Below are 115,343 nucleotides of genomic sequence, written 5' to 3' on the forward strand. Positions count from 1 at the left end.
TGGCTTGGCGTTCTTGATCCTTGTGGGTTGCTTGGTTGGTGTTTGTCTTGTGTTTTGGCGTCCATTGGCTGCGTTGTAGCAGTTGTTGGACTTGTTGGTCTAAGTCTTTGGGTAGGTTGTTTTGGTTGTAGTAGCGTTTGCCAACAATGAGGAATTCTTGGTCAGCTCCGCTGTGTTGTGCAATTTCTGGATGGCCATCGAGTTTGAACCAGTAGCCGACCTGGCTGTCTCTGACGCTGGCTTTGGCGATGAATTGTTTGCTTTGTCCAGCGTAGTAGTCGCTAAGGTGTTGGTTGAGTTTTTCGACTTGGCTGTTGCCTGAGGCAGTGGCTTGGTCTTCGCCTTTGAGGTCTTGGATCCATGCAGGGCTGATGTGCCATGCTTGTTCGAGGCCTAGGCTGGCATTGTCTTGGTGGTCACTGTGTTGGTGTTTGCTTTGTACTGAGCCTGCGCCTTCTTCTTGTTCGAGGGCTGTGGCTTGCCAGCGTTGTAGGTGGACTGCGGTGGGTTGTAGGCTGCGTTGTCCAATAAAACTGGTGATGCTATCAAATTGTTCTGTCGCATCACTACGATGGTAGCGGATGTTGCGTCGGTTGAGGGCTTGGTATTGGCTGTTGTCGTCAATCAGGCGGAGCTTTTGTGCTTCGATCGGGCTGTTGTTGCTCGGTACAATCGGTTGGGCTTCATCAATGAGCCAGTTAATGCCTTCACTGCGTAGTAAGCGAGTCAGAAAGTCGTAGTCGCTTTCGTTGCTTTGCATGATGAAGGGGCGGATGTCGTATTGTTGTTGCAATCCACTGTGGTCTAGGCTGAGGCTAGAGGCAAAAAGTGGGCTTTTGTTTTGCCATTCTTCAAAGAGGATTTCGACCACTTCGACCACGGATTTGTTCATAAATACGCGGCTGTTGCGGCGTTTGTGCCAAAGTGAAGTTGCATCGTTAAGCGTGAGTTTGTAGAGGGTCAGTGCTCCATCGCTTTGTCCTTGTGAGGCTTCGGTGATGATGCCGGTGGTTCTAAACAGGGTGCCTTGATCAGTGACTTGATCGACGGCGACTTGTGTGCCGATGAATTGTTTGAGTGGAATTAAGGTATTGGTCGAGAGACAGATGAGTTCTGCTTGCACGCCTTCGTTAAGGGCATGGCTGCCATCGATGCGTTGTAGGAAGACTTGGCTATTCAGCTGTGAATGACTGAATTGGATGTGGAGGGCTCTGTTTTGGGCGGTTAGACCGAGCTGTTCAATCGTACGCTGAATATTATTGATGAAATTCTTCATGTCAAAATGAGTTAATCATTATTATTTAGATATTCTTAACCCAAATTGTACACGAAAAAATCAATTTTAAACGATATGAATTGTTTCAACCGTTAATTCACGACGGGCTAACCTTTTTTTACCAAATAATGAAATTCTTTGTTCCCATTGTCATCTAAACGTTCTTCTTGCAACAGCAATTCATGACCAAGATGCATACAGAATTTAGGAATATCCCAAGAAGTTGAATTATCTGTTGCAAATACTTCCACCACATCACCAGACTTAGATTTACGAATGGCTTGATGTAACATCATCACCGGTTCTGGACAACGTAAACCACGAGTATTCAACTGGATTTGAGGTTGAACTTGAGAATCAGACATTCAATATCGCCCTAAAAAGATTGGGCGATTATTTTATCATAATTCAATCTTTTCACTCCCAAATTCAGAAAAAGACTCCAAATACAGTGGTCTATGATCAAATAGATCATTAGGAATCAAAATTTTACCAATAGACAAGCGTATTTTCTTCGGTATGATTAAAACTTATTTTTTCAATTGAAGAGTCTTTAGGAAAGATCATGCAAGAGGAATCAGGTACATCGTGGGGTATGCGTGGCTTACGCAAATGGTTAGGCACAGCCCCAGAAACCCGAGATGAACTGTTAAAAATTGTACAAGATTCACGTCGACTACTCGAACCAGATACAGTAGCGATGCTCGAGGGAATCTTTGACCTTCCAGCGACTAAAATTCGTGAAGTCATGACGCCACGAACTTCAATGGTCAGCTTACAAGAAGATGATGAGTTATTGGATATTCTTGATGTTCTCATCGAGTCAGCGCACTCACGTTTCCCTGTATTTTCAACAGATCAACCTGATAACGTCATTGGTATCCTTTTGGCAAAGGACCTCTTACCTTTCTTAAAAGATCGTGATTCGAAAGTAAATGTACATTCGCTGATGCGCCAACCGATTTTTGTGCCTGAAAGCGCGCGTTCTGATCAAGTGCTCCGAATGCTAAAAAACACTCAAACACATATTGCGATTGTGATTGATGAGTACGGTTCTACTTCGGGTTTAGTGACACTTGAGGATATTCTTGAAGAAATTGTGGGTGAAATTGAAGATGAACATGACAATGTCGATGAAGAAGCCAATTTCATTGTTCCAGATCAAACCAGCAACAGCAGTAACACGTGGTTAGTTCAAGCACTTACACCAATTGAACATTTTAACAATGTTTTAAATGCTGAATTTTCTGATGATGAAGTGGAAACTGTGGGTGGACTATTACTGCAAGAAATTGGTTTAGTCAGCGATCTTCAAGGCCAAGTGATTGAATTGGGAGATTGGGAATTTACCATTGTGGAAGCAGATGTCCGTACTATTCATCTGATTCGAGCTGTGCGTAAATGAGAGCCTATTTTCAAAAATTATTGAGTCCTTCAGAAAAACAAAAATCATTACCTTTCATTTATCCACTCCTTATTGCTTTAACAGCAGGTGCGACTTTTAGTCTCGCACTTGCACCTTTTTATTGGTGGTGGCTGGCAATATTATCGCCAGCATTGCTATATGCCACACTCAGTAAGCGGAATTCTAAACAAGCATTCCTCATCGGTTGGGCTTACGGTTTTGGATTATGGTTTGTTGGTGCATTCTGGTTATACACTTCTATCCATGTGTATGGTGATACATCTGCGTTTTTAAGTGTCATCATGATTGCGATTATGGCCTTGGTGATGGGGCTATTTACTGCAATACAAACTTGGATATATCGTCGATTCTTTCCAGAAACACCACTTACTTTTGCCCCTTTATGGGTATTCTTTGAATGGGCAAAAACTTGGGTATTTACTGGTTTCCCTTGGTTATTTGCAGGTTATGCTTTTACCGAGCGCTTCTTAGATAGCTATGCACCTTTATTTGGTGTATTTGCCGTTTCTTTCGTGGTCATTCTCATTGCATCTGCACTTGTTGAACTCCTACGAAAACGCTACTTCTGGGCTATTCCAGTTTCAATTGTATTGCTAGGTGCATGGGGCGCATCCTATTTAACTTTTGTTGAAGAAAAAAAATCAGCACCGCTGAGCGTTTCTTTAATCCAAGGTAATATTCCTCAAGATTTAAAGTGGTTAACTGAGTATCAAGTAAAAACACTTGAAATCTATGCACAATTAACACGATCAGAATGGGGACGTGACTTGGTGGTTTGGCCTGAATCATCTATCCCAATGTTTCAATCAGATATTGAACCCTTTTTAGATGCAATGGATCAGCAAGCCAAAAGTACCAACACAGCTTGGGTAACAGGCATTCCATATTGGGATTTAAATGAATCTAAGGCATTGGGTTATCCGCGTTATTACAACTCCATGATGGCATCGGGTGATGAAGCTACAGGCTTATATAAAAAACAGCGTCTCGTTCCTTTTGGTGAATATATTCCGCTGTCTGGCCTGTTAAGTTGGGTGTTACCTGCGCTTCAAAATGATCCTTCAATGAGCGGTTTTTCACGTGGTCCGCAGGATCAAGCTCCATTTTCAATTCACAACCACAAATTAGCTGCTGCGATTTGTTATGAGGTTGCCTATCCGAACCTAACCCGACGCAATGCTCTAAATAGTGATTTCCTCGTCACCGTTTCAAATGATGCGTGGTTTACGGGTACCGCTGGTCCTTGGCAACATTTACAAATGGTACAAATGCGAGCAAAAGAAAATGGACGCTGGTTTATTCGTGCAACCAATACAGGTGTGACTGCTTTTATCAACCACAAAGGGGAAATCGTCAGCCAAGCCCCAATTGATCAAAAAGCGGTTCTTCGTGGTGATCTACCTGCAATGCAAGGGCAAACTTGGTATACGAGATTCAGTGATTGGCCAATATTGGGATTGTCATTGATTTTATTGATGATGGGTTGGTTCTTTAGACCACGTGTTGTCGATGTCAGCTTTAAATCTCGTCGATAACACTTGGTTCAGATCAAATATATGTTCTATATCAAAAAACCGAGCAAATATGCTCGGTTTTTTTAAATTTGTGTTGTGAGGTAAGACAGCATTGCCATCAAACTCAACATGGGAATAGATCGATAAATTTTAATGAGCAGCGCTTCAAATGTTGAAGAAACATCAGACAGCATCAAAACAGATGCCTTAAGTGCACTATAAAAACTTAAAATCGTAATCGCACTAAATACACTAATCGCCATAAATCCGATCATGATTTGACTGCTTGCATCTGCATTTGACCAAAGATCAATAAATAGATGACTAATAGGCAATAAGCTCAAAATAAGCAGTGCAGACTTGAGCACAGTCCAATGAAATAAATTGATTTCATCTGACAATATTAATGCTTTCATCATTCCCCCTTATTATCAAGCTAAGCTGTAGGCTCCATTATGCAGGGAATAATTAAAATAAAAAGCCTAATTTTCTTCATATTTTCTGTTTCTTGTAACCATTAAATATGGGAATAATTCTTATTATAAATCTCAAAAACCCTTTATTTTTAAACATTATAATTATCAATTATTTGGGTTAATATTTCTAAATAATAAAGATTATCACTTCACTCAATATTTATTAATTCGATTAAGTGAAGTGATTAATACCATGAATGGTTTTTAATAATGATTTTCATTTATGGTGTGTAAAAGATATCAGCATCATTTCCTTCACCACCCTGCTTTCCATCTGCGCCGAATGAATAAAGATCATATGCACGACCTTCCGAACCAGGAATCACATATTGTAAATCATTATCCCAACTATCTTTGGGATAACCACCCTTCACATAGCCACCAGGTAACCAATTTTTTGCTGAAGCTGGTTGATTGACCAAAGCATCCAAGCCACCATCTTGCATCGATGGATATTGGTTATTGTCTAATTTATATTGATCTAATGCACCTGCAACACCTTTCAGTGTAATGATTGTGGTATCAACCTTCGCTTTCTCACCACGACCCATGACATTAGGCACAATCAGTGCGGCAAGCACACCTAAAATCACAATCACTACCATTACTTCGATCAGGGTAAAACCAGATTGTTTTCGCATTTTCATCTTGTTTCGCATGTTTTCACTCGCTATTTCATTCATTATTAGAATTTATTGAATCTGTTTAAATCATATTGTTCATGTTGACGATTGGCAACATGACAGCAATCACGATCACCAATACAATCGCAGCCATTAACACCAACATTAGAGGCTCCAACAACGCCAATAATGTCGAAATTAATGTGGTAACTTCTCGATCTTGCATCGTCGAAGCTCTTTCTAACATTCGATCCAACTCACCCGAGGCTTCACCACTTTTGATCATTTGCACCATCATCGGTGGAAAATAACCACAGCGTTCAAGTTGCGTCGCCAGATTTCCACCCTCTGTGACTTTTTCAGCCGCGACATTGACTGCATCTCGAATAACCCAATTGCTACTTACTGCTGCACCAATTTTCAACGCGTCGACCAAAGGAACACCAGATTGCGTTAAGATAGATAAGGTACTTGAAAAGCGGGCGGCATTAATACCTCGTGATAGTTTTCCAAATAATGGCAACTTCAACGTGAGACGATCAAAAGCATAATGCCCTGCGGCAGTCCTTAAAAAACGCAGCAATATAATGAATCCCAACGCCGACGCGACCAATACAAATGGCCAAGCTTGACGTATAAAATCACTGGCTTTCATTAAAGCAACCGTAATCCAAGGTAGCGCATCTTTACTTTGGTCAAAAGTTTTAACGATATCTGGTACTACATAGGTCATGAGTCCCATTACGATACCGAAAGACATCAACATCAAAATAATAGGATAAATCATTGCACCTTGAATCTTCTTTTGCATCGCAAAGCGATTTTCAGTGTAATCAGCCAATTGATCGAGAATAAGATCTAAGTGTCCTGATCGCTCACCAGCAGCAATCGTTGCAATATAAAGTTCAGGGAATCTGCCAGATTGTTGCATCCCTTGAGCCAATGAATGACCTTCTAAAACCTTTGATCGTACAGATAACATCAAATTTTGCACGTGAGCTTTTTCGCTTTGTTTGGCAACTGCTCTTAATGCTTCCTCAAGTGGGATCCCCGCAGCAACTAATACGGATAATTGGCGAGTCATCAAAGCTAAGTCATAAGCTGTAAATTTTTTTTGAAAAAAACCACCAGTTCGATGCTTGTCTTTTTGTTCTACAGCATCAACTTGTACTGGAATCCATTGTTTATCCCGAAGCTGTTGTCGAATCTGTCGGGCTGAATCACCTTCTAGCACACCCTTTTGCTGCTTTCCTGAAGCATCGATGGCAGTATATTGATATGCGGGCATGATAATGCTCTAATTTTCCTAATTATGATGTCTTAAGAGTTGCCTTAGACCGTTCTCTTCATTCATATTGATCACTTGCAACAACTTGAACACTCTATCACAAGCATTGGTTATCCACGATAAGTTTTCACCATATTGACCGACGACTATATATGACAAATATTTCAGAATTAAGCCAAATTGTTTATCGAGTGCGCATCGCGGTGCCAGTTTATCTATATGATTGTTTTGATTATGAAGTTTCTGCAGATCAATACCAAACTATACACATAGGTTGCCGTGTTCTTGTTTCGTTTGGTCGTCAAAACCTAGTTGGAATCGTACTTGAAAAGATTGCACCAGAAGCACCATTAGATCCAAAAATCAAACTGAAACCCATCACTGAAATATTGGATCTGCAACCCATACTCAATCCTACGATCATTCAGCTCGCACAGTGGTCTGCCCAATATTATCAATTCCCCATTGGGGAAGTCATGCATACCACTTTGCCGACATTTTTAAGGCAAGGTAAACCCTATAATTTATTAGCTCACTCTTGGAAAGTCTTAAATTTAGAGGCTGAAAAGAAAGTGGCTCGATCTTTAAAACAACAAGAGGCTTATAAAATATTAAAGCTACACCCTCAAGGGACTGCCGAGACGATACTGAATTTGAGTGGTGTGGAAACAGCAACATTAAAAGCGCTTGAAAAGAAAGAAATCGTCGAATGTGAATTGATTCAACAGGACTTTAGTCCTGAACCTGTACAGCTGGCTCAAATGCCATTGACTGCAAATGATGATCAAAAAAAAGCTATTCAATCCATTTTAAAAGCACAAAATCGCTATCAAGCATTTTTACTCGATGGTTTAACTGGAAGCGGAAAAACTGAAGTTTATTTGCAAGTTATGCAAGAGGTTTTACAAAAAGGTCAGCAAGTATTGGTACTGGTACCAGAAATTGGCTTAACCCCTCAAACTATCAGTCGGTTTCAATCTCGCTTTCACTGCAATATTGTCTTGTTGCATTCCGGACTGAATGACACAAAGCGCCTCCAAGCTTGGCAATATGCTCAAACAGGGAAGGCCTCCATTATTCTTGGTACACGCTCTGCGATTTACACCCCCATGCCAAATTTAGGGCTCATTATCTTAGATGAGGAGCATGACCTGTCATTCAAACAACAAGAAGGTTTTCGCTACCATGCACGTGATGTTGCTCTCTATCGCGCTTATTTAGAGCAATGCTCCATTGTCCTTGGCTCAGCAACACCAAGTATTGACTCATATCATTTGGTGGAGCAAAAAAAATTAACGATTCTGAAACTCGATGAACGTGCTGCAGGTGCAAGCTTACCTAAAATTCATTTAATTGATCTAAAGATTGCTCAAAAACAGCATGGTATAAGCGAACAACTCATTAAAGAAATTCAAAAAAGACTCAATCAAGAAGAACAGGTACTGATCTTTTTAAACAGACGTGGTTATGCACCTGTCCTGATCTGCGAAAGCTGTGGATGGCAAGCCAATTGTCCCCATTGTGATGCACATTTTACGCTTCATAAAAAACCATATGAGCACCTGCATTGCCATCACTGTGGGACGATTAATCGACTGCCTGATCAATGCCCCTCTTGTCAGCAACAGACCTTAAAGCCGATTGGAATGGGCACGGCAAAAGTTGAAGAGAATTTACAACATTTATTTCCAGACTTTCCTGTGGTCAGAGTAGATCGTGATTCCACGAGCCGTGTCGGGAGTTGGCAAAAAATTTACGAGCAAATTCATCAAAGTAAACCGATGATTTTACTTGGTACGCAAATGTTAGCCAAAGGTCATCACTTTCCGTATGTAACCTTAGTTGCAATCTTAGATATTGATAGTGGTTTACTCAGTGTTGATTTCAGAGCAACAGAACGAACTGCCCAATTGATTGTTCAAGTTGCAGGGCGTGCAGGACGAGGTGAAAAAAAAGGTGAGGTTTATCTACAAACTTTACGACCAGATCACCCTCTACTCAACACGCTCATTAATAAAGACTATCGTGCTTTTGCTCGTGAAACACTTCATGATCGTCAAGCTGCTTTACTCCCTCCAATGCGCTATGCAGCATTAATACGTTGTGAATCGCGTAGTCAGGAAGAAAATCTCAATTTTTTAACCAATATGACACAATCGCTCCAACAACATACTGGTGAGCTGATTGAGATCTGGGGTCCAATTCCTGCGCCAATGGAGCGAAAGGCTGGGCGTTATCAGGCACATGTGGTTTTATTGTCATCAGATCGTGCAAAAATGCATTTCTATATACGAGAATGGTGGCCATTCGTGCTTCAACAAAAACCTTCAACGATGAAGCTCAGTATTGATATAGATCCTCAAGAGCTAAGCTAATCATGAATAGAGTTAAATTATCAAAGTCGAAGACCTGAATTAAATTTACACAGCTAAAGCAGACACGATTACAATTTCATCAGTCCAACATTCCACTTTAGGGAAGGCCAATGCCATTGTTGTTACAAATCACAATTTTTCTAGCTGCCGCATTAATTCTTGTTCCACTTGGAAAAAAATTTGGTATTGCGACAGTCTTAGGTTATTTGTTTACAGGAATATTACTTGGTCCAAGTGCATTGAATGTGACCAATGATGCCGAAACATTAATGAAATTAGCTGAGTACGGCGTGATTTTCTTGATGTTCTTAATTGGCCTAGAATTACGCCCTCAGCGCTTGTGGAATATGCGTCACTCTATATTTGTGATTGGAAGTGCTCAAGTCTTGATCACAGGTATAATTCTTGTCGCAACCATTTGGCTGTTCTTCCAACAGCATCTTGCTGCTAGTGTCGTTATTGGTCTTGCCCTTGCTTTATCATCTACAGCATTTGTCATGCAATTACTTGCAGAAAAGCAGCAGCTGAATACCGCACATGGTCAACAATCTTTCTCTATTTTACTGTTTCAAGATATTGCCGCTATTCCTTTACTCGCCCTGATTCCCCTACTCGCGGGAAATCAATCTACACATCATGGTATTGCTTACTTTGCCGCTGTTGTTGCAACGTTTACTGGCTTATTTTTATTTAGTCGCTATGTGATGCGACCATTTTTTAGATTCATTGTACAGAGTGGTGCCACTGAACTCATTACGGCTGCTGGACTCTTCATTGTTTTGGCTGTCGTTCTGTTTATGGATATGCTCGGATTAAGCACCACGCTCGGTGCTTTTCTGACAGGTGTATTACTCGCGGATTCTGAGTTTCGCCATGAACTGGAATCGAGCATTCAACCCTTCAAAGGTTTATTACTCGGTTTATTCTTTATGAGCGTAGGCATGATGACACCGATTGATCTCCTCGTAGATAAGCCGCTATTCATTTTTGGTGGGGCATTCGTGCTGATCATCATAAAAATATTAAGCATGGTTGCAATCGCACGATATTTTAAATTTCAATGGAAAACCAGTGTATTGATTGCCATTTGTCTTGCTCAAGGAGGAGAATTTGCTTATGTGATCTTAGCTATTGCGAATACCGAAGGTTTAATTACTCAAGCAGTGTTATCCCCTACGATTCTGATCATTGCAATTTCGATGGCACTCACCCCTGTCATTTTTTGGCTTGCACAACAATGGCTCATTCCATATCTTGATCGAAAGACTGATAGTGCTGAAGATGTCCCATTACCAGACACTCATTCGACATTAATCATTGCAGGTTTTGGACGCGTCGGACAAATAGTGGCGCGCGTTGCTTATCTCAATCATGTCAGCTTTACAGCCATTGATAATAATTTAGAAAAAATTGATTTTGTGAGAAAGTACGGTGGTAAAATTTATTATGGAGACGCCTCCTCGCCTGATTTATTGAGATCTGCAGGCATTGAGCATGCTAAGGCCTTTGTACTTGCTGTAGACGATGTGGAAATGTCGATGAATATCGCTCGCCATTTACGTTTGAATTATCCAACGCTCAAACTCATCGTCCGTGCCCGTGATCGACATCATATGCATTTACTTAAAGACTTAGGCATTGAGCATATTTGGCGTGAAACTTTTCTATCTTCACTCGGTATGGCATTTCGCACCTTAACCGCGTTAGGTTTAAGTCAAGAACATGCTCAACATAGTATTGAAATATTTAGAGACTATGATGAGCGTCTATTAGCTGAGCAACAACGCATCTATACGGATGATCAAAAAGTCTTTGAAAGCTATCGAAATTTCTTAGCGGAACTCGAACAAATTTTTGAAAATGATGCGCAACAACATCAACCACTTTCAGAAAGTTTAGATGAAACCATTGATTCTGAAGTAAGTTCTATAGAACGACGCGCTAAGCACTCGCAAAACCAAATTAATGTTTGTCGAGATGAAGAATTTTAACTTGTGATTTACAATATCGTCACCATCTAGACAGGGATTTGGAGAATTTTATGTCTGATTTACGTCAACGTTTTTTTATTGATAACAGCCCTGTTCGTGGTGAAGTCGTACATCTTGAAGATGCGCTTAAAACAATTTTAGCGCAACGCGCCTATGCACCTGCGATTCAAATTTTATTGGGCGAAATGCTCAGTGCGACTGCATTGTTGGCCAGCACACTTAAAATTAAGGGACGTATTAGCCTCCAAATTCAAGCTTCTGGCACCTTAAAATGGGCTATGGCTGAATGTAATCACCTCGGTGAAGTACGCGGATTAGCTGAATATGAAGCAGATCCACGTTTTGAAGAAGCATCAGACAGCAGCATCGTTCTGAAAACTTTGGTCAGTCCAGTTTTATTTATTAATATTGAACCTGAATTTGGCGAACGCTATCAGGGTATCGTGCCTTTAGATCAGCCGAATTTAGCTAAATGCCTCATGCAGTATTATGATTTATCTGCCCAAATCCCAACCAAGATCGTTTTAGCTAGTACTGCTCAACGCGCTGGTGGTCTTTTAATTCAATTGTTACCGCGTAACAATGATGAAGAGCAGCAAAAGGTTGATGAAGATATCTGGCCTCGTCTAACCATGCTCACTGAAACTTTAAAAACAGATGAACTTACTGAGCTGGATGCGCAAGAAATTTTGTATCGCTTATATAATGAAGAAGAAGTCAGACTACCTGAAGCTGAACAACTTCAATTTGGCTGTACATGTTCTAAAGAGCGTTGCTCTACAGCATTAATTCAGGTGGGTGCTGAATCTGTGCGTGAAATTTTAGAACAACAGAACCCTATTACCATGGACTGTCAATTCTGTAACACTCAATACAGATTTACTGCTGAAGAAGCACTCGGTCTATTCGGCGAGCACCTCAGTTAATCCTAAACAGTTCTCTTCGAAAATCAGCAAGTTTTACTTGCTGATTTTTTTTGGTTGTAAGAAATTGAAACAATTATTCACCATCTGAACATATTGTAGTCTTCGAAAGTCTGCTCATAATGATTAAAAGTTAATCAACGGTTATTTTTGCTTAATGGCAAATAATTATTATGAGGAACTCGGACTAGATCGCGATGCGAGTCCTGAGGAAATAAAAAAATCATATCGAAAACTGGCTCGGAAATACCATCCCGATATCAGTCAAGCACCTGATGCCGAAAAAAAAATGCAGGCGATTAATACTGCGTATGACACATTAAGTGATCCTTTAAAAAAACAAGAGTACGATCAACAACTCGATCAGTTGAATAGTCAGTCTCCTTTCTCGGATAGTGAAAACCATACAAATCATGAATTTTCTGGCTTTGAAGATTTGTTTGGGCGTTTTGGAACAGGTTTTGGTGGAGGTTATGCACAGCGCTCACACCAATATAAATCCCAGCCAATTCGTGGTGAAGATCAACATGCCAGTATAGAAGTGCCCTTACAAGTCGCTTTTGAAGGTGTCACTCAATCCATCCAATTGCGTATACCCACTTTTAATGCATATGGACAACCTGAAGTTCAGCGAAAAACCCTTGAAATTAGAATCCCGAAAGGGATGAAAAACGGTCAACAAATTCGACTCAAAGGTCAAGGACAAGCTGGTTTATCGGGGGGTGAAAATGGAGATCTTTATATACAGATCCATTATCAAACCACTGACAGCATATATGTCGATCAGGCAGACATTTACTATCACATTAACATTAGTCCTTGGGAAGCTGCTTTAGGCCAAGACATCGAGCTAAAAACCCCCTCTGGAAAGATTAAAGTCAGCATTCCTCAACATACAATTTATGGCAAACAACTCCGTATTAAAGAAAAAGGGATTCCCTCTTCCCCCCCGGGACACCTTTATCTAATCCTGAATATTGTTTATCCAAGAGCAGAATCCCCGCAGCAAAAACAGGCATATGAGCAATTTGCTCAAGCATTTACACATTTCAACCCTCGTGATGAAGGAGGTGAATCATGACAACGATTCAGTACCGAGAAGTGTACAAAAATGGATATTTAGAGGCTGAAATCATTGATGAACAATATATTTTTGATTTAAAGCATTTTGCCCAAGCATGTGGACAAAGTCCTGAATGGGTTTTGCAATTACTTGAATATGAGATTCTACCTGCTCGTTCTGAGCAAAAAATCCATCAATTTTTTGGTGAAGAACTTACTCGAGCACGGAGAGCTTATCGCTTGCAACGGGATTTTGAAGCAAGTCTCCCTGCCGTCGCCATGATGATGGATCTGATAGATGAAGTACAACAATTGCGCAAGCAAGTGAAATACTTCAAATAAAGCAAGCCCACATAAATGCATGTACTGTTACATGCATTTATTTTTTATTGATTAGAATGAAAGGATTAAACCATCAATGAAAGTTAAAGAATGCAATAAAAAGCTGAAAAACCTTTTCCCTGAGTTCCGTGAACTTATTCAGCCTTTAAGAGAAGAAAACCCTCACTTCGCTAAAATTTTCGAGGAACATGAAACGCTAGATCATGAAATTACGCATTTGGAACTAAATCCAGTTAATGTAATTAATGATGATATTGAGTTTCTAAAGCGAAAAAAACTTAAATTAAAAGATGAAATGTATCGTTTGCTCAAACAAGCGCAGACGAACCTTACCCAGTAATTTCAATTTAATATTATAAAATAACGGTGAATCTGGCACTTATCATTCTGACTTAAAGCATAAGTGCCTTATATGACGTTGACTATTTTAATCGAGTCCAACGTCCCATTTCTCGGAGCGTACCTTTCAATGTTTTTTGAATCGGTTCATACTCCAAAAATGCAAACAAACCGAGTTGTTGCTGCTGGTTTTGTTGAGCCAACAATTCCATCACACTTTTTTCACCGCGCCCGACCATTTGTCTACGATAAAAATACCAAATTAACAAAAGTGTTGTCACACACATGGCTGTGAGCATATACCAAAAGCCATGCGGTGAGTTTAATCCTGGAATAAATTCAAAATTCATTCCGTAAATACCTGTAAGAAGAGTCAGTGGTGCAAATACAGCGGTGATAATTGCTAAAATTCTCATATTTTCATTGGTTTGATTGGCCACTGCTGAAAAGTGCAAATCGATGGCGGCTTGTACTGCATGGTTTAACCGAACACTGTGCTTTTGTATTCTTTCAATATGGCTAATTAAATCATCCATTCGGACGAGCATTAAATTTTGCTTCTCTGCCTTACGTTTAGCTTTAATATGATGATAATTTTCGACAATTTCATCTCTTAATTCTTGTAGGCATTCAACCTGTTCTTCACACAAATTTTCAACTTGTTGAAAAGCCGTGATCTCTTGCAGCAGCTGATTCCATCGATTAAATTTTTGATTTCCTTGTAATAGTTCTTTTTGCCAAAATTCCACACGTTTGGTTAGTGGTACACGTAAACCTAAATAGCCATCCACCATCATATTCAGTAATCTAAGCGCAATATCTACAGGGCTCTGTGCTAATTTTCGTGGAATATTCTGTTGCTCTATAGGTCGTGTTTGAATCGCCTGTACTCTTTCAAGATATGTTTCAAATACACGATTACCTCGTTCATGCACTGTGATTAAAACATTTGATGTCATGACAAAACTTACCGGCGTTGTAACAATGTCCGCAGTTTGTTGCTCAGCTGAATGACCATTCTGAATTTGTATGTGGTCATCTGGGGTGATTAATTTTTTAAAGATCAACAAATCATAATCATCTAATGCATCAAATACGCAAGGATGCTCAAGGTTTTGAATATCTTTAAGATGAAATTCGTTCAACAGAATTCCAGTGTTCTCAAAAATATATCGTTGCCACGTCTCTGTATTTTGAATCAATTCGTGGCGTTCAAAACTCAACCATATAAATTCTGCATCAACATCAGTCGATAATGCTTCACTCAGATAAATATACCCGTCATCTTGATGATAATAATAATTAAACTTTTGCATTTTAGTTATTTTTAAATGAGAACATTTTGATCATGCCATAAAAAAAGCCTTGTGTAGCACTCGTTTAAACGAAGCACCACACAAGGCTTAGAATTAGCTTAAATGATTAAGCTTGTTCAATGTCTTTCATTGTAAGTTTGATACGACCACGGTTATCAACATCCGCAACTTGTACCTTAACTTCTTGACCTTCAGTAAGAACGTCTGTCACATTCGCAATACGCTCGTTCGAGATTTGTGAAATGTGAAGCAAGCCATCAGTACCAGGAAGGATATTGACGAACGCACCGAATTCAACGATACGAATGACTTTACCTGTGTAAATTGTACCTGGTTCAATTTCTGCTGTAAGCGCTTGGATTTTCGCTACTGCAGCCATTGCCGCTGCTTTAGTTTCACCAAATACACGTACTGTACCGTTATCTTCGATATCGATCGCTGCTTTGGTTTCTTCAGTGATTTGACGAATAGTTGCGCCGCCTTTACCAATCACGTCACGGATCTTATCAGGATTGATGCTGATCACTTGGAATGTTGGTGCGTGCATTGAGATTTCAGGACGAGCACGTGAAATCACTTGATTCATCTCATTCAAGATATGCATACGACCTGCATACGCTTGATTCAATGCAACTTCCATGATCTCTTCAGTAATACCTTCGATCTTGATGTCCATTTGAAGTGCAGTAATACCGTTTGCAGAACCTGCTACTTTAAAGTCCATGTCGCCAAGGTGATCTTCGTCGCCTAGAATGTCTGAAAGAACTGCGAAACGTTCACCTTCTTTCACTAGACCCATTGCAATACCTGCAACTGGCGCTTTAAGTGGAACACCTGCATCCATAAGTGATAAAGAAGCACCACACACAGACGCCATTGAAGACGAACCATTCGATTCAGTGATGTCAGATACGATACGAATCACGTACGGGAAGCGATCAGCTGGTGGAAGAACTGCTTGAACACCACGGCGTGCCAAACGACCATGACCAATTTCACGACGTTTAGGACCAGATTCACGACCAGTTTCACCTACAGAGTATGCAGGGAAGTTGTAGTGAAGCATGAAGTTATCAGTTTTTGTACCCGCTAAGGTATCTACCATCAACGCATCACGTGTATTACCTAAAGTCGTCGTTACTAACGCTTGAGTTTCACCACGTGTGAACAATGCAGAACCGTGCGCACGATCTAACACACCAACTTGTACGTCGATTGCACGAACAGTTTTAGTATCACGACCATCAATACGTGGTTTACCAGACAAGATATTGTCACGAACTGTACGATATTTAAGGTCTTCAAATAATTCGTTAACTTCGTCAGCAATACCTGTTTCATCATTTTCAGGAACGAATTGAGCAATCGCTTCAGCATGAAGTGCATCAAGTGCTGCATAACGGTCTTGCTTAACCGCAATCGTGTATGCTTCAGAGATTTTCGCTTCAAATGCTTCTTTTAATTTTGCTTGAAGTTCTTCATTTTTAGTTGGTGCAGTCCAAGTAGACTCTGTTGCACCCGCTGCTGCTGCGAATTCTTTGATTGCTTGAATTGCAATTTGCATTTCATCGTGACCAAAAAGAACTGCACCCAACATTTGGTCTTCAGAGAGTTCTTTAGCTTCTGATTCAACCATAAGTACAGCAGCTTCAGTACCTGCAACAACAAGATCAAGATCAGATTGAGCAAGTTGTTCATGACTTGGGTTAAGAACGTATTCACCGTTAATTAAACCAACGCGTGCAGCACCAATTGGACCACGGAATGGTGTACCTGCAATTGCGAGTGCAGCAGAGGTACCTAACATTGCAGCAATATCAGCTTCCATAGTTTTGTCAGATGATACAACTGTTGCAGTCACTTGGATTTCGTTGTAATAACCTTCTGGGAACAACGGACGAATTGGGCGGTCGATCAAACGTGAAATTAAAGTTTCAGCTTCAGATGCACGGCCTTCACGCTTACCATAACCACCTGGGATACGACCTGCAGCATATTGTTTTTCTTGGTAGTTAACAGTCAGTGGGAAAAAGTCTTGACCTGCTTTCGCAGTTGGTTGAGCAACAACAGCAACCAATACAGTCACACCACCCATGGTAATCACAACAGTATTTGCTTGACGCGCCACACGGCCTGTTTCAAGCACAACTTGGTGCTGACCGAATTGGAATTCTTTACGAATAATATTAAACATCGACATGTTCTATTTTTTCCTGATTTTATTCTAGTGGAGACCCCTAAGGTTTGGCATTCACAACACAGGTTTTAAATGACAAAGCTTAGAAGCCGACCTCACTAGAAACACTATTTTTAAACACAAAGAAGGAGCGAAACTATTCGCCCCTTCCCCATGATCTAGTCGAAACTAGATCGCCTTTAGTTTTCAGCAATACAGCATTCAACATGCAATAATCCGAAAATAAAGTTTAAATCGAATTAACGACGTAAACCTAAAGCAGCAATCAAATCGCTGTAACGAGTAGCATCTTTACCTTTAAGGTAGTCAAGAAGCTTACGACGTTGGTTAACCATACGGATAAGACCGCGACGGCTATGGTGGTCGTGTTTGTGCTCTTTGAAGTGACCTTGTAAGTCATTGATTTGAGCAGATAAAAGAGCTACTTGAACTTCTGGTGAACCAGTGTCGTTTTCAGCGCGAGCAAATTTAGCAATGATCTCTGCGCGATCTGCGTTTGTTAAAGCCATTCGATTTCTCCGAGATGCTTATTTAAAAGTATTTGATACAAATCAACGACGCTCTTCAAAGCGGAATTGACTGCCGTGCATCACTACAGCAGCGTGCTATTTTAAAGGAACCCCCCTCAAAAAGCAAAATTATCCGCTCAATAACTTCTGGCAGAAACAATCATCAATTCATGTCGTTAAAGATACTGACTTTTGTTTTTGGGCAGGGCAAACTTGCCTGTTATAAAAACAATGAAACATGGAATGAACGTGAAATTACTCTCTACAAATACGTGCATAGCACCAAAAGACTTAACTACGATCACTCGTCATAAAGACGAAGTTGCGCCAGAACTTGGGGGAATGACGCAACAGCAAATTGATAAAATTTGGCACAGTGTTGAAGCACTTTATCGTACTGGCAATCATCCAATGATCAGTATGTGTTTACGTCGCAAGGGTCAGATATTAATTAATCGCAGTATTGGTTACACAGAACTTGGTCCAAACTATCAAACAGACCCTTCTAAAGTTGCGACACCAGAAACACCGGTCTGTATGTTTTCTGCCTCTAAAATCGTTAATGCAATGTTAGTGCATTTGTTAGATCAACAAGGGAAAATTAACTTACTTGATCCAGTGAGTCGCTATATTCCAGAGTTTGGCGTTAACGGTAAACGACGCGCCACCATATTTCATTTGTTATCACACCGTGGCGGTATTCCTAAAATTGAAACTGAGGTCACTCCAGAGCTTTTATTTGATCGTCAAGGGATCCTAGAGCATCTTTATGCAGCAAAACCGATTGCACCCGTAGGCTCGCAACTCTCTTATCATGCTGTAACTGCTGGATATATTTTAGGAGAATTGGTTGAACGTGTAACAGGACAAGATATTCGTGATTACTTGCACGAACATATTGAAAAACCAATGAATTTACCTTTCTTCAACTATGGTTTAAAACCAGAACTACGTCATTTAGTTGCAAAAAATTATCCAACTGGGATTCACCCTGTTTTGGGGACTGACCTATATCTCAATCGTGTATTAGGCGGAGGACTGCAACTGGCAGTGGATGTCACCAATGATCCCCGTTTTATGGATACCGTCTGTCCTGCAGGAAATATTTATACCAGTGCTGAACAAGCCAATCGTTTTTTTGAAATGTTACTTAATGGTGGTCGTTATCAAGATCAGCAAATTATCAATTCAGAAACGGTCTTCAGAGCAACACTCCCTACATCCAATACAACAATAGACCGTAACCTTTTAGCACCTATGCGTTATGCACTTGGTCCGATGTTAGGCAGTAATCCAATCGGTGTATTTGGCCCAAATACTGGACAAGCTTTTGGTCATCTAGGTTTCTCGAATATTTTATGTTGGGCAGACCCTCAACGGGATATCAGTGTATCGTTCTTAAATACAGGGAAATCTGTATTAGGCACACATTTAGCCGCTTTAGCAAAAGTGCTATATCAAATATCCAACCAATGCCCAAGTATTCCTAAGGAAAAAAGACGCGCTTTATTTGGAACTGATCAATCTGAAACTGAACGTGTTTAATATCAATGTAAAAAAGGCATCATTTAGATGCCTTTTTTTAAAGTTTTCATCTATTAGCTATTAATTAACCACTGCAGATTGTCACAAATAAGAAAGTACGACAGTTACGTTGTGGTGCTGGAGTTGGTGTTGGCGTAGGAGTTGGCGTCACTACAGGTGGCTCAACAACAGGGGGTTGTGGTGCTGGAGTAGATGGAGCACCATTTAACGCAGCAATTAAATTCAAACGAGGTGTTCGAATTGAGTTACGGTGATCCGTAACCAAAGTTCCCGTAGACGTCATACGTGCAACAATTTGATCCAGCGATTCATTCGGGAAAGCATTATTCGCACGTAACACAGCAACAGCACCTGCAATGTGAGGTGCAGCCATTGAAGTACCATCCATTGTATATCCGCCAGCGGTAATACGTGAACCAGGCGCCAATAAAGTTAAATTACGACTAGAGTTACTGAAACACGTTACTTTGTCGCTATAAGTTGCAATGTCAGAGCAATTGCTAAATGCAATCGAACCTACGTTAGCATCATAAACCGCCCCTACACTGACTGCACCCGCAGTACATGCTGGATAGGATATACCACTCAGATGTCTATCATTGCCAGATGCAACAACTGGTAATACCCCATAGCCTCTCAACTTCGAAAAAGAATCTGTAAGTACGGAACTAGTACAAGTTGAGGAATAACTACGTCCATTACCAATGCTTAAGTTTACAGATTTAATGTTTTTGCTTTGGGAGTGGTTCGCCACCCAATTCAAGGCAGCCACTAGATCATAATCGTATGCCGGCCCCCCATCTCTAGAGGTACTACCAGTGAAGACATCGAGCATCACAATTTTTGCACCTGGTGCAACTTTAGAAGCAATTGCAGCAACGTTAGTTCCATGCCCATTAACATCTAACTGATAGTCTTCTCGAGCAATTTCAATAGTATCCGAAACTTTACAAGTAGATGATGGTACACCTGGTGCTGTACAATTACCAAAGTCTGAATGGCGGTAATTAATACCTGTATCTAAGATAGCAATTGTTGTCCCTGCACCAGTATAACCTTGCGCAGCCGCAGGTACTTGCCCAATTAAGGGTAGACTTTCAGATGCTGTCGTATAAGAAATATTATTTGGATAAACAGCTTTTACATTCGGGTCATTCAATAAGCTTACAAGCGTGTCACGCTTTTGAACGCGATGAAAACTGAATGGTAAAGCATTATAATCACGTAGTAATTGAATACCACCTAAACGCTTAAAGTTCGATTGAATCGATTGCTTCTTTTGAGCAAGATGTTCACGAAGTTGAGCGCGATTATTTTCTAAATGATTAGTGTCAATATGATATTCAACGATTAGATCATTTGAACTGTTGTTCAATAATGCCGACAGATTAATACCACCTTTCGACACTTTTTGTTTTGCCTGATTGTTCAATTTAGCGTTAGCTGCTACAGGGCTCATTTGAGCCATTGCAGTACCGACCATCAAAACACTCAAACATGCGCTTAATGATAAAGTTTTAAACATAATTGTTCTCCGTTGTTATGTTTTTAGTGCGCAGGGTAAAAAATTACACTTGATTGGCTGGATCAGTTTCTGGATCAATAGGCTTAATCGAAAAATCGCTCTTCGGATCCACTAAATCTGGAGAATCAGTAACAGGCATCTTCTCAGACTCGTTTAAATCTTCGACTTGATCTTCATTAAGGGCTATTGGCGTTTGCTGTCCACTCTCAGAAGCAGATAGAGAATCAATCTGAGTGCCTGAGGAAGTATTTTGATCTGCAGGCTTAAAACATTTATACAACCCAAACAAAACAACACTCACCAAAATGATTAAAATTATGAATTTTTTCATGGTTTTTTTGTAAAGTGATAATTTTTACGCACTTTAATAGAATCGTTAAGTCAAAACAAGTATAAAGATGCCTAAAAATTAAGATTGAGATAAACGGTTAAAAAAGGCCCTATGACAAGTCATAGGGCCTTTTTTGCGCTGTAGATTCTTATATTTTAATTATGATTCTGTTATTTATATTTTTATTGTAAGTGCTGCACACACATTTATTATTAATACGGTCCTTGTTCTTAAGGTTTTCATTTCCTTATACGACTATTTTGCCAGATTCATTATGCAACACAAGTCGCAGTTTTCTGATCTTTATGTAAGAAATTGCGTACATTATGTAATCAATTTAATCTTATATGTATATAAAAAAGCCCTGTAGTCTCTCCCAAAACTACAAGGCTTAGCGGCTGTAAGTTTCCTCTTTTATCACTTACATCATTGTAAGTTCGCAGTCTCTCGACTATAAATTATTGTAATTATGCGATATTGCTCAACTTTCCGTGTTGAACCTTTTATGCAAGCAATCATCGCAAAAAATTGTACGAAGCTCTATGCGCCAATTTCTCGAATCCTTGTAAGATATTTCCTACAAAGGTTTTCTATTTTCAACCAATCGTTAAATATTAGATATAAATAAAGTGTTTAATTTATTCAACAAACCTGTTTTTCTTATTGTTTTAACATTTATTGCCTCAAATAAAGCATCAGTATCCACCAATAAACTGACTGCTTTTTTTGCCCTCGTAATCGCGGTATACAATAATTCTTGGCTCAATAGACGTGACGCAAACTCATCTAACACAACTGCAGTGTGTTTAAATTCAGAACCTTGCGACTTATGAATGCTCAGCGCATAACAGGTTTGCATTGACTTTGGTAAACGTGATGCTGGAAACCATTGGTCAAGACTTGGAAAATATACTTCAAATTGATCAGCAAACTGGCGATGTCTGAGACATATCCCAATATCACCATTAGAAAGCCCGAGTTGATAATCGTTATATGTCATCATGACAGGGCGACCAATATACCAAAGGTCGTGTCGTGATATCCGCATGTGCTGAAATAGCTCCCTCTCAATTTCATCATTCAAACGATTCAATCCCAAATGTCCATGTCTCACTGCAGCTAAGATCCTATAATCATCAAATTTTTGGATAATTTCAGTCACATCCTGCTGCTGATATCCATTTCTGACATAAAGGTTGAGTGCTTTAAAGTAATCCGTAAACCCCGAACTTAATTTAAGGTAATAGGCTTTTAAATCTTGATCTGAATATGCTTTATTCAAATATTCTAGTTGAACAAGATCCTCTTGAAGCTCAGCTAAATTAATCTGTTGGATTTCAGACGCTCTACAAATCTCCTTCTCAAATTTAGCCAATACATCAACTTTCGAGCTTTGTGGTGAGCATTCATGTGATTGGATGAACCTTGCCAAATCACCGATTTTTGCACCTGCTTTGAATCTTCGACTGGTCACTAAATTGACGTGATGGTCTTTAAGCGCTTTTACTTGTTGTAAATCTGCCAATACCATCCCCACATCAACCGAGGCCAACTGCTGTGCATCCCCTAACAAGATCAAACGACATTGGTCTGGAATCGCTTCAAAAAGCATCGTCGCGAGATTGAGATCAAGCATTGAGGCTTCATCAATCACCACCACATCATAGGGTAATGGCTTTTTCAGACTGTATTTAGGTTGAGCGCTATGCCCTAAACCTAGAAGACGGTGAATCGTTAACGTATTTTGCTGCTTTAAGTGGGCAATATCCAAACCCATATTGAGCATTGCATCGTCATTTAATGAGTTTTGCAATGCTTCTTTCATTCGCTGTGCAGCTTTCCCTGTCGGTGCAGCCATTGCGATTCTTAACTGATGATTCGACTCATTTAATACAGCAATAATACGCGCTAGAGTATACGTTTTCCCTGTACCTGGACCACCCGTAATCATACTCAGCGCTTGCCTTGATACCATTTCCAGAGCTTGCTTTTGAAATGGATCGGTTAATAATTTTTCATATTTTGTGCAATCTGCAGGCACTATCGTTTGCTGCTTTAAACGATAAACTTGTTGAGCTAAACGCTGCTCTAATTGCCAATAGCGATATAAATACAAATAGTTCTGATCATAAACAAAAGGCGCGACCTGTTGCTCTGCAAGCTCTGCGCTCACGAGTAGCTTACTCAGATCTTGGATAACATTCCCTTTCAAATCAATACAACTATCGCCGATAGTAGATGCCATCAGAACTTGTTCAATGGTGTTAATGGATTGTTCATTTAAATCATCTGATGAAAGATACTGATTTAGGATATATTCAGCCCAAGTTGTTACCCATTGAGGAACATCAACTTTTTCATTCTGATTAATTTCCACACAGTTATCCTCATAGTTATCTACAAATTTATCATCAATATTATCCACAAGATAAATTAATGATTAATAATAAATTCATTTAAATATTCATGCTATTTTGCTGTTTTTATCCTCAGCAAAATAGCCCAATATTGCATCTAATCTTAGAATAAATTCTGAACTAGGACGCCAATAATTAAATCCATATTGGTCAGTGCCATTCATCCCACGTAAATATAAATAACTGGCACCACCAAGATCTCGATCGATGTTGTAGTCATCAATATGAATACTTAAATAGCGATGTAATGCCACCAAATATAGGGCTGCTTGTAGCCAATAACTTGCATGCGTCATGCTCAGCTGAATAGCTTGAGCTGAATAGTCTTCCACATGATTTCCGAGATAATTACTCTTATAGTCGGCAATGTGATAGCGCATCCCATCATAATAAACCAAGTCAATTGAACCATTGAGGTAACGTGCTGAATTTGCAGCATTGAATTCGGGCATATTAAACCCAAACTCTAAAAATAATTGCTGAATACGCTGAATACCAAATATTCGGTCTGCTAAAGCCAAATAGAATGGAAATTCAGCCAAATGTGCTTCAGGTACTAATTGTTTGAGTCGAAATTCAGGTTGAATAGGTGTCTCTAAAACCTCTGCTAACCATTCAGCCATCATTTCTAAAAGATGTTGCTCGGCATCATGATGTTGAGGAAAATCTGATTGAAATTTAGCGAATAATAGCTCCCATAAACCTGAATAGGCATTTTTAAAACGGCGGCGAATTTCTAATGTCCAATCTCGGCGATCTTGAAAATCGATATGTTCAAAAATTTCATGTAGGAAATTTCCAGCTATTGTTCCCATCGGAAAATGAGCACGAATCCAACTCAAAGGTTGTTGATGATCCAAATCCTCAAATTGATATGGAGTCACGAGCGTCACAGTATTGACCTCATCACTCGCATGATGTTCGATCATATCTTGAGCCGCCATACGATCTTTAATTTGTTGATGACTCAAATGTTGTGCGAGATAACTAAAACTGGTTTTGGCTCTAGGATAAAAATGAACTTGAGGATATTTCTGCGCAATCATTTGAACAGTATGATGTTCTTTTTTTGCGATTATTTTCTCAGGGCATTTCTCTAAACATGGCTCATCTAAACTGAAAGCATGCTGAAATTGGTTCGCACCATGACCACGCCAATACGCCAAACCATAAATAGATTGCCCTTTTTGATCACTCATCATTGCATAAACGCGGTGTTGTGCTCGAGTTAAGGCCACATACCATAATCGTCGATGCTCTGCCAAAGCACGTTGGTCATGTTGCTCAACCTCTAATGGTTCCAATAATTCTTCACGCTTTAACGCCACGACACGTTGTGCGACGGACTTTCCAGTTACATGATCCTGCACTTCACGAATTGAAAAGTTAAGTTCGCTTCGATCTGACAGTTTACGATCTGCGCCAAGCAAGAATACAATCTTAAACTCCAATCCTTTAGATTGGTGAATAGTTAAAAGTTGAACGCCTGCTTGATTACTCAATTGTCTTTCAATTTCCCACTCTCTTTCCATCGGATTTGAAAGCTGTCGCATATACCAATGATAAAGGGTATGCATACCTCTTAACTCATCACTGTTTTGGCTCAACAACTCTGAAATGTGTCGCAGATTGACCACTTCGCGTTCATTGTCATAGCTGAATTGCTCAACCAAGTTTGTCCAAACTTTGAATTCTGTGAGGAAACTTTGCCATGCTGTTAAAAAGCCTTGGCCCATCCACATTTCACGAATTTCTTCAAATTTCGTGATAAATAAACTTAAGCCATCTGCTTGAATTTGAAGTTGCAAAAAGCGATGTAAATTAAAACCCATCAATCGTGTAAGTAAAGCTCTCTTTAATTTAGCTTCATCAAATGGATTCATGATCGCTGCCAAAATTGCACCAACATCTCGAGCAATTCCACTTTTGAAGACACTTTTTCGTGAAGGTCGATTCACAGGAATGCCTAACATCAATAAGTGATGATGAACTTTTTCTAAATCAGGATTGTTACGAGACAAAACCGCAATATCATCTGCCTGAAGTTCAATACGTTGCCCCTGCTTTTTGAAATATAGCTGACTTTGGGCAGCCTGATTGAGCAAATCCCGTATCTTCCAAGCAACCTGCTCTAACTCGTGTTCCTTATCATTTACTTGAACCCAACGAAGCGGAGCATAATTTTCTAAACCGGATTGGATCAATAATGGATGCGATCGAGTACCTGCTGTAACAGGCGTATATTCAACTTGTTCACCAAAATCCATTTGTTGTTGAAACAAAGCATCGACGACTTCGACCAATGGTTTCACTGAGCGATGATTATGCACAAGTTGGTAAAAACGCCCTGCTTTAGTTTCAACATCTTGATATGCTTTTAGGAACGTGAGCATGTCTCCACCGCGGAAACCGTAGATCGCTTGCTTACGGTCTCCCACCATAATCATACAACCCTGCTTCACACGACTTGGATGTCTCCAAATCTGCGCCAACATATCATCTTGATCTTGGTTGGTATCCTGAAACTCATCCACTAAAATAAGTGGGTAACGCGCGTGAACGTACTTTGCAAACTCCTGACCTTGCGCTCCCTGCAGTGCTTCGGCCAAAGTTCGAATTTGCTGTGAAAATGTGGTTTCTGATTTTTGCTGTAACAACTCTGGCAAACGTTGTTTTACTTGTTGTGCTAAATAATATTGTAAATAACTCTCCAAATGCTCGAGTTGTTGATTGAGCTTGTCAAACTGTTTAAAAAACTCAGCAAGTTCAACAATAATAGGATGTTGCTCAAATGCCGCCAAAACATCGACGGGACATTTATTGAGAACTTTTTTTCTTAATTCATTCAACTGAGTAAGATGAGTGCTGAGATGCGACGCAAAAATGACTTCAATGCCTTGGGATTTAACTTGATCAAGGAATTCAGGCAACAACTGCGTGAGTGTAATTTTTAATTTATCTTGATCGCGCCACTTCTTTGCGACTACAGCATAATACTGCCCTTCAGTATCATAAAAGTCTGTTAATGAATCTAGCGTTTCAAGCTCGATCTGTATGAAGCGCTCTGCATGAGTTCTGAAAGCGTCTACATCTATGGTCGGCGCTGGCACTGCTTTGAAATAAGCAGAGGAAAAATTCAAACTCGTTTCAATTAAATCGATATAAGCATCTTGTGACTTAATTTTTTTCTTAAGCAGCAAATAATCTACAGTTGATTGAGGCTGCTGTTGAATCCATGCCCGTAATTCATCATGAATTAACTGAACCGTATATTGTTTTGCATCATTGGTGATTTGCATTCGTTCAATTTTACCGCTCTCAAATGCAAATTCACGAAGAAGCTTTTGGCTAAAGCTATCCAAGGTCCCAACAAAGAGCTCTTCAAGCTGATCTATTACCAGTTTTAAACGTGCACACGCATATGCAATCAAGCCAGAAAATTGATTTAAAATCACTTGATATAAAATATCTGATTCTAATTTTGCACGCGCTTGAACTTGATCTTGAGTTAACTCACGACATGACTCTAAAAGTCCGAGTACCTCGATTAAACGTGCACGAATTCGACTTTTCAATTCAGCCGCTGCTTTGCGTGTAAATGTCGTCGCAATAATCTGCTTTGGTAAATATTCTTCTAATAGAATTCTGACCATGAGGCTGGAGAGCGTATACGTTTTTCCAGTCCCCGCAGAAGCCTCAATCCAATGCAATCCAGTGAAATGCATATCCACAATTGGCTGATACGAGACTGTAGGCTTTTGACTCATATTTCAGCCTCCGATTGATACATATATATCGGCTGATATAAGACATAAGCAAACTGACCACACGCTTGTTTTAATAGGTACTCAGCATCTAAATCCTGTAAAATATACTGCCAATCTCGGTGCAAATGACTTTCTTCACTGTCATTTAAACTATAACTCAGAAAGGCATCGCTTTTATTCCATTCATTTAATAGCTTATCGAAGTTATTTAACTGCTGATGACCCTCTTCATCAGTGACCCATTCTAATGCTTTTCCATCTACTGCAAGTTTCATCAGCAATGCTGCAGGTAAAACGAGAGGCTCTATCTGAGCTTGTTTATATGCCTGAATCCATTGGGAAAGCATATCCTGAGCTTGTTTCGTCGTCAGGCCAGTACACATGATGGTTTTATCGCTAAAGATTTGGATGCGCTGCATTTCAGTTGCAAGGTGATCTGGTAAGTCTCGATAACTTAACCAAAGTAAGTATTCTAACCATACATGTGCTCGTCGTTGTGCGCGTGCACTGGATGTTGAAACACTCACCCAGCTCATCTCATTCCCTTGAGGAACGGTCACTTGAAGCTGTATATCATCTATTGCTATGACGCGCTGAGTGATTTTGGTCGGCTCATCAATATAGTACATTTGCCTTTTTAATAACTGTTGATGTTCTAACAGACTCATTTTCAAACTGACTTCTTGTAATTTGCCGACAGGAAGCTGGTCACTGAGTAATTCAGTCTGAAGCTTCGAAACATTTGGCTGCTGTTGTAAAAAGTCACGAATAGAGTATCGCGCCAATCCATCTAATAACAACGGCTCATTCACCTCAGGTAAATCCTGATCCTTTAAATTAGATACGCCTAAGGTTTTTAAATAAAGACGCGCAGGAAAACAAATATCTTTGATCCATTGTTCAGCATCCAAGACCATGATGTCCTGATTCAATTCAAGCGTGGTATTAATCCAAGCCTCTCTATGACCACGTTGATCCTGACGATTGAGGTTAGAAGCCACGGCATACCATTCATCTTCATAGCGCTGATGCTGTTGCTGAAAACCATCAGGATCAAAGGGTTGCAAAGGATGTACCGTGTAGAGTGTGCTCAAATTCTGATGAACTTGAATGCCATCAATATCAATGAGAGGATTCGAGGAAGATTGATCTGATGTTTTTATGATCCACGCGAGATGTTGGAGTAATTCCTGAACACTACTCGATGGATCTCGTACTTCACCATCGGCTACATCAAAACCATTATAGAATAGCCAGAGATTATCTTTGGCCAATAACAAAGCGTCTAAAAAAGCACCTTGATCATCGTCTAAACGTGATCGATCACCGATCATGGGCTTGAGTAAATCCATTAAATCAAAAGGTAAATGACTCTCACGATTTGGGAACTTCCCCCCATCTAAATTCATCATGACGATTAACTTATACGGTATTGGCCGAATCAAACCAATTTGACTAAATGTAATTTGTCCAGTTGGCAATGCATAATCAAGTTGCGATTCAAGGGTGCTTTGGATTTCAGTCAGAATATAGCTCAAAGGCAAACGTATGTTTTTAAGAATGGCTTGATCATGTTCTTCATAGAAATTTGCCAGCGTTAGCATTCTTATTTGCTTTTGAATAATCTCTTTAATCATCTCTAATGAGCTTACACCAGCGCTCTCAAACTCATTAACTTCTAAAATTAAACGATTGAGCCAAAATTCAACATGCTCTGACGTCTCTTGTTCACTTTCGATTTCAATCGTCGTGAGCCAATCTCGACGCTCTGTAAAGTGCTTATATATTTCAATGAGCGTGGCGATTAAGTGAAAATCACCCGAGCCCACTAGATGAGAACTTAAGGTCTCCTCAAACATCGCATGAACTGGAACAGCCACACCCAGCGCCAAACGATCTAAGGCATACTTAAAAGTAAACCGATAGTCTTGATCATACTCCGCCAATGTTTTTTGCAGATGTTGTTTATCCAAACCTCGTCGAAATCCCGCTTGTCTTAACAAAAATAAGATGCGCTCAGTACCATTAATGTCTAAGCAATATCTCACTTGGGTCGCTGCTAAGTTCAACCAATCAGCAAAATCATCAATGGTAAATCGACTTTGTATCAGTTCAATTCGCCCTAACACTGAACGCCATGCCAATACTGTATCTAACTGCGTGATACCAGCTAGCTTTACTGGCAGATAAACACCTGTTGCAGTATTTTTTTGCGGAAACACACTCCGTATCAAAGGCTCAATTTGTTTCAGATCAGGCGCAAGAACTAAAATATCACTCGGACGGCGTGGTGCTTCTGCTGTTGACTGAGCAAGCCATCGGGTCAATTGATCTTTTAAGACTTCAAGCTGTCGTACAGCGGAATGACAAACATGAATGTGGATTGAATCGTCTGCTGGATCTAATACATAACTTTGAGCTTGAGGTTCAACCAAATGTAAAATATCTGATTGCAATTGGCTCAGTAAATGCTGCGGTGCTTCATCCACAAAAGCATCTATCCATTGCCCCTCATCACCCGAGGAAAGGTTAGACAGCAGAGAAAAGTGATCACGTGCCTGCTTGCCCATTCGTGTTAATAAGGGATGTCTGGACTCACGTGCCAGCCCATTAAAGCTCAGACTAAAATTCTCAAAAAACTGCTCAACTTCATTATCAGCTGGTTTTCTTTGATGCTTTTGCTGAAACTTTTCGATATATCGCTCTTTAAGCTTTAAGTCATATTGTTTTTTCCAATTCGGATCGACACTATCCGCCCAATATTCTTGTGAGGGATTGTAATGCAAAATCAACACATCAATGTACTGACCCAACCGGCGCAAAAACTGTAATTGACTTGGTGGTAAATCCAAGAGTGTAAAAACGATCAGTTGCTGTGGTAGTTTTTTGAGGGCTATTTTCTGTTGCTGTTCATCACGAAGTACAGCCCAAAAATCATGATCAATACTTTGCATTTCAACAAAGTCTTCATGAAAAATATTGAGCCATAACCAACGTTGCCAAGCCTCTAATTGTTGTGCCTGCGTAAATTTAAAACTGGAATCTTGATCATTTAAATATTGTAATTGTTGTTCAATATTGAGTGCTTCATTACGCCCCCATACCTGAATCCAATTTTCAGGACAACGACAATCATATTCACATGCTCGACGACAATCTGCTCGATAAATCATGTAATTGCTGAACAATTTTGACACTTGATCAGACACCCAATACAACATGCTCATTTTTTTTCGATATTGTTCATTTGACTGTTCAATACCTGCTGCGCTGTCATAGATACGTGTGATTAATGGGAATAAAGGATGTTCAACCTCAAGCTGATTATGCGCACGCTGTATAAAAGGTTTGAGTGCTTGGAAAATACGCCACTTCATAATCAGACGTGGAATATTCGCTTTACGTACTTTATCTTTGTCACTCAAAATTTGCTGGTAGGCATACCATTGAAAGCCACGAATACGTTGATGGAAAAATGTATTTGCACTGATGCCTTGGTGCTCAGATAACCGTTGGGTTAACCACTCTTGCATTGCCGCAGAAGGCACCACAAAATGTTGTTGCTGTAGGACTGCAAATGGGTTGTTCGTGGGACGCTTTTGAGTTGTGATGATGCCTTGTACCAAAACTTCAATGCGCTGACTTTGAATTACATGAATTCCCATAAGGTCCCTTTCACCATACAACGAACACGTTATGAAGTTGTGTGAACAAAATCATAAAGATAAATTACTATACATCTTAATCTGACTATGTCACTTTTACTTTATGACTTTAATAAAACTTTCATCTCGCGCTATGTTCATCATGTGATGGATCGAGAACCATAGACTTTGATTAGGTGATAAATAAATGAAAATTGATAAAATTCCAGAAACAATCGACCCAAATTTAAATTTAGAACAAATTCGAGATGAATGTCTTGATCTCGTCAAAAAACGCTCTTATGTTTCAGCAGGTGTTGCTGTCATTCCTGTGCCCTTTTTAGATGTTGTGATTGACGTAGGTATGTTGTCAATTTTAATTCCAGAAATTAATGCTCGCTTTGGCTTAGCTCCTGAACAAATCAGCGTTTTTGATCCTCAAACCAAAAAAATCCATTGGAACGAACTACGCAAACGCGGTTTCGAGTTTTCTGGTCTAGTCGTGGCTCGTACTGCCGCTAAAGCTTCGCTAAACAATATGGCAGCCAAAGTGTTGACCAAGCAAGTGACTAAGTTTATTCCATTGGGCGGTTCAATTATTGCAGCTAGCTTGGGTTATATTGTCATGAAAAAAGTGGCTGAGGCTCATGTTGAAGAAAGCTATAAACTTGCCAAAAGCATTCAACAAAAACAACAAGCAAATGTTGTGAAATACGCTTAACACATAAAACCTTATACGTATAAATAAAGCCCTATAAGGGCTTTATTTATATCTCTCACCAGTTCTACACATCTACTTTTAATTGTTTCAAAATTGCCTTCAAAATTTCAAGGCGTGCAGTATATTTATCATTGGTAGCAATGATATACCACGGCGCATCTTCGGTATTTGTTCGATGGAGCATGTCTGCTGCAGCCAATAAATAATCATCCCAACGTTTGCGATTACGCCAATCTTCAGCCGTAATTTTAAAACGCTTATGCGGTGTTTCCTCTCGTGCTTTGAAACGATTGGCTTGCTCTTCTTGACTGATGGCCAACCAAAACTTAATAACGACTGTTTGCGTATCTACTAGATCTTTTTCAAAGCGATTAATCTCATCATATGCACGTTTCCACTCTACATCCGTTGCAAAACCTTCAACTCTTTCCACCAATACACGACCGTACCAAGAACGATCGAAAATCGAGATTTTTTCATCTTCAAGCAGTTTATTCCAAAAACGCCAGAGATAAGGCCGCGCCAATTCATACTTTTCGGGCGCAGAAATGTTATAAATTCCATATTCTCTTGGATCGAGCTTTTTCACAATACGCTTGATCGCACCACCTTTACCTGCGGCATCCATCCCCTCAAAAACGATCACCGTTTTTTGTCCTTCTGCGCGTAATGCTTCAGCGACCTTCTTGGTCAGTTTCTTGAGTTCAGCCTTATACTGATCTTTTTCAAGTGCTGCTTCATTGGGGGACGTTAAAACTTCTGGGATATCCGCTTGATGCCATTTTTGGCGCATTTTTTGAGGATGATTTGACAAATCTTTCAGTCGCGTTAATACAACTTCTGCGAATTGCTGATCACGACATACTTCATCTTCACAATCGATAATGACCCAGTCTTGGGTAAATTTTTGACGCAATCGTTGAACATTTTCATATTGTTTTTTATTGCGCCAATCTAGCCCATGCAATTTATGCCAACGCTGCTCCGAAGGTTCAATTTTATCTAAACGCTTCTGTAATGATTTCCACGATAAATCAAACCAAACTTTCACGACATCAACGTGATTATTTTTTAAATCCTGCTCAAAACTTTGCATTTGCTGCAAATAATTTTCGAACATGGTTTCATCAAATGGTTTCGAAACATGTAAGGATGTGGCTAAGAGATCACTATACCAATTCCCAAACATGACGATCATTTGCCCTTCAGCAGGAATATAACGTGCATAAGGTTGCCAATATGGGATATTTGGCTGAATAAGATGAGGAGGGTCAGCTTTGACTTTCAAATATCGTGGATCAACCCATTCTCTTAATTGCTTAACCGATTCTCCTTTACCTGCTAACTCAATGCCACTTACCAGCACCACTAAGCTTTTGGCATTTTTCTTACCGCGTGTATCTTTGAGTGCATATTGTGCTTCAATTAAGTCCAAATTGATCTGATCTGCATCAAACGTTTTGTTCTTATCTTCGGGTTGATCAGTATTTTTATCAGATTGTTGTTTTGGTTCAGACATAGCCCACTCAAAATTATTGTATTTTCGACAGTATACTCAAGGAACAGTATCAACTTAAATCTTCAGGTACAATTTATTGCAATTGTCTTTTCATCCATGACTGACCTGAAAGGTTTTATTTTAGATTTCAACAGTCATAGTCGAGCGCAATCCAACCTATTATGCTTTTTTCAGTCCTTTTAATTGAGCTAGAACATGTCCAAACTTGCTGCATTAGATCAACTTTTAGAACAATACAAACAACTCAATTATCATCAGGATCCGGCACTTAAACAAAGGTTAAATGATGCTCAAAATTGGCTAAAACAGCGCATACTTCACACACATGCTGAGTTATTCGCTGAAGACAAAAATAAGCCGATGGCTCAATATTTTATTAACCGTCTTTATGGTGGCCCAGAATTTGATGACCTAGCATTGCAAATCGAACGTTTACTAAAATACGCACACAAAGCTGAAAAAATCATTCCAGAAAATGCCATTAAAACTGGGTTAAAATCTGTAGGACTAGCAGTCTTGGCGATGCAATTGGATGAACAAGTTGCACAGTATTTACTCCAACATTATCCAAAAGACCAACCCATTACTGATGAAATGATGCGTGAAACTTTAGTGGCTTTAGATCAAGAGCAAGCGCGCCATGAACAACTCAATCTGTTGGATGAGCTCGGTCTGAGTCTGGACAAATACATGCGTTCATTCATCATGCACACAGCGTTTAAAATGTGTAAAGGTGCAGCAAGCAAATATAATTTTGAGCTGATGTATGACTTTATTGGTGAAGGCTTTGTCGCTATGAAACCAATGAAATCGGCTGCGACCTTCATTCGGAATTTTACTGAAAAAGAGCGAATCATTGTAAATAATGTACACTCAGGGAAAGAAAATCCCTTCCAAATCGCTTAATTAAAATTCATCAGCCAAGATTCTGATCAGCCGAAAAAGCGTAAAAGCGTCTGGTCAGAATATCGAAAATAAAAGAACATCTTCTCATTTCATGGATGAAACTTCGCTTTAATTCTGTATATTATTCATATCAATTGCATAATCTAGACTGAAAAAAACTGAAGAATCTGTCATTATGCAGTTTAATTCAGATTTAATATTATTTGTGTTCAGGAGTGACTCGAATGTCTAATGAAAATCAACAGCCTCATGCTCGGGTTGAGCCGGCAAATAATAAAGACAACGTGAGTCCTTTTTTAACAGATCCATTACCAACTGGCGCACCTCAAGGCCAGCAACAATCGCTACAAGAGCAACTGACAGATACGCCAGTACATTCTTCAGTACCGAAATATAATTTGCCACGTGGTGCGAATACTGGAAACGTTGGACCAACGACACACTTCGGTTATAAAACCGTAAATTCTGAAGAGAAAGCGCAAAAAGTCGCTGAAGTTTTCCATTCAGTTGCCGCGAAATACGACATCATGAATGACTTAATGTCATTTGGTATTCATCGTTTGTGGAAACGTTTTGCCATTAATATGTCTGGCGTTCGCCGTGGGCAACGCGTTTTAGATATCGCTGGTGGTACTGGTGATTTAGCGAAAGTATTTAGCCGTGAAGTTGGTCCTACTGGGCATGTTGTATTATCTGATATTAATGAATCCATGCTGAATGTAGGTCGCGACCGTCTGATCGACGCGGGTTGTACCAACGTTGATTTTGTACTGGCGAATGCTGAAACCCTCGAGCCTTTCGAAGATAACAGTTTTGATTTACTCACCATCAGTTTTGGTCTGCGCAATGTAACAGACAAAGATGCAGCGCTTGCAGCAATGTATCGTGTACTTAAACCAGGTGGTCGCTTACTTGTATTAGAGTTTTCAAAACCAGTCTTTGAGCCTTTCTCAAAACTCTATGATTTGTACTCATTCACTGCTTTACCAATCATGGGTAAAATTGTGGCAAATGATGCTGAAAGCTATAAATATCTTGCTGAATCAATTCGTATGCACCCAGACCAACGCACATTGAAAAGCATGATGGAAAATGCGGGCTTCCAAAACTGCGATTATCACAATTTAACAGGTGGTATTGTTGCAGTTCACCGTGGTTTTAAACTCTAACCGCAGGTAGCACTTCGTCATGTGGTCAATCTTAGCACTGGGTGCAGTTGAAAAAACCATACATCATTGGATTAATTTGGATGCGATTACTCGTATCCAATTTAACCAATTACAAGGGAAAATGCTTCGTGTTGTGATTGATACACCACAACTTTCTGTTGATGTGTTTTTTGATGAAAATAAAATTCGTTTAGAACCAACAATAACAGGTCATAGCACTCAACCCTCTATTTTCGAACAGCGGCCTTGGGAGCAAGCTCACACGATTACTGAAGCAGATTCCACATTGCATGTTAATAATGTGGTCGACCTGTGCAAACTATTTCTAGCAGATGACATTGGCAATATTCCCGTTCAAGGTGACTATCGCCTTCTGCAAGACATTCAAAAAATTATACAAAATGCTGAGCCAGATCTCGCTTCACAGTTGAGTGATTGGATCGGACCTAATCTTGCAAGTCAAATCGGCAAGGTTCAATTAGCACCACAACATTTAATTAAGTCACTTCAATCTCATCTTTTTTTTGCGGAAGACTTTTTAAAAGAAGATACCGGACTATTCGCACCACGTTGGCAAATGGACGATCTTCTCCATGGAACTCGCCAGCTTAATCAAGATATTGATCGACTAGAAGCAAAAATTCAGCTTTTAAAATCAAAATTTAACCCTTCGTAGATTTCAGGTAATTGCATATATGATTCCGCACATTAGACGTTTAATCGAACTTTGGCGTATAGCTGCGCACTATAGACTCGACACGTTGGTTCCTGCGGAAGATATTCCTGCAAAGGTTCGCCCCCTGCTGAATCTTATACGTTTGCATCCTGCTGCACTTTCTAGTCGAGAACGTAAAAATCCTTTAAAGCTTAAAGAAGCTTTAGAAGAAATGGGGCCACTCGCAATTAAATTAGGGCAGCTCCTCTCTACGCGTCGCGATCTAATTCCACCAGAAATATTACAACAATTGGTGTTATTACAAGATCGTGTTAAACCTTTCGATTTTGGAGTGGCTAAGCAAAGAATTCAAGATTCGCTTAAAGCAGATGTTTCCACATTATTTACGCGCTTCGATGATAAGCCGCTAGCTGCTGCTTCAATTGCTCAAGTACATACCGCTGCTCTTCACGATGGTCGTGAAGTTGTCGTGAAAGTAACTCGCCCGAATATACGTGCTCAAATTATTCAAGATTTTGAAATTTTAGAATGGCTTGGTCACTATTTAGAAAAAAGGCTAGAAGCTGCCCGTGCTTTACATCTATCAGAAATTATTCAAGATTATCGTCAAATCATTTTAAATGAACTCGACTTGACTCTTGAAGCCGAAAATACACGACGTATGCGCCATTATTTTACTGGCTCAAGTATGATGTATGTGCCTGAAGTGTATATGGATAGTCCGGATGTAATGGTGGCAGAGCGTATCACTGGTGTGCCTATCTCAGATACTGCGACCTTTGATCGTTTAGGAATGAATCGTGCCGACTTAGCAGAAAAAGGCTTAACAATCTTCTTTACTCAAGTGTTTCGCGATAATTTTTTCCATGCAGATATGCATCCGGGTAATGTTTTCGTAGAAACGATTAATCCGCAAAATCCAAGATTTATTGCGCTCGATTGCGCCATCATGGGCGAGCTTTCCAAGCACGATCAAATGACGATAGCACGTATGTTGCTAGCAGTCATGAACAGTGATTTCATGCAATTGATTCAGATTGTGCATCAAGCAGGTTGGATTCCACCAGGCACGGATCAAGATGCTTTAGCACGTGAAATGCGTCGTACAGTAGGACCTATGGTTTCGAAACCGATGCATGAGTTAGATTTCGCAGGCATATTGATCCAAGTGATGGACATCGCTCGACGTTTTCATCTAGAAATTCCACCACAACTGATGTTATTGCTTAAAACCTTAGTACATGTTGAAGGCTTAGGTACAGACCTTTATCCTGAATTAGATATTTGGAAGTTAGCAAAGCCAATTCTAACGGATTGGGTTAAAGCCCAAATGAATCCTCAAAAAAATATTAAAGAATTAGGACAAAAAATTCCCGACTTATTATTAGGTGCTCAGGATTTACCAACTTTACTGATTGACAGTCTTAACGGTTTAAAAAATCAGTCAGCATGGCATGCTAAACAATTGAATGAACTTCAAACGCTGCGCTTGCAAATGGAACATCAGCAAAAGCGTAGTTGGATTTTCGGAAGTGTAATCGCAATTTTGCTCTCAATCGCTGTGATTGCACCATGGTTCATCTCCATGATTTTAATTGTGTTGGCATCCTTCATTGCTATGTGGCGTATGGTGAAATAAGTTCACTATCTCATGTCAAAACTTACTACTTCAATAGGTTTTAGTCGCTGAATTGCTTATGACACATATCCTCAAGACCACTCAACCTTGCTTGAATATTCATGTAGGTTATAAAGCAAAACAGATCATTCAAGAACAAGGTCTACAAGCCAGTGCGGTTGATTTTGTTCCTGGAGCAGCAGGTGGTCCCAAAGGTATTGGAATTCAAGGATTGGACCAAGCTGTTTTTGGTGAGTTCTTTGCTCAAGCACCCAAAAAGCGGACTCTAATTGGCTCATCCATTGGGAGTTGGCGTTTTGCAAGTATTGCAGCGCATGGTGCACAAGCAGGCACATCCAAATTAGCAGACTTATATACCCATCTTGAATTTCGACCTAAGATGAATATTATTGAAGTTGGAGACGTCTGTCGCGGCATGCTTAAAGCCCTCCTTCAAGGTAAATCCAATCAAATTATTGATCATCCCGACTACCATCTGGCTATTTTGGCAGTAAAGTCATCGAAAAAATTTCAAAGTGATCATCCTCTTATGCTTGCCCGTGCAATCGCTGGCATTATCGGTCTCAATACTTTTTCGAGAGCTAAAATTGGGCACTTTATGCAACGTACAATTGCCCAACCACACAACGCTTCACGACTTTCACTCATCACAAATGAGTTCGAACACCTTGATTATGCGTTGACGGAAAAAAATTTAGAAGATTGGTTAATGGCATCAGCATCCATTCCATTTGTGATGCCGGCGGTCAGAAATATCGAAGGTGCAGATGTCGCTGCTTATCGTGATGGCGGGCTAATCGATTATCATATTGATCTACCTTTACCGAGTCATGGGATTGTCCTCTACCCTCATTTTACAGATCAAATAACACCAGGTTGGTTCGATAAGTTCCTCAAAAAACGTAGATCTAATGCTGAATATCAAGCACGAACCGTATTGATTTCACCCTCTGAGTCTTATTTAAGATCACTTCCTTTAGGACGTCTTCCTGATCGTAAAGATTTTACGCTGAAAGGGCTTGGTCAAAAAAAGCGAATCGAGCTTTGGAAACAGTCTGTAGCTGAAAGTCAACGATTAGGGGATGCATTCTTAGAAATGATCCATAAGCAAAACTTTGAAGAATATATGCAAGATCTTAAATAAATTAATTTCTACTCTCCCCTACAAAGATTTATTCGCTTAAACTAATGACCTACAATTTTGTAGTGTCTCATTTAATTCTGGTGAAATCCTTATGAACAATACGCAATGGCTCGATGAAGTAAAATTTAACGAACAAGGTTTAATCCCTGCCATTGCTCAGCATCATCAAACAGGTCGAGTGTTGATGGTGGCTTGGATGAATCGTGAGTCTTTGGCACTTACAGCAGAAAAAAATCAAGCTGTTTACTACTCTCGTTCACGCAGCAAATTGTGGCATAAAGGCGAAGAATCAGGTCACTTCCAAACTGTGCATGAAATTCGTTTAGATTGTGATGCTGATGTGATCGTTCTTCAAATTGAGCAACATGGTGGCATTGCTTGCCATACAGGACGTGAATCATGTTTTTATCGCCGCTTAACATCAAACGGATGGGAAATTGTAGATGCTCAATTGAAAGATCCGAACCAAATTTATGGCGAAAAGTCTGAGAATGCGCATAGTAAAGTGATGAATGCATCAACAGCTCAAGCTGAGCAAGTCGATGTCTTACATTATCTTGGTCAAATGATGGCAGAACGTAAATCTGCAGATCCTGACTCTTCTTATGTGGCAAAGCTTTATCATAAGGGTCTTAATAAAATATTAGAAAAAATTGGTGAAGAAAGTTTTGAAACGATAATTGCTGCTAAAGATTTCAAACAAGAAGCGACGCTGGATCACCAAAATGATTTAATTTATGAAGTTGCTGATGTTTGGTTCCATACCATAGTCATGCTGGGTTACTTCGATCTTGATATTCAACTCGTTTTAAATGAGCTTGCACGACGTCAGGGTCTGTCAGGACTTGTTGAAAAAGCGAATCGTACGCATTAATTTACTCTTATAAAGCCATGTTCAAACATGGCTTTTTTATTTAACTCGGCTTTTTAAGTCGCCGAAGACTCCCCATCCAAAAAGAAGAAGATTGAACTCTCCCCTTTGTAAATTCTTGCTATACTCACTGATCATTTTTAAAACCATTGAAGATCTATCAACCTGTGTCTGTCATTGTCAAACCTACCTTAGAACAAGAAATTGCGATTCAACAAGCGCAATCTGGTCAATCCTTCAAAGTGATTGCCTATGCAGGTACAGGTAAAACAACAACGCTTAAATTAGTCAGTGATGCGATGCAACAGCGTCGCGGTATGTATCTTGCCTTTAACAAAGCGATTGCCAGCGAGGCTCAACAAAAATTTCATCAGCGCGTGGATTGTCGTACATTCCACTCTTTAGCATTTCGAAGCGTTCCACGTGGAGTGACAGATAAACTTAGACTCCCACGCTTGAGCCCGAGCTTTATTGCCAAAGAATACCGTTTGCAACCCATCACATTACGCCGACTCATGGGGGGGCGTTACGAAAAATATGCGCTTATGCCTAGTCGTTTGGCGGGCTTAGTTGCAAATGCTGTTAGTTATTTCTGTTCAACAAGCTCGCAATATCCTGCACCCCGCCATATTCAAGCACCAAGTTGGCTACATGCTGACGATATTGCGGTATTGCAGCAACACCTTTATCCTGCAGTCGAACGTCGTTGGTTAGAATCAATCGACCCTAATCATCAGGCTGGCATTGGACATGATATCTATCTCAAATTATGGGCTTTATCAGATCCTTTTATACCCGCAGACTATGTATTGTTTGATGAAGCACAGGATGCTGACCCCCTGATGCTGGGGATTTTACTCAAGCAAAAAAGTACGCAAGTCATCTATGTCGGCGATGCACATCAACAAATTTATGCATGGCGTGGGGCAGTCAATGCGATGCAACAAATGCCTTTACCCGAATCGCGCCTAACCACTTCATTCCGTTTTGGTGATGATATCGCTGAAGTTGCTAATCACTTATTAGGCGCACTCAATGAGACTGTTCCATTGATTGGCAACCCCGAACTCCAATCAAAAGTCGTCAACAAGCCTCATACCAAAATGCGAGATGCGATTTTGTGCCGTACTAACGCACGCGCGATGGAACTTTTACTCTCAGGGTTAGTTCAAGGAGACAAAGTGAGCCTACAAGCCGATCATGCGAAATTAAATCGCTTTGTTGATGCTGCAAGCTTACTTAAACAAGGTAAAAGAGTAACGGACGTTCCAGAGTTAGCTTGGTTCAACTCTTGGCATGATGTGCATGAATATTGTGAAACAAATGATGGTAGTGACATCAAGCCTTTGGTTAAATTGGTCGATGAACATGGTACAGACCCACTTAAACGAGCACTTGCCAAAATCACACCCATTGAACAAGCGGACTATGTAATCTCAACCGCTCATAAAGCCAAAGGTTTAGAGTGGAATCGTGTGCATTTAGAAGATGATTACCAATTTAAAATTAATGGACTAGAACATAAAATTAGCGATGAAGAATTACGTTTACTTTATGTTGCATGCACACGAGCAAAAAGCAGCTTAAATATTCATCATATTTATGATTTAATACAACAACTCAAACTTAAATCCACGATTAAAACGAAAGCAACAGCATAATCCCCTACGATAAGTTGCAGGCAAAATATGAAAGTTCAATCTATTCAGTTACGTCACTGTTATCATTTTTCAGATATAAAAATTAAATTTGATCCAACTCAACGACCAATATCTATTATTTTAGGTGATCAGGCCTCTGGTAAAACTGCGATTATTAAAAATATTTATCAAGCTTTAACGTGGTTTGCTGCACGTGCCAAAGATTTAAGAACCGCTGGTGTAGTCATGCTTGATTCTGATATTAAGCACAAACACATTCAAGCCAAAATAGATATTTGTGTTCAATATCCCACTGATATTGGATCTATTGAACAGGCTGCGACTGTGCAACATAATGAAGAGGGTTTGTGCGAATGGCAACTCTATAAAACATTAACCAGTAAAGGTGTAGGTCATAGTAAAGCACTAACGACTCAATTAGAAGCACTCGTTCATCTTTATCAACAAGCGATCAAACAAGATCCTGCTCAAGGCATGCCTATGGTGGCCTACTATCCTTCTGATCGTTTTATCAACGAAGTGAATTTGCTAAGCAAAAATAATCCTGCTGTATTACAAACGCACGCAGCCTATGAACTTGCAGCACTCCCTTATACAACCTTTGCTCGGTTCTTCGAATGGTTTCGTGAAATTAGTGACATTGAAAATGCACGATTAGCACAAGTTTTTCAAAAAATTCAAACCAAACAAAAATTATCTTCTCATCATGACCAAGAGGATTTAGTTGCAAAATTATTAAATCTTGAAGCAGAGATGCAACTACCATCACTCAAAGCACTCAAGAAAGCCATCCATACATTATTCCCATCGATCAGTGACATTTATATTGAATACACGCCCAAGATCCAATTGATGCTGGTGCAAAATGGTCAAGAAATTCCTTTTTCGCAATTATCTAATTCGTATCGTCAATGGTTGTGTTTAGTGGGTGATATTGTCAGACGACTTTGTCTCCTGAATCCTCATAGTATTGACCCATGCCTTGATGGCGAAGGCATTCTATTAATTGACAATATTGATGCTCAAGTGGATGAAGATTTTGTGCAAAACGTACTCAGCCGTTTGCATGAAGCATTCCCGCAAATTCAAATTATCGCATCTGCATGCTCTGAATTGATTTTAAACAATGACGTAGATGTACAACATTTTAAATTAGAAAATCGAAAAATTGTTGAAATAGACCAAAACCAAATCAGGGAACAATACGATGAACTATTTGCTCAACTCATGGCTAATGATTTACAAGATGACCAAATCTCTGAAGTGAATCGACCTACTGATACGCTTGATGGCTTGCGTTTGTTTGAACACTTCAAAAATTTATCAGTGTCAGAAAAACAGCGCTTCATTGAGTATCTCCAAGCTGGTGACTTATCGAGTATTTCATCACCCTAATTGATTGGAAATAGATGAGTTAATCGGGTATGACTCACTCAATTTAAACAGAAATTTAAGCTTTTTTTCGCTATAATTCTGAATTGTGTAGCTAAAAAGTTTGATGTAATTTTATACATGTAATAAAATCTACTCATTCATTTTTTAATCAAAAAATGTCTATTTCTTTGCATTAGCTTTCCAAGTTGCGCAACACAACTTGTTTTTGTTTTTAAAATTCGTTCGGCTTTCAAAGTTTAAGTAGTTGGATGACTCTTTGCCATCCTCAAGCTTTTGAAAGATAAAACTCATCATAGGTTCCGACCTACAACTCTATGGATACGAGTGTGCTACCGATTATTATATTGTTACCATTAATACTTGGCACTTTTCTTGTCCTCTGGCTGCAAAAAATCTCTCGCGGGGCGACAGCATTAGGGGCAATTGGAGTCAGCTTAACAAGTTTTATCTTGTTGCTGACTCAAGCCAAAGACGTCTTTCAAGGTCAAGTCCTCTCTGAACATTGGTCATGGTTACCACAGTTTGGTATCGACTTAAGCTTTAGACTTGATGCATTAGGCTTGATCTTCTCCCTCCTTATTACAGGGATTGGGACGCTCATTTATATTTATGCTTATTATTATTTAAATCATAAAAACTCTCTAAGTAAGCTATATTTCTTACTGATGCTGTTCATGGCCGCCATGCTCGGCATTTCACTTTCTAATAATTTACTTATTCTTCTTGTCTTTTGGGAAATGACCAGTATTTCGTCATTTCTTTTAGTGGGTTATTGGAGTAACTACGAAGCAGCACAGCGTGGCTCAAGAATGGCCTTAACCATCACGGGTATGGGTGGTTTAGCCATGCTCGGTGGTTTTATTCTCTTAGGTCAAATCACTGGCACATATCAAATTGATCAAATCCTCAATATGACGGCGCAGATTCAATCGAGTCATTTATTTGTGCCAGCCTTGCTCCTTATTCTTTTAGGTGCATTCACCAAAAGTGCTCAATTCCCTTTCCATTTTTGGTTGCCAAATGCGATGGCTGCGCCGACACCCGTGTCAGCTTATTTGCATTCAGCGACAATGGTGAAAGCCGGAATTTTCTTACTGGCGCGCTTAATGCCGATCTTTGTTGGTTCTGCTTTGTATCATAACCTCGTCACATTCATTGGTTTATTTACCTTATGTATGGCCGCGTTCTTTGCCATTTTTAAGGAAGATCTGAAAGGTTTGCTTGCCTACTCCACCATTAGTCATTTAGGCTTGATCGTTTGCTTACTTGGGATTGGTTCACCACTCGCTGTGGCTGCAGCTATTTTTCATATCATTAACCATGCGACCTTTAAAGCAGCATTATTCATGATCGCTGGTATTATCGACCATGAAACAGGTACACGTGATTTACGAAAACTCAGTGGGGTATGGCAGTTACTTCCATTTACAGCGACTTTAACCATGATCACAGCAGCCTCAATGGCTGGTGTACCACTGACCAATGGATTCTTATCCAAAGAAATGTTCTTTACTGAACTATTAGCGAATCTCTCGGGTGGTGTAGGTATCTTCGCAGCAATTATTGCAACACTCGCAGGTCTGTTTGCTGTCGCGTATTCTGTTCGTTTAGTTCATGGCGTATTTTTTGATGGTGATTTAGGCAAAGCGATTCCAAATAAAGATGCGCATGAACCACCAATTGGTATGCGTGCACCTGCAATTTTATTAGCTACATTATGTATTGCAGTGGGTCTATTACCAGCGCTCTTAGTAGGCGATATCGTCAATGCTGGTGCACGAGCAAGCACCAACCTTCCAGCTTTTGAAGGCGTACATCTAGCAATCTGGCACAGCTTTAACGTGCCTTTATTGATGAGTGCGATTGCATTGATTGGCGGTATTATTTTTTATTTTAGTCTTGCGAAGAACAGTAGAATTCGTGACATTGACCTTGATCCAATACTTGGCAAACTTCAAGGTAAAGTCCTGTTTGATCTCTTTCTCAAACATTTGCTCTTAAATTCGCGAAAATTAAAAAGAGCAACAGAAACAGGTTCTCTACAAAACTATTTATTGTGGATATTAATTTTTGCTGTTGCTTTAGTCTCCATGCCTCTCATTGGTCAAGGTATTTATGCAGGTACACGCGAACTGACGCATGCACCATTGGTTGCAATCGTGCTTTGGTTATTACTGTTTTCAGCGTGCTGGATGATGCTTTGGTTTCACCATGAACGCATTAAAGCCGTTCTTATCAGTGGAGCAATCGGTCTTGTCGTGACGATGGTCTTTGTTACGATGTCAGCACCAGACCTGGCACTCACACAAATCACAGTCGATGTTGTCACAACTGTTTTACTTCTGATGAGTCTGTCCCTCTTACCACAACTTACGCCTTATGAATCTTCACGCACTCGTCGTTGGAGAGATGCGGTGATTGCAATCATCGGAGGCCTAGGTATCGGTTGGATCACTTGGATGATTCTAACGCGTGATCACAATTCAATCTCATGGTTCTTTGTTCAACAATCTCTACCGCTCGGTGGTGGTTCAAATATTGTGAACGTAATTTTAGTCGATTTCCGTGGATTTGATACCTTTGGTGAAATCACAGTACTGGGTATTGCTGCGATTGGGACACTGTGTTTAATGGATGGAATGCGTGCTCATGGTACGACCATTACACAAGGCTTAACCTATCGCTTTAATCCATCACCGTTGATGTTCCGAATGACCGCATCTTGGGTCCTTCCGATTGCCTTAGTCGTCAGCTTATATATTTTCTTACGCGGACATAATCTTCCAGGGGGTGGCTTTATCGCAGGTCTCATTACATCAATGGCGCTTGTGATTCAGTACATTGCACTAGGTCAAGATCACACTGAACAACTCTTACGAGCAAAGTCTGGGCGCCTTTATGAAATTTGGATTGGTACTGGCTTAACTATTGCTGGTCTGACTGGGGTCGCTGCGTGGTTCTGGGGTCGACCATTCCTGACCAGTGCTCATATTTATGTAGAGCCGATCATTCTCGGAAAAATGCATTTGCCATCTGCTGCAGCATTTGATGTTGGTGTCTATGTCACAGTCGTTGGTGCAACAATGCTCATGATTTCCGTTTTAGGCGACTCACGCAACTCAAGCATCACCGGCCCTGTACCGAAGGAGTAAAGAATGATTAGTTTAGAATTTTTACTCGCCTCCGCTATTGGATTATTGGTTGCCACTGGTATTTATCTGATTTTACGTGCCCGCACTTTCCCTGTAGTACTAGGCTTGGCCATGATAGGGTATGCAGTCAATTTATTTCTCTTCGCAATGGGGCGGATTCAATTAAATTTACCTGCGATTTTAACCAATGCCACTCAAGTTACAGATCCATTACCTCAAGCACTTGTATTAACGGCAATTGTAATCGGTTTTGCCACAACTGCTTTTATCGTGCAACTAGCATTGAGAAGTCGTTATGAATCGGGTACTGATCATGTTGACTCTAAAGAAGAAATAATTAATACAGACCCAAGAGAGGATGAGCCTTAATGATGAATTTTTATGATTTATGGCTCACTCACTCGCCAATTTTAAGTATTTTAATTCCGACATTTACTGCATTTATTTTAGTGCTATTGGGTAATCCAGGTTCAGGATCTTTAGCGCATGACTGGCGTCAACCTTGGCGTCGTGGAATCAGTTTAACATCGGTTTTTCTTGGTTTAGCGACTGCAATCATTTACTTAATTCAGGCAAACTCTGGTCAGATCTATGTGTATAGTTTAAGCGAGTGGTCAGCTCCTTTTGGCATTGTACTTGTACTAGATCGTTTGGCAGCCTTTATGCTCGTGCTCACCTATGCTCTTGCGACACCAATTATTTGGTTTGCAAGTAAAGAATGGGATGAACGTGGACGCTATTTCCATGCAATGAGCCATTTTTTACTCATGGGATTATGTGGTGCATTTCTAACAGGCGACTTATTTAACTTGTTTGTTTTCTTTGAAGTGCTGTTGATGGCTTCATATGTATTGCTTCTACATGGTCAAGGCAAAGCACGTTTCCAACTTGGTATTCACTATGTAACGATCAACCTATTAGCGTCTGCATTCTTTTTGATTGGCTTAGGGATGATTTATGGTAATACTGGTAGCCTGAATATGGCTGATGTGGGTCGAATTGTACGTACACTTGAAGGTGATCAGTACAATATGGCAGTTGCAGGCGGATTAATGCTGTTTGTAGTCTTTGGTATCAAGGCTGCAATCCTCCCTGTCGGACTATGGCTACCTAAAACTTATGCCGTCGCCACGACCCCTGTAGCCGCACTATTCACCATCATGACCAAAGTGGGTATCTATGCCATTTTACGTGTGAATGGAACCGTATTCACCGATGAGCTTTCGCGAGAAATTCTCAGCACTTGGCTGCTTCCAATTGGTTTAATTACGACTATTTATGGTGTAATTGGTGCGATTGGTGCAGAGCGAATGCGTCGTTTTGTTGGTTTCATGATCCTATCGTCTATAGGAACGATTGCAATCGCCCTTTCTCTGATGACTGCAGATGCTTGGGCTGCAGCGCTATATTACCTCGTGCATAGTACGATTATTGCCGCTGCATTCTACTTGCTATGCGGTTGGATTACTTCGCAGCGTGGTGCATTCAAAGATCATCTAAAAATCGCACCAATCATGAAACAGCAGACGCTAGTTTCGATTTGCTTCTTCATTATTGCACTCATGATGGCAGGGCTTCCACCCTTCAGTGGATTCTTTGGAAAAGTATTTATCCTTCAAGCGGCCTCTGTATCTAGCTATCAATTGCTCATTATTATTGTCATTCTGATTGTGAGCTTGCTTAGTATCATAGCTTTCACTCGTTTAGGATTCGTTATTTTATGGCGTTCAACTGTACCAGAAAATGACCCTAATCAAGAGTCTTATCATGAATATCAAAAGTTACCAAGCAAGGCACCTCCACGTAATGAAACCACAATTTTTGTCTTTATTATAAGTTTAATCGCTTATGTGATATTTGCTCATCCAGTCACACAGTATATTCAACAAACTGCAAATCAGTTAAATGATTCAGAACAATATATTACTGCTGTTTTAAAAATGGATGAACGTGGTGAAGTAATTAGTGTACAACCATTTGATCCCAATTATCTTCCAGAAACAAAATACGGCGGAGAGTTTGCAGACCCAAATGCACATTATATTCCACATGTTATAAGTGAAAAATCACTTGAGGGCGAACACATCTCAGAGTTCAAGCGCCGTCAAATCAAAGAACAAGAATTGAACCAGCGACAACCTGAAGAAGCCCAATCTAAGCTTCAACCGATGGAGCAGTAAATGATACAAAAGAGCTCTCTATTTGATCGAATCATGCCACATCCTTTTGTTTCAGTTATCGTGGCTATCAGTTGGCTGATGTTGGCTAACAGCGCAGCATTGTTTGATATATTGGTTGCTATTCTTATTGGTTTAGTCATTCCTAAGCTAGTACAACCTTTTATCGTTCGTACACCCAATATTCATTGGGATTTAGCAGTTAAACTGGTTTTTGTTGTGTTATGGGACATTATCATCAGTAATATTCGTGTTGCTAAACAAGTCCTAGGACCTACTGATCGTCTACACCCTAAGTGGTATCGGGTACCTCTAGATACGGATCATGACCAAGTAAACAGTTTACTGGCAATGATCATTACGACTACTCCTGGTACAGTCAGTGCTGGAATCGACCAAGAACGTGGAGATATTCTTGTTCACTCGATTAATACAGACAATCCAGAGGCTGATATTTTAGAAATCAAACAGCGCTACGAAGCGCCTCTCATCGCAATTTTCCATGTAAAACAGCAAGGAGATTCTCAATGATCATTCTTCCTTATGTATTGGGAATTAGCTTAATTGGAATTACGATTTCAATGTTGCTCTGTCTAATCCGTCTTGTAATCGGTCCTTCAATGGTTGATCGACTACTTGCATTAGATACTTTATTTCTGAATGCTACGTGTTTAGTTGTGGTTCTAGGAATTTATTGGGCTAGCACCTCTTTATTTGAAGGTGCACTATTGGTAGCCATGCTCGGTTTCGTATCGACAGCAGCATTAGCTCGCTATTTTACGACAGGCCATGTGGTGGACTAGGAGAAAACTATGAATATTCAGCTGATTATGGAAATCTTAGTTTCCTTCTTCCTGATCAATGGTGCCTTTTTTACACTTGTAGGTGGAATTGGAATGGTGAAATTGCCTGACCTATTCATGCGTCTGCATGCCCCTACAAAGTCGAGCACATTAGGCTTAGGTAGTTTTTTAATAGCAGCTATGATTTATTCAGCCTTTCATAGTCGCTTAGGGTTTGCTGAACTACTGATTACATTACTTGCCTTTATTACGGCGCCTGTATCGGCAAATTTAATTGCACAAGCTGCATTACATTTACGTTTACGCTCTACATCAGGTGATGTTCCCGAAGCACTAGACCGCCCTCTCCCTTGGCAGCGCCAAAGAAGAATGCGTCAGTTTAATCAAGACTCATCTAAGTAATAAAAAACCTAGCTTTCGCTAGGTTTTTTTGTTAGCTATATAGTACAGGTTGGGGATGCTCTTGGAAGCCTTCCACTTGATATTCTTCAGCTAATTTTGCCTTCCAATGATTCACGATATCCGTATAGTCAATTTCAGAAGGATGAAAATCTTCTTTGTAATATGATAAATATTCTGGAATTAGCTCGATCATCATTTTAGAAATTAAGTAAATACCATATAAGTTTCCACTGACCTTCGGTAAGCTTTTTCGACGATCTTGCCAAAATAATCGAGTTGCTGAATAAAATGTAAGACTCGCAAAACCTGTGGTTACGCTACGCATAATATTGCGGCGCACTTTGGTATCTTTATATACCGCTTGGTAGACATCAAATGCAACTGCTCGATGCTCGATTTCCTCAATTGCATGCCACACCCAAAGCTTAGTTGCATCTTCATCTAAGGTCGACAGCACTTCAGGATGACGAAGAATATAACCACCCAATAACGCTGTAAAATGCTCAAAAGCACAGGTAATTGCTAACTGCAATTTTGGATGGGTAGTACGAATAAATTCATCGCGTCGCGCTAACCATGCTTGAAAGTTATCAAGTTGATAATCATCACGGCGCCAAGCGTCATTAAATTCCGCATGTGCTTTTGAATGCATCGCCTCTTGACCAATAAAGGCTGCAATCTGCGCTTGTAATTTTTCATCTTTCACTTTATCTCGTACATTACGAACACTATGAACAAAAAATTGTTCACCAATTGGAAAGGTAGAAGAAAGTGCTGTCAACAAATGTGACATGACTGGAGAATTCGCGAAAAAATGGCGTCGAATGGCTTTAGGATTATAATTTAAACGTCGTACGGTAATCCCAATCGCTTTTGGACGATTTAAATAAGATTTATCTTTGGCGATTTGTGTAGTTGTCATTTTAGAGCCTATATGGATATAGCATTTCTTACTCATACTGTCAGAATAAATCAGATTTAATATTGCAAAAATAACCACACAGACAAATAAATTATATTTTTTGCCAATAAAGTCGCAAATTCAATTACAACTCCATTCTCTTTTTTAATTTAATTACATGATTCTTAAGATAGTTCTTAAATTGGATACTTTCGAATATTCAACAAGTGATTGTCAAACAAGTCATGCATATAAATGAAAAATCCTACCGAAGTAGGATTTTTTGTAAGACGTGTTCTCGTTTAAACATCAAGATAATCTAAAATACCTTCAGCAGCTTGACGTCCTTCCCAAATCGCAGTTACGACCAAGTCAGAACCACGCACCATATCTCCACCGGCAAAGATTTTCGGATTAGAAGTTTGGAACTTGTATTGTTGCTGCTCAGGAGCAACGACACGACCTGAACCATCTAAATTAATACTTACATCATTAAACCATTCTGCAGGGCTTGTACGGAAACCAAAGGCCAACAGCACTGCATCAGCAGGTAAGATTTCCTCTGAACCTGGGATCGGTTCAGGACTGCGACGACCACGACTATCAGGCTCACTGAGTTGAGTCGTCACAAATTTAACACCTGTGACCTTTCCATTCTCACCCACGATTTCGATCGGCTGACGATTGAACTGAAATTCAACACCTTCTTCTCGCGCATTTTTAACTTCACGGCGTGAACCTGGCATGTTTTCTTCATCGCGGCGGTATGCACAAGTGACAGATGCTGCACCTTGGCGGATTGAAGTACGGTTACAGTCCATAGCAGTATCACCGCCACCGAGTACAATAACTTTCTTACCTTCCACACTGATAAATTCTGAAGGATCTTTCTCCCAACCTTGGCAACGATTCACATTGGCAATTAAGAAATCAAGCGCATCATAAACACCTTCCAAATCTTCACCTGCGAAACCACCTTTCATGTATGTGTATGTTCCCATACCCATGAAGACAGCGTCATAATCAGCAAGCAATTGATCAATAGTGATGTCTGTGCCAATTTCTGTATTTAAACGGAATTCAATCCCCATGCCTGTAAAGATTTCACGACGACGTTTCATCACGTCCTTTTCCATCTTAAATTCAGGAATACCAAAGGTCAGCAAACCACCAATTTCTGGGCGCTTATCAAATACGACAGGTTTAACACCATTGCGCACCAAAATGTCCGCACAACCTAGACCTGCAGGGCCTGCACCAATAATCGCGACTTTTTTATCTGTCCATTTGACATGAGACATGTCAGGACGCCAGCCCAATGCAAATGCCGTATCATTAATATACTTTTCAGCATTTCCAATGGTCACCGCACCAAACCCATCATTTAGTGTACATGCACCTTCACACAAACGGTCTTGAGGACAAACTCGACCACACACCTCCGGTAGTGTATTGGTTTGGTGGCAAAGCTCTGCTGCTTGAAAAATACGACCTTCAGCAATCAGTTTTAACCAGTTTGGAATATAGTTATGTACTGGACATTTCCATTCACAGTAAGGGTTACCGCAACCTAAACAACGATGTGTTTGGTTTTTAGCAACTTCGGCTGTAAAAGGTTTATAAATTTCCACAAACTCAGCTTTGCGGACGTTGAGATCTTTTTTCTCTGGATCTTGGCGTGCGACATCCAGGAATTGAAAGTCATTATTAAGGCGTTCTGCCATGTCTCTCTCCGTGGGTAGATGCAGTCTGTTGTTAGTTCAGCTGCATCTGCCTATATATCTACAGTAGTGGAATTATTGAGGATCAGCTTGAGTTGTTTTTAATAAAGTCTGCAAGTTTGCAGCTTTCGGCTTCACCAACCAGAATTTACGGCTGTAGAAATCAAACTCGTTACGGATCTTGTACGCCCAAGCACTACCAGTTTCCTTAATATGCTCATCTAAAATGCGGCTTAAGAACTCTTTATGTTCTTCCATTGATTCGGTCGAAATACGATTAAGCTCGATCAACTCGTGGTTATAATGATCAACAAAGTCATTATCTAAATCAAGTACATAAGCAAAACCACCTGTCATACCTGCACCGAAGTTATGACCAACTTTACCCAGTACCGTCACAATACCACCTGTCATATATTCACAACAGTGATCGCCAGCACCCTCAATCACCGCGAACGCACCTGAGTTACGAACAGCAAAACGTTCACCAGCTGTACCTGCAGCAAATAATTTACCGCCTGTTGCACCATATAAACATGTGTTACCAATGATCGCTGTTTCTTGTGTTTGGAATGGAGAACCCTTCGGTGGGAAAATTGAGATACGACCACCCGCCATACCTTTACCCACATAGTCATTCGCATCACCCTCAAGCTTGATATGCAGACCACCCGCATTCCATACACCAAGTGATTGTCCAGCAGTACCTGTCAAATTCACTTTAACAGGGTGTGCTTCCATACTTAAATTACCATAGCGACGAGCGATCTCACCTGAAACACGTGCCCCAATAGAACGGTCACAGTTACCAATGCTAAAACTGTATTCACCACCTGTACCAGCTTCAATCGCAGGCAATATTTCTGCGATCATAGACTCAGCCAAAACACCTTTATCAAATGGTGCATTTCCTTCGACTTCGCAATATTGAGCTTTGCCTTCAGCAGCTGGATGTGATTCAAGTAAAGCACTTAAATCTAGGTGAGCATGCTTATCTGTTTCACCAGGTAGCATTTCTAGTAAATCGGTACGACCAATCAAGTCTTTCAAACTTGATACACCTAATGCAGCCAACCACTCACGTGTTTCTTCAGCAATAAAGGTGAAGAAGTTAATGAGCATTTGTGGTTCGCCGATATAGTGCTCTTGACGCAAATGATCTTGCTGAGTCGCTACACCAGTCGCACAGTTATTTAAGTGGCAGATACGGAGGTATTTACAACCCAACGCAATCATTGGTGTAGAACCAAAACCGAAGCTTTCCGCACCTAAAATAGCTGCTTTCACGACATCTAGACCCGTTTTTAAACCACCATCCGTTTGAACGCGAACTTTACCACGCAAATCATTTACACGAAGGGCTTGATGCGCTTCAGAAAGACCAAGCTCCCATGGCGAACCCGCATGATGAATCGAAGACAATGGCGATGCTGCTGTACCACCGTCATAACCAGAGATGGTAATAAAGTCAGCATAGGCTTTTGCAACACCCGCAGCAATCGTACCCACACCTGGCTCAGATACCAGTTTTACAGAGACCATCGCTTGAGGGTTAACTTGTTTTAAATCAAAAATTAACTGCGATAAATCTTCGATTGAATAAATATCGTGGTGCGGTGGTGGAGAAATTAATGTCACACCCGGTACAGAGTAGCGTAAACGTGCAATTAAGCCATTCACTTTACCACCTGGCAACTGACCACCTTCACCCGGTTTTGCACCTTGTGCCACTTTAATTTGCAGTACTTCTGCAGAAGTTAAGTAAGCAGGCGTTACACCAAAACGACCTGATGCGATTTGTTTGATTTTTGAGTTCCGGATTGTGCCGTAACGCGCTGGATCTTCACCACCCTCTCCTGAGTTCGAACGACCACCAATTGTATTCATTGCAATGGCAATCGCTTCATGTGCTTCTGGTGATAATGCCCCTAAAGACATCCCTGCAGAGTCAAAACGCGGAAGAATCGCTTCTACAGATTCAACTTGATCCAGTGGAATTGAATTTTCTGTTTTGAGTTTAAATAAATCACGAATGGTTGCCACTGGACGATTATTTACAAGCTCAGCATATTCTTTGAAATCTTCATATTTCCCAGAACGTACAGATTTATGTAGAGCATTAATTACATCAGGATTAAAAGCGTGATATTCCTTATCAAATACAAATTTCAGTAAACCACCTTGCTCAATTGGCTTACGTGATTTCCAAGCGGTTTCTGCTAATTTTTTCAAATCATTTTCAAGATCAACAAAAGTCGCACCTTTAATACGGCTTGGAACACCTGTGAAGCATTTATTAACAACTTCTTCAGATAAACCAACAGCCTCAAATAACTGCCCACCGCGATATGAAGCAACGGTCGAAATACCCATTTTTGAAAGGACTTTCAACAATCCTTTTTCAATCCCTTTACGGAAATTCGCTTGTGCATGAATCGGATCACCTAACAACTCACCTTTCGCAATTAAATCATTAATGACGTCATATGCAAGATATGGGTAAATTGCTGTTGCGCCAAAGCCAAGCATTACGGCAAACTGGTGTGGATCACGCGCTAAAGCTGTTTCAACAATAATGTTTGCATCTGTACGTAAACCTGCATGGATGAGGTAATGATGGATAGCACCCGTTACCATGGCTGCATTCGCTGGTAAGAACCCTTCACGGATTTTCTTATCAGAAATCACCAATAGGGTTTTGCCATCACGAATTGCTTGCGCTGCTTCTTCACAAATACGTGTAATCGCGGCTTCTAGACCTTCAGTCTCTGCATAGTTTAGATCAATATCTGCAATCTCGTAGCCCTTACGACCTAAAGTGCGAATTTGATGCATTTTAGAGTTTGACAGTACAGGACTTGAAATAATTAATCGATCCGCATGCTCTGGACCTTGTTCAAATACATTTTGTTCACGACCCAAACATGTTTCTAAAGACATTACGATCGATTCACGTAATGGATCGATTGGTGGGTTAGTTACTTGAGCAAACTGTTGACGGAAGTAATCTGTTACATGGCGTACTTGACGAGACAATACTGCCATCGGCGTATCATCGCCCATCGAACCTACTGCTTCTTGACCACTTTCAGCGATTGGACGTAATAACTGATCTCGCTCTTCAAATGTCACCATAAACATTTTTTGAGCTGCTTTTAAAGCATCGCCTTTTAAGCCTTGATCACATAGATATTCTTCTAGCTCTGGGCTGCCTTGGATACGCACTGAATTTTCACGCAACCATTGACGATAAGGACGCATTTTTTTCAGATGATTACTGACGTCTTTAGTATCCAGCAATTTACCAGTGAAAGTGTCAATGACTAAGATCTGACCTGGTCCAACACGACCTTTAGATACTACGTCTTCTGGTTCATAACCCCAGACACCAATTTCTGATGCAAGTGTGATGTAACCATTCTTAGTAATTACCCAACGTGCAGGACGTAAGCCATTACGGTCAAGCATACAAATCGCATGACGACCATCTTGAATCACAAGACCTGCTGGCCCATCCCATGCTTCCATATGTTTAGAGTTGAACTCATAGAATGCACGTAAATCAGCATCTAAAGTTTCAACGTTTTGCCATGCTGGTGGAACGAGCATGCGTAGTGCACGGAATAAGTCCATACCTCCACCAACCAAGATCTCGAGCATGTTGTCTAAACTTGAAGAGTCAGAGCCAGTACGGTTTACGATTGGGTTAAGCTCAGTTAAACCTGGCAAGAGCGGGTTTTCAAACTTTGGTGTACGTGCCATCGCCCAGTTACGGTTTGCTGTAATGGTATTAATTTCACCATTGTGCGCTAAGTAACGGAAAGGTTGTGCCAATGGCCAACGTGGCAATGTATTGGTTGAGAAACGCTGATGGAACACCACAATGTGAGATTCCAAACGTGGATCAGCCAAATCTGTATAAAAATCTGCAATCGCTTCAGGCATCATTAAGCCTTTATAAGAGATCACAGTTGAACAAAGTGTTGTAACGTAGAATGAACTATCTTGACTTAATTTTTGTTCAGCACGACGTCGAGCCAAGAATAACTTACGGTTAAACTCAACTTCTTCAACACCCATTGGACAGTTAACAATTACTTGTTCAAATGCTGGCAAAGACTGCATCGCAATTGAGCCTAATGCTTCATTATTGGTTGGCACTAAGCGCCATGCAATTACACGCAAACCTTCTGATTCAATTTCTTTAGTCAGCACTTGTTTTGCATGTGCAGCAATTGCAGGATCTAGGCTAAGAAAAACTGTACCTACTGCAAAAATTTCACTGAGTGTAATATCACTTAAACGTTTTGCTTCTTCACGGAAGAATTGCTTAGGCATAGCCAACAGTAGACCACATCCATCACCCGTCTTACCATCTGCAGCAATACCACCGCGGTGCGTCATACAACTTAAACTATGAATCGCGGTCTTGACCAAGTCATGACTCGCATCACCTTGCATATGGGCGATTAATCCGAAACCACAGTTATCTTTAAACTCATCCGGTTGGTATAGACCTTTAGCGGGAGCTACAGTATTAGGCGATGGCATGTGCATAGCGTACCCTTCTTCAACATGGCCCTCATTGGGCAAAACTTATCTATTCTTCAAATACGATTTCTTTATAAAACAAAGACATGATTCTGTATGTCTTTCGTTATTGAACGTCTTTTCTGATTTAATTTCACAAATGTACGAGACGATTTGCACCCATTTAAAGCAGATCAATTTGACTAAATCGCACACTAAATTAAGGTCTTCGCTCCAAAATAGGGACAATTTACTTAATCAGTGCACCAATAAAGCAAAATCTATGCCAATATTTATTTATTCCGTGCAAGCGTTTTATTTCAATTATTTTGTCATTATTAACCGAAAAGGCACCAAATTAGAACCACTTTATCGCACCAATGATGTGCAAATTTATTATGCTTTCGTTTAATTTTGCGCCATTTTATACCATTTTAATTAAATGGATCACTAATTTGAGCCTCTTGATTCCGTTTATCCGTATTATTCTTTGAATTATCGCTCGAAATAGGGTCAACATTCGATTGCGAACGTCTCACATCAACCACATTTCCTGACTGATCTTTTCTTGTAATAGTCACATTAGTTGTTGCCTTAGCAGGATCAACCACAGGGGTTGGCTTAGGACGAACCAGCAAGGACTCATCAATCAATGGCACAGCCGCAGGTCGTAATTTAACTTCGTATAATTTTGCAGTTGTCAGTTCTTCAGATCCCATGTCATTGACTTGACCCACAAACTGATTAAAGCCAGCAACTTTAGGCGCCACAGAAGGTGGTAACTTTAAATCCAATCCATTTAAAGTTGTCTTAGCAGCACCTTCCCCCATAAACAGCCCATAACCCAAAATGTACTGTTCGACTTGGTCTTCACCACTCAAACGAAAATAAATGTATGATTTACGATCAGTTTGCTTATTAAGAAAACTTTTAATTACATCTTCATTGGTAACGCGAAATAGTTCGATAAAATAATTATTTTTATTGTCTTGAATAAACTTTGTGCCTCTAAATTCAGGCAAATGGTTTCCTGAAGCAACTTTACGCGCAGTTAATTCTAAAGGTCGCACTTGATCAGTCAGCCCACCCAAATAATTTGTTGCTGCCACCTTTTCTGGTTGAATCTGAACTTGAGTTTCTTCAAGTTGCTTAGACTGAGCAACCAACTCTTTGCTATCTGTCAAAATCCAGAATACAAAAGATGCGACTAAAAACAGTATGCCACCGATCAACCAAATATATTGTTGCGCTGTGCGTGGGGATGAGTGGCGTACCGTCATGAGAAAACCTAAGATTATGCTTGATTACGTAAAATCGCTTGTTTCATTAATTCCACATCAAACTCTTTGGTAATTACTGCTTGCCCTAGCGACTTCAAGAGCACTAAACGTAATTGACCGTTCAGGACTTTTTTGTCATGAGACATATATGCCAAAAATTCATCAAGTGGAATTTGAGGACATTTTATCGGTAATTTCGCACGTTGAATGATAATTTTTGTACGTTCAAGGTCAGCTTCTGTGATCCACCCCATTAAATAAGATAAATCTGCCGCCATCACCATTCCCGTCGCCACAGCCTCACCATGTAACCACTCACCATACCCCAGATAAGATTCAATCGCATGTCCAAAAGTATGACCTAAATTCAGTAATGCACGCTCACCCTGTTCTTTCTCGTCATTGGCCACAATTCGCGCTTTGTGTGCACAAGAGCGGTACACTGCTTCAGCAAGTAATTCTGGATGTTGTGCAACGAGACCATCCATGTTTTCCTCAAGCCATGCAAGAAAATCAACATCTCCTAATAGGGCATACTTAATGACTTCAGCCAAACCTGCTGATAACTCACGCTCAGGCAATGTTTTAAGTTGCGCCATATCCGCAAGTACGACCTGTGGCTGCTGGAATGCACCAATCATGTTTTTGCCTAATGAGTGGTTGATTCCAGTTTTACCGCCAACGCTCGAATCGACTTGCGATAGCAGCGTGGTCGGGACTTGAATAAAATACACTCCGCGTTGGAAACAAGCTGATGCAAATCCAGCCATGTCGCCAATCACCCCTCCACCCAAGGCAAGCACTGTACAATCGCGGTTAAATCCTGCCTCAAGCAAGGCATCAAAAATTAAATTCAAATGTTCAATATTTTTATAACATTCACCATCAGGTAGAACACATGTCCCAACTTTTTTACCTAAACCTTCCACAGCTGATACATAGTGATCTAAATACAACGGTTTAACCGTTTCATTGGTGACAATCATGACCTGTTGCCCATGAATATAGGGTTCAAGTAATTGTTGCGGATCTAAATCACTACCAATGAAAATAGGATAACGGCGTTCACCGAGTTCAACGAATAAGGTTTGCATGATGTTATAAGCCAATAAAACAAATTTAATTCAATTCTTTTGCGACAATCACATTAAGAATACGTTGTGCCAAATCACGCGCAGCACCTTGATTCGTTTCAATAATATGATGTGCAACTTCACGATACAGCGGATCACGAATATTCAATAATTCACGTAATTTCTGTTCAGGATTTTCGACTTGTAATAAAGGTCGATTTTTATCACGGTAGGTTCTTTGAAGTTGTATTTCTACGGGAGTATAAAGATAAATCACAATACCTCGATCTTTTAGATAAGATCGATTAATCGACTGAGTAACTGCACCGCCACCCGTCGCAACAACTAAATTTTGTTTTGATGTTAAATCATCAATTACCAGTGATTCACGATGTCTGAATCCCTGTTCACCCTCTTTCTCAAAAATCCATGGGATGGTCGCCCCAGTTTTTCTTTCTATCTCATGATCACTATCAAGAAACTCTCGATGAAGTAAATCTGCAAGATGTCGACCAACGGTTGTTTTACCAGCTCCCATGGGCCCTACCAAATAAATATTCGGTAGGGTTTCAAACTCTTTGCTTGGCAAGGAGTCACCTATTGAATTGCTTTCATTGAAACTATATTAATTGTTTCTAGTTTGCCTGTCATTAACAATTCTTGGTGTCACAAAGATTAATAACTCACGCTTATTCTCTGTTTTACTGTCTTTACGGAATAGACGACCAACAGCAGGAATATCACCAAAGAAAGGCACCTTGGTTTGGTTAAAAATCGTTTCTTGCTCGAAAATACCACCTAACACCACAGTTTCACCGTTGTTCACAAGCACATTGGTATCAATTTGATTTTTATTCAAAATGATTTCACCATTCTGTGCATAACCTGCTGGTGAATCACTGGTAATATTCAATTTCATTTGAATTTTACCATCAGGTGTAATACTTGGCGTTACCTCTAAGCTTAACAATGCTTCTTTAAAGGAAGTCGTCGCCGTTGCAGCACCACCTGCAGTTTCAGTGGTTTGGTAAGGAATTTCCTGACCCGAAGCAACTTTCGCTTGCTGCTTATCAGCAGTGAGAACTTTTGGTGTAGAAATAACTTCACCGTAGCCATCAGCTTGTAGTGCCGACAACTCAAGGTCCAGCATAAAATCAGACATATTGATTAAACCAAATGCAATTTTACCTGCAGCCCCAGCCACACCTAAATCCACATTTAAGTTATCAGGACGTTGAATATTATAACGACCATCCTCACTTGGTGATTTTAAATCCCACAGCGTTTGATCACTACCACCAACCAAAAGATCATTATTGGTTGCAACACCTTTCGATACTACCCCCCATTTCACACCCATTTCTTTAGTGAAATCTGTTGTCGCACGTACAATACGAGCTTCGATCATGACTTGTTTTACAGAAACATCCAGTAAATCAATCATCTTGCGAATTTGATCAATTTTTTGGACTGTATCATTAATGATCAATGTATTGGTACGTGGATCAATTGAAACTGTACCACGTGGACTTAATAATGACCCGACACTGTCCCCCAATGGGTCAGTTGTTGAGTTTGTATTATTACCATTAGAAGAACGACTGTTACGACCTTCAGTAATCAACTTTTCAATATCTTCAACTTTGGCATAGCTCAATTGAATATATTCGGTTTGCAATGGTGCCAATTTCACACTTTGTGCAATGGCTTTCGCCTCTTCTTCTTCGGCTTTAATCAATTCTGGAACAGGTGCAATCCAAATCACGTTTCCGTTGCGACGCTTATCCAAGTTCTTGGTTTTCATTACAATATCAAGCGCTTGATCCCAAGGCACATCTTTTAAGCGTAATGTAATATTCCCTTGAACTGAATCCGAAGTCACCATATTAATGCCGGTAAAATCAGCCAACAATTGTAATACGCGGCGCACTTCAATGTCTTGGAAGTCGAGAGAAATCTTATTACCTGTATATTTCGGTGTACGATTTTGGCTGCTTAAGCCTTTTTTCTCTTCTGGGCGTTTTAGACTGATCGTTAACTTACCATCTGTTTGATAAGCCATATATTCGAAGCTACCACTCGACTGAATGGAAATTACACCATTCGACTTATCATTATAAGCGTCTACTGTAGAGACAGGCGTCGCAAAATCATTAACGTTTAAACGGCGCACCAAATGCGATGGAATTTTGTTACCGAGGAAACGCACCACAACTTTGCTACCTTGCTGTTGTACATCCACTGGTGTATCTGCTGTTTTTAAATTCAGTACAACTTGTCCCTCACCTGCACTACCGCGCTCAAAACCAATTTCTTGTAGTCCTTGTTCTACTGCTTGATAAGCGACAGGTGCTGGCGCTGTATACGCAACAGGCTGCTGATAAACAGGAGCTACTGGAGGTGGTACAGGTGCTGCAACTTGCTGACTAACCACTGATGTAGGTGGAGCGGCAGGTCTTAACACAGTAGGCGTTGGTGCAGTTGGTTTCAATACCTGCTGTGCTGCAACAGGAATCACAGGTGTTGGAGTTACAGGTGTCGTTGCCACAGCTGTAGCCGCAACAGGTGTAACGTTATTCGTCAGATTAGGACGTATGACTGGCTTTAAAACACTTGGTTTAGTCGTTGGTTCTGCTGCTTTGGCTTGTGTAACCACTGGCGCCGCTGGTGTTGCCACTTTCGCAGAGTTCGGATTATTTATTTTTAAAATAAAGGTATTGCCTTCAACACGTGTCGTGTAGCTACCTTTCTGCGTTAAATTGACAGTTAACCGTGAACGCTGATCATTAGAAATGACTTCAACTGAGTTTGCTTCAGTGGTCGACACAGGTATTTTAGTATTCGCCAGTGTTTGACCTGCCTGCATAAAATCCAAAACGAGTCGAGATGGATTTTCCAATTGATATGACTGTGGCTGTGGAGGTAATCCGTTAAACATGACACGGATTTCTGTTCCTTGACCTGGCACCTGCAAAGGCACAATATTGGTCATCGTAGTTTTAGCCGCCGCTGCCTGCATAACAGCTATAGAAACAGTGGTCATAGCGAATTGACGAAGAAAACGGTTCATATACTGTCGATCCCCACCCCAAAAATTTTGCATACTCTTTTTCATTGTTATTCCTTAACTCGTCTTAACCAACAGGCCCAAGCAACACTAAGCTTCTTGGTCTTTCGATATAACCATCTCGACCATCTGAAACAATTTCAATCAGATCGATTTGAGTCGGCGTTATCTTCACGATGCGCCCTTGGTTCATCCCCATGTAATTACCACGTTGCACACGCTCAATCTCACCATCAGGGGTTTGAATCAAAGCGAGAATCTGTCCATTGTTACGTTTTAAACTTCCTTTAAAGTTTAACGTTTCCAATGCATAGCTTTCTAAAGGCTGTGGTTGACGATTAAAATTAGGATAAACACGTTTACCCGACATGATTCTTAGCTCTGTTGCCAATGAGTTTGGCAAGAATGGACTTCGAAGTTGATGCGCCGAGTAAAGAAAATTTGGAACTGGATTAAATACAGGTGCCGGTTCTATCGGTAAAGGTGGTTGGCTACGAATATTCGCCATTTCTTGATTGACCGCATCAATACGCGAATCACATCCCACCATAGTCGCTGCAATAACTAATCCGCACAAAAGCTTAAATGATTTCATTATTGTCCTCCTGCTGGCATATCAGCTGGTGGAACAACCGCTGAACCTACCGTATCTTCAGTCGATGCAACATAACGATATGTTTTGGCTTTTAATGAATAATTGATCAGTGGAATATCAGATTTTTTATCTGTACTTGGCGTCGCTGTAATCACAAAATCATGCAAAGTCACGATACGCGGTAAAGACGCAATTCCACTCACAAAACGCCCAAATGAATGATAATCACCTGTCGTTTCTATCGAAATTGGCTGCTCAATGAAGAATTCTTGAGCCACTTCATTTTCGAGACGGATATTTTTAAATTTGAGTCCTGAATTCACACCTGTTAAGTTGATGTCCTCAACTAAACTTGGAATTTCTGTTTCTTTTGGCAATTGTTGTAATTGCTCATTGAAATTCATTTCCATTTGTTGCAACTGTGCTTGGTATTGCTGCAAATTACGGAGCTTAGAATCCTTTTCTTTAAACTCTGTCAGTAAATTTACCTCTTGTGCTTTAGCAAGATCAATGGATTCAAGTTTTGGTTTAATCACCAAAAAGTAACCAATAGCACAAACAAATAGGAAAATAAAAATCCAACAGGTAATTTTTACAGACAGTGGCCAACTACCGTAGTTATTGGAGTCCAAAGTATTAAATTGCTGAAAGAACTTTTCAACAGTCATGGACTTCTTTTTAGGTGCAGTGACGTCTGAATCAAAATCATTTAAATCATTACGACTCATGGTGCACCTCCCACATTATTCGCGTCCATATCTGATGTCGGTTGAGCAATTGCACCCAAGTCGACAGTCACGATAAATGTACCGTATGACTCTTCAACTCGAGGGATTACCGAACTTGGTGCTTTTTCCTTCACTTCTGGCGCAGCCAAGAATGAATTCATAAATGCATTTCGGTACCACTGGGAAGCTTCTAAACCACGTAATAACTCTGCTACCGCATTCGGGCTTTCAGCTTTACCTTCGATGGTAAATTTATTACCAGTACGGGTAAATTTCGTCAGATACACCGTTTCAGGAACAACACGTACCAATTCATCTACTAAACGCACAGTAACAGGTCGTTGACCTTCAAGACCTTGAATCAGTTTCATCCGCTCAATCACTGCATTTCGACGTTCTTGCAATCCTTCCAAGGATTTTAATTGAACGTCTAAACTTTGATTGGTGCTTACAATAAGTTGGTTTGCTTGTTCTTGGTCTTGCAATTTATGATTCAAGAAGAACCAAGCTGCTAAAACCGATAAAATCGCAAGTAATACCACTGCGATACAGATATAAACAAATTGCTTTTTTCGCTGTTCTCTTAGCTCTTCGCGCCAAGGGAGTAAATTAATTTTAGCCATTAATCAAAACTCCTCAATGCCAAGCCACACGCCACCAATAATGATGGTGCATCATTTTCTATTTTTTTCAGGTCGATTTGAGGAGAAAAGCCCATTTGTAAAAATGGATTAGCAATAGTGACGCGATATCCCAATTTTTGTTGCATCATTTTTGCAAGACCTGGGATATTGGCATTACCACCCGCCAATAAAATATGATCAATCTCGTTAAATTGAGAAGAAGAGAAAAAGAACTGTAATGAACGCGCTGCTTGTTGAATCACTGCATCAAGGAATGGCATTAAAACTTCTGTTTCAAAGTCATCTGGTAAGGTGTTGTCTTTTTTAGCACGCCCAGCTTCATCATAAGATAAGCCATAACGATTTTGCACATCTTGAGTCAATTGCTTACCGCCAAACACTTGTTCGCGCGTGTAAATAATTTTGCCATTTTGCATGACTGATAAAGTCGTCATGGTATGACCAATATCAAGAACGCCAACAAGATTTGCACCAATCGGCAATGTATCTGCAAAGACTTCAAAACTACGTTCCAGTGCATAGCTTTCAACATCGGCAACTTTTGGGGTAAGGCCGACCAAATCCAATACTTCAATACGAGAGTCCACGTTTTCAGTACGTGTCGCAACGAGTAGAACGTTCACTCTGTTTGGATTGTTTAATCGCTCAGGAAGCACTTCAAAGTCTAAACTGACTTCGTCAAGTGGGAATGGGATATATTGCTCAGCATCCATACGAATCTGAACTTCACGCTCATCATCGCTCATGTCGGCATCCATCTCGATGACCTTGTGAATCACCATAGATGTAGGTACCGCAAAAGCAGCATTCGTCGATTGCGGATTTGCAATATTAATCGCGCGCTCTAAAGCATCAGCCACGTTATCCTGATTGAGGATGTTTTTTTCAACAACACTCCCATCAACCAATGGACTTAACCCGTAACTTTCAACCCAATAGCGACCGTTTTTAACTGATAGCTCTAATAGCTTAACAGAGGTCGAACTAACATCTACCCCCACTAACCCCTTATTTGGCTTACGATATAGTCTAAGCACAATGCAATTCCTATTATTTTTTTGTCCCCAACAACAGCACAATACAAACTAACTACACTTGGTCTAATTTTTTTGCGGATATAATAACTCAACTAACATTCTGTTAAATGAGAAGCTATACTGACCTTCTATTAGTTTGCCTTTAGCACCTATTAAAACTTACTTGTTATGAAAAAGCTATCTTGTTGTGGACAGATTCACCCTTTTTTTTTGCTGATTATCATTATCTTAGTCACAATTCCAATGGGCTTTTATGGAATGTATCTCTATATTGCACCATCTTTGCCAGAGATGACTGCTTTTAAGAAGGCTCCATTATTAAAACCGCTGCAAGTTTATACAGCAGATAACCAATTAATCGCAGAATATGGTGGCAAACTTTCTGTTCCAGTTGATTATGAGCAAATCCCACAAGATTTTATTCATGCTTTTTTAGCTGCAGAAGACTCTTCTTTTTTTGAGCATAGCGGTATTAGTTTTAAAAGTTTAGGACGTGCAGTCAGTGAATCGATCACGGGTTCTGACATTCAAACTGGTGGTTCTACAATTACCATGCAGGTGGCTAAAAACTATTATTTAACACCAGAACGAACTCTCAAGCGCAAACTCACCGAAATTTTCTTAGCACGTAAAATCGAACAAAAATTATCAAAAGAAGAAATTCTAACTCTCTACGTCAATAAAATTTTCCTCGGTAAAAATGCTTATGGCATCGCCGCAGCAGCAAAAATTTATTACAACAAGAATTTAGACGATCTTTCAATTGCCCAAATGGCAATGATTGCAGGATTACCTAAAGCACCCTCTAAGTATAATCCTGTGGCCAATCCTGAACGTGCGTTAGAACGTCGCAATTGGATTTTAGGTCGTATGCTACAGTTGGGTTATATCAGCCAAATTGAATATGAAGATGCTGTATCAGAGCCTATCGCTTTGGACATGCCTGATCGCGGTATTAACAATAAATTCCCTTATGTCGGTGAAATGGTTCGTTCGGAACTCGTCAAAAAATTCGGCGATCTCGCGATCGATTCAGGATATAAGGTTTACACCACTATTGATTACAATCGTCAAGCCTTTGCCGAAGAAGCAGTTCGTGTTGGTTTAGAAAGTTATGACCGTCGTCATGGATGGCGTGGCCCAGAAGCCCATGACAAACCCTTAAAAGACTTTGTACCATTTGCAAACACCTACCCTGCTGAAGTCACTAAAGTTTTAAGTAATTCTTTTGAAGCAACTTTACAAGATGGTTCATCAGTCACTGTTCCTTGGTCTGGCATGTCTTGGGCGAGACGCTATCGCAATGCCAATAGTGTGGGTGGTGCACCTAGCAATGCTTCACAAATTGTAAAAGTCAAAGATATTGTTCGTCTACGTCCAAATCAAAATCGTAGTATGTGGTCCTTGGTACAGGTGCCTCGTGTACAAGGTCAGTTAATTGCACTTAACCCAAATGATGGCTCAATTGTCGCGATCGTTGGTGGATATAATTTTTATCAATCGAAATTTAACCGTGCGCTGCAAGGTTGGCGTCAACCTGGCTCTATTATCAAACCATTTGTCTACTCGCTTGCACTTGAACGAGGTATGACGCCGCATACCATGGTTAGTGATAACCCCATTACCATTGGTAAATGGTCACCACGCAATTCTGATGGGCGCTATTTGGGGATGATTCCATTACGTCGCGCTTTATATTTGTCACGTAATACTGTCTCTGTTCGCCTTTTACAAACAGTTGGTCTAGAACGTACTCGCCAATTGTTTATGGATTTTGGTTTGCAGGATGATCAGATTCCACGTAACTACACGATTGCATTAGGAACACCTCAAGTACTCCCTGTGCAAATGGCAACAGGCTATGCCGCAATTGCCAATGGCGGTTTCCGCGTGCAACCTCACTTCATTAGCCGTATTGAGGATGCTTACGGCAAAGTGATTTATCAAGCCAATCCAGAATACGCATGTATTTCATGTATTAAATCTCAGAAGCAAGATACAACCTCTGCTGAAGCAACAACACCAGACGACGAAATTATTGAAGTTACCAATCAGTCTTTAGAGGATAAGCAACCCACTTTAACCGATGAAGAGCGTAGCCAATATCGTCAAGCACATCGAATTTTAAAATCCAGTTCAGCATTTGATATGGCGAATATTTTACGAGACGTAATTCAGCATGGTACTGGTCGCGCAGCATTAAAAATTGGTCGTGGTGATTTAGGAGGTAAAACAGGAACAACCAATGATGCAAAAGATGCTTGGTTCGCTGGCTTTAACGGCAATCTAGTCGCAGTTTCATGGGTAGGTTTCGACCAACCGACTACGCTAGGTCGTCGTGAATATGGGGGTATCGCTGCTCTTCCAATTTGGAGTGACTTTATGGAGAAGTCTCTTGCCAATACACCATATGCTTGGGTAAGTTTAGATAAAAATGCAAAAGCTCCTTTAAGTCGAGAACAACGTGGTCGTGTACAGACATTAAACCATGAGCAAAAAGATAAAACTCCACCTTTAGCTCGTCCGATTTACCGCCCAGCCCCAGTGGTAGCACCAACGAATGATCGCGATTTTGATGATCTACCAGATACCGATCAACCGTTAACTCCGACGTCGTCGATACCACCGGATATGAATTCAACACCACAAGTTAAACGAGATTCAATCGAAAATTTGATTAATCAAGTTCAATAACCAAATAAAGCCCTCTAAAAGAGGGCTTCTTTTAACTTTTCTTTTTTAAAATATAGATCTGAAACTCTGCACTCAATTCAAATTTTTCAACTTGCTCTAATTGCTCACGCCGTTCAGGCTTCGCCTTATAAGCATATGGCGTCATTGCGATAAGAGACTTTAAATCATTTTGGTTTAACACCAATGGTGCTTGGATTAAGCTTTCATCAATTAATTCAAAGTGCTCGCTCAACTGCGCTACAAATTTATGTGGCTCATGTGCTTTAACTTCTTCAAATAGTGCTTCTCGCATTTTATATAAATGTTGTGGACCTGGGGTAACAACCATTAAATACCCCGATGATTTTAATACACGTAATATTTCCGCCTCGGGAATAGGACTAAATAAACTGGTACATAAATCGATGGTCTCGCTTAAAACAGGCAACACAGCCCCCGTACCCACAACCCAAGTGACATTTTGATTTAATTTTGCTGCTACCTGAACTGCAGTTTTAGCAATATCCACCCCCACAACTTGTATCGCTTCAGCTTCCATTGCATTGGTGTAATATCCTTCACCGCAACCAATATCTAAAAGATTTTCAATACGTAATTCTCGGATTTTAGCAACGACAGCTTGCTGTAATGGCGCATAAAATCCCGCTGATAAAAACGACCGTCTAGCTTGAACAGACTCAGGGGTATCCCCTGGATTTTTACTATGTTTATGCTGTACGACATGCAAATTCACATAACCTTGCTTTGCAATATCGTAACTATGATTACTCTTGCAGCGCCATGTTTTCCCCTCAAGCGCCAATGCCTCGCGACAAACAGGACACATCAACAGATTCATCATTTTCTCCAAAAAATTTTAGCGATGAAAAAAAGTCGGCATAAGCCGACTTGATCTCATTTGATTCTTGCTTAGCGCAATTTTAAGGTCATTAGACCTAAAACTACTAGCATAATTGTGATAATCCAGAAACGGATGACCACCTGTGTTTCACGCCATCCTTTCTTTTCATAGTGATGATGTAACGGCGCCATAAGGAAAACACGTTTATTTCGCATACGAAGCGAACCGATTTGTAAGAATACAGAGACTGCTTCGACTACAAATACACCCGCCATAATTGCAAATACAATTTCCTGACGTACCATCACCGCAATAGTTCCCAGCATCGCTCCAAGCGACAAGGCACCAACATCACCCATAAATACTTGTGCAGGATGCGCGTTATACCAAAGAAATGCTAAACCTGCACCTATCATTGCAGCACAAATAACAACGAGTTCAGATGAATATTTCACATAGGGAATATGTAAATAATTTGCAAAACGAACATCACCCGCCAAATAAGCAAACACCCCTAGGCCCGCCGCAACCAATACAATTGGCATAATTGCAAGACCATCTAAACCGTCAGTCAGGTTAACAGCATTCGACGCACCGTTAATCACTAAATAAGTGAATATGATAAAACCGATCCCTAAAGGGATTACCGATAAAGGAATTGTAAGATCTTTAAAGAAAGGGATCAGCAAATCCAACATATTCGCAGTGTGTACAGGATTAGTTTGCTGAGTCGCAATTACGTAGAGTGATATCCCTGCACCTAGAGAAGCGACAGATGTCCAAAAAAACTTCTTACGTGCTGGCAAACCTGCATTGTCTTTATAACGGATTTTAATCCAGTCATCAGCCCAACCTACGGCACCAAATATCACCATCACGCCAAGCACAATCCAAACATAAGGGTTTGAAAGGTCTGCCCAAAGTAAAGTTGAAATCCCAATAGAAAGCAAAATAAGGAGACCACCCATGGTTGGTGTTCCCATTTTTTTGGCATGGTTTTCCGGAGCGAAAGAACTTACCGCTTGGCCATATTTTAAAGCTTGTAACTTACGGATCATAACAGGACCAAGAACTAGGCCTATCGTGAGTGCTGTCAAGACACTGAGCAGCGCACGTAATGTTAAATAACGAACCACTTGGAACGAGCTGTGATAGCCGGAAAGTTGTTCAAATAACCATAACAGCATTTAGAGTTTCTCCATCAAATCTGCCATCAACGTTTCCATATGGGTATAACGAGAACCTTTGAATAAGAAACTCATTTTTTGCGGTTGATGTGTTTCGATTAGACTAATTAAAAATGGTAGAGCTTGCTCTTGATTGAGGAAAGCTTGTAACTTTTTCCCGTACTGAGTACTACGTGCGCCTTCCTGTGTTGCTGGTGCAAACTCACCAACAGCAACGACAAAGTTGAGTCCGCGAATCGAAACCAAATCTCGCCCGAGTAAATAATGTTGTTGAGCAGCAGTCGGACCTAACTCACCAATATCCCCAATCACCATGACACGAATACCTTCTTGCTGTGCAAGCACTTCACCCGCTGCACGCATCGACGTCGGATTGGCATTGTATGTATCATCGATAAATAAAAAATCATTTTTTTCAATAAAATTCAAACGCCCCTTTGCACCCACAGCTTGTTCTAAACCCGTGACAATATCATCCAAGCTGATATTTAATGACAATGCAAATGCAGCAGCAGCCAAAGCATTTTGAACATTATGCTCACCAGCAAAAGGTAAATCCACGGGTTGGACACCTACAGGCGTATGCAATTTAAATTGTGCACTTTGTGGATTCAGCTGAATATCTGAAGCATAGACATCGCCACCTTCTCCAAAACTTAAGGTTTTTGTTGTTTTTACACTTTGACGGATCTGGTCTATATAATCATCAGCTGCTGGCACGATCGAAGTTTCTGAAACATGACTATAGATTTCAGATTTAGCTTTACAAATTCCGTCACGCCCACCGAACTCACCAAGATGAGCCGTACCAATATTAATAATACCCGCAACATGAGGTTGAACGAGCTTCGAGGTATAGTCAATTTCTCCTTGATGACTTGCTCCTAGCTCCATCACTGCATATTCATGATCTGGTCGAAGCTCCAATAGCATCATAGGCACACCCAGATCATTATTGAGATTACCTCGCGTGATCAATGTCGGTGCTTTGCGAGCAAGAATACTTCCAAGCATTTCTTTAGTGGTGGTTTTGCCGCTACTACCAGTCAGTGCAATAACTTTTAATTGCGCATGTTGAGCGCGACGAAATGCACCAAGTATACCTAATGCTAATCTCGTATCTGTTACCACCAACTGACAAATATCAATATCTAAAGGCCGCTCAACAATCGCAATCTGACAGCCTTTTTCAGCCACTTGTTGAACAAAGTTATGCGCATCAAAACGCTCACCTTTCAGCGCTAAAAAAGCATCCCCCGACTCCGCATGACGTGAATCTGTCAAAATACGCTTTACTTCTCCAGTCGGTTTTTTATCATTCAACCAATACCCTTGAGTAGCAGCAACTAGATCAGACAAAGCCCATGGGACAAGTGTCGCAGTACTTGTAGTAGATGTGTGCATAATGATTCCTTAGTCTGCTGGATAAGATGCTGGCTCAGTCGCATGCTGACCCTTAATGGCTGCTTGGACTTCTACCACATCATCAAACCAATGACGGACACCATCAATCTCTTGATAATTTTCGTGGCCTTTGCCTGCAATCACAACAATGTCACCTGCTTTCGCTGTTTTCACTGCAAACTTAATCGCTTCACGACGATCATGAATTTCATGAACCTCTCTGTTCAAAAATTCAATTCCAGCCTTCATGTCAGCAAAAATTTGTTCTGGGTTTTCAGTACGTGGATTATCTGAGGTGAGTAATACAACATCTGCATGATCTAAAGCAGCCTGTGTCATTAATGGTCGTTTACCGCGATCACGATCACCACCGCACCCAAACACAGCCCATAATTGCTGTGAAACATGACGTTTTAATGTTTGAAGAACCTGAATTAATGCATCAGGAGTGTGCGCATAATCCACAACAAACAAACGATCTTGATCACGCAACACTTGCATACGCCCTGGCGCGCCTTTTAGCTGAGGAACTAAAGCGACTAACTGAGATAAATCTAAACCCGCCTGTTCAACAGAGATTAAGCTCGCAACGACATTTTCAATATTAAAATGACCCAGTAATGGACTATTCACTAAATAGCTTTGGGTCTTGGTCACCAATTTAAAATGAACACCGTCTAAACTATATTGAATCTCTTCAACACGGTAATCCGCGGGTTGAGTGGTGGAATAAGTCAAAATTTTAGGTTTTGCTCGATTTTGCTCCGCCGCTTTGAGCATGATATTTGCGTAAGCATCATCGATATTGATAATTGCAACTTTAAGACTCTCAAACTGAAATAAGCGTGATTTTGCCTCAGCATAGGCCTCTAAAGTCTTGTGATAATCCAAATGATCGCGACTTAAATTACTGTAAGCTGCAACTTCAATTGGCGTTCCATTGAGACGCCCCTGTTCAAGACCATGGGAGCTGGCTTCAATAGCAGCAAACTTAGCCCCCTGCTGAGCATAAGCATGCAATTGATTTTGCATATGCAATGCATCCAACGTGGTATGTGTAGATGCTTCAAGGTGAGGTAAAATCCCATTCCCTGTCGTCCCCATCACTGCGCATGGATGTTTGCTTAACATCAATAGCTCTGCAACAAGCCTTGAAATGGTCGTTTTACCATTGGTTCCCGTGACAGCCAATATTCGAAGTGGATTCACTGGCTCTGTCTGTTGCAAATAATCTTTCTGCCATTGTCCCATGAGCATACGCACATTCGGAACGATCAAACTTGGCGTTAAACCTAGATCTTGTTCTGAAATAATAGCCAAAGCACCAAGATCCAGTGCCTTCTGTGCATACTCTGCAGTTTTTTCAGGTTGAGAAAGACTAGTCAAAGCAATAAACACTTGTCCCGCTTCAACTTTACGACTATCTAATTGGAAGCCATTAAATGCTTGTTGCATCCATTCTGCTGGATGATCTACAGCGTAGATTTGTTGAAATGTAATCGACATTCATCACCTATGGAATGGATTTTGGAGTATCTAAGGGTTTATCCAATGGTACGTTTAATAGTCTCAGCGATTCCTGCATTACTTTTGCGAAAACAGGTGCTGATACAGTACCACCGTAATATGTGCCTTTCGGATTTTCGACCACGACGACCATCGCCAAACGTGGATCACTTACAGGTGCAACACCTGCAAATAAAGCTCGATATTCATTGGTCGAATAACCTTTACGGTCAGCACGTAATTTGTGTGCTGTACCCGTTTTACCTGCAACTCGATAACCTGGTATTTGAGCACGAGTCGCTGTACCGCCTGGTAATGTTGCTGTCTCCATCATTAACAAGACTTGATCCGCAATTTTAGGATCAATCATTTGTTCACCTTGAGGAGCTTCATCCAGCTTGTACAAACTTAAAGGAACTTTCTTCCCTTTATTTGCCAGCATGGCATAAGCATCTGCCAATTGGAGTACCGTGGCATTGAGACCATATCCATAAGACATGGTTGCAACTTCTGAAATATTCCATTTACTTGGCGGTAAGATTAGACCTGGGCTTTCACCAGGGAATTTAACAGCCGAACGCTGTCCAAAACCAAGACGTTTATAGAACGTTGGTAAAGTCGGATAAGGCAAAGATAAAGCAATTTTCGCTACACCTACGTTGGAGGATTTTTGAATAATGCCACCTAAAGTAAGCGCTCCATAATTATGCGTATCACGAATTGTATGATTACCGACACGCATCGACCCTGGGGTGGTATTAACGACTGAGTTTGCAGTGTACTTACCACTTTCAAGCGCCATCGCCACCGTTAATGGTTTCATCGTCGAACCTGGTTCAAACGAGTCAACTGCACCGCGATTTCGCATTGCATCTTTATTGGATAAACTTTTTTTATCATTCGGGTTATACGACGGCCAACTGGTCATCGCTAGAATTTCACCGGTTTTGACATCGACCGCAATTGCTGTAGCAGAACGTGCATTATTTGCCACACCTACCGCGGTAAGCTCTCGATACATAATGTATTGCAGTCGAGAGTCAATACTCAGTGTAATATTTTCCCCAGCTTCAACTTCTTTAATAACTTCTGGAACTTGAACACGGTTACCGTGCTTATCACGTACAATTTTCTGTTCGCCATTTACCCCTGCAAGCCGCTTATTCAGCTGCATCTCCAAACCTTCAATCCCTGTTCCCTCGGTATTGGTTAGACCAATGATTTGAGAGTTAGGTTGTGGTTGTGGGTAATAACGCTTATATGACTTTTCAGAATATACGCCAGCAAAATTGCGTTGTGCTAACAGAGCCGCTTGAGCAGGTGGTACTTCTTTTTTCAATACTAAATAACGTGAACGAGCTCGATCTTGAACACGCTTTTTGAGGTCAGCTCGATCCAGCCCAACTGCATCTGCTAGCTCATCTAAATTCAGGTTTTCCTGTGGTAACTGATTTTTTAATTTACGACTGGTTGGATTCTTTTTTAACTCTTCAGTAATTTCATCAAAAGTTGCTTTAGTTTCAAAATAATGTTGAGGATCAATCACCACCTTCATAATCGGTGTACTAATTGCTAATGGCACACCATTACGGTCGCTAATAACCCCTCGCATCGCACTTAATTTTTCAGTACGTAAAATTTTTGCGTTGGCTTTATTTTGCAAAAAGTCTTTGTTCACAATTTGAACATAAAAGGCACGTGCAACCAATACCACAAAAAATGTCAGGACTAAGCCCCACATTAAATAGAAACGCCACATATCTACAGCAACGGTTCTTTTCTGTGTAATGGGCTGCTGTTTTTTACGTGTTTGTTTTGTTTTGCTTTTATCAACCATTCGGCGTGCCTATTGATTTTTCGCGGTTTCAGCAGGAAGTGAAATCACCACAGTCTGTGATGTTGGTGGTGAATACATACGTAATTGTGTCACTGCACGTGTCCCAATCTGTGCAGTCGCTCCAAATGTCTGTTGCTCAATAAGTAGACGACCCCATTCAGCATTGATGTCTTCAAGCTCACGCATATGCGTATTGAATTCACGAAAATCTTGACGATAAGAATAGACCTGATAGACCACCATAAATGCGCTCACCATGACCATAGCGGTTAAAATGCTATAGATCAGTATTTTTTTACGCACCAAGGGCGTTGCTACAGGTTCCTGTTGTTCTACGTCTTTTTCCTTTTTCATTATTCGCCTTTAAAATTTATACGCTCTGCAACTCGCAACCAAGCACTTCTAGAACGCGGATTTTGTTTCACTTCTTCTTCACTCGCGCGTACGCGATCAATTTTTTTCAAACGACGAGTTTCTTTAGGTTTCTGAGGTAAGCCCCAACCATCATCCTCAGCTAAAGTCGACTCTTTTTGAATAAATTGTTTAATAATTCGATCTTCTAAGGAATGGAAACTGATGACCGCTAATCGACCTCCATTATGAAGCATCTCCAGCGCTTCAGGTAAAAAAGCATGCACATCTTCTAATTCTTTATTGATTTCAATTCGAATTGCTTGAAATGTACGTGTCGCAGCATGCTTATTTTTTTCCCATTTCGGATGGGCAACTTTTACAATTTCAGCCAATTGACCTGTAGTCTCAATATAGCCTGCTGCTTTAATCGCTTTCGCAATGCGGCGGCTATATCGTTCTTCGCCATACTGAAAAATAATATTCGCTAAATGCTCTTCATCAACTTCAACCAACCATTGCGCTGCAGTTAGGCCCTGAGAGTTGTCCATTCGCATATCCAGTGGACCGTCTTTCATAAAGCTGAAACCACGTTCGGCCTGATCAAGTTGTGGTGATGACACACCTAAATCTGCCATAACACCATCGACAGTTTCAACACCGCGTTGATTTAAGGCTGTTTTAATATCTGCAAAACTTGCATGAATAATGGTAAATCTTGGATCTTCTTGTTCTAACTGAGCAGCCACAGCCAAAGCCTGCGGATCTTTATCAAAGGCATAGACACGAGAATGTTCATCTAATTTAGACAAGAGAAGTCGAGTATGACCTCCTCGACCAAAGGTGCCATCTACATAAATCCCTGTATTACGCCCACCCAATAGAGCATCTACAGTTTCATGAAGTAATACAGAAATATGCGACATAATAACGTTTCAGAACATCTAAAAATTTAACTGCACATTATTACCTTGTTTTAATAAAGCTCCAAACGACTTTTTGTAGGTAAATTTTACTTTCTATAGGCAAAACCGTTTCATTCACTGAAATGTTCAAATAAAAAAGCCTCACTTGGAGGCTTTTTTATTAATTTTCAATTACTTCAGTATATTAACGACGACTGTTATAAATCTGATCAAAAATCGCACCACTCACAAAATGTGCTTGTTGTGCTTTTGCCCAACCACCGAAAACCTCATCAATGGTGAATGTTTTTAACTTAGGAAATTGTTTTGAGTATTTTGCTAATACTTCAGCATTACGCGGACGATAGAAATGCTTAGCAGCCATCTCCTGACCTAATGGTGAATATAAATAGTTGATATAGCCAGTTGCCAACCATTTATTGCCATTTTTATCTACAGTACGATCAACGATGGCAACAGAAGGCTCTGTTAAAATCGAAATAGATGGATAAACAATATCAAACTGATCTTTGCCCAAGGCTTTTTGAGTGACCAGTGCTTCATTTTCCCAAGTGAGCAACACATCGCCAATTTTACGTTCAGCAAATGTCGTCATAGAAGCGCGCGCCGCAGAGTCCATCACTTTGACGTTATGGTACATCTTGCCAACAAAGTCTTTTGCTTTCGCTTCATTACCACCTGGTTGTTTGAGTGCATAACCCCAAGCTGATAAATATACCCAGCGTGGTAGTCCACCTGTTTTAGGGTTTGGTGTGATGATTTCTACACCCGGCTTAACAAGATCTTGCCAATCCTGAATTTTTTTAGGGTTACCTTTACGCACCATAAAAACAATGGTTGATGTATAAGGTGCAGAGTTATAAGGGAACTCTTTTTGCCATCCTTTATTGATTTGACCCGATTTCACGATCTCTTCAATATCATTTGCCAAAGCCAAGGTGACAACGTCGCCTTTCAAGCCATCAACCACAGAGCGTGCTTGTTTACCTGAGCCACCATGAGATTGTTTAAAGTTGACTTTCACTCCAGTTCTTGACTGCCAATATTGACCAAATGACTGATTAAACTCATCATAAAATTCACGAGTCGCATCATAAGATACATTCAGGAAATCACGTTGTGCTGCTTTAGAAGATACGCTGAACGATAAACCTGTTGCGAGTAAGCCCGCTGTAAGCAAGGCTTTAAATTGAGTTTTCATAGTCAAAAAATCTAGATATACATAATTAATCTAAATATATGAAATAAAATCATATTCATCAATTTAATTTGGAGATGTGATTTACGTTATATTGCCGCCATTTTTTTTCAAGCTTATGAATTAATTCATAAATCATCTTAAATACAGCCTATATTCAAATATATAGTATTTTATGTATTCCTTATAAAAAAATGGATAGCATGTCGCGATCCATTCACATAAGGTCTAAAAGTAGATTATTTTTCTGCTGAAATTTGGTCGTAAATCGCGCCATTTACAAAGTGCGTTTGCTGCGCTTTCGCCCAACCACCAAATACTTTATCGATGGTAAATAATTGTACCTTTGGAAATTTAGCACTGTATTTAACTGCGATTTTTTCATTACGTGGTCGAAAATTATGTTTAGCTGCTAATTCCTGCCCCAAAGGTGAATACAGATAGTTAAGATATCCTTTTGCGAGATTACGATTCCCATTTCTATCTACGGTTTTATCTACGATTGCAACAGAAGGCTCAGCTAGAATTGAAATGGATGGATAAATAATTTCAAATTTATCTTGCCCCAAACCTTGCGTCGCTAAGAGCGCTTCATTTTCCCAAGACAGTAAAACATCACCAATTCCACGTTCAGCAAAGGTCGTGAGTGATCCACGGGCTCCTGAATCTAACACTTTGACATTTTTGTATAGTCGTTTGACTAACTCACGAGCTTTGGCATCATTTCCAGCAGGCTGTTTAAGCGCATAACCCCATGCAGATAAATAAATCCAGCGTGGCGCACCACCTGTTTTTGGGTTTGGGGTAATGATCTCAACACCTGGTTTGACTAAATCATTCCAGTCTTTGATATTTTTTGGATTGCCCTTTTTTACTAAAAAAACAATGGTAGATGTATAGGGTGCTGAATTATTTGGAAATTCTTTTTGCCAATTTTTATTGATATAACCAGCTTTTACAATTTCTTCAATATCATTTGCAAGTGCCAAGGTCACAACATCTGCTTGTAATCCTGTTGCTACAGCACGTGCTTGTTTCCCAGATCCACCATGAGATTGCTTGAATTGTACATCTTGACCAGTACGTTTTTTCCAAAACTCACCGAAACTTTGGTTATATTCTTGATAAAATTCGCGAGTGGGATCATAAGAAACATTTAAAAATGATGTATTCGCCTGTGCAGTCATACTGAACAACAATGCCCCAATACTCATTGTGCCCAATAATTTATTGAAAAAGTGCTTATTCATTAAAATCTCTTTTTTATTACATTTATGAATTGCACTATATTTTTTATTTACTTCAGTCACAATGTATTCAATAGACGAATTAAATCATTGTAAATATCTAAATTTTATATACATTTTCTTCATATGAATTGCATTTTTATCACTTATACTCTCTTTAAAATTTACCGCATAACATCATATCTTCACCGAATCTCCATATTTTATTGATAAAAAGAGGCAAAATTTATTTCAGCTACAGGTTGAGTAACTTAAGGATTGTTGAATAAAAATTGTAAGAAAGTGTGATGCATTTGTACTTTTGTGAATTTTATGTTTAAAATGTAAACCTAATTACTCTTACAATAAATTCAAAATAGGGGAAAATTGAAATGAATTTGTGCTATTTACAAGCGTTCAGCTTAACTTTATGTGTTTTTGGTATGAGCCAGACACATGCAGCAGCGTTACAAAACCCTGCTAAATCACTACAAAACTCTAGTGTTGCTGAAAAGTCTTTAACACCTATCGAACGCGCATTGACTCAACAAAAACGTGAACGTGCTGAGAACAAACCTTCTTCAGAGATGGATCAGATTAAAGTGATCACCTCTATTAAGAATGCTCCAACGCAAAACTTCCTAGCATCGCAACACCAACAGTTTTCGCGTTTTTTACAAAGTTTATTTCCTCAGCACACATCTTAAGCAATATTTTTCTCAATCTCCCCCAATTGAGCCAAATTTAGCCCAGTCCGATTTAATGAATTAATCATTAAGCCACTGGGCTTTTTGCTATAATAAAACCAATTTTTATTTGATAACTTTTCTGGCTATGACAGTTCGTACTCGTATTGCACCATCTCCTACAGGTTTCCCCCATGTAGGTACTGCTTATATCGCATTATTTAACCTATGTTTTGCTCAACAGCATGGCGGTGAATTTATCTTACGTATTGAAGATACAGACCAACTCCGCTCAACACCTGAATCAGAAAAAATGATTCTCGATTCATTGCGCTGGTTAGGGTTGAATTGGTCAGAAGGTCCAGATGTGGGTGGTCCTCATGCACCATACCGTCAATCTGAACGTATGGATATTTATAAAAAATATGCGTTAGAACTGGTTGAAAAAGGTCATGCATTCTATTGTTTTGCCACTGCTGAAGAATTAGATCAAATGCGTGCTGAACAACAAGCACGTGGTGAGTCTCCTCGTTATGACGGTCGTGGTCTAAAACATACGCCAGAAGAAGTTGAAAGACGTTTAGCGGCTGGCGAACCACATGTTATTCGCATGAAAGTACCTGAAGAAGGGATTTGTAAATTTAATGACTTACTCCGTGGTGAAGTAGAAATTCCATGGGCACAAGTTGACATGCAAATTCTGTTGAAAACCGATGGCCTACCAACTTACCACTTAGCAAACGTTGTTGATGACCATTTAATGGAAATCACTCACGTGATTCGTGGTGAAGAATGGATTCCATCTGCACCTAAACACCAATTGCTTTACCAATATTTTGGTTGGGAAATGCCTGTGCTTTGCCACATGCCACTTTTACGTAACCCTGATAAGTCAAAACTATCTAAACGTAAAAACCCAACTTCAATCAATTACTACAAAGATATCGGTGTATTACCAGAAGCATTACTCAACTATTTGGGTCGCATGGGTTGGTCAATGCCAGATGAACGCGAAAAGTTCAATTTGACTGAGATGATCGAGAATTTTGACATCCAACGTGTATCGCTTGGGGGTCCAATTTTCGATGTAGAAAAACTCAATTGGTTAAACGGTCAATGGATCAAAGCACTTAGCCCTGCTGAGCTTTTAAATACTTTATTGGCGTGGAAAGCAGATCGTGCCAAGTTAGAGGAAATTGCGGCTGCAATTCAACCACGTATTAACCTATTGTCTGAAGCAGTGAATTGGTCAGCACATTATTTTAATCACTTCCCTACACTGTCTAAAGCACAATTCGAAAGTAAAAAGTTATCTGAAGAGCAAGTTCGTCAAAGCCTACAATTTGCAATTTGGCGCTTAGAAAGCTTATTTACTTGGAATAATGACACAGTTAGCCAAACGCTAATGGATTTAGCTGCACAAATGGAAATTAAATTACGTGACTTTATGCCTGCGTTCTTTATTGCCATTGCGGGTTCTACTGCTTCAACGCCAGTGATGCAAACCATGGTGACCATTGGTCCTGATTTGACTTTTGCTCGCCTGCGTCATGCACTCGAAATCATTGGCGGTCCAAGTAAAAAAGAGCTTAAAGTATGGGAAAAATTGAATGAAAGCTTAAAATTGCCGAAAAATGATGCAGTTGATGAAGCTTAATTAAATTTTTTATTGACGCATGAGTGTTATATCCCTAATATAGCGCTCACACAGATTGAGCACTTAGCTTGATACCTAGATTGCTTTCATAGCATTGACTGTGTTGCCTCATAAGTCCCTATCGTCTAGAGGCCTAGGACATCGCCCTTTCACGGCGGTAACCGGGGTTCGAATCCCCGTAGGGACGCCAAATTCTAAAAAACCACTGACCTAGATCAGTGGTTTTTTTTCATCTATACATTTTTGATTTTAGTTTCGATGTTATAGAATTAAGCAAAAGAAATACGGAGCGCTCATGCAGTACCAATGCCCTAAATGTCAAAGTCGTAAAATTCTTCCTTTAGCAAGTGCCAATGCACCTGCTGTACGACCAAATGTTCCTAAAAGCTTAATCATCCTCGTACCCACTCTATTTTTACTCCTATTATTGGTCATTATTAGCCTTGTATTGATGATTTTTAGTAATGGTGCTGGTGAGACACTTCAAATTGCAACTGTGATCGTATTTTTAATTGCAGTGATAGCGGGTGTGATGTTCTGGAAAGATTTACCAGATTTCAAAATTTCGATGCAAGCCTTCATGCAATCTCAAAAGAAATGGAAATGCCGTGAATGTAATCACGAATGGGAAAATTAATTGTTTATTTTCATCAGTCCTAAAAGCTCATTTGAGCTTTTAGGACTTAAAATTAAATAAATTTAAATTTTATATATGAGTAGTAGACAAAACCTTCAAAAGAGCATAATTTAATGAAATAGATCTCATTTTTGCATGGATAAGCAAGGAGAACCATAATGATAATAAAACTATTTCAATCACTATTCTTTGATCTAAAACGTACTCGAACGGCTAATTTATCCAATCTCGAGCCATCCACATCCTTAAACCCTCGAAATCAAATGTGGTTATACCTACGTGATGCATTACGTGGGAATGCTGAAGCACAATATCAATTAGGTCTGAGTTACTTAAATGGTGAACTAGGTTTGGATCGAAATTATCAAATTGCTGAAAAATGGCTGAACCAATCAGCGAATGCTGGAAATGAAAATGCAAAAAGAACTCTACTTCAAGCTTATAGTCTTTTAGCATTTTCATAAAATTAATTCATAAAAAAACCAGCCTGAAGGCTGGTTTTTTATTAGATGGAATTAACCACCAATTTTGCGATATTTTTGGCGCTTAGCCACTAGATCATCGCCATCGCGTTTACGACGGTATTCTTCGAACTCAGCATAGTTTCCTGTGAAGAATTCTGGTGTTTCACCTTCGAATGACAAGATGTGCGTTGCAATACGGTCTAGGAACCAACGGTCATGCGAGATGACCATTACAGTACCTGGGAATACTAAAATTGCATCCTCAAGCGCACGTAAAGTTTCGATATCCAAGTCGTTCGATGGTTCATCGAGAAGGATAACGTTTGCGCCCATTTGTAGAATTTTCGCAAGTTGTAAACGGTTACGCTCACCACCTGACAATTGACCTACACGCTTCTGCTGATCTTGGCCTTTAAAGTTAAAACGACCAATATATGCACGTGATGCGATTTCATATTCACCAATACGTAAGATATCTAAACCGCCAGAAACTTCTTCCCAAACCGTTTTATTGTTATCTAAGGTGTCACGAATCTGACCCACGTAAGCCACTTTAACTGACTCACCTAGCGTTACCGTACCTGTATCAGGTTGTAATTCACCTGTCATCATACGGAATAGTGTGGTTTTACCCGCACCGTTCTCACCCACGATACCCACGATCGCACAAGGTGGAACAACAAAAGATAAATCTTTGTAAAGCGTACGATCACCAAACGATTTGCTGATACCTTCAACTTCCACAACCTTGTTCCCTAGACGTGGACCAGGTGGAATGTAGATTTCAGACGTTTCGTTACGTTGTTGGAATTCACGAGAGTTAAGCTCTTCAAAGCGTTCCATACGTGCTTTATTTTTCTTTTGCTGACCTTTTGCATTAGAACGAACCCATTCAAGTTCTTTTTTCAATGCTTTAGCAAAAGATTCTTCTTGCTTCTGTTCTTGCTCTAAGCGGGCATTTTTCTGCTCTAACCAAGAAGAATAATTACCTTGATAAGGGATACCCATACCACGGTCAAGCTCAAGAATCCACTCAGCAACGTTATCCAAGAAATAACGGTCATGCGTAATCGCAACGATTGTACCAGGGAAATCTTTTAAGAAACGTTCCAACCATGAAACAGATGATGCATCCAAATGGTTCGTCGGTTCGTCAAGAAGCAACATGTCTGGTTTAGACAAGAGCAAACGGCAAAGTGCCACACGACGGCGCTCACCACCTGACAATTTAGTGACATCAGCATCCCAAGCTGGCAAGTTTAAAGCTGCCGCTGCTTGTTCAAGCTGGTTATTTAAGTTATGCGCATCCCAAGTTTGAATAATTGCTTCAAGCTTTTCTTGCTCTTTTGCAAGTGCATCAAAGTCGGCATCTTCAGCTGCATATTCAGCGAAAACTTCATCAAGACGAGCTAATGCATCAAGTGCTTCACGAACGCCATCTTCAACGTTGCCACGAACGTCTTTTGTTTCATCTAATGGCGGCTCTTGCTCAAGGTAGCCGATCTTGATACCTGGTTGTGCACGAGCTTCACCAGAGAAATCTTTATCTACGCCAGCCATAATACGAAGCAAGGTAGATTTACCTGCACCGTTTAAACCAAGAACACCAATTTTAGCGCCCGGGAAAAATGATAAAGAGATGTCTTTAAGGATTTCGCGCTTAGGCGGAACCATCTTAGAGACACGGTTCATCGTGTAAATATATTGGGCCACGTAGGACTCCTCTATAAAAAAAACAAAATCCGCTGTAAATACAAATCGCGGACAAATAATTAGGGAGCATTATACGATGAATACGATAAAAACATAAGCCATGCGCCCGAACTTGCAAGGAATGTTACAAGATTATTTTTTCATCAAATTCACCATTCAAAGTGCACAAGAATATGGCTTTTAAATGAGCAACATATGAGAATTTTAGATAACTTTTTCAATATTTTATAAATTTTATAATATGATTAGGGTGCTATATTCTCATTGAACAATTTTTAAACCACAAGAAGATCTCAAAATGACATATAAGGACGAAACCCTCGCCATCCATGCTGGATACTCACCTGAACCAACGACTAAAGCAGTTGCGGTACCCATTTATCAAACGACGTCTTACTCATTTGATAATACGCAACATGGCGCAGACCTATTCGATTTAAAGGTCTCTGGGAATATTTATACACGGATTATGAACCCAACGACTGCTGTGCTTGAACAACGTATTGCAGCACTCGAAGGTGGGATCGGCGCATTAGCACTTGCATCAGGTATGGCAGCCATTACCTATGCCATTCAAACCATTGCTGAAGCTGGGGACAATATCGCTTCTGTATCTACACTTTATGGTGGTACATATAATTTATTTGCACATACGCTACCAAAACAAGGGATCGAAGTGCGCTTCTTCGATTATCAAAATCCAGAAAGTTTGCGAGCACTTGTTGATGAAAAAACTAAATTAGTCTTCGTTGAGTCTATTGGTAATCCTCTCGGCAATATTATTGATTTAGAAGCGATTTCTAAGCTTGCACATGAACTTGGCATTCCTGTAATTGTGGACAATACAGTTGCTACACCAGTGCTTCAAAAATCTTTTGAATTTGGTGCAGATATTGTTGTTCACTCTCTAACCAAGTACATCGGCGGACATGGTAATTCGATCGGCGGTATCATTGTTGACAGCGGTAAATTCCCTTGGGGTAAATATCCAGATCGTTTTAAAGCATTAAATACGCCCGATCCAAGCTATCACGGCGTGAACTATGTCGAAGCGCTTGGTGAAGCAGCTTATATTGCACGTGCTCGTGTCGTGCCATTACGCAACACAGGTGCAGCGATTAGCCCACAAAATGTTTTCTTAATCCTGCAAGGTTTAGAAACATTAAGTTTACGTATGGAACGTCATACTGAAAATGCTTTAAAAGTTGCTCAATATTTACAAGCTCATCCAAAAGTAAAATGGGTAAATTACGCAGGACTACCTGATCACCCGCAACATGCTTTAGCTCAGAAATACGTTAAGGGCAAACCTTCAGCAATTCTTTCATTTGGTGTACAGGATGGCTTAGCAGGCGGAACTCGCTTTATAGATGCCCTACAATTATTCACACGATTGGTGAATATCGGTGACGCAAAAAGCTTAGCATGTCACCCAGCAACTACAACGCATCGCCAACTGAATGAAGAAGAGTTAAAAGCTGCTGGCGTTTCTACGGATATGGTTCGCTTATCTATTGGAATCGAACATGCTGACGATTTAATCGCCGACCTAGAACAAGCGCTCGCTCAAGTTTAATCTTGGTAATACATTAGAAATAAAGCCTCATGACTGGGGCTTTATCCTCATTTACCATATCGTCTTTTTCAATTATTTTATTCGTATTACCACAATAAAAAATTAGAGCATTTACTCTAATTTTTACAATAAATTCATAAACTTATGCCATGGTTTATTTTCATTTTTCCACTATGCTGATTTGTATGACACGTTTAAAAATACGTGTTCCACAATTCATTGCATTTACAGGGAGAATGAAGTGAATAAAAAATTAGAACAGCGTTTTAAAAAACGTGTCCATGGAAAAAATATTCTGATTACAGGCGCGTCCAGTGGTATCGGTTTAACTGTTGCACATCAATTGGCTGCGGCAGGTGCGCATGTATTATTGGTGGCACGAACTGAGGAAACTTTACAACAAGTAAAATATGAGATTGAGCAAAAAGGGGGAAAAGCTGACATTTTTCCTTGTGATTTGAATGATATGAGTTCAATCGATGCTGTAACGCAACAAATCTTCAATAGCGTCACACATATTGATATTTTAATTAATAATGCAGGTCGTTCGATTCGCCGTGCAGTCCATGAGTCCATCGACCGTTTTCACGATTTTGAACGCACGATGCAACTCAACTATTTTGGTGCTGTTCGCCTCATTTTAAATATCCTTCCACATATGATAGACCGTGAACGTGGACATATTATTAATATTAGTTCAATTGGTGTATTAGCCAATGCTACACGCTTCTCTGCATATGTCGCTTCAAAAGCTGCATTGGATGCATTTAGCCGTTGCCTATCAGCTGAAGTCCATGCGCATAATATCGCTATCACCTCGGTCTACATGCCTTTGGTCAGAACGCCGATGATCGCTCCAACTAAAATATATAAATACGTGCCAGCACTTTCACCGAATCAAGCTGCAGATTTAATCGCTGGTGCTATTGTGAACCGTCCAAAAAAGGTAGCGACTGGTCTTGGAAAACTTGCATCAATTACTTATGCAATTGCACCTGATATTAATAATAAATTGATGTCGATTGGATTTAATTTATTTCCAAGCTCTACTGCTTCTGTCGGTCGCCAAGAGAAATTAAACATTGTACAGCGTGCATATGCCCGACTATTTCCTGGCGAACATTGGTGATCGAACAAGTTAATTTAAGTACTTTGTGAGATGATCTTGTTACATTTTCACTGTGTGATTTTAATTATTCTTTAAGAATTAAATGCCATGATCAAAACATAAAATAGGAGTTTGTCATGGCTCAAATTTATTTTTTTAAATTATTTTTTCTAGCAGTTGCTGTTTTGATTTTTACTCAAATCATGAGCATGATTATTCAGCAACATTACTCATTCGACACCTTATTACAGCTAGGTTTATTTTTAATTTTGCTTGAGCTGGGATTCAACATAAAACCAGCCGATGCTCAAAATAAAACTGAATTGGATCAACAGCAGATGAATCATGCCAAAGCACCAAAGTCTTATGCATATCATTTGTCAAAAATAGGTTTAGGCACTATTGCATTCAGCTTGATCTTACCGAATCTTATTTAGTGCTAATCATGATTGGGTTCAAATCTAGGCGTAAAAAAAATTTTGAGATCATTCGTTAGGCGGCAGAGTTATGTTATAAACCTTGCATCTTATTGATTTTATGCTTTGTACTTATGCGTGGTTTAGCTTTAGTGCTGCAATGTGCAGCCATCGCATTTGCGATATTCCTCATTTATCAAGTTACTCTCGGTTTTTATACTCAAGAATTTAAAGTTTTAGACGTAGTCGCAGATGTAGGAACTATTCTCATCTGTATCGATCTTGCCGTATTCTTGTGGCATAGCCGCCAAACTAAAGCTGCCAACCTACAAGACTATGCACAAAAGATCGAACAATCAGTTCCAAAATTCGTAAAAATTTCACGAAAATTAGGTCATCTCGGGATTTTATTGATCTTAACCAGCTGGATTGTCCCCATGATTAATGGATAAATTAAAAACCTCCCATTTGGGAGGTTTTTAATATCACTTACTGATGAAATGAGATCATTTAAGATAAAAAGTTGACTTGACCAGATTTCACATCATAGATTGCGCCAACAATCCCAATCTCTTTACGCTCAATCATGTCTCTTAACGTGTCACTATTTTTAATAATATAATTAATATTATTTCGCACATTTAACACAGTTACGGCATCAATAAAATTGGTTGTAAGTTGATAATTACTCATATCATTTTTGACTGTTTCCGCCGCCTGCATAATCGGCTTCAAAAAATGCTGAACGTTCGGTGTATCTTTTAGTTGACTCAAATCCACCTTTTGCTCAAATAAATGACAAGCAGATCCTACCGCACCACAGTCCGTATGCCCCAATACCACGATCAGTTTTGAACCTTTGGTTTTACATGCAAACTCTAAAGAGCCCACGACTTTTTGACCAGCAATATTTCCAGCAATACGCAAACTGAATAAATCACCGATTCCTACATCAAAAATGCGCTCTGTCGGTGCTCTAGAATCCATACAACCCAACACTGCAGCAATAGGATGTTGCCCTGCATTTGACGTAACTTGAATTTGGCGAGCAATATTATGGTGTAAACGCTGATGATTAATAAAACGCAAGTTCCCGTCTTTTAGCATCTGTAAAACTTGATCAGGACTGAGCTGTTTTTGGAGTTCTTGCGTACTCACATCAAGATCGAGCTCGTCCTCTTTTATTTCAGGATAATGTGCTTTAAAACCTTGTAAATTAACTTTTATCCCCTGCTTTACCGCCACTTCACTTTGAAAGTCCTTAATAATTTGATAGATATCTGGATCAATATAATAGGTATTGGATGCATCGATTAGCACATTTTCATGCGGTTTAACTTTTTCTAAAGCGGTGACGAGTGCGGCACGATTTAAAAAACTTAAATTCGGTGCTAATTCAATACGGGTAAGTGAACCATGCAAGTGTTTTTCATGGATCACACGTACACCACGGTGTAAATGACTCTGTAAGATAATCAATAAACTGATCACTAGACCAATCATGATGCCTTTCAGTAAATCAGTTGCAATGATTGCAACTACCGTGACAATAAAAGGTAAAAATTGTTTCCAACCTTGCGCATAAATCCGTTTAAATAGGCTTGGTGTTGCCAATTTAAATCCAGTCAAGATTAAGATTGCTGCCAATGAAGATAGCGGTATCGCATTGATTAATGGGGTGAGCGCCACCACTGCAACAATCAGTAAAAAACCATGAAAGATTGCAGAAAATTTGGTTTTAGCCCCACTGGTTGCATTCACTGAACTACGAACAATGACTGAGGTAATCGGCATACCACCGATCAATCCTGACATAGAGTTTCCAACACCCTGTGCAAATAATTCACGATTCGGTGGTGATGAGCGCTTTTGTGGATCCATCTTATCGGCAGCTTCTAAATTCAATAGTGTTTCAAGAGAAGCTACCACCGCTAATGTAATTGCACCCGTATAAATTAAACTATTATTCCAATACGAAAAATCTGGAAACTGGAAAATCGTTTCTGAACCAGAAAAGATATTCGGAAGATTAATCAATTGTTGAGGGTTTACTGCATATGGAGAGCCGATTTTCAACATGATAAAGTTAAGAAGTCCAGCAAATATCACCGCAATCAAGGCTGAAGGCAGCGGCAGTTTTTTTAATTTACTACTATCCCACAGTAGGATTAACGCAATACAACTTAGACCAATTAATCCTGAGCCAATATCAATATGACTCAGTACAGATTGAATTGACCATTGATCAATCAAAGCAAATCCTTTGACGTCCAAACCAATCAATTTAGGTAATTGACTGATAATCAGTAACAGACCAATCGCGGCAAGCAATCCCAAAATCACATTGGTGGGTACGAAATTTGAGAAAACACCTAACCTAAAAATACCAAATAATATTTGTAAAATTCCAGCTAAAAACAATGTGAACAAAAAGGCTTGATAATTACCTTGTAGTAATTCAATTTGGGTCAATACAATCGCCACTAAGCCTGCAGCGGGACCAGATACACTGATATGTGAGCCACTAAAAAAACCAACAACGATTCCACCAATCACGCCAGCAATAATGCCTGAAATGAGTGGTGCACCTGATGCATGAGCTATGCCCAAACAAAGCGGAAGTGCAACAAGGAAAACAACCAGACCTGAGAGCAAATCACGACTATAAAATCGAGGTTTCAGCTCTTCATTTTGAGATATACTCATGTTTAATTTCTCTTAATTATATGACTTATAAAGTTAAAAATAATTTTGAAGTGATGAATTGATTATTAAGTTTTTCTTGTTATTTTATACCATCTTAAAGTTTACATTTAAAATAAATCACCTTGATGTTCTTCATTTATTTAAAAACATAAGCATAAAAAAAACCTCCCATATGGGAGGTTTTTTACCTGATTAAAGATTACTTCGAACCTTTAACCCCTGCTTGTAATAATAATGCACCTAAACCACCAATCTTCTGTTCTTGTGGTTTCTGCTGCTGAGGTTTTTTCGCATGTTGTGGGCGATCACCGTGTGGACGTGCTTGCTGAGGACGCTTCGCGTGTGGTTTACGCTCACCACGTTGCTCTTGCTGGCCATGAGTTTCACGACGTGGCTGGCGCGGTGCCTTCGCAGGTGCTTCAGATCCTGCAGGACGCATCGATAAATTAACACGATTACGTTCCACATCAACTTGCAACACACGCACTTGAACAATTTGTCCTGGTTTCACAAACTTATGTGGATCAGAAATAAATTCATTCGCTAGTTCTGAAATATGAACTAAACCATCTTGATGAACGCCAACATCAACAAATGCACCAAAGTTCGTTACATTGGTCACCACACCTTCAAGCTCTAAGCCTTCAGTCAGTTGTGAAACCTCAGTAATGTCATCACGGAACTTCGCTGTACGGAACTCTGGACGTGGATCACGACCTGGTTTTTCAAGCTCCGCCAAAACATCTTGGATGGTTGGTAAACCAAATTTGTCATCAACAAACTCTTCAGGTTTAACCTGACGAATGATTTCAGTATTGCCAATAATATCTTTTACAGTGGTCGCTTTCGCTTCAGCAATCTTGTTGACTAAACCATAAGACTCAGGATGAACTGCTGAAGCATCCAATGGCTCTGAACCGTCTTGAATACGTAAGAAACCTGCAGCTTGCTCAAAAGTACGCTCACCTAAGCGTGGTACTTTTTTCAAATCTTGACGATTATCAAAACGACCATTCTCTTTACGGTAGTCTACAATTTGCTGTGCTATAGATTTGTTTAATCCTGCGATGTAACCCAAAATCGCTGAAGATGCTGTATTCACATCTACACCAACTGAGTTCACACAGTCTTCCACTACAGCTTCAAGCGTTTTTGCCAAGCCTGTTTGATTCACATCGTGTTGATATTGACCTACACCAATTGATTTAGGATCAATCTTCACAAGTTCAGCCAATGGATCTTGTAAACGACGCGCAATAGATACTGCACCTCGAATCGATACGTCTAAATCTGGTAATTCTTGTGAAGCCAATTCAGATGCTGAATAAACTGAAGCACCTGCTTCAGATACAGACACGCGCGTTAATTTAAGATCAGCATGAGCAGCCATCATTTCCGCAACAACAGCTTCTGTTTCACGACTCGCGGTACCGTTACCAATAGCAATTAGTTCAACATTGAATTCACGACATAAACGTGCCAATTCATTGATCGAACCTTCTTTATCTTCTTTAGGTGCGAATGGATAAATCGTGCTGTGTGCCAATACATCACCAGATGCATTCACGACAGCCAATTTCACACCCGTACGGATACCAGGATCCACACCTAAAGTAGTACGTGAACCTGCTGGTGCTGATAAAAGCAAATGACGTAAATTTTCTGCAAACACTTGCATTGCTTCTGCTTCAGCAGCCAAACGCTTTTCAGTCAGAAGTGAATGCTCAATTGTAGGGCGGACTTTGCCGAGCCAGAATAATTTTGCAGTCTGCTTCATAAAATCTTGACGAGCTTGAGGTTGAACTTGATCAAGATTGTATTCAGTTTCAATGCGCGCCAAAGGAGCATCATTTTCACCATCAACTTTTAGACCGAGTACATTCTCTTGACGTCCACGTAACATTGCCAATAAGCGATGTGATGGAACTTTGTTTAAATTTTCAGAAAAATCGAAGTAGTCACGGAATTTTTTACCAACTTCTTTTTTCTCTTCACTAGCAACTAAGCTTTTTAACACTGCTGTTTTTGCAAACATCGCTTTAAGCTCTGTCGTGAGTGCAATATTTTGTGCCCAGTCATCAATGAGAATATGCTGAACAGCGTCTAATTGACTCTCTAAATCAGGATAATCTTCATGATTAAATCCTGCTAAAGCTTCTGCAGGTTCAACATTTTCATTATAGATTTTTTCAGCGATTGGGCCTAAACCAGCCTCTTTTGCTTTAAATGATTTACTCGTACGTTTTGGACGATACGGTGCGTAAATTTCTTCTAATGCATTTTTTGTTTCAACGGCATTGACGCGAGCTAACAAATCATCCGTGAGTTTATTTTGTTCTTTCAGTGATTCAATGACCTTTTCACGGCGTTCAAATAAATCACGAAGGTAAGTTAATCGGGTATCCAGTTGACGTAACTGCGTATCGTCTAAGCCTTGAGTTACTTCTTTACGGTAACGTGCAATAAATGGAACACTAGAACCTTCATCAATCAGCTTAATGGCAGCTTCTACTTGGTTTGGACGTACGGCAAGTTCACTTGCCAACTGCTGAACTAAGTCAGTCATCGTGTTAAATTCCACAAGGATAAGGACTAAAAGTTAGTGATTATAAAGACCGAGACTATAAAATCCACAATTGTTTTGAATATTTGCAATGAAATTTTAAATAAAAGTCTCAATTTTTCTGGTTTTATCTCCCAAAGAAAAAGCTTCAGGTGAAGTCTCTGATCAATTATGTGAGTGTAATGCCTCATTGTGTCATCACTTTGACAATCAACTAAAACATTTAACTCTTTAAAATCACTTTATTTTTCTAATTTTGATGTAAATTTCTTGCTTTCAATACCACTTCAAATTAGCTTCATATTGAATAGCGATTTTATTTTAAATTATTTGCCTAAAAACAGGTCAACACATGTTGTGATTTGGTTTCAAAACACGCTTAAAATTGTAATTTTGAGCAATTTGATACATAGTCTTAACAAGAACTTAGGCATTATACTGAGACAAATGAATATTTATAAATACAACTTTTAAGGGAGTGCATCATGAGTTTAGTTGTACCTGCTGAAAATACTGATGTAGTACACAATGACACTGACAGAGTTGAGCGCATTCTGGTCGTCGACGATGATGTGCGTCTTCGTACCCTTTTACAACGGTTTTTAGAAGATAAAGGTTTTGTGGTTAAAACCGCACATGATGCGACGCAAATGGATCGTTTATTACAACGTGAACTTTTCTCGCTCATCGTTTTAGATTTTATGCTTCCTGTGGAAGATGGTTTGAGCATTTGTCGTCGTTTAAGGCAGTCGAACATCGACACGCCTATTATTATGCTCACTGCACGTGGTAGCGACTCTGATCGTATTGCAGGGCTTGAAGCGGGTGCTGATGACTATCTACCAAAACCATTCAATCCAAATGAATTGTTAGCTCGTATCCGAGCAGTACTACGTCGACAAGTGCGTGAGGTTCCTGGGGCACCTAGCCAGAATGTTGAAGTGGTTTCATTTGGTCCTTGGTCACTCGATCTATCTACTCGAACATTAACTCGTGAGGGTCAAGTGGTGACCTTAACTACTGGCGAATTCGCAGTACTTAAAGCGTTGGTGCAACATCCTCGTGAACCATTGACGCGTGATAAATTAATGAATTTGGCACGTGGTCGTGAATGGGGAGCAATGGAACGCTCTATTGATGTTCAAGTCTCTCGTTTACGTCGTTTAATCGAGGAAAATCCGGCTCGTGCACGCTATATTCAAACGGTGTGGGGTGTGGGATACGTATTCGTACCAGATGGTGCAGAATAATTTTTAAACAATGGACTCCGCCATCAATGATGTCGGGGTCTTTATTTTATGTATTGAACAATTACATGCACTTATTCTTTTTAAGCCCAAATTCTCAGGTTAGACCGTGAAACTTGATCCTATTGACCCACAAAAATTTAATGAGTTTGTTGCGTATTCAGAGCGAAAACGAACCAAATGGGAACGCTTTCTTGACAAAATCAAGCCGCGCTCCGCTGCTATGCGAACAACAGTCTTGGTTGTTTTTGTGGTGTTCTTTAGTCTGTTTATGTCACTTTGGTTTTTTTGGAAAACCCTCTATTTACCAGAGATTCAACAGCATGCACGCTACCTTGCGGTTGAACTCGAAATTATTAACAACCCTGACCTTCGAATTTTTCATGGTGACACTGAACTTGATGTCGACACATGGTTAAAACAGCGTGTTGGAATTGAATACGTCACTGACCCAGCTGCATTCCCCAACCAGCGCGATAAAGTCATTGCTGAACTCTTTACGAACCAAGTTGAAAAACGTTTGGCCAAAGAGCTCGACGTGCCTGAGGTCACCGTCTATTTCCAATTTAAACCCAGTCCACGTATTTGGATTCAAACTCCAGAAATGAACGGGAATTGGGTTCAAGAGCCGTTAAAAACTTATGCGAATTATAGCCCCGAATTGATTTTGGCATGGTTTCTTGGCGTACCGCTGATTTCAGCCATGATTATCTTAACTTTAGTGAGACAGCTCAATCGCCCACTACGCCGACTGCAAAATGCAGCAAATAGCTATAGTAAAACTGGAAAAGCCCCCTATCTTGAGACGAACCACGGACCTTTGGAAATCCGCCAAGTCAACCAAGCCTTTAATCATATGATTTATACATTGGAGCTCACTGAACGTGATCGTCAAATTATGTTGGCTGGTATTTCACATGATTTAAGAACCCCGCTCACTCGAATTCGACTGAGTGCCGAAATGATGTCAGATGATGACTTCTTGAAAGAAGGCTTAATCTTTGATGTGGATGATATGGATGCCATTCTTAATCAGTTTATTTCTTACATGCGTGATGGTTCAGATGAAGACCTGAAAGAAACCAATATCAATACCCTCTTACAAGAATTGGTCATTCAGTTTAAACCCTTGGATATTCGCTTTGAACCAGAAGAACTCCCACTGATTACTGCACGTTCGCTTTCCCTCAAACGCTTAATTGGTAACTTAATTAATAATTCTAAGCGTTATGGTGCTGAACCCATTGAGCTAAGTGCGAAAGTCGAGGGAGATCATCTAAAAATTTGTGTTGCTGATCACGGTGCTGGAATCCCAGAAGATCAAATTGAAGATCTTATGCAACCTTTTGTACGTGGTAATGAAGCACGAACAATCCAAGGGAGTGGTCTTGGTTTAGCCATTGTGAAACGAATTGTCGATATTCATGAAGGTGAATTAAAAATTCATAATCGTCCTGAAGGAGGTCTTGAAGCGGTCATTCTACTGCCCCTTTCAACACCTCAAGTTGCTGATATTTCAACCAATAGTACCTTAGATAAAATCAGGCAAACCATCACCGAACGATTTTGATGAATGGTGAATAGTTGAACGGTTGAATTGGTTTAATTATTCACCACAATGAAAATTAAATATAAAAAACAATATCTTATAAACCATAATATATCTTTATATCCGCATTTTTTGAAAAAATTAGACCTTAGCCTAACAGGTATGCAAAATGGCTCGCTTGATCGGTACAATCGGTGCCAGATCCAGAATATCAAGAGAAGAGTAAACCATGTCTTTAGATCGCATTCGTTTAGAGTCACTTCATGAAAAAGTCATTTCAGCTGAACAAGCTTCAACGTTTATTGAAGATGGCATGACCGTAGGTATGAGTGGTTTCACGCGTGCTGGTGAAGCTAAAGCAGTTCCATTGGCATTGGTAAAACGCGCTCATACAAACCCTTTAAAGATCACTTTAATCACAGGTGCGTCTTTGGGTAATGACTTAGATAAACAGTTAACTGAAGCTGGCGTATTGGCTCGTCGTCTACCTTTCCAAGTCGACAATACTTTGCGTAAGGCGATCAATAAAGGCGAAGTAATGTTTATTGATCAGCATTTGTCAGAAACTGTTGAACAAATGCGTAATAAACAATTGAAAAAGCCTGATATTGCAGTCATCGAAGCTGTAGCAATTACTGAAGATGGTGGCATCATTCCAACGACTTCAGTAGGTAACTCAGCAAGCTTTGCAATCTTTGCAGAAAAAGTAATTGTTGAAATTAACACAAATTTAAGCCCAGCATTCGAAGGCTTGCACGATATTTATATCCCATCTTATCGTCCGACACGTCAGCCGATTCCACTCACTCAAGTCGATGAGCGTATTGGTACACATGCAATTAATATCGATCCAGCTAAAATTGTTGGCATCGTATTTAACAGCGAATTCCATGATTCTCCATCAACAGTGACTGCACCAGATGATGAGACTCAAGCAATTGCAAACCACTTAATCGAATTCTTTGAAAAAGAAGTCGCTGAAGAACGTCTTCCTAAAAATTTAGGTCCATTACAAGCAGGTATTGGTTCAATTGCCAATGCGGTATTAACGGGTCTTAAAGAATCGAATTTTGAAGATCTCATCATGTACTCAGAAGTACTTCAAGACTGTACTTTTGAATTAATTGATGCTGGTAAAATGAAATTCGCTTCTGGCTCATCAATTACACTTTCTGCACGTTATGGTGAAAAAGTATTCAATAATCTTGAGCAATACAAAGACAAACTTGTATTACGCCCTCAAGAAATTTCAAACCACCCAGAATTGGTACGCCGTTTAGGAATTATCGGGATCAATACTGCGCTTGAATTTGACATCTACGGCAATGTGAACTCTACACACGTATGTGGTTCAAAAATGATGAATGGTATTGGTGGTTCAGGTGACTTCGCACGTAATGCACATATCGCAATCTTCGTGACTAAATCAATCGCTAAAGGCGGTGACATTTCATCTGTAGTGCCGATGGCATCTCACGTAGATCACACAGGTCATGACGTAGACGTTCTTGTGACTGAACAAGGTCTTGCTGATTTACGTGGTCTTGCACCGCGTGAACGTGCACGTGCAATCATCGATAACTGTGTTCACCCATTGTATAAAGATGCATTAAACGACTATTTCGATCGTGCATGTGCTAAAGGTGGACAAACTCCTCACCTACTTACAGAAGCGCTCTCTTGGCATTCTAATTTCGAAGAAACAGGTCATATGTTATCTGCACCTGCAGAAGCAAAATCTGCATAAGTATGACTTAAAAAAGCCCTGAATATCAGGGCTTTTTTTATTTAAAAGATTCTAAAATACTTTTAGATCATCATAGACATAAACTAATGAAATAGGCAGGATTGGATAGGACACTAAAGTGTGATAAGTTTTACATTTTACAAATATTAAATTACACAAAATCACACTTTATCAGCTGAACTTTACACATAATTTAAATATTATTATTTCATAGCAAGATTATGAGTGAACAAATAATAATAACAGCGTACTGTTTCATCAGTTTTCCTTCCTAGATTTCCCCCAAAATCTAGGAATTTTTTTGTCTATATGTTTTACAGAACTCAAGTTTAGTGTCCACATAAAAAAACCTCGATATTCGAGGTTCCTGTGTATGATATGAATTCTATTTTAATGATTACCTTGAACTTTTTCTTCAATCTCTTCCACACTGGTGTGTCGTACGTCATAGCCTTTAGCCATATAAATCACTTGTTCAGAAATATTTCGCGCATGGTCACCAATACGCTCCAAAGAACGCAGTACCCACATGACATTCAGAACACGAGAAATATGACGAGGATCCTCAATCATGTAGGTCATTAATGTACGTGTAGCAGATTGATATTCACGATCGATATCTGCATCAGCCAACAAAACTTTAAGTGCTTGCTCTGCATCAACACGTGCAAATGCATCCAATGCATCATGAATCATTACTCGCACTTGATTACCGATATGACGTGTTTCCATATAACCACGAGGTGATTCACCTTCTTCACATAGATTTTGGGCTATACGTGCAATTTTAGCTGCTTCATCACCAATACGTTCTAAATCGGTATTGGCCTTGCTCATTGCAATCACCATACGCAGATCACTTGCAGCAGGATGACGACGCACTAAAATCAAAGTCAAACCTTCATCAATTTCACGCTCATAGCGATTTACCGTATTATCCTGAAATTGGACATCTACAGCTAAATTTACATTTGTATCTAAAAGAGCATGAATGGCATTAGCAACTTGTTGCTCAACCAAACCACCCATTGCCATAAATTTGGTATGGACATCTTGCAAATCTTCGTTAAATTGAGAAGAAATATGGTGGCTAAGTACAGGATTATTAGAGCTCAAAGTCTTATTACTCCACACAGCGTGAATGGATTGAAATTTTTGCCATATTAAAGCATATCAATTGTGAATGTTTGATGACAAAACAATCAATTCATTCTATTTTTCAACTAACCATGCATTCATTTGACGAAGCTCATTTTCATTCAATTGACCCACAGAAGCCTTCAACCTCAACACATTCAACACATAATCATATTGAGCATTCACAAAATCTAATCGTGTTGCAAAAGCATTTCTTTGCGCAAGCAACACATCAACCATACTTTTAAGCCCTTCATCATACTGAGCTTGGGATGCTTTCGCGACTAATGCTGAAGAATCCATGGCAGCTTTGCGCGCTTGCAATGTAGCACTATCCATATCAATTTGTAGGTAAGATTTTTTAGCATCTGTGGTTGCTTTACGTATCGCAGCTTCTAATTGGCGTTCCGACTTTTCAACATTTTTTGTCGCTTTATCAATATTAATTTTAGTTCGTCCACCGGTATAGGCATTCCAGTTCATTTCTACACCCACCTGATCAAATTTCCCATCACTTGATATAGCTGTTTGTGGTGACTGTTCACTATAACCATAAGTGGCTACTGCTTCGACTTGAGGATAAAGCGCCGCTTGCTCTACACGTCGCTGATCATTGGCATATTGACGTTGCAAACGCGCTTGTAGAATTTCAAGATTCTGTTCTTGAGCCAATTTGGTCCATTCACTCATGATATTCGGTACAGGCTTTTGATACTCGAAATCATCACTTAAAACAGCGAGCTTTTCTTGGTAAGGTCCAATCAACTGAGCAAGTTGCTCTTGTGCCAAGATTAATTGAACACCTGTCGCAATTCGATTTGCTCGCGCATTTTGATATTGTGCATTCGCTTCGCTGACATCGCTTTCAGCAACTAAACCTTCTTTGAGTTTGGCATTCATCATATTGAGCTGCTCGAATAATGCTTTTTCTTCTTGAGCGTTAGTGAGCGTTAAAGCCTGTTGACGTAGTACATTAAAATAAGCTTCAGAGACATTTAATATATGTTGTTGCTGTTGCTGTTTTAAAGTGACTTCACTCAGTTGAACTGAGGTTTTTACCTGTTTATATCCCTGCCAAGCATCCATTCTGAAAATGGGTTGTCGTGCAGTAATCGCAATTTGACGAGTGGTCGATGTCGATGCCAACAGGTCAGAACTATTAAAAAAAGGATTCGATTCTGTACTTGAACGATTTACATCTTGGTTTTTACGCGTCACATTTCCTGAAACAGTTACTGTCGGCAGCAAATTACCTTTTGCTAAACCTATATTTAACTGATCAGCCTCATACTGCAAAACGTTGGCTTGCCAATTTGGATCGGTTTGCTTTGCTCGCTCATAGGCTTCAACGAGGTTCAATGCAAAGCTCATCGGGCTAAGCGCAATTAAACTGACTGCAAGTAGAGTTTTTTTCATGATAATGACTTCACAGTACCTTAAGCATTTGAATAACAAGTAATTAGAATAGGATGTTGCAAATATAATCTTTAATCGAACTTTTTACGTATCAATTTTATTATTTTTTCATTTAATCCGGAGAATTATTTTGAATTATGCACATTGATGTATGTTTTTCATACATTATTTTAACGCTTGATTGCGAAGCAACTACAATAAATTTCACTGTACGGTTTTAAAATAAGTGAAAATCTATTTGCGCCTCATTTCACACTTTAACTGTATTTTGATATCTCAATGAAGTCATTTTTGCACACGTTTAAGCCTATTCGTCAATTATTGACTCTTATGGTCGTAAGTCTTGGCTTAACTGCGTGTCAAAAACCGATTTCCGAAGAAATACCTACTGAATCTCCAAACCCAACCCAAAACCAGAACACCACACCTGATCTCAACCTCATTTGTCAAAAACTCAAAAAAGAAATGCTCGGGATAACTGCTCAACGGACTACATTCGCCATTGAGCAAATCAATCAAGATATTCGACTTTGTCTTCCCTTAATGCCATTTCAGGAACAGAAAGAATTGATCGGTTTGGCAGACATCATGTATAGAAATTTCTTAAGTATAGATCGATCAGCTGATCAGCAGAAAGCTTTTGATTTATATGCTCATGACCAGTCGCAATTTCCGACGATTCAACAATCACAAATTGAAAAATTACATCCACGAGATCAATATTTACTTCGGCATAAGGGTCAAGCGTATATTGATCTCGTCGATATTAACCACCAAGCAACTTACCAAAGAAACCCATACTATTTAGCACGAGTATTTGCCCCCTATTTCCCTGAGGCAGAACAAGCATTTATGCAAGAACTTGCTGAACAAAATCAGCAAGCACAATTTGAAGATCCTCATTTTCATCTTGAAGCACAAGAGATTTCTAGACGTGCCCAGTATTGGGAAAATTATCTAAAAAAATATCCTCAAAGCAGTTTCCGTTTAGATGCAGAGTACCTTTATCATTTTTATTCAAATCTATTATTTAAAGGTCTCAAACATGATCCTGTTTCTCATGATTTTGAAGGACGTGTTGAAATTGCACCCGATGCTTTAGCTGAAATCGATCAACTCGCAAATATGAAAAATAGTCGCTTAGCAGATCAAGCGAGACTTTTCTTAAAATTTATCGAACTGGATTCACAACAAAAAAGTAAATTAACTTCAAATCAGACTGATCAAAATCCGCAAGTTCTTATACAGCTAAGTCACTATTTAAACTTAAAAACTGTTGATCTTGAAAATCGTCGTAATTGCTTTAAAGACGCAATTTGTTATGCATCATAGTCTGATGACTTTAATCTGACTTTATATGTTAATATTTTGGCATCGCTTGACGGAGCGCGAGTAATAACTCGCTGAGATCACCTAAAACATTGTTTTGATGGTGAGTACCGTTGAACCTGATCAGGTTAATACCTGCGTAGGAATCAAGCCATCTAAAAACTTTGTTCTAGGTTATTCATTCAGGATAATTCCGCCACCGTTTTTGGTCGTGCTTGATTCGTTGATGTCATTCATAAGGATCATTGCAATGAACCAATTAACGAATCTTTCAAATACAGATCTCTCTGCTCAACATGAGCAAGATGCTCAAGATCTCACCCGCATTTTACCAGCGTCAAAAAAAGTCTATGTTCAAGGTTCTCGTCCAGATATTCGCGTACCCATGCGTGAAATTGCACTCTCCGATACACCAACGGGCTTAGGCGGTGAGTATAATCCTGCCATCATGGTGTATGACACTTCAGGTGTTTATACCGACCCTGAGATTCAAATTGATTTAAATCGAGGCCTACCAAACCTCAGAGATACATGGCTTGAAGAGCGCGCAGATACAGAACAACTCGCGACATTAAGCTCAAAATTTGGGCGAGAACGTCTTCAAGATATTCGTACAGCTGGCATTCGTTTCGCACATATCCAGAAACCTCGTCGAGCTAAACCAGGACATAACGTTACGCAAATGCATTATGCTAAGCAGGGTATTATCACGCCTGAAATGGAATACATTGCGATTCGAGAAAACCAAAAACAGCGCGAAGGTGTGGATACTCGCCAACATGTTGGTCAAAACTTTGGTGCAAAAAATTTATTAGAAATTACACCCGAATTTGTACGCCAAGAAGTCGCTGCAGGTCGTGCCATTATTCCTGCCAATATCAATCATCCTGAACTCGAACCGATGATTATCGGACGAAATTTCCTAGTGAAAATCAATGCCAATATTGGCAACTCAGCACTGGGTTCATCCATTGATGAAGAAGTGGCAAAAATGACATGGGCAACACGTTGGGGTGCTGACACTATCATGGATTTGTCTACAGGTAAAAATATTCACGAAACACGCGAGTGGATTATTCGAAATTCTCCTGTACCTATTGGAACTGTTCCGATTTATCAAGCATTAGAAAAGGTGGATGGGATCGCAGAAGACCTTACATGGGAAATTTTTAAAGACACTTTAATCGAACAAGCTGAGCAAGGGGTTGATTACTTCACGATTCATGCTGGTGTTTTATTACGCTATGTTCCTCTCACAGCCAATCGCTTAACGGGCATCGTTTCACGCGGCGGTTCAATCATGGCACAGTGGTGTCTTGCACATCATAAAGAAAATTTCTTATACACCCATTTTGATGAAATCTGCGAGATCATGAAAGCCTATGATGTCTCATTCAGCTTAGGTGATGGTTTACGCCCTGGGTGCATTCAAGATGCCAATGACGAAGCCCAATTTTCCGAACTGCGTACATTAGGAGAATTAACCCATCGAGCTTGGAAACACGATGTGCAAGTCATGATTGAAGGTCCTGGTCATGTTCCTATGCATATGATTAAAGAAAATATGGATTTACAACTTGAGGTTTGCAAAGAAGCACCTTTTTATACATTAGGACCATTAACAACAGATATTGCACCTGGTTATGATCATATTACTTCAGCAATTGGTGCAGCCATGATCGGTTGGTATGGAACAGCGATGCTTTGTTACGTAACACCTAAAGAGCATTTAGGTCTACCCAATAAAAAGGACGTCAAAGATGGCATTATCACCTATAAAATTGCAGCACATGCTGCAGACCTCGCCAAAGGACACCCAGGTGCTCAAGTCCGTGATAATGCGCTTTCAAAAGCACGTTTTGAGTTTCGTTGGGAAGATCAATTTAATTTAAGTTTAGATCCTGATACGGCACGTAGTATGCATGATGAAACCATGCCGAAAGAGGCACATAAATCAGCGCATTTCTGTTCGATGTGTGGACCTAAATTTTGCTCAATGAAGATTACCCAAAATGTGCGTGAATACGCTCAAAATCAGCAGTCTGACAACCTAGATCTCAAGTTAAATCAAGAGATTGAATCAGGTCTCAACGCCATGAAAAATGAGTATCATAAGCAAGGACAAAAGTTGTATCAGAAGCTGTAAAAATTAAAAAACCTGTTTTTCTTTAATGCAATCTCAGTTAGGATGAAATAAATTTTTGTCCTAACGTATACGAATGAAAATTCTTGAAAAAGCTACTTACAATAATAAAGATTTTAAGGTCCATTCTCGCGAATCCCTTTATCAAGGATTCATTCGTATAGAGAAAGTGAGCATCACACATCGTTTATTTGGTGAGAATACTTATACCCCAACAATTCATCGTGAATTAGTGCATCGAAAAGAAGCTGCTGGTGTACTCATCTACAATGATGCACTCAAGCGCTTTGCACTGATTGAACAATTCCGAATTGGTGCAATCGATGATCCTATCTCCCCATGGCAACTAGAAATCATTGCAGGCGTATTAGATGGCGATGAATCACCTGAAACATGCATTCAGCGTGAGAGTTTAGAAGAATCTGGTTGTGAAATTCGTAATCTGGAACATTTATTTACCTTCTACCCTTCTGCTGGTGCGTGCGATGAAGTTTTTCATTTGTATGTTGCAGAAGCAGATCTTCCTGAGCAAGGCGGTATTCATGGTATGCCAGATGAAGGTGAGAATATCCAACTGCATATCTTAGCTTATTCAGATCTTGAACAATTATTGGCATCCAAACGATTGTGTAATGCACCTGTCATCATGGCTCTGCAATGGCTCAAACAGCACATTGCCACTACCTCTATAGCGCTGAGGTAATTTATGACGCCTTTAATCAAACAGAATAAAAATGATCAGCTCATTATCCAAATTACCGATACTCATCTCATGGATCATCCTGACACGCCGTTTGTTCAGATAAATCCTGAACAAAGTTTTCATGCAGTGATCAATGATATTTTAAATCGCTATCAAGACATTGATGCGATTATTCATACAGGTGACTTGGCACAGGTACCACATGAGGCAACTTATCACCGATATTTGAGTTTCATGAAAAATTTGAATATTCCGTTTTATCAAATTCCAGGGAATCATGATGATGCCGAATATTTTCCTTTTGCAGCGCCTGATCCTATACCGGCCGTGTTAACTTTCGAAACGTGGAAAATCGTCCTATTAAATAGTGCTGTGCCCCACAAAGTAGATGGTTGGATTAAAGCAGAACAATTGAATCATTTATCAATGATTCTTCAGGAAACACAGCAGCACCCTGTCATTTTGGCGTGTCATCATCACCCACTTGAAATGAAGTCCAAGTGGATTGATCGACACATCTTAAAAAATTCAGATCAATTGACCCAGATCATGGCAGAGTATCAACACATTCAAGCAGTGATCTTTGGACATGTGCACCAAGATTCGTTGAATGTTTGGAAAAATATTCAATTTTTATCAACGCCCTCCACCTCCGTTCAGTTTAAACCAAAGACTGAAGATTTTGCCTTTGATGACCTTGCACCAGGCTATCGCAGCCTACTACTGAAAACTGACGGTAGCTTTGAAACACGTGTTCATCGCCTACAAAATTTCGCGCAAAATATTAATAAAGAAATTTCAGGTTATTAGCTTTTCTTTTAAAGTGTTTTGGATTAAGTTATCTGTCCGAATGGAATCTGAACAGTCCAAAACAGATATTCATAGCTTTCATCTTTGATAAAAAATCTATATGATGACGCCCCCGATAGCAACAATCTATCGGAAGCGATAAAAACACTTGCATATCACCATATTTTTTGCGTACGCAAACACGCATATGATGAGGAATGCCCTTTATGGCGAATGACAACCAAAATCAAGTCTTGGAAGAAAACAACGTAGTTACTGAAAAAGTAAAACGCGTGCGTAAGACCAAGCCAAAGACTTCCGAAGGCGGTACTACAGCGAGTCTATTTGGCATCGAGCCTTATCAGCCGAAAAAAAATGAAGAATACATGTCTGAAGGTCAACTTGAGCATTTCCGTCAAATTTTATTGGCATGGAAAGACGAGTTAATGTCAGAAGTGGATCGAACATTAAATACAATGCAAGATGAAAATACTGCATTGCCTGATGTAAATGACCGTGCAACGCAAGAAGAAGAGTTTGCGATTGAGCTTCGTACTCGTGACCGTGAACGCAAGTTAATTCGCAAAATTGAACAATCTATCGAAGCAATCAAAAATGATGACTATGGTTTCTGTGAAACCTGTGGGATCGAAATTGGCTTGCGTCGTTTAGAGGCTCGTCCAACAGCGACGCTTTGCATTGATTGCAAAACTTTAGCTGAAATTAAAGAGAAACAAAATAACGGTTAATCATGTTATTTAATAATCCTTCCCTAACCCCTCCTTTGATAAAGGAGGAGGACAACAGGATGGCTTATGTGGGTCGGTTTGCGCCATCGCCAACCGGCCCTCTTCATTTTGGATCACTCATTACAGCTGTTGCAAGCTATTGTGAAGCAAGATCTCATGCAGGCAAATGGGTTGTACGAATTGAAGATACAGACATCCCTCGCATATATCCTGGTAGTGAAGAACATATATTGTCATGTATTGAAGCTTTCGGTTTCGAGTTTGATGACGAAATTATCTTTCAAAAAGACCGTTTAAACATCTATGAATCTGTCTTAAATGATCTTCAACAACGTGACCTCACCTATGCCTGCCAATGTACACGCAAAATCTTAGGCTCTAATCATATCTATAGCGGTACTTGCCGCGATTTAAAACTACCACACGATCAACAAGCCATTCGGGTTAAAACATCAGACGAGTTGATTTGTTTTGAGGATCTTTTACAAGGTCAGCATTGCTCTAATTTGACCAATGAATTAGGAGATTTTGTTCTTAAACGTCGCGACGGTATTATTAATTATCAGCTCGCCGTGGTTGTGGATGATTATCTACAAGGAATGACTCATGTTGTGCGTGGTGCTGATTTGCTGGATAACACTGAACGACAAATTTGGTTAGGGCGATTATTGGGCTACCCTGAACTTCAGTATATGCATTTGCCCCTAGCAATGAATAAAGATGGTACAAAGCTTTCTAAGCAAAATTTAGCTGTAGCACTTGATCTCACCCAAGCCCCCCAACTCTTGAACAAAGCTATTCACGCATTAGGACAAGATCCAGTTGATCTAGATCAACCAAATCGCATGCTTCTACAGGCAATTCAACAATGGGATCGTAAGAAAATTCCAGTTGGCACCACCATACAAGGTGTTTTTGAATAGTGTCCATACAGAATCATGCTTGTTATTCCGCTGAAAATGTTTTTGAATTCCATTTAGATAGATTAATCAGGAGTTCATTATGTTTTTTATTTTTGGGGTAGGACCTAAAACCCTCAAAACGGAAAAAGGGCAATTTCTATGCCCAGTCTGTCGTACATATAGCAATTACGAAATTAAACAACAACGCAATTATTTTTCTTTATTTTTTATTCCATTGATTCCACTATCAAAACCCAAATCTGGTCAAGTCACCTGTTTAAACTGTGGCACACATATGCCAACGATGGTGTTGCAGCAAAATAGTACTCCACCATCATCAGATTTGAATGCTTAAGATACAATCGTGTATTTTAAAAGCTAGATACTTCCTTGGCCTGATTCTTTTCTTGGGTTGTTGCTTCAATTTTCAGCATTAAACTGACCATGACAGCACACATAATCAGAGATGAACCACCATAACTAATAAATGGTAAAGTTAAACCTTTTGTTGGGAGCAGCCCCATATTCATGCCAGCATTTACCATAATTTGCAGAACAAAAATAATGCTAATCCCGTAAGCCAAATAACCCGCTCTCAAGAATTGATGTTGAATGGCACGATGCCCAATTCGAATACACGCACCCACCATAAGAAATGACAGTGCGAGAACAACCGTAATGCCCATGAAACCGAACTCTTCTGCCAAAATAGCCAACATAAAGTCCGTATGCGCCTCAGGGAGATAAGACATTTTTTGAATACTATGGCCTAAGCCTACCCCTAACCACTCACCACGTCCAAAGGCCATAAGCGCATTTGAAAGCTGATAACCAGAACCTAAAGGATCTGCCCATGGATTGGTAAAAGACATTAAACGCTCGAAACGATAAGGCTCGAACACAACCAGCACTACAAATGCCATGATAATGGCACCCAATGCAATACCAAACTGGATTAGTGGCGCACCTGCAAGAAAGAACACCCCTAACATCGTTAAGGCAACCACTACCGTTGCACCTAAGTCAGGTTCAGCAATAATCAAACCAACTGTACATAGCATTACTGTTGCTAATCGTGCCAGCCCTTTCACATTATTCCGCACTTCTTCTGCCCGACGGACAACATAATCTGCAGTAAAAATAGCCATCATCACTTTCGCAGCTTCAGTAGGCTGGAAGGTAAATCCTGCGATTCGAATCCAACGCGTCGAACCGTTCACTTCCGAACCGACTAATAACACCGCGACAAGCAATGCCATAGTCATCATCCATAACGGAAATGTGTTATTAAACCAGGTATTTAACGAAACACGATAAACCAAAATTGCTGCGACAAACGCAACCACGATGGATATGGCATGGCGGATGACATAGTGGAATGGATTTTCATGCAATCTTTCTGCGTAAGGCATAGAAGCTGAACCAACCATCACCGTTCCAATACAGAGCAGTGCAATCACACAAAAAATTAGAACATTCCTTGATGTAATTTCACTTGGAATACGTGGTAACCAACGTTGGTAAATTTTATTCACTTTATCAATCGTTGTCTGAGCTGACTCAGCCATATCTTCGTCCTTATTGTTCTTCGTGCAGCGCATTCACACAAGCAACAAATTGATGTCCGCGTTGTGGATAGCCAGTAAACATATCAAAACTTGCACATGCCGGCGAAAGCAATACCACATCATGTTGCTGTGTATTTGCTTGACATAATTTTACTGCTTCTTCTAATGATGTAGCGTGAAGAATTGTGGTTGTGCCTTGAATTGCTTGTTCAATCACTGGCGCATCTTCACCAATGAGTACCGCGAGTTTTGCAAATTCCGTTAATGATTTTCTTAAAGCAGTAAAATCTTGCCCTTTACCTTGACCACCTAAAATGATGGCAACTTTAGCTTTCTGTCCTGCGATCGCCGCACCTAAGCCGTCTAATGCTGCTAAGGTTGCCCCAATATTTGTACCTTTTGAGTCGTTATAATAACGAACACCTTGCACTTCTTTGACAAATTCGCAGCGATGTTCCAACCCCTTGAAGGTTTTCAAAGTTTCCAGCATGACCTCTAATGGTAGACCTATCGCTTCACCTAAAGCTAAACACGCAAGTGCATTTGCGACATTGTGTGTCCCTTGAATATACATCTCAGAACTTTTCAATAAACGTTCACGCCCCCTTGCTAGCCACATCGTGCCATCAGTATCTCTGAGTACACCATACTGATTCATATCTGGTGCATTGAGCCCAAAACTCTGCATTGGCGTTGCATCAGGTACTAAGGGACGTGTCAAAGAGTCATCACGATTGAAGACCACTTTCTTGACACCTTGAAAAATACGATGTTTGGCCGTGTGATATCCCATCATATCGCCATGACGATCGAGATGGTCTTCGCTCATATTTAAGACGACAGCAACTTCAGCATTTAAGTTCGATGTAGTTTCTAATTGGAAACTGGATAGTTCTAAGATATATAGCTCTGGATCATCTTTGGTTAAATCTAAGGCTGGACGTCCTAAATTCCCCCCTACAGCGACTTTTTTGCCTGCATCTTTCGCCATTAAGCCGATCAAGGTGGTCACTGTACTTTTTGCATTAGAACCTGTTATTGCAACAATAGGCTTTTCAGTCGCACGTCTTAAAATTTGAATTTCACTGACAACAGGAATGCCTTGTGCAAGCGCTGTTTGAATCACTGGCAGTTTAGGATCAAGCCCTGGACTGATAATAATTTCCTCAGCAGACAACAACATTTCTTCGTCAAATTTCCCAAAGCTAGTTTGGACTTCAGGTGGAATTTGATCATGTCCAGGTGGAGAGGTCCTCGAATCTGTTACTGCAACGTGATAGCCTTTTTCATGTAGAAAATTTACCGCAGCAACACCCGAAATTCCGAGTCCTGCGACAACTTTTAATCCACCACGCTGTATTAACATTTCTGCCCCATATTTTAGTCTAATTAGAAACTGCCGAAATGTTAGCACTTTGCTGCTTTGAATGCTTTTTTTGATTTCATAATCTTGACATTATTTTGTGTCCATGCGTAAAAAAACCGCCAATTTAGGCGGTTCTTTTATTGAAGTAAACTACTTCCATTTCACAGCTTGAGGGTTTAACTTGGGTGTTTCCTTGTCTGAAACAGGACAAGCGCAATTTCCGCCACAACCAGCAGTCATTTTGGGTTTAAGCCACTTTGATAGTGCCTTCCACCCTTTTCTTTCCGTGGCATCTGACAGTTTCATAAAGGCTGAATTTGACGTCTGTGGAAAAACCTTTTTGAACACGACCAATGCACTCCAAAGGACCAATGCCGTAATAATTAGAATTTCAATCATCTCAGTCTCCTCAACTCTTCAGATTTAAGCTAACACGCTGGTCGCGACTTGATAGGTTAAAAACGACATAAAATACGCTAAACCAAATAAATAGACGGTCATAAAGCCAACTGTCTTCCAAGAACCTGTTTCGCGTTTCACTGTCGCTAATGTCGCCAAACAATGTGGTGCATAAATGAACCAGACCAAAAGTGATAATCCTGTTGCTAAAGACCAGCCCAAATCCCCACCACTACTAATCAGTGATGCCAAGCCTTCCGACATCGCATCCTCATCAACAGCAGACAAAGCATACACGGTGCCTAAAGCAGCAACGACAACTTCACGCGCAGCCATGGCTGGAATTAAAGCAATACAAATCTGCCAATTAAAGCCTAATGGCGCAAAGATTGGTTGCATCAAATGACCTAACATCCCCGCAAATGAATAATCAATCGCAGGTAATGTTGCACCCTCTGGTGGTTGTGGGAATGTGCACAAGAACCATAATAAAATAGAAAGCGCAAAGATGATTCCACCGACTCGCTTCAAAAAGATTTTTGCTCGATCAAGCAAGCCAATCCACACGTTTTTCAAATCTGGAAAACGATAGCTTGGAAGTTCCATCAATAACATATGTTGAGATTTATCTTTTTGGAAAAACTTCAACACAAACGATACGATCAGTGCACTCACAATCCCTGCCATATATAGACCGAACAGCACTAAACCTTGAAGGTTAAATAGTCCCCAAACCGTTTGAGAAGGCACAAAAGCTGCAATCAACAACGCATAGACGGGTAAACGAGCTGAACAAGTCATCAATGGCGCAACAAAGATCGTGGTCAAACGGTCTCTTGGATCACTAATAGTCCGTGATGCCATGATTCCAGGAATTGCACACGCAAAACTCGACAGTAATGGAATAAATGCACGTCCCGAAAGACCTGCTTTATACATCAACTTATCAAGTAAGAATGCCGCTCGGGGTAAATAACCTGATTCTTCAAGCACCAAGATAAAGAAGAATAAGATGAGAATCTGAGGCAAAAAGACAACTACACCACCTGCACCCGCGATAATTCCATCAACCACTAAACTATTGAGTAATGGATGTGCAATATTCTCACCAACGACTTCACCCAACCAGCCAAAGAACGTCTCAATACCATCCATGAAGGGTGCCGCCCAAGCAAAAACTGCTTGGAAAATGATGAACATCATCACCGCTAAACTGAATAGACCAAGTACTGGGTGCAGAAAGATTTTATCGAGAAAAACTGAACGTTTATCATCAAATTCAACAAATTGAACGGCATCTTTGACAATCGCTTCAACTTTGTCGTGATCAGATCCTTTCAAACCTGTCAGCTCAGTTTGAGGAACAGCATATTTGCCATGATCTAGCGCATTCATCAGGTTTTCAATACCTGAGCGACGCACAGCAACCGTTTCTACAACTGGAATGCCTAAGCGCTCAGAAAGCTTTTGGGTGTTTATTTGCATTCCACGACGACGAGCTTCATCCATCATGTTAAGTACGAGTAGCATTGGACGACCCAATTGGATCAACTCCAAAACTAAACCAAGGTGCAACTTCAGATTGGTTGCATCAACAACGCATAAAAATGCATCTTGATGACCTTCTTCCGCAATTTTCCCATAAACAACATCACGGGTGATTTCTTCATCTGGACTAGTTGCGTCTAAACTATACGTTCCTGGCAAGTCTAAAACACGAACCGCTTTACCTGAGTTTAGCGTGAAGTGACCAATTTTTCGCTCAACGGTTACACCTGCATAGTTACCTACTTTTTGGCGTGTTCCAGTCAAATGATTGAATAATGAAGTTTTACCACAGTTAGGATTACCAACAAGGGCAACACGCAACGCATCGCTCATGCCGACACTCCTTCTATTTCAATTTTTTGTGCTTCATTTTTTCTTAAGGCAAAGCGAGTAAAACCCACTTGAATGAGAATTGGATCACCGCCAAACAGTCCTTTCGTAATGACTTGTACTTTAGTTCCGGAAACAAATCCTAGCGTTTCTAAACGACTTGCCACCATATCTGTAGAAGTACCATCTACAGTGCGATGCACTTGCGTAATGATGGCAGATTGTTTGACTTTCAAATCAGATAAACGCACCGTACCTAACCCTAAAAAATTTTGAACAGTATACATACAAATGAGAATTATTACCGCACTCTCATCAAGAATGATTCGCATCTTCTTATAACACATCGACATGCATAGAAAATTACACTACATTAGATAATCTCAATTAAATCAATCGAATTTCCCAATCGAATATCCCTATGATTAATAAGAAACCTCGAGTTCCTGCACCCATTCAAATTCCAGAACAACTTTCGTTCTTACACGGATTTCGAGATTATTTAATCGCTCAGTCTGTTAGCCCACACACCCGAAATGCCTATCTCACAGATTTAGTCCAATGCAGTACTCTGTTAACCAGCCCCATGACCTTATGGTCACATGATGATATTTCAGATGTACTGATTGAGCTCACCAAACAAGGGAAAAGTCCTCGATCAATTGCTCGCACTTTATCGGCACTTCGGTCTTTCTATAAATTTTTAAGAGAGCAAAATTTAAGAACAGATAATCCTATAGCCGCACATAAAACACCCAAGTTAGGACGAGCGTTACCTAAAGATTTATCTGAGCAAGATGTTGAATCACTCATTCAAGCACCAGATACAAACACAGCGTTAGGCTTGCGTGATCGCACGATGTTTGAAGTCCTTTATGCTTGTGGTTTACGCGTGAGCGAACTGATTAATTTAAGAATAGATCACATCAATCTCAATCAGGGTTTTTTGCGAATCTTGGGCAAGGGAAATAAAGAACGTTTAGTTCCTTTGGGGCAAATTGCTGTGGAATGGATTGAAAAATATTTAGCAGAAGCTCGTCCACAACTCTATAAAAGTGCTACAGATTACTTATTTCTGACCCAACATGGCGGGATTATGAGCCGTCAAAACTTTTGGTATGCCATCAAACGTTATGCCCTCCAAGCAGGTATAGCGACAGAGCTATCCCCCCATACATTAAGACATGCTTTTGCAACTCACCTGCTCAATCACGGTGCAGATCTCCGAGTGGTACAAATGCTCCTCGGGCATAGTGATTTATCGACAACACAAATTTATACGCATGTTGCACAAATTCGCATGCAACAGCTTCATGCTCAGCATCATCCCCGTGGCTAAGTCATCGATCTGAATTTTGTAGCACTGAGCTATAATTTACGATTTGAGAATATTTTTTGTTATGCTTAGCGCAGTAAAAATAATGCTGAAAACTTTAAAAGGGTTGTTTATGTTATTTACCCGTTCGAAAATTTTATTCGCTTCTACCCTTGCAACGACGCTTTTTATGAGTGCATGCTCCAAATCTGAAGACACACAAAAATCAGATGGTACTTTAACGGCAACTGCTCCAGCAACCGGCCAAGCATCAAATTTAACTGAGCGAAATGCGCAACAACGCTTGATTCAAAAGTTAGAGAAAAATTTTAAAACCGCAAATATCAATGCCAAAATTATCGATATTAAACCAACCGAAGTACCAAATCTTTACTGGGTCAATTTAGAGGGTATGACTGCGGTATACACTACTGCAGATGGTCAATATATTTTCCAAGGTGATTTACTACGTTTAGGTAATAAAAAAGTTGAAGATATTGGACAATCCTTCCAGTCGGCATTGAGTAAAGGGTTACTAAGCCAGTTAAAAGCTGAAGATCTCATTATTTATCCAGCTAAATCTAAAACCAAACATATCGTTTACGTTTTTACAGATATCAGCTGCCCTTACTGCCATAAATTGCATGAACATATGGATGAAATCAATTCTAAAGGAATTGAAGTTCGTTATATCGCGTGGCCACGTGGAGAACAGTATTTCCCAGCAATGGAAAGTGTCTGGTGTAGTAAAAATCGTAAAACTGCATTTGATCAAGCTATTGCAGGTCAACAATTAAACAATACCAACTGTGAAAATCCTGTTAAAGATCAGTACCAAATGGGTTTAAAAATGGGTGTCAATGGAACGCCTGCAATTTACAGCTCAGAAGGTGTTTATCTTGGTGGATACATGACAGCAGATGAAATACTAAGTAGCTTAAATAACTAATATTTATGAGATAAATTACTGCTTTTTATACATCAATATTTAACTCGATTGACCCTAGAGTCTGCCTCTTTTTTTAGCTATGATCTAGGTTCAATAAAATTTTACATATTTTTTGGAGTGTGACGTGAAACCAGTTCGTCTGGCAATACTCGGTCTAGGAACCGTAGGTGGTGGTGCCCTTAAACTATTACAAGAAAACGCTGCTGAAATTAGACGTCGCACCGGTCGTGAAATTCAAATTACTTATGTGGGTACTCGTCGCCCTCGCCCAGATTTAAATCTTCCAGACTCAGTTAAACAAAGTGCCGACCTTCTTGATATCGTTCGTCAACCTGATGTTGATGTTGTTGTTGAAGTCATGGGTGGTATTCACCCTGCTTATGAAGTCATCAAAGAAGCAATTGTTCATGGCAAACAAGTTGTCACTGCCAATAAGGCGCTTTTAGCTGAACATGGTAACGAATTATTTAAACTTGCTGAAGACAATGCTGTGCAGATCGCCTATGAAGCAGCTGTTGCTGGCGGTATTCCAATTATCAAAGTAATTCGTGAAGGCTTAGCTGCCAATAAAATCGAGTGGCTTGCAGGCATCATTAATGGTACAGGCAACTTTATCCTAAGTGAAATGCGTGAAAAAGGACGTGCTTTTGCGGACGTTTTGAAAGAAGCGCAAGAACTTGGCTATGCTGAAGCAGATCCAACTTTTGATGTAGAAGGGATTGATGCTGCTCACAAGTTAACCATTCTTGCATCTTGTGCATTTGGTATTCCACTTCAATTTGATAAAGTTTTTACTGAAGGAATAGGCAAAGTTACTGCTCAAGATGTGAAGTACGCCGAAGATCTTGGCTTCCGTATTAAGCATTTAGGTATTGCACGTCGTGCAGAAAAAGGCATTGAACTACGTGTTCACCCAACGCTCATTCCAGATGACCAGTTGATCGCAAATGTAAACGGCGTTAAAAATGCTGTTCTCGTACAAGCGAACGCAGTCGGCCCAACTTTATATTATGGTGCTGGTGCTGGTGCTGGTCCAACTGCTTCTGCCGTAGTCGCTGACGTTGTCGATATCGTTCGTGACATTTCTTATACTGAAGACGGTGCTGGAACTATTCCACAATTAGCATTTGAAGCACTCACAGACTTACCAATTCTAAGTCGTGAAGAAATGACAACGGGTTACTACATCCGTATTAATGCTGAAGATCAAACAGGCGTACTTGCTGAAGTTACTACGATCTTGAGTCGTGCAGGAATCAGTATTGATGCCATTATGCAGCAACCTCGCTTAAAAGACCTTATTCCTATCGTGATTCTGACAGATCCTATTGTTGAATCAAAAATGGATGAAGCGCTTTCACAAATTCAAGCATTACCCGTCATCCATGGCGAAATTGTACGAATTCGTTTAGAATCGCTTGATAATTAATCATCTCGGGTAGAGGGTACTGCTGCCCTCTCCAGCTCTACACACAATTGGAACATCATCATGTCTAATGCCAATCGTTACACTGGTTTAGTTGACCGTTATCGCGACCGTTTACCAGTGTCTGCAACTACTCGTGCAATCTCCCTAGGCGAAGGTAATACACCACTGATTAAGCTTGCGAATATTCCACGTTTAATTGGCAAAAATGTTGAAATTTATGTGAAGTACGAAGGCTTAAACCCGACTGGTTCATTTAAAGACCGTGGTATGACCATGGCAGTCACTAAAGCTGTTGAAGAAGGCTCTAAAGCGATTATCTGTGCATCTACAGGTAATACCTCTGCTGCCGCTGCCGCTTATGCTGCTCGCGCTGGTATTAAAGCATTTGTTTTAATTCCAGAAGGCAAAATTGCAATGGGTAAAATGGCTCAAGCAATGATGTATGGTGCGATCACAATGCAAATTCGTGGTAACTTCGATGACGGTATGCGCCTTGTTAAAGAAGTTGCTGACCAAGCACCTGTAACTATCGTAAACTCAATCAACCCTTACCGTTTGCAAGGTCAAAAAACGATTGCATACGAAATCGTTGATGAATTAGGTCGTGCACCTGACTATCACTGCTTACCAGTAGGGAACGCAGGTAACATCACTGCACACTGGATGGGTTATACTGAAGCTGTTGCAAACCAACCTGCGGATCAATTTGAGCAAGTAATTTATGATGCTGAAACTGATCAGTTCACTGGTCCTAAACCTGAAGGTTTACCGACGATGGTTGGCTATCAAGCTTCTGGCGCAGCACCATTCTTACGTGGTGCACCTGTTCAAAACCCTGAAACTGTTGCAACAGCAATCCGTATTGGTAACCCACAAAGCTGGAACCATGCGAAAGCGGTAGTACGTGACTCTCAAGGTTGGTTTGATGAATTAACAGATGCTGAAATCTTAGAAGCTCAACGTTTGCTTTCTATGTATGAAGGTGTATTTGTTGAGCCTGCTTCTGCAGCTTCGATTGGTGGTGCAATCCGCGATATTAAAGCGGGCAAAATTGCTGAAGGCTCAGTCATTGTTTGTACTGTAACAGGTAATGGTCTTAAAGATCCTGATACTGCTATCAAACAGTGTTCTGATGCAGTCATGCTTTCAATAGATGCAACGATGGATCAAGTACGCGATTCAATTTTGTCTAATATGTAAGATTGCATCATAAAAAACCCTGCATCTGCAGGGTTTTTTATTTATGGTCTAGATCGCACGTGGTAACTGACTGGTCCAACGCATTAAGCGAACAGCATCATCATTACGAGCTTGAGTATTGCTTGCTCCTAAAAG

At 40.0% G+C, this 115,343-nt stretch carries 91 protein-coding genes, 1 tRNA gene, 2 pseudogenes and 1 riboswitch (1 of these 95 running past the window's edge); of the genes and pseudogenes, 48 read left to right on the forward strand and 46 right to left on the reverse strand.

Annotated elements, in window-relative coordinates:
* Both AC1M84_RS07265 and tusA read right to left on the reverse strand, forming a co-directional pair.
* Positions 1–1,276, reverse strand: a 1,276-nt coding sequence (locus AC1M84_RS07265; protein ID WP_481594747.1) for a phage late control D family protein, incomplete at its 3' end; no start/stop codon positions are given.
* 107 nt (positions 1,277–1,383) lie between these two features.
* A complete protein-coding gene (tusA, locus tag AC1M84_RS07270; protein ID WP_035264077.1) occupies positions 1,384–1,641 on the reverse strand; it encodes a sulfurtransferase TusA in 258 nt (85 codons plus the stop codon).
* Positions 1,642–1,841: 200 nt separating this feature from the next.
* Between tusA and AC1M84_RS07275 the strand changes: the two genes are divergently transcribed.
* Both AC1M84_RS07275 and lnt read left to right on the forward strand, forming a co-directional pair.
* Positions 1,842–2,681, forward strand: coding sequence for an HlyC/CorC family transporter (locus tag AC1M84_RS07275; RefSeq protein ID WP_092767211.1), 840 nt, complete (start codon positions 1,842–1,844; stop codon positions 2,679–2,681).
* The gene (gene lnt / locus AC1M84_RS07280) at positions 2,678–4,237 is read left to right on the forward strand and encodes an apolipoprotein N-acyltransferase (protein WP_481594748.1); all 1,560 of its coding nucleotides are present in this window, start codon (positions 2,678–2,680) and stop codon (positions 4,235–4,237) included. Before AC1M84_RS07275 ends, lnt begins: the two co-directional genes overlap by 4 nt.
* A gap of 62 nt (positions 4,238–4,299) precedes the next feature.
* On the opposite strand, the gene AC1M84_RS07285 is transcribed toward lnt, so the two are convergent.
* The 3 genes from AC1M84_RS07285 to gspF form a co-directional block, all read right to left on the reverse strand.
* Positions 4,300–4,632: a hypothetical protein gene (locus AC1M84_RS07285; RefSeq protein WP_481594749.1), complete on the reverse strand. Its 333-nt coding sequence runs from the start codon at positions 4,630–4,632 to the stop codon at positions 4,300–4,302.
* A gap of 281 nt (positions 4,633–4,913) precedes the next feature.
* The gene (gene gspG / locus AC1M84_RS07290) at positions 4,914–5,351 is read right to left on the reverse strand and encodes a type II secretion system major pseudopilin GspG (protein WP_092767409.1); all 438 of its coding nucleotides are present in this window, start codon (positions 5,349–5,351) and stop codon (positions 4,914–4,916) included.
* Between the two features lie 46 nt (positions 5,352–5,397).
* Positions 5,398–6,603 (reverse strand): type II secretion system inner membrane protein GspF, encoded by a 1,206-nt coding sequence (gene gspF / locus AC1M84_RS07295; protein WP_481594750.1) that lies wholly within the window; start codon positions 6,601–6,603, stop codon positions 5,398–5,400.
* A gap of 152 nt (positions 6,604–6,755) precedes the next feature.
* Here gspF and AC1M84_RS07300 point away from each other — a divergent pair, with 152 nt between their 5' ends.
* The 6 genes from AC1M84_RS07300 to AC1M84_RS07325 all read left to right on the forward strand — a co-directional run bounded on the left by AC1M84_RS07300 (position 6,756) and on the right by AC1M84_RS07325 (position 13,636).
* Positions 6,756–8,978 carry a primosomal protein N' gene (locus tag AC1M84_RS07300; RefSeq protein WP_481594751.1) on the forward strand — a complete coding sequence of 741 codons (2,223 nt, stop codon included), beginning with the start codon at positions 6,756–6,758 and terminating at the stop codon, positions 8,976–8,978.
* 110 nt (positions 8,979–9,088) lie between these two features.
* Entirely contained in the window at positions 9,089–10,969 is a 1,881-nt protein-coding gene (locus AC1M84_RS07305; RefSeq protein ID WP_481594752.1) for a monovalent cation:proton antiporter-2 (CPA2) family protein, read from the forward strand.
* 50 nt (positions 10,970–11,019) lie between these two features.
* On the forward strand, positions 11,020–11,895 hold the full coding sequence (gene hslO, locus AC1M84_RS07310; protein ID WP_092767221.1) for an Hsp33 family molecular chaperone HslO: 876 nt from the start codon (positions 11,020–11,022) through the stop codon (positions 11,893–11,895).
* A gap of 154 nt (positions 11,896–12,049) precedes the next feature.
* Positions 12,050–12,973 (forward strand): DnaJ C-terminal domain-containing protein, encoded by a 924-nt coding sequence (locus tag AC1M84_RS07315; RefSeq protein ID WP_481593266.1) that lies wholly within the window; start codon positions 12,050–12,052, stop codon positions 12,971–12,973.
* Positions 12,970–13,296, forward strand: a complete 327-nt coding sequence (locus AC1M84_RS07320) for a chaperone modulator CbpM (RefSeq protein ID WP_179998835.1) — start codon at positions 12,970–12,972, stop codon at positions 13,294–13,296. Before AC1M84_RS07315 ends, AC1M84_RS07320 begins: the two co-directional genes overlap by 4 nt.
* A gap of 76 nt (positions 13,297–13,372) precedes the next feature.
* The gene (locus AC1M84_RS07325) at positions 13,373–13,636 is read left to right on the forward strand and encodes an HP1242/YdcH family protein (RefSeq protein ID WP_035264053.1); all 264 of its coding nucleotides are present in this window, start codon (positions 13,373–13,375) and stop codon (positions 13,634–13,636) included.
* A gap of 82 nt (positions 13,637–13,718) precedes the next feature.
* On the opposite strand, the gene AC1M84_RS07330 is transcribed toward AC1M84_RS07325, so the two are convergent.
* The 3 genes from AC1M84_RS07330 to rpsO all read right to left on the reverse strand — a co-directional run bounded on the left by AC1M84_RS07330 (position 13,719) and on the right by rpsO (position 17,657).
* Positions 13,719–14,951: a magnesium transporter CorA family protein gene (locus tag AC1M84_RS07330; RefSeq protein ID WP_481593265.1), complete on the reverse strand. Its 1,233-nt coding sequence runs from the start codon at positions 14,949–14,951 to the stop codon at positions 13,719–13,721.
* A 106-nt stretch (positions 14,952–15,057) separates the two neighbouring features.
* On the reverse strand, positions 15,058–17,145 hold the full coding sequence (pnp, locus tag AC1M84_RS07335) for a polyribonucleotide nucleotidyltransferase (protein WP_180028184.1): 2,088 nt from the start codon (positions 17,143–17,145) through the stop codon (positions 15,058–15,060).
* A gap of 242 nt (positions 17,146–17,387) precedes the next feature.
* Positions 17,388–17,657, reverse strand: a complete 270-nt coding sequence (gene rpsO / locus AC1M84_RS07340) for a 30S ribosomal protein S15 (protein ID WP_035264047.1) — start codon at positions 17,655–17,657, stop codon at positions 17,388–17,390.
* Between the two features lie 249 nt (positions 17,658–17,906).
* Here rpsO and AC1M84_RS07345 point away from each other — a divergent pair, with 249 nt between their 5' ends.
* Positions 17,907–19,202, forward strand: a complete 1,296-nt coding sequence (locus tag AC1M84_RS07345; protein ID WP_092767411.1) for a serine hydrolase domain-containing protein — start codon at positions 17,907–17,909, stop codon at positions 19,200–19,202.
* 64 nt (positions 19,203–19,266) lie between these two features.
* Here AC1M84_RS07345 and AC1M84_RS07350 read toward each other — a convergent pair whose 3' ends face one another.
* The 5 genes from AC1M84_RS07350 to AC1M84_RS07370 form a co-directional block, all read right to left on the reverse strand.
* Positions 19,267–20,727: a S8 family peptidase gene (locus tag AC1M84_RS07350; RefSeq protein ID WP_481594753.1), complete on the reverse strand. Its 1,461-nt coding sequence runs from the start codon at positions 20,725–20,727 to the stop codon at positions 19,267–19,269.
* A gap of 43 nt (positions 20,728–20,770) precedes the next feature.
* Complete coding sequence (locus tag AC1M84_RS07355; protein ID WP_481593263.1) at positions 20,771–21,058, reverse strand: hypothetical protein; 288 nt, start codon at positions 21,056–21,058, stop codon at positions 20,771–20,773.
* Between the two features lie 607 nt (positions 21,059–21,665).
* The gene (recD, locus tag AC1M84_RS07360; protein ID WP_481594754.1) at positions 21,666–23,435 is read right to left on the reverse strand and encodes an exodeoxyribonuclease V subunit alpha; all 1,770 of its coding nucleotides are present in this window, start codon (positions 23,433–23,435) and stop codon (positions 21,666–21,668) included.
* A gap of 87 nt (positions 23,436–23,522) precedes the next feature.
* Complete coding sequence (locus AC1M84_RS07365; RefSeq protein WP_481594755.1) at positions 23,523–27,242, reverse strand: UvrD-helicase domain-containing protein; 3,720 nt, start codon at positions 27,240–27,242, stop codon at positions 23,523–23,525.
* Complete coding sequence (locus AC1M84_RS07370; RefSeq protein WP_481594756.1) at positions 27,239–30,907, reverse strand: exodeoxyribonuclease V subunit gamma; 3,669 nt, start codon at positions 30,905–30,907, stop codon at positions 27,239–27,241. Before AC1M84_RS07370 ends, AC1M84_RS07365 begins: the two co-directional genes overlap by 4 nt.
* A gap of 187 nt (positions 30,908–31,094) precedes the next feature.
* Between AC1M84_RS07370 and AC1M84_RS07375 the strand changes: the two genes are divergently transcribed.
* Positions 31,095–31,607, forward strand: coding sequence for a hypothetical protein (locus AC1M84_RS07375; RefSeq protein WP_092767239.1), 513 nt, complete (start codon positions 31,095–31,097; stop codon positions 31,605–31,607).
* Positions 31,608–31,671: 64 nt separating this feature from the next.
* Here the strand turns inward: AC1M84_RS07375 and pap are convergent, their stop codons facing one another.
* Entirely contained in the window at positions 31,672–33,126 is a 1,455-nt protein-coding gene (pap, locus tag AC1M84_RS07380) for a polyphosphate:AMP phosphotransferase (protein WP_481594757.1), read from the reverse strand.
* A 195-nt stretch (positions 33,127–33,321) separates the two neighbouring features.
* On the opposite strand from pap, the gene AC1M84_RS07385 reads away from it, so the two are divergent.
* The 14 genes from AC1M84_RS07385 to AC1M84_RS07450 all read left to right on the forward strand — a co-directional run bounded on the left by AC1M84_RS07385 (position 33,322) and on the right by AC1M84_RS07450 (position 49,121).
* Positions 33,322–34,032, forward strand: coding sequence for a DUF8198 family protein (locus tag AC1M84_RS07385; protein WP_481594758.1), 711 nt, complete (start codon positions 33,322–33,324; stop codon positions 34,030–34,032).
* Between the two features lie 224 nt (positions 34,033–34,256).
* Positions 34,257–35,201: a bifunctional demethylmenaquinone methyltransferase/2-methoxy-6-polyprenyl-1,4-benzoquinol methylase UbiE gene (gene ubiE / locus AC1M84_RS07390; protein ID WP_481593257.1), complete on the forward strand. Its 945-nt coding sequence runs from the start codon at positions 34,257–34,259 to the stop codon at positions 35,199–35,201.
* Between the two features lie 19 nt (positions 35,202–35,220).
* On the forward strand, positions 35,221–35,877 hold the full coding sequence (locus tag AC1M84_RS07395) for a ubiquinone biosynthesis accessory factor UbiJ (protein WP_092767245.1): 657 nt from the start codon (positions 35,221–35,223) through the stop codon (positions 35,875–35,877).
* Positions 35,878–35,896: 19 nt separating this feature from the next.
* Positions 35,897–37,516 (forward strand): ABC1 kinase family protein, encoded by a 1,620-nt coding sequence (locus AC1M84_RS07400; protein WP_481593256.1) that lies wholly within the window; start codon positions 35,897–35,899, stop codon positions 37,514–37,516.
* 58 nt (positions 37,517–37,574) lie between these two features.
* Positions 37,575–38,660 carry a patatin-like phospholipase family protein gene (locus AC1M84_RS07405; RefSeq protein ID WP_481594759.1) on the forward strand — a complete coding sequence of 362 codons (1,086 nt, stop codon included), beginning with the start codon at positions 37,575–37,577 and terminating at the stop codon, positions 38,658–38,660.
* 91 nt (positions 38,661–38,751) lie between these two features.
* The gene (hisIE, locus tag AC1M84_RS07410) at positions 38,752–39,534 is read left to right on the forward strand and encodes a bifunctional phosphoribosyl-AMP cyclohydrolase/phosphoribosyl-ATP diphosphatase HisIE (RefSeq protein WP_481594760.1); all 783 of its coding nucleotides are present in this window, start codon (positions 38,752–38,754) and stop codon (positions 39,532–39,534) included.
* A 164-nt stretch (positions 39,535–39,698) separates the two neighbouring features.
* Positions 39,699–41,192, forward strand: coding sequence for a UvrD-helicase domain-containing protein (locus tag AC1M84_RS07415; protein WP_481586744.1), 1,494 nt, complete (start codon positions 39,699–39,701; stop codon positions 41,190–41,192).
* Between the two features lie 27 nt (positions 41,193–41,219).
* On the forward strand, positions 41,220–42,587 hold the full coding sequence (locus AC1M84_RS07420; protein ID WP_481593254.1) for an ATP-binding protein: 1,368 nt from the start codon (positions 41,220–41,222) through the stop codon (positions 42,585–42,587).
* Between the two features lie 314 nt (positions 42,588–42,901).
* Positions 42,902–45,739 carry a monovalent cation/H+ antiporter subunit A gene (locus AC1M84_RS07425; protein WP_481594761.1) on the forward strand — a complete coding sequence of 946 codons (2,838 nt, stop codon included), beginning with the start codon at positions 42,902–42,904 and terminating at the stop codon, positions 45,737–45,739.
* A gap of 3 nt (positions 45,740–45,742) precedes the next feature.
* Positions 45,743–46,108 carry a Na+/H+ antiporter subunit C gene (locus tag AC1M84_RS07430; RefSeq protein WP_481594762.1) on the forward strand — a complete coding sequence of 122 codons (366 nt, stop codon included), beginning with the start codon at positions 45,743–45,745 and terminating at the stop codon, positions 46,106–46,108.
* The gene (locus AC1M84_RS07435; RefSeq protein WP_481594763.1) at positions 46,108–47,919 is read left to right on the forward strand and encodes a monovalent cation/H+ antiporter subunit D; all 1,812 of its coding nucleotides are present in this window, start codon (positions 46,108–46,110) and stop codon (positions 47,917–47,919) included. Before AC1M84_RS07430 ends, AC1M84_RS07435 begins: the two co-directional genes overlap by 1 nt.
* 3 nt (positions 47,920–47,922) lie before the next feature.
* Positions 47,923–48,447 carry a Na+/H+ antiporter subunit E gene (locus AC1M84_RS07440; RefSeq protein ID WP_416224323.1) on the forward strand — a complete coding sequence of 175 codons (525 nt, stop codon included), beginning with the start codon at positions 47,923–47,925 and terminating at the stop codon, positions 48,445–48,447.
* The gene (locus AC1M84_RS07445) at positions 48,444–48,719 is read left to right on the forward strand and encodes a monovalent cation/H+ antiporter subunit F (RefSeq protein ID WP_092767266.1); all 276 of its coding nucleotides are present in this window, start codon (positions 48,444–48,446) and stop codon (positions 48,717–48,719) included. The genes AC1M84_RS07440 and AC1M84_RS07445 overlap by 4 nt, the downstream gene beginning before the upstream one ends.
* Positions 48,720–48,734: 15 nt before the next feature.
* Positions 48,735–49,121 carry a Na+/H+ antiporter subunit G gene (locus AC1M84_RS07450; protein WP_092767413.1) on the forward strand — a complete coding sequence of 129 codons (387 nt, stop codon included), beginning with the start codon at positions 48,735–48,737 and terminating at the stop codon, positions 49,119–49,121.
* Positions 49,122–49,152: 31 nt separating this feature from the next.
* Here the strand turns inward: AC1M84_RS07450 and AC1M84_RS07455 are convergent, their stop codons facing one another.
* From AC1M84_RS07455 to AC1M84_RS07510, 12 genes and pseudogenes are all read right to left on the reverse strand, one after another.
* The gene (locus AC1M84_RS07455) at positions 49,153–50,043 is read right to left on the reverse strand and encodes a metal-dependent hydrolase (protein WP_481589148.1); all 891 of its coding nucleotides are present in this window, start codon (positions 50,041–50,043) and stop codon (positions 49,153–49,155) included.
* A 281-nt stretch (positions 50,044–50,324) separates the two neighbouring features.
* Positions 50,325–51,746, reverse strand: a complete 1,422-nt coding sequence (locus AC1M84_RS07460; protein WP_481594764.1) for an FAD-dependent oxidoreductase — start codon at positions 51,744–51,746, stop codon at positions 50,325–50,327.
* Between the two features lie 72 nt (positions 51,747–51,818).
* Positions 51,819–56,294: a glutamate synthase large subunit gene (gene gltB / locus AC1M84_RS07465; protein WP_171076729.1), complete on the reverse strand. Its 4,476-nt coding sequence runs from the start codon at positions 56,292–56,294 to the stop codon at positions 51,819–51,821.
* A gap of 413 nt (positions 56,295–56,707) precedes the next feature.
* The gene (locus AC1M84_RS07470; protein WP_481593250.1) at positions 56,708–57,553 is read right to left on the reverse strand and encodes a hypothetical protein; all 846 of its coding nucleotides are present in this window, start codon (positions 57,551–57,553) and stop codon (positions 56,708–56,710) included.
* Positions 57,554–57,567: 14 nt separating this feature from the next.
* Positions 57,568–58,647, reverse strand: a complete 1,080-nt coding sequence (gene aroB / locus AC1M84_RS07475; protein WP_481594765.1) for a 3-dehydroquinate synthase — start codon at positions 58,645–58,647, stop codon at positions 57,568–57,570.
* A 25-nt stretch (positions 58,648–58,672) separates the two neighbouring features.
* Positions 58,673–59,215, reverse strand: a complete 543-nt coding sequence (gene aroK, locus AC1M84_RS07480) for a shikimate kinase AroK (RefSeq protein WP_035263975.1) — start codon at positions 59,213–59,215, stop codon at positions 58,673–58,675.
* Positions 59,216–59,251: 36 nt separating this feature from the next.
* Positions 59,252–60,985: pseudogene (locus AC1M84_RS07485) on the reverse strand (type IV pilus secretin PilQ); the annotation flags it as partial.
* A 405-nt stretch (positions 60,986–61,390) separates the two neighbouring features.
* Positions 61,391–61,741: pseudogene (locus AC1M84_RS07490) on the reverse strand (type IV pilus secretin PilQ); the annotation flags it as partial.
* Positions 61,742–61,760: 19 nt separating this feature from the next.
* Positions 61,761–62,288 (reverse strand): pilus assembly protein PilP, encoded by a 528-nt coding sequence (locus tag AC1M84_RS07495; RefSeq protein ID WP_035263973.1) that lies wholly within the window; start codon positions 62,286–62,288, stop codon positions 61,761–61,763.
* Entirely contained in the window at positions 62,288–63,016 is a 729-nt protein-coding gene (locus tag AC1M84_RS07500; protein WP_179998861.1) for a type IV pilus inner membrane component PilO, read from the reverse strand. Before AC1M84_RS07500 ends, AC1M84_RS07495 begins: the two co-directional genes overlap by 1 nt.
* The gene (locus AC1M84_RS07505) at positions 63,013–63,639 is read right to left on the reverse strand and encodes a PilN domain-containing protein (protein ID WP_179998862.1); all 627 of its coding nucleotides are present in this window, start codon (positions 63,637–63,639) and stop codon (positions 63,013–63,015) included. The genes AC1M84_RS07500 and AC1M84_RS07505 overlap by 4 nt, the downstream gene beginning before the upstream one ends.
* Positions 63,639–64,697: a pilus assembly protein PilM gene (locus AC1M84_RS07510; protein WP_035263966.1), complete on the reverse strand. Its 1,059-nt coding sequence runs from the start codon at positions 64,695–64,697 to the stop codon at positions 63,639–63,641. The genes AC1M84_RS07505 and AC1M84_RS07510 overlap by 1 nt, the downstream gene beginning before the upstream one ends.
* Before the next feature lie 168 nt (positions 64,698–64,865).
* Here AC1M84_RS07510 and ponA point away from each other — a divergent pair, with 168 nt between their 5' ends.
* Entirely contained in the window at positions 64,866–67,391 is a 2,526-nt protein-coding gene (ponA, locus tag AC1M84_RS07515; RefSeq protein ID WP_481594766.1) for a penicillin-binding protein PBP1a, read from the forward strand.
* A gap of 31 nt (positions 67,392–67,422) precedes the next feature.
* Here the strand turns inward: ponA and AC1M84_RS07520 are convergent, their stop codons facing one another.
* From AC1M84_RS07520 to AC1M84_RS07560, 9 genes are all read right to left on the reverse strand, one after another.
* Positions 67,423–68,229 carry a putative RNA methyltransferase gene (locus AC1M84_RS07520; protein ID WP_179998864.1) on the reverse strand — a complete coding sequence of 269 codons (807 nt, stop codon included), beginning with the start codon at positions 68,227–68,229 and terminating at the stop codon, positions 67,423–67,425.
* Between the two features lie 71 nt (positions 68,230–68,300).
* Entirely contained in the window at positions 68,301–69,419 is a 1,119-nt protein-coding gene (gene mraY, locus AC1M84_RS07525) for a phospho-N-acetylmuramoyl-pentapeptide-transferase (protein WP_092767279.1), read from the reverse strand.
* A complete protein-coding gene (locus AC1M84_RS07530; RefSeq protein ID WP_481594767.1) occupies positions 69,420–70,823 on the reverse strand; it encodes a UDP-N-acetylmuramoyl-tripeptide--D-alanyl-D-alanine ligase in 1,404 nt (467 codons plus the stop codon). It lies immediately after the preceding gene.
* Positions 70,824–70,832: 9 nt separating this feature from the next.
* Positions 70,833–72,329: a UDP-N-acetylmuramoyl-L-alanyl-D-glutamate--2,6-diaminopimelate ligase gene (locus AC1M84_RS07535; RefSeq protein WP_481594768.1), complete on the reverse strand. Its 1,497-nt coding sequence runs from the start codon at positions 72,327–72,329 to the stop codon at positions 70,833–70,835.
* Between the two features lie 7 nt (positions 72,330–72,336).
* Positions 72,337–74,166 (reverse strand): penicillin-binding protein PBP3, encoded by a 1,830-nt coding sequence (ftsI, locus tag AC1M84_RS07540; RefSeq protein WP_035263956.1) that lies wholly within the window; start codon positions 74,164–74,166, stop codon positions 72,337–72,339.
* A 9-nt stretch (positions 74,167–74,175) separates the two neighbouring features.
* Positions 74,176–74,520, reverse strand: coding sequence for a cell division protein FtsL (ftsL, locus tag AC1M84_RS07545; protein ID WP_035263955.1), 345 nt, complete (start codon positions 74,518–74,520; stop codon positions 74,176–74,178).
* Positions 74,520–75,443, reverse strand: a complete 924-nt coding sequence (gene rsmH / locus AC1M84_RS07550; RefSeq protein WP_481590426.1) for a 16S rRNA (cytosine(1402)-N(4))-methyltransferase RsmH — start codon at positions 75,441–75,443, stop codon at positions 74,520–74,522. The genes ftsL and rsmH overlap by 1 nt, the downstream gene beginning before the upstream one ends.
* A 184-nt stretch (positions 75,444–75,627) precedes the next feature.
* Positions 75,628–76,644 carry a sulfate ABC transporter substrate-binding protein gene (locus AC1M84_RS07555; RefSeq protein WP_481594769.1) on the reverse strand — a complete coding sequence of 339 codons (1,017 nt, stop codon included), beginning with the start codon at positions 76,642–76,644 and terminating at the stop codon, positions 75,628–75,630.
* 236 nt (positions 76,645–76,880) lie between these two features.
* Positions 76,881–77,855, reverse strand: coding sequence for a sulfate ABC transporter substrate-binding protein (locus tag AC1M84_RS07560; RefSeq protein WP_481594790.1), 975 nt, complete (start codon positions 77,853–77,855; stop codon positions 76,881–76,883).
* Between the two features lie 404 nt (positions 77,856–78,259).
* Here AC1M84_RS07560 and AC1M84_RS07565 point away from each other — a divergent pair, with 404 nt between their 5' ends.
* The 5 genes from AC1M84_RS07565 to AC1M84_RS07585 all read left to right on the forward strand — a co-directional run bounded on the left by AC1M84_RS07565 (position 78,260) and on the right by AC1M84_RS07585 (position 81,311).
* Positions 78,260–78,574, forward strand: coding sequence for a DUF4179 domain-containing protein (locus AC1M84_RS07565; protein ID WP_481593245.1), 315 nt, complete (start codon positions 78,260–78,262; stop codon positions 78,572–78,574).
* A gap of 127 nt (positions 78,575–78,701) precedes the next feature.
* The gene (gltX, locus tag AC1M84_RS07570; RefSeq protein ID WP_481594770.1) at positions 78,702–80,210 is read left to right on the forward strand and encodes a glutamate--tRNA ligase; all 1,509 of its coding nucleotides are present in this window, start codon (positions 78,702–78,704) and stop codon (positions 80,208–80,210) included.
* Between the two features lie 114 nt (positions 80,211–80,324).
* Positions 80,325–80,400: transfer RNA gene (locus AC1M84_RS07575), tRNA-Glu, on the forward strand.
* A gap of 105 nt (positions 80,401–80,505) precedes the next feature.
* Positions 80,506–80,847 (forward strand): zinc-ribbon domain-containing protein, encoded by a 342-nt coding sequence (locus tag AC1M84_RS07580; RefSeq protein WP_481593244.1) that lies wholly within the window; start codon positions 80,506–80,508, stop codon positions 80,845–80,847.
* 158 nt (positions 80,848–81,005) lie between these two features.
* Entirely contained in the window at positions 81,006–81,311 is a 306-nt protein-coding gene (locus tag AC1M84_RS07585; protein ID WP_051586493.1) for an SEL1-like repeat protein, read from the forward strand.
* 51 nt (positions 81,312–81,362) lie between these two features.
* Here the strand turns inward: AC1M84_RS07585 and ettA are convergent, their stop codons facing one another.
* Positions 81,363–83,024, reverse strand: coding sequence for an energy-dependent translational throttle protein EttA (gene ettA / locus AC1M84_RS07590; RefSeq protein WP_035263944.1), 1,662 nt, complete (start codon positions 83,022–83,024; stop codon positions 81,363–81,365).
* A 298-nt stretch (positions 83,025–83,322) separates the two neighbouring features.
* On the opposite strand from ettA, the gene AC1M84_RS07595 reads away from it, so the two are divergent.
* From AC1M84_RS07595 to AC1M84_RS07610, 4 genes are all read left to right on the forward strand, one after another.
* Entirely contained in the window at positions 83,323–84,600 is a 1,278-nt protein-coding gene (locus AC1M84_RS07595) for an O-acetylhomoserine aminocarboxypropyltransferase/cysteine synthase family protein (protein WP_035263942.1), read from the forward strand.
* A gap of 241 nt (positions 84,601–84,841) precedes the next feature.
* Positions 84,842–85,729 (forward strand): SDR family NAD(P)-dependent oxidoreductase, encoded by an 888-nt coding sequence (locus tag AC1M84_RS07600; RefSeq protein ID WP_092767298.1) that lies wholly within the window; start codon positions 84,842–84,844, stop codon positions 85,727–85,729.
* A 116-nt stretch (positions 85,730–85,845) separates the two neighbouring features.
* The gene (locus tag AC1M84_RS07605; protein WP_481594771.1) at positions 85,846–86,145 is read left to right on the forward strand and encodes a hypothetical protein; all 300 of its coding nucleotides are present in this window, start codon (positions 85,846–85,848) and stop codon (positions 86,143–86,145) included.
* A 113-nt stretch (positions 86,146–86,258) separates the two neighbouring features.
* Positions 86,259–86,576, forward strand: coding sequence for a hypothetical protein (locus tag AC1M84_RS07610; protein WP_092767300.1), 318 nt, complete (start codon positions 86,259–86,261; stop codon positions 86,574–86,576).
* 58 nt (positions 86,577–86,634) lie between these two features.
* On the opposite strand, the gene AC1M84_RS07615 is transcribed toward AC1M84_RS07610, so the two are convergent.
* Entirely contained in the window at positions 86,635–88,830 is a 2,196-nt protein-coding gene (locus tag AC1M84_RS07615) for a bifunctional SulP family inorganic anion transporter/carbonic anhydrase (protein WP_481594772.1), read from the reverse strand.
* Positions 88,831–89,029: 199 nt separating this feature from the next.
* On the reverse strand, positions 89,030–91,396 hold the full coding sequence (locus AC1M84_RS07620; RefSeq protein ID WP_481594773.1) for a Tex family protein: 2,367 nt from the start codon (positions 91,394–91,396) through the stop codon (positions 89,030–89,032).
* Between the two features lie 482 nt (positions 91,397–91,878).
* Here AC1M84_RS07620 and ompR point away from each other — a divergent pair, with 482 nt between their 5' ends.
* The 3 genes from ompR (at position 91,879) to AC1M84_RS07635 (ending at position 95,936) form a co-directional block, all read left to right on the forward strand.
* Positions 91,879–92,643 (forward strand): osmolarity response regulator transcription factor OmpR, encoded by a 765-nt coding sequence (gene ompR, locus AC1M84_RS07625; protein WP_035263934.1) that lies wholly within the window; start codon positions 91,879–91,881, stop codon positions 92,641–92,643.
* A 106-nt stretch (positions 92,644–92,749) separates the two neighbouring features.
* Positions 92,750–94,210 carry an ATP-binding protein gene (locus AC1M84_RS07630; RefSeq protein WP_481594774.1) on the forward strand — a complete coding sequence of 487 codons (1,461 nt, stop codon included), beginning with the start codon at positions 92,750–92,752 and terminating at the stop codon, positions 94,208–94,210.
* A 208-nt stretch (positions 94,211–94,418) separates the two neighbouring features.
* The gene (locus tag AC1M84_RS07635; RefSeq protein WP_092767310.1) at positions 94,419–95,936 is read left to right on the forward strand and encodes an acetyl-CoA hydrolase/transferase family protein; all 1,518 of its coding nucleotides are present in this window, start codon (positions 94,419–94,421) and stop codon (positions 95,934–95,936) included.
* Positions 95,937–96,326: 390 nt separating this feature from the next.
* On the opposite strand, the gene phoU is transcribed toward AC1M84_RS07635, so the two are convergent.
* Both phoU and abuO read right to left on the reverse strand, forming a co-directional pair.
* Entirely contained in the window at positions 96,327–97,052 is a 726-nt protein-coding gene (phoU, locus tag AC1M84_RS07640) for a phosphate signaling complex protein PhoU (RefSeq protein WP_035263928.1), read from the reverse strand.
* 96 nt (positions 97,053–97,148) lie between these two features.
* Positions 97,149–98,489 (reverse strand): multidrug efflux outer membrane protein AbuO, encoded by a 1,341-nt coding sequence (abuO, locus tag AC1M84_RS07645; protein ID WP_092767312.1) that lies wholly within the window; start codon positions 98,487–98,489, stop codon positions 97,149–97,151.
* A 279-nt stretch (positions 98,490–98,768) separates the two neighbouring features.
* On the opposite strand from abuO, the gene AC1M84_RS07650 reads away from it, so the two are divergent.
* The 7 genes from AC1M84_RS07650 to AC1M84_RS07680 all read left to right on the forward strand — a co-directional run bounded on the left by AC1M84_RS07650 (position 98,769) and on the right by AC1M84_RS07680 (position 105,459).
* Positions 98,769–99,821 (forward strand): hypothetical protein, encoded by a 1,053-nt coding sequence (locus AC1M84_RS07650; protein WP_481594775.1) that lies wholly within the window; start codon positions 98,769–98,771, stop codon positions 99,819–99,821.
* 40 nt (positions 99,822–99,861) lie between these two features.
* Positions 99,862–99,981, forward strand: a riboswitch (TPP riboswitch).
* 87 nt (positions 99,982–100,068) lie between these two features.
* Positions 100,069–101,964 carry a phosphomethylpyrimidine synthase ThiC gene (thiC, locus tag AC1M84_RS07655; protein WP_481594776.1) on the forward strand — a complete coding sequence of 632 codons (1,896 nt, stop codon included), beginning with the start codon at positions 100,069–100,071 and terminating at the stop codon, positions 101,962–101,964.
* A 73-nt stretch (positions 101,965–102,037) separates the two neighbouring features.
* Complete coding sequence (locus AC1M84_RS07660) at positions 102,038–102,664, forward strand: NUDIX domain-containing protein (RefSeq protein WP_481589168.1); 627 nt, start codon at positions 102,038–102,040, stop codon at positions 102,662–102,664.
* A gap of 3 nt (positions 102,665–102,667) precedes the next feature.
* Entirely contained in the window at positions 102,668–103,474 is an 807-nt protein-coding gene (gene cpdA / locus AC1M84_RS07665) for a 3',5'-cyclic-AMP phosphodiesterase (RefSeq protein WP_481589169.1), read from the forward strand.
* A 206-nt stretch (positions 103,475–103,680) separates the two neighbouring features.
* Complete coding sequence (gene dksA, locus AC1M84_RS07670) at positions 103,681–104,202, forward strand: RNA polymerase-binding protein DksA (protein WP_481593236.1); 522 nt, start codon at positions 103,681–103,683, stop codon at positions 104,200–104,202.
* Positions 104,203–104,261: 59 nt separating this feature from the next.
* The gene (gluQRS, locus tag AC1M84_RS07675; protein WP_481594777.1) at positions 104,262–105,125 is read left to right on the forward strand and encodes a tRNA glutamyl-Q(34) synthetase GluQRS; all 864 of its coding nucleotides are present in this window, start codon (positions 104,262–104,264) and stop codon (positions 105,123–105,125) included.
* A gap of 79 nt (positions 105,126–105,204) precedes the next feature.
* Entirely contained in the window at positions 105,205–105,459 is a 255-nt protein-coding gene (locus AC1M84_RS07680; protein WP_481593234.1) for a zinc-ribbon domain-containing protein, read from the forward strand.
* A gap of 16 nt (positions 105,460–105,475) precedes the next feature.
* On the opposite strand, the gene ftsW is transcribed toward AC1M84_RS07680, so the two are convergent.
* The 5 genes from ftsW to AC1M84_RS07705 form a co-directional block, all read right to left on the reverse strand.
* Positions 105,476–106,672, reverse strand: coding sequence for a putative lipid II flippase FtsW (gene ftsW / locus AC1M84_RS07685; protein ID WP_035263915.1), 1,197 nt, complete (start codon positions 106,670–106,672; stop codon positions 105,476–105,478).
* A 10-nt stretch (positions 106,673–106,682) separates the two neighbouring features.
* Positions 106,683–108,038 (reverse strand): UDP-N-acetylmuramoyl-L-alanine--D-glutamate ligase, encoded by a 1,356-nt coding sequence (murD, locus tag AC1M84_RS07690; protein ID WP_481594778.1) that lies wholly within the window; start codon positions 108,036–108,038, stop codon positions 106,683–106,685.
* Between the two features lie 150 nt (positions 108,039–108,188).
* Complete coding sequence (locus AC1M84_RS07695; protein ID WP_481589173.1) at positions 108,189–108,437, reverse strand: DUF6587 family protein; 249 nt, start codon at positions 108,435–108,437, stop codon at positions 108,189–108,191.
* Positions 108,438–108,461: 24 nt separating this feature from the next.
* The gene (gene feoB / locus AC1M84_RS07700) at positions 108,462–110,318 is read right to left on the reverse strand and encodes a ferrous iron transport protein B (RefSeq protein WP_092767324.1); all 1,857 of its coding nucleotides are present in this window, start codon (positions 110,316–110,318) and stop codon (positions 108,462–108,464) included.
* Entirely contained in the window at positions 110,315–110,566 is a 252-nt protein-coding gene (locus tag AC1M84_RS07705; RefSeq protein WP_092767423.1) for a FeoA family protein, read from the reverse strand. The genes feoB and AC1M84_RS07705 overlap by 4 nt, the downstream gene beginning before the upstream one ends.
* 170 nt (positions 110,567–110,736) lie before the next feature.
* On the opposite strand from AC1M84_RS07705, the gene xerD reads away from it, so the two are divergent.
* From xerD to thrC, 4 genes are all read left to right on the forward strand, one after another.
* The gene (gene xerD, locus AC1M84_RS07710) at positions 110,737–111,654 is read left to right on the forward strand and encodes a site-specific tyrosine recombinase XerD (RefSeq protein ID WP_092767326.1); all 918 of its coding nucleotides are present in this window, start codon (positions 110,737–110,739) and stop codon (positions 111,652–111,654) included.
* Between the two features lie 109 nt (positions 111,655–111,763).
* Positions 111,764–112,579, forward strand: coding sequence for a DsbC family protein (locus AC1M84_RS07715; RefSeq protein ID WP_481593230.1), 816 nt, complete (start codon positions 111,764–111,766; stop codon positions 112,577–112,579).
* A gap of 124 nt (positions 112,580–112,703) precedes the next feature.
* Positions 112,704–114,008: a homoserine dehydrogenase gene (locus AC1M84_RS07720; RefSeq protein WP_035263907.1), complete on the forward strand. Its 1,305-nt coding sequence runs from the start codon at positions 112,704–112,706 to the stop codon at positions 114,006–114,008.
* A gap of 60 nt (positions 114,009–114,068) precedes the next feature.
* The gene (gene thrC, locus AC1M84_RS07725) at positions 114,069–115,208 is read left to right on the forward strand and encodes a threonine synthase (RefSeq protein WP_092767330.1); all 1,140 of its coding nucleotides are present in this window, start codon (positions 114,069–114,071) and stop codon (positions 115,206–115,208) included.
* A gap of 48 nt (positions 115,209–115,256) precedes the next feature.
* On the opposite strand, the gene AC1M84_RS07730 is transcribed toward thrC, so the two are convergent.
* Positions 115,257–115,343, reverse strand: partial view of a serine hydrolase gene (locus AC1M84_RS07730; RefSeq protein WP_481593229.1) — the 3' portion only. It continues 975 nt past the right edge of the window; the window shows 87 of its 1,062 coding nt (coding positions 976–1,062); its start codon lies off the right edge, out of view — the gene reads right to left on this strand; it ends in the stop codon at positions 115,257–115,259.

This window comes from Acinetobacter sp. 24-47-66 (genome assembly GCF_056779755.1).

What these genes read in the sequence shown, in the direction of transcription:
- tusA (WP_035264077.1), bottom strand. Translation starts at nt 1,641, where the DNA reads ATGTCTGATTCTCAAGTTCAACCTCAAATCCAGTTGAATACTCGTGGT.
- AC1M84_RS07275 (WP_092767211.1), top strand. Translation starts at nt 1,842, where the DNA reads ATGCAAGAGGAATCAGGTACATCGTGGGGTATGCGTGGCTTACGCAAA.
- lnt (WP_481594748.1), top strand. Translation starts at nt 2,678, where the DNA reads ATGAGAGCCTATTTTCAAAAATTATTGAGTCCTTCAGAAAAACAAAAA.
- AC1M84_RS07285 (WP_481594749.1), bottom strand. Translation starts at nt 4,632, where the DNA reads ATGAAAGCATTAATATTGTCAGATGAAATCAATTTATTTCATTGGACT.
- gspG (WP_092767409.1), bottom strand. Translation starts at nt 5,351, where the DNA reads ATGCGAAACAAGATGAAAATGCGAAAACAATCTGGTTTTACCCTGATC.
- gspF (WP_481594750.1), bottom strand. Translation starts at nt 6,603, where the DNA reads ATGCCCGCATATCAATATACTGCCATCGATGCTTCAGGAAAGCAGCAA.
- AC1M84_RS07300 (WP_481594751.1), top strand. Translation starts at nt 6,756, where the DNA reads ATGACAAATATTTCAGAATTAAGCCAAATTGTTTATCGAGTGCGCATC.
- AC1M84_RS07305 (WP_481594752.1), top strand. Translation starts at nt 9,089, where the DNA reads ATGCCATTGTTGTTACAAATCACAATTTTTCTAGCTGCCGCATTAATT.
- hslO (WP_092767221.1), top strand. Translation starts at nt 11,020, where the DNA reads ATGTCTGATTTACGTCAACGTTTTTTTATTGATAACAGCCCTGTTCGT.
- AC1M84_RS07315 (WP_481593266.1), top strand. Translation starts at nt 12,050, where the DNA reads ATGGCAAATAATTATTATGAGGAACTCGGACTAGATCGCGATGCGAGT.
- AC1M84_RS07320 (WP_179998835.1), top strand. Translation starts at nt 12,970, where the DNA reads ATGACAACGATTCAGTACCGAGAAGTGTACAAAAATGGATATTTAGAG.
- AC1M84_RS07325 (WP_035264053.1), top strand. Translation starts at nt 13,373, where the DNA reads ATGAAAGTTAAAGAATGCAATAAAAAGCTGAAAAACCTTTTCCCTGAG.
- AC1M84_RS07330 (WP_481593265.1), bottom strand. Translation starts at nt 14,951, where the DNA reads ATGCAAAAGTTTAATTATTATTATCATCAAGATGACGGGTATATTTAT.
- pnp (WP_180028184.1), bottom strand. Translation starts at nt 17,145, where the DNA reads ATGTTTAATATTATTCGTAAAGAATTCCAATTCGGTCAGCACCAAGTT.
- rpsO (WP_035264047.1), bottom strand. Translation starts at nt 17,657, where the DNA reads ATGGCTTTAACAAACGCAGATCGCGCAGAGATCATTGCTAAATTTGCT.
- AC1M84_RS07350 (WP_481594753.1), bottom strand. Translation starts at nt 20,727, where the DNA reads ATGTTTAAAACTTTATCATTAAGCGCATGTTTGAGTGTTTTGATGGTC.
- AC1M84_RS07355 (WP_481593263.1), bottom strand. Translation starts at nt 21,058, where the DNA reads ATGAAAAAATTCATAATTTTAATCATTTTGGTGAGTGTTGTTTTGTTT.
- AC1M84_RS07365 (WP_481594755.1), bottom strand. Translation starts at nt 27,242, where the DNA reads ATGAGTCAAAAGCCTACAGTCTCGTATCAGCCAATTGTGGATATGCAT.
- AC1M84_RS07370 (WP_481594756.1), bottom strand. Translation starts at nt 30,907, where the DNA reads ATGGGAATTCATGTAATTCAAAGTCAGCGCATTGAAGTTTTGGTACAA.
- AC1M84_RS07375 (WP_092767239.1), top strand. Translation starts at nt 31,095, where the DNA reads ATGAAAATTGATAAAATTCCAGAAACAATCGACCCAAATTTAAATTTA.
- pap (WP_481594757.1), bottom strand. Translation starts at nt 33,126, where the DNA reads ATGTCTGAACCAAAACAACAATCTGATAAAAATACTGATCAACCCGAA.
- AC1M84_RS07385 (WP_481594758.1), top strand. Translation starts at nt 33,322, where the DNA reads ATGTCCAAACTTGCTGCATTAGATCAACTTTTAGAACAATACAAACAA.
- ubiE (WP_481593257.1), top strand. Translation starts at nt 34,257, where the DNA reads ATGTCTAATGAAAATCAACAGCCTCATGCTCGGGTTGAGCCGGCAAAT.
- AC1M84_RS07395 (WP_092767245.1), top strand. Translation starts at nt 35,221, where the DNA reads ATGTGGTCAATCTTAGCACTGGGTGCAGTTGAAAAAACCATACATCAT.
- AC1M84_RS07400 (WP_481593256.1), top strand. Translation starts at nt 35,897, where the DNA reads ATGATTCCGCACATTAGACGTTTAATCGAACTTTGGCGTATAGCTGCG.
- AC1M84_RS07405 (WP_481594759.1), top strand. Translation starts at nt 37,575, where the DNA reads ATGACACATATCCTCAAGACCACTCAACCTTGCTTGAATATTCATGTA.
- hisIE (WP_481594760.1), top strand. Translation starts at nt 38,752, where the DNA reads ATGAACAATACGCAATGGCTCGATGAAGTAAAATTTAACGAACAAGGT.
- AC1M84_RS07420 (WP_481593254.1), top strand. Translation starts at nt 41,220, where the DNA reads ATGAAAGTTCAATCTATTCAGTTACGTCACTGTTATCATTTTTCAGAT.
- AC1M84_RS07425 (WP_481594761.1), top strand. Translation starts at nt 42,902, where the DNA reads ATGGATACGAGTGTGCTACCGATTATTATATTGTTACCATTAATACTT.
- AC1M84_RS07430 (WP_481594762.1), top strand. Translation starts at nt 45,743, where the DNA reads ATGATTAGTTTAGAATTTTTACTCGCCTCCGCTATTGGATTATTGGTT.
- AC1M84_RS07435 (WP_481594763.1), top strand. Translation starts at nt 46,108, where the DNA reads ATGATGAATTTTTATGATTTATGGCTCACTCACTCGCCAATTTTAAGT.
- AC1M84_RS07445 (WP_092767266.1), top strand. Translation starts at nt 48,444, where the DNA reads ATGATCATTCTTCCTTATGTATTGGGAATTAGCTTAATTGGAATTACG.
- AC1M84_RS07455 (WP_481589148.1), bottom strand. Translation starts at nt 50,043, where the DNA reads ATGACAACTACACAAATCGCCAAAGATAAATCTTATTTAAATCGTCCA.
- AC1M84_RS07460 (WP_481594764.1), bottom strand. Translation starts at nt 51,746, where the DNA reads ATGGCAGAACGCCTTAATAATGACTTTCAATTCCTGGATGTCGCACGC.
- gltB (WP_171076729.1), bottom strand. Translation starts at nt 56,294, where the DNA reads ATGCCATCGCCTAATACTGTAGCTCCCGCTAAAGGTCTATACCAACCG.
- AC1M84_RS07470 (WP_481593250.1), bottom strand. Translation starts at nt 57,553, where the DNA reads ATGACGGTACGCCACTCATCCCCACGCACAGCGCAACAATATATTTGG.
- aroB (WP_481594765.1), bottom strand. Translation starts at nt 58,647, where the DNA reads ATGCAAACCTTATTCGTTGAACTCGGTGAACGCCGTTATCCTATTTTC.
- AC1M84_RS07495 (WP_035263973.1), bottom strand. Translation starts at nt 62,288, where the DNA reads ATGAAATCATTTAAGCTTTTGTGCGGATTAGTTATTGCAGCGACTATG.
- AC1M84_RS07500 (WP_179998861.1), bottom strand. Translation starts at nt 63,016, where the DNA reads ATGAGTCGTAATGATTTAAATGATTTTGATTCAGACGTCACTGCACCT.
- AC1M84_RS07505 (WP_179998862.1), bottom strand. Translation starts at nt 63,639, where the DNA reads ATGGCTAAAATTAATTTACTCCCTTGGCGCGAAGAGCTAAGAGAACAG.
- ponA (WP_481594766.1), top strand. Translation starts at nt 64,866, where the DNA reads ATGAAAAAGCTATCTTGTTGTGGACAGATTCACCCTTTTTTTTTGCTG.
- AC1M84_RS07520 (WP_179998864.1), bottom strand. Translation starts at nt 68,229, where the DNA reads ATGAATCTGTTGATGTGTCCTGTTTGTCGCGAGGCATTGGCGCTTGAG.
- mraY (WP_092767279.1), bottom strand. Translation starts at nt 69,419, where the DNA reads ATGCTGTTATGGTTATTTGAACAACTTTCCGGCTATCACAGCTCGTTC.
- AC1M84_RS07530 (WP_481594767.1), bottom strand. Translation starts at nt 70,823, where the DNA reads ATGCACACATCTACTACAAGTACTGCGACACTTGTCCCATGGGCTTTG.
- AC1M84_RS07535 (WP_481594768.1), bottom strand. Translation starts at nt 72,329, where the DNA reads ATGTCGATTACATTTCAACAAATCTACGCTGTAGATCATCCAGCAGAA.
- ftsI (WP_035263956.1), bottom strand. Translation starts at nt 74,166, where the DNA reads ATGGTTGATAAAAGCAAAACAAAACAAACACGTAAAAAACAGCAGCCC.
- ftsL (WP_035263955.1), bottom strand. Translation starts at nt 74,520, where the DNA reads ATGAAAAAGGAAAAAGACGTAGAACAACAGGAACCTGTAGCAACGCCC.
- rsmH (WP_481590426.1), bottom strand. Translation starts at nt 75,443, where the DNA reads ATGTCGCATATTTCTGTATTACTTCATGAAACTGTAGATGCTCTATTG.
- AC1M84_RS07555 (WP_481594769.1), bottom strand. Translation starts at nt 76,644, where the DNA reads ATGAAAACTCAATTTAAAGCCTTGCTTACAGCGGGCTTACTCGCAACA.
- AC1M84_RS07560 (WP_481594790.1), bottom strand. Translation starts at nt 77,855, where the DNA reads ATGAGTATTGGGGCATTGTTGTTCAGTATGACTGCACAGGCGAATACA.
- AC1M84_RS07565 (WP_481593245.1), top strand. Translation starts at nt 78,260, where the DNA reads ATGAATTTGTGCTATTTACAAGCGTTCAGCTTAACTTTATGTGTTTTT.
- gltX (WP_481594770.1), top strand. Translation starts at nt 78,702, where the DNA reads ATGACAGTTCGTACTCGTATTGCACCATCTCCTACAGGTTTCCCCCAT.
- AC1M84_RS07580 (WP_481593244.1), top strand. Translation starts at nt 80,506, where the DNA reads ATGCAGTACCAATGCCCTAAATGTCAAAGTCGTAAAATTCTTCCTTTA.
- AC1M84_RS07585 (WP_051586493.1), top strand. Translation starts at nt 81,006, where the DNA reads ATGATAATAAAACTATTTCAATCACTATTCTTTGATCTAAAACGTACT.
- AC1M84_RS07595 (WP_035263942.1), top strand. Translation starts at nt 83,323, where the DNA reads ATGACATATAAGGACGAAACCCTCGCCATCCATGCTGGATACTCACCT.
- AC1M84_RS07605 (WP_481594771.1), top strand. Translation starts at nt 85,846, where the DNA reads ATGGCTCAAATTTATTTTTTTAAATTATTTTTTCTAGCAGTTGCTGTT.
- AC1M84_RS07610 (WP_092767300.1), top strand. Translation starts at nt 86,259, where the DNA reads ATGCGTGGTTTAGCTTTAGTGCTGCAATGTGCAGCCATCGCATTTGCG.
- AC1M84_RS07615 (WP_481594772.1), bottom strand. Translation starts at nt 88,830, where the DNA reads ATGAGTATATCTCAAAATGAAGAGCTGAAACCTCGATTTTATAGTCGT.
- AC1M84_RS07620 (WP_481594773.1), bottom strand. Translation starts at nt 91,396, where the DNA reads ATGACTGACTTAGTTCAGCAGTTGGCAAGTGAACTTGCCGTACGTCCA.
- ompR (WP_035263934.1), top strand. Translation starts at nt 91,879, where the DNA reads ATGAGTTTAGTTGTACCTGCTGAAAATACTGATGTAGTACACAATGAC.
- AC1M84_RS07635 (WP_092767310.1), top strand. Translation starts at nt 94,419, where the DNA reads ATGTCTTTAGATCGCATTCGTTTAGAGTCACTTCATGAAAAAGTCATT.
- abuO (WP_092767312.1), bottom strand. Translation starts at nt 98,489, where the DNA reads ATGAAAAAAACTCTACTTGCAGTCAGTTTAATTGCGCTTAGCCCGATG.
- AC1M84_RS07650 (WP_481594775.1), top strand. Translation starts at nt 98,769, where the DNA reads ATGAAGTCATTTTTGCACACGTTTAAGCCTATTCGTCAATTATTGACT.
- thiC (WP_481594776.1), top strand. Translation starts at nt 100,069, where the DNA reads ATGAACCAATTAACGAATCTTTCAAATACAGATCTCTCTGCTCAACAT.
- AC1M84_RS07660 (WP_481589168.1), top strand. Translation starts at nt 102,038, where the DNA reads ATGAAAATTCTTGAAAAAGCTACTTACAATAATAAAGATTTTAAGGTC.
- cpdA (WP_481589169.1), top strand. Translation starts at nt 102,668, where the DNA reads ATGACGCCTTTAATCAAACAGAATAAAAATGATCAGCTCATTATCCAA.
- dksA (WP_481593236.1), top strand. Translation starts at nt 103,681, where the DNA reads ATGGCGAATGACAACCAAAATCAAGTCTTGGAAGAAAACAACGTAGTT.
- gluQRS (WP_481594777.1), top strand. Translation starts at nt 104,262, where the DNA reads ATGGCTTATGTGGGTCGGTTTGCGCCATCGCCAACCGGCCCTCTTCAT.
- AC1M84_RS07680 (WP_481593234.1), top strand. Translation starts at nt 105,205, where the DNA reads ATGTTTTTTATTTTTGGGGTAGGACCTAAAACCCTCAAAACGGAAAAA.
- ftsW (WP_035263915.1), bottom strand. Translation starts at nt 106,672, where the DNA reads ATGGCTGAGTCAGCTCAGACAACGATTGATAAAGTGAATAAAATTTAC.
- murD (WP_481594778.1), bottom strand. Translation starts at nt 108,038, where the DNA reads ATGTTAATACAGCGTGGTGGATTAAAAGTTGTCGCAGGACTCGGAATT.
- AC1M84_RS07695 (WP_481589173.1), bottom strand. Translation starts at nt 108,437, where the DNA reads ATGATTGAAATTCTAATTATTACGGCATTGGTCCTTTGGAGTGCATTG.
- feoB (WP_092767324.1), bottom strand. Translation starts at nt 110,318, where the DNA reads ATGAGCGATGCGTTGCGTGTTGCCCTTGTTGGTAATCCTAACTGTGGT.
- xerD (WP_092767326.1), top strand. Translation starts at nt 110,737, where the DNA reads ATGATTAATAAGAAACCTCGAGTTCCTGCACCCATTCAAATTCCAGAA.
- AC1M84_RS07715 (WP_481593230.1), top strand. Translation starts at nt 111,764, where the DNA reads ATGTTATTTACCCGTTCGAAAATTTTATTCGCTTCTACCCTTGCAACG.
- thrC (WP_092767330.1), top strand. Translation starts at nt 114,069, where the DNA reads ATGTCTAATGCCAATCGTTACACTGGTTTAGTTGACCGTTATCGCGAC.